Genomic DNA, 113,163 nt, shown 5'->3' on the forward strand with positions numbered 1-113,163 from the left:
TTCATCAACCAGATCAGCTCAAGATTGCGGCCGGCCTCGCGTTCAAGAGCGCGCGAGGATCGTATCCGGTTGGTGTAGCCATAAAGATAGAGCTTCAGCAGATCGGCAGGATCGTAAGGCGGTTGTCCCGCCCCGCCACCCGACCCGGCATGACCGAAGCCAAGCCGCTCAAGGTCCAGCGCTGCGACAAACGCCTCGATCGCCCGAACCGGGTTCTCTCGACCCACATAATCTTCCACCCGCGCGGGCAGAAGGCTGACCTGATCCCGGCTCACCCCGGTCTTGAACATGCGATTCGTCATACCGAATCGTACACTCGTTCACCCAAACGGCTAGGATTCTTGCCCAACCTCGAAGCGCAATCCGGGACTGTCCCCGCATTCCGCTTCGCTCCATGCGGGCTACGATGGCTCCTCCTCGTCATTGCGAGCGAAGCGAAGCAATCCAGACTGCTTCCGCGGAGACGGTCTGGATTGCTTCGTCGCAAGGGCTCCTCGCAATGACGGAGGAGAGACTTCACTCCGTCTCGAAATCGCCCTTCTGCGGCGCCGCCAAGGGCGTGAACTCGCAACGGTCCGGCTTGATGTCGATCAGCGGCGTGTTGTCGAGGCAGTCGAGTCCGCGCACCAGGATCGCATTGCCCTCGATGCCGACCAGCTTCACGATCGAGGTGCCGATCGGATTGGGCCGGACCGGTGAGCGTAGCGAGAAGGTGCCGCGGGTCTTCTCGTTGTTCTTTGGGCTCTGCAGGATGATGTCGCGGCGCGACTTGTCGAGCCAGTAGAGCACTTCGAGATTGCTGTAGAAATCGACGCCCTTGATGGCCGGCACGAACGGCTCGAATATTTCGAGCCGGCACACCGGGCCGTCGTGACGCCCCTGCCGGGGCGTCTCCAGCCGCGATGTCCAGGGGGTGCGGATGCGGCCGATGAAGACGAGGCCGGCATCCTCTGCGGGCGGCAGTTCGATGGCGACCTCGCCCTCGCGGAGCTCCTGTTCGCGAACCATATTTCCTGTTCCTTGCTGTTCGCCGGCGGTTTTAGCCCAACCACCACTTGCCGGCCAGCATGAAGACTTCGCCCGTGACGACGCCCGCGAAGATCGAGCGGCGGGTCAGGAGGAAGACGACGAGCCCCGCTCCCACCGCGCCATAGCGCAAGATGTCCGGCACGCTGGCAAGCGCCCCTGGCGGCTCGACCACGATCTGAGCGATGACACCGGCCAGGATCGCGGTCGCGACCGCCCGCACCCAGACCAGCAGCTCGGAGCCCTCGTCGATGCCGCCGCCGAACCACAGGCCGAGCATGCGCCATATCTGATTGGGAACGACGCCGGCGACGAAGAGCACGGCGAGCGCATGCCAGTCGCCGATGAGCTGCGAAAAGCTCATGCGCGCACCTCCCGCCACCAATGCACGCCATAGGCGATCGTGCCAGCCACGACGCCGCTGACGAGGATGTCGAGGCCGGAGTTCATTTTCGCCGCTAGCGGATAGAGCAGGATTCCGAGCGTCAATGCGACGACATCGGCGACCTCGCGGCTGTTGCGTGCGGTCGAGAACAGGAACGACAGCGGCGTCAACAGCAGGATCGCAGCTCCCAGCGTCTGCGTCAGGTTGGCGGCGAGGAAATAGCCAACCGTGTTGGCGGTGAGGCACACCGAGACCAGGCCGCAGCCGAGCCCGTGGACGAAGGCGATGCGCCGCTCGCGCGGCACAAGCGGCAGGAAGCGGTGGCATTCGACCCAGAGCGTGACGGCGGTGAGATGCGCGGTGAAGATCAGCTCGCGCCGTTTCGTCGTCGGCGTGCGCATCAACGGCAACACCGAGACCACCATCGGAAACAGGCGGATGGCGCTGACGGTGACCGCGATCGCCGACTGGATGATGGTGGCACCCGAGCCGAGTGTCGTGATCAGGATAATCTGCGCGGGGCCGGCCCAGACGAACAACGTCGAGGCGAGCGCCCAGAGCAGGCTGAAATGGGTGTCGTGGGCGAGCGCGCCGATGCCGAGATAGGTGACGAACAGCACGACGGTGAGGATCGTCTGCGTGATCGAGCGCAGCCCCCACGCAAAGGCGCGCCAGTGGCTTTGCCATTGAGGTGAATCGAGCGGAGGAAGCGCCACGGAACGGCCGGCTGAGGTTGCAGAATCGTGTCTGCATAAACGGGCAATGGGGGCATCCCCGTCAAGGAAGCACGCGGCGGGGCTGGCATGCGCACGTGGCGCGGGGCACCCGCCGACCTCATTCCGGGGCGCGACAAAGTCGCGAGCCCGGAATCCATTTCACCACGATCTCTGCGGCCCGATGGATTCCGGGCTCGCGCCAAGAGGCGCGCCCCGGAATGACAAGCCCTACCCACTCACACCGCGGTTCTTCAGCACGAAGCACGCACCGCCCGCTTTGCGGATACGATTGCACAGATCGTCCGCCTCGGCGCGCGTGTCGGCACCGATGCGTACCTGATAGAAGGCGCGCGTGCCGCGGCTGCGCATCACTGAGCTCAGCAAGCTCGGATCGCGGTCGCCGATCACCGCGCTCAGCCGCGTGACCGCGCGGGAATACATCGCCAGCGCCCTGTTGCGGTCGAAGCCGGCGGCGAGCTGCACGCCCCAGACCTTTGCCGCCGCAAGCTCGACATGCTGCTCTAGCTCGGCGACGAACGGATTTGGCGCGCGCTTGAGCAGCGCCATCAGATCACGGCAGCTCGTCGGCGGTGAACTCGGCGGTCCCTTGCCGGTGCTGCCTGCCTTGGCCCAGGCATCGACGCTCGTGCCAGTGATGGCGAAGACGTAGTTGCGGGTCTGCTCCGGCATCGGTCCCGTGCCGGCGAGCCATTCCTGCACCCTGCGCGGACCTGCGTTGTAAGCGGCCGCCGCGAGGCCGAGATTACCGAACTGGTTGCGCAGCTCGTTCAAGAACTCCGCCGACTTCGGCAATGCCTGCACCGGATTGAACGGATTGAGCAGCCCGCGCTCGCTTGCAGTGCCCGGCATGAACTGCGCGATCCCTTGTGCGTGGTCGCCGCTGCGGGTCACCGGTCCGACCGCATCGGACTGGAAGCGGCTCTCCTGCCAGATCACGCGGGCGAAAAACTCCAACGGCAGATTGGCCTCGCGCGCGGCCGCCTCGATGATCAGGCAGAGCGATTCCCGCGTGTCGCTCTCGCGGGCGTCCTTCGGTTTCTCCGCCGGCTTCGCGGGTTCCTCGGCATTCGGAGGCGCGACGGGCGGAGGCGCCTCCTCCGCCAGCGCCGGCGACAGCACGAGGGCCTGGCACAGGACAGCGATAACCCGAGCTATTCGCATGGCATTGACGTTATCGGACAAATCGGACCTTGACTTGGAACCCCAGCCAACTAGCAACGAGCGGCAGTATCAACGCAGGTCCCGCTCCGATGGTGACAATCTTTTTTGATCTCGACGGCACGCTGACTAACCCAAAGCCCGGGATCACCCGCTCGATCCAGTACGCGCTGGAACGGCTCGACGTTTCGGTGCCGAGCGAGGACGAACTGACCTGGTGCATCGGCCCTCCGCTGCATGCCAGCCTCAAGAAGCTCACCGGGACCGATGAACTCGCTAACCGCGCGCTCCTGCTCTATCGCGAGCGCTTCAGCGACATCGGCCTGTTCGAGAACGAGGCTTACAGCGGAATTACGGACACATTGTCGACGCTCGCAGCGACACGTCAGCGCATGTTCGTGGCGACCAGCAAGCCCGCTGTCTACGCCACGCGCATCGTCGATCATTTCGGCCTGAAACCGTATTTCGAGCGCGTGTTCGGCTCCGAGCTCGACGGCACCCGCGTCGACAAGCGCGACCTGCTCCGCTACGCGCTCGATGAGGCCAGGGTCGATCCGCAGCACGCCATCATGATCGGCGATCGCAGCCATGACGTGGTCGGCGCCCGAACCAACGGCATGACCGCCATCGGCGTGCTCTACGGCTATGGCAGCGAGGCCGAGCTCAAGGAGGCCGGCGCACATCACATCTGCGCCGCGCATCCCGAGCTGCTCGGCCATTGCCTGACCTAGCCTATCAGGCGCCGACAGTCTCCACCGCTGCCAGCATGCCCGTCTTCGGATGGCAGTTCAGATATTCGAAGAACTGTTCGTCGGCGGCCGCCACCGTCACCTCGTGATAGAGCCGCAGCTTGGCTGACGGCCCGAGCGTCGACAGATATTTCATCGCCGCACCGAAGATCTTGACGTGGGTCGGATGCGACTCCGCCCAGCGTTCGAGCGCAGCGAGACTCTTCCACCAGCTCTGGCCATAGGACTTTTCGCTGACGCTGCCGTCAGCCGCGAGAACGCGCATGTAGCGGTTGGCGTAGCAGCCGATGCCGAGGCCGTCGTCGCGCAGGAAATCCATGCCCTCGCGCAGCACCGGCTCGACGTCGTCGAGATAGAGCTTACGCTCGGACGTCTCGGTATCGCTCCAGTCCTGCCCGGAGCGGATCAGGCAGAGATTGTCGTGCGCCGCGACGCGCAGCCGCGCGCCGTCGCGGATCAGCTCCGGTGCGCCGCCGGGCGCCATGGCGTCGGTCTGAGACAGCGGGATACGGTCGCGCATGCCGCCCCAATAGGCGTGCTCCTGCACCTCGCCGCTCATGCCGCCGGCGATTGCGGCTACACCCTCGGGCCGGTCAGGCGAGGAGAACAGCGTCTCGTGCCGCGCCACAATGGGCCGCAGCACCTCGATGAAAGTGCCGATGCCATCTCGCTGTCGTCCGGTCCAGGCCTCGCGCGCCGGTGCGAACCAGGCATCGAAGCGCGCGATGTCGTCCCAATAGGCAACGGAGACGACGTTCTCATGGCCAGCCTGATCGACATAATGCGCGCGGTCCCAATGTGATGGACCGTTCTCAGCAGCGAAGAGCCCTGCGATTTCTTTCAACGCACCCGTCGCTGCCGGCGCCTCACCGCGATATTGCACGCCGAAATAGGCCATCACGACGCGGCTGACGGCAGGCTTGTAGCGCGCCACGAACGACGGATATGGCGGCTGGTAATCGTCCGGCACGCGCTTGTGGCGCGTGCGCGGGGCCTCGAGATGCAGAGGTATTGCGGATTCCATGATCGTGCCCTCCCCTCGACGCCGACGATCAGCTCGCCGCCGCGGCGATATCCTTGGGCTCGACGGTGTCGACCGGCAGCGCAAACTGCTCGACCCGCTTGTACGGCTTGTTGTTGAGCAGAAGCCGCGTCACGTCGGGCCGCGAATAGTGCCCGGCGGGATCGGCGGCGTTCTTGGCGATGCCGATGGCGCCGAGGTCGATCTCGGCAATCAGGAGGCCTTCCTGGTCCGGCGCCAGCTTCTCGCCAATCTGGCTGCCGTCGGGCCCGTAGATCGCGGCAAACCCGCCGCCGGCATGCAGCAGCGCATGCTTGTCGGGCCGGTCGCACAGTTCGTCGATCATTCCTTGCGACACCGTCGCACAAGGTGCGAGCACGAAGCAGGAGCCTTCCACCGCGTAGACGCGCGAAGCCGCATTGTTCACCTCCGCCCCGAGCGCTGGCGCAAAGGGATCGTAGAGCGAGAAGCTCGGCCAGGCCGCGACGTGCACCTGTTCGTTCTGGGCGTACATCGCGTATTTCGACAGCGGCTGGAGATGCTCCCAGCAGCACAGCGCGCCGAGACGGCCGATGTCGGATCTGGCATGCACGGCGAGGTCGCTGCCATCACCCTCGCCATAGACGGTGCGCTCGGCATGGGTCGGCCGCAGCTTGCGGCGCTTTGCGATGGTCTCGCCGTCGGGTCCGATCAGCCATTGCGCCAGATAGAGGCTGCCACCGTCGCGTTCGGACAGGCCGATCACGGCGGTGAGCTTTGCCTTGCGCACGGCCTCGCGCAGCTTTTCGGCCTGCGGGCTGTCATAGGACAATGAATTGTCGAAATAGCGCTGCACGAAGCCGCGGCCGATCGCCCAGGCCGGCGAGTCCATCCAGATATGCCAGGGGTAACCGGGGATGAACGCCTCGGGAAAGGCGATCAGCTTGGCGCCCTTCTCCGCCGCCTCCCTGATCAGCGCGATCGTCTTGTCGATCGAGGCGTCGAGGTCGAGCCAGACCGGCGCCGCCTGCACCACCGCCACCTTGTATTTCGGATGTTCGATGCCCATTCCCGCCTCCATTGCCGGTTGATCGGAAGCTACGTCCGATGCAGTCTATTGAGCCAAGCCGCGCGGCCGGGCGCTCGACCACGGCGGAACAAAAACTCGACTGGACGCGGCCGAGGACCGGTATGGGATTTGCCTCCGGGCAGGCTGGATCCGCCAACAGGCGATTTTGCAGGATGTGAAAGGGAGGCTCCTCAGATGCCAGTCCAGTTCACGACGGACGGCAGCCCCGGCTACCGGCGGCTTGCTCTCTGGCAGGACATCGTCTGCGACGTCTTCGTCGGGCTCGACTGCAAATCGGACCTCGGCAGCGCCTTTCACGGCTCGGTCACCCAGGCTTCGCTCGGCAGGGCCGTGTGCTCCGAGGTCTGCTCCGACCGTCAGCACGTGTTCCGCACACCCTCGCGCATCGCGCGCTCCGATCAGGATTTCGTCCTGGTCGCGCTCGGCAATCGCGGCGACGGCGGCGTGGTGCAGGATGGCCGCGAGACCGTGATCCATCCCGGCGAGTTCGCTCTGTATGACACCACGCGGCCCTATGAGCTGAAGTTCAACCACACCTTCACGCAGACCATCTTCAAGGTGCCGCGTGAGATGCTGCAGCGCCGGCTCGGCGGCACCGAGGCGCTGACCGCGATCTCGTTCGGCGCCGACGCACCGCTCGAACGGCTCGCCTACGACTTCATCTTCAGGCTCTGCCAGAGCGCGGACCGGCTGGCTCCGAACAACGCGGTCGCGCTGTCGGAGCAGGCGGTCGATCTCCTTGCGATGGCGCTGGGCGAACGGCTCGGCAAGACGTCGCTGCCATCCTCGACCCATCGCTCCGCCCTGCTCTACCGGCTGAAAGCGCACATCCGCGCGCATCTCGCCGATCCCGATCTCTCGCTCGCGGAGACCGCGGCCGCGCTCGGCATCTCGCCGCGCTATGTCAACGATCTCCTCGCCGACGAGGACATCTCGTTCCAGCGCCACGTCCTGGCCGAACGTCTCGCCCAATGCCGACGCGACCTCGCCTCGCCCGTGCTCGCCCATCGCCACATCAGCGAGATCGCCTTCGCCTGGGGCTTCAACGACCTCTCCCATTTCGGCCGCGTCTTCCGCGAGCATTTCGGGATGTCACCGCGCGACTTCCGGCAGAGCCAGTTGCGGCACTGAATCCATTCCAGCCAGCTATCACCTCGAGCCTTCGCTTCCAGCGAAGGCCATGCTCGCCAATTCCAAATTGTCTTGCCTGGTGACCTGCATCAAGCTGGCACGCATGAGGACTCACGCCACCATAAGCGGAACGGAGCTGTTGCTGGGTGTGATCGCGATCCGGCTCGCAGTGCTGGTCCTGGTGGGCTGGAGCCTGACGCTACTGCCGCGGCAAACGCGTGACAGCGAACCTGCGTGCTTCCCATCGCCCGCAACAAGGCTCGAAGCTCAATCTTTGGTGAAGACACCCGGCTCGCGCGTTGCCAATGCGGCGTTCGACGACATGCGCCTGCACGATTAGGCCATTCCCAAGCAAGGCCGGTATGTGAGCGCGTGATAGGACGCGGCGCCTGCTTGCACTATCCTCGCTACCAAGCCGCAGTGATCAATCAGCGACCAGCCGAGGAGCATATCGATGGAATACCGACGCTTGGGCCGGTCAGGCCTCATGGTGCCTGCCTTGAGTCTTGGGACCGGTACCTTTGGCGGCGTCGGCCGCCTCGCCGCGTGGGGCACGACGGATGCGACCGAAGCGCGGCGGCTTCTCGATATTTGCCTCGATGCCGGCGTGTCGATGTTCGATACCGCGAATGTCTATTCGCTCGGCGAATCCGAGCGCGTTCTCGGCGAAGCCATCAAGGGACGCCGCGACAAGGTCCTGATCTCGACCAAGGCAAGCTTCCGCTTCGGCGATGGGGCCAACGACATCGGATCATCACGCCAGCATCTGCTCGCCGCGATCGACGGTTCGCTGAGCCGGCTCGGCACAGACTACATCGACCTGTTCCAGCTCCACGGCTTCGACGCCTTCACCCCACCTGAAGAGGTGCTCGCGACCCTCGACGTGCTCGTGCGTGCCGGCAAGATCCGCTACGTCGGCGTCTCGAATTTTTCGGGCTGGCACCTGATGAAGTCGCTCGCGGTCGCCGACAAGCATGGCTTCCCGCGCTACGTCGCCAACCAGACCTATTATTCGTTGATCGGTCGCGACTACGAGTGGGAGCTGATGCCGCTCGGTCTCGACCAGGGCTTAGGTGCCGTAGTGTGGTCGCCACTCGGATGGGGCCGCCTCACCGGCAAGATCCGCCGGGGTCAGCCCAAGCCGGAAGTCAGCCGCCTGCCCCAGACCGCCGATTTCGGCCCGCCCGTGCCGGACGAGCACGTCTATCGGGTCGTCGATGCCATCGACGAGGTCGCGAAGGAGACGGGCAAGAGCGTCTCGCAGATCGCGCTCAACTGGCTGCTGCAGCGTCCGACCGTCTCGACCCTGATCATCGGCGCGCGCAATGAGACGCAGCTGCGCGAAAATCTCGGCGCGGTCGGCTGGTCGCTGACCAAGGACCAGATCGCAAAGCTCGATGCCGCAAGCAAGGTGACGCTGCCCTATCCCTATTGGCACCAGCGCACGACGTTCACCGACCGCAATCCGCCGGCAGTGTAGAAGCCGGTCAATTGCCATGACTGCGCGTTGTTGAGCGCTTGTGAAAGCGCGTTCCGACCCCTGCCTTTTCAAGGCGGAAGCCCTGCTCCGGCAGGGGAACTGTCGGTGTCCTGACGGGTTGCTGTCGATCGGGCAATTTCCTATTCGGAGATGAATTACGGCTCGAATCAACCGCACCTCCATCATGTCGTCCGCCCCGATCGAGCATGCCGACGGCTTGCCGCAGCCACAACGCAACCAGGCGGTGCTGACCATTGCGCTCGGCATCATCATGGCGGTGGTCGACAGCGCCATCGCCAACGTGGCGCTGCCGACGATTGCGGCCGACCTCGATGCAAGCCCGGCCTTCTCGATCTGGATCGTCAACGGTTACCAGCTCGCGATCACGATCTCGCTGCTGCCGTTGGCTTCGCTCGGCGAGATCGTCGGCTATCGTCGCGTCTATCTGGTCGGGCTCGCGCTGTTCACGCTCGCGTCCGCGTTGTGCGCGCTGGCACATACGCTGCCGCTGCTGACGATCGCGCGCATCATCCAGGGCTTTGGCGCGGCCGGCATCATGAGCGTCAACGCGGCGCTGGTGCGCTTCACCTATCCGCGCAGCCAGCTCGGCCGCGGCATCGGGCTCAACGCGCTCGTGGTCGCCTTCTCGGCCGCGGTCGGACCGACGCTCGCCGCCGGCATCCTCGCGGTCGGAAGCTGGCCCTGGCTGTTCGCCATCAACGTGCCGCTCGGTGCGGTGACATTGCTGATCGGCTTGCGCAGCCTGCCGCACACCAAGCAAGCGAGCCGTTCCTTCGATTGGCAGAGCGCGGGGCTGTCGGCGATCACGTTCGGCGTCGGCATCGCCGCCGTCGACAGCGTCGGTCACGGGGAGGCCGCGATCACCTGCCTCGTGCAGTTCGCCATCGCCATCGTCGCCGGCGCGCTGCTGATCTATCGCGAAACCCACATGACCTCGCCGCTCTTGCCGGTCGACCTGTTACGCATCCCCGTGTTCGCGCTGTCGATTGCGACCTCGATCGCATCGTTCTGCGGGCAGATGCTGGCCTTCGTCGCCATCCCCTTCTATCTCCAGAGCCGCTTCGGCTATTCCGCCGTGCATATGGGCCTCTTGATCACGCCCTGGCCGATTGCGGTGGCTTTCGCGGCGCCCCTCGCCGGACGCCTGGTCGAGCACTATCCGGCCGGCCTGCTCGGCGGCATCGGGCTCACGCTGTTCGCCTGCGGCCTCGGTGCACTCGCCTTTCTGCCCGCTAGCCCGGCGCCGTTCGACGTGATCTGGCGCATGGCACTGGCCGGCGCCGGCTTTGGCCTGTTCCAGACCCCGAACAACCGCACCATGATCGCGGCCGCCCCGCGCGAGCGCGCCGGCGGCGCCAGCGGCATGCTGGGCACCGCGCGCCTGCTCGGTCAGACCACCGGCGCGGCGCTGGTGGCGCTATTGCTCGGCCGCTATCCGATCGACGGAACCAGATTGGCTCTGCTCGCCGGTGTCGGCTTTGCACTCTGCGGCGCGGTGCTGAGCATGCTGCGGCTGTCGCCCGTGGGCGCGCGCGGCGCCGAGCACGTTCGCGTACAGAACGACCAGCGCCTGCGAGGGGATTAGCAGCCCCACGTCCGGGCTATCCCCCCTCTCGTCCACAATCCTGGCGTGGCTTAACTATCCGGACCAATGACCTATTGCCCTCGCGCTCCGGTTGCGCTTCACTGACGCGGGGATAAGGGGCATTTCATGCGTTCATTTGGAATTGTGGCGCTCAGCGTCATGCTGGGCGGCTGCGCGTCTGTCACGCGCGGCACAACCGAGAATATCAGCATCTCATCGACGCCGTCAGGCGTGGAAGCCGCGGTCTCCGGGCTCGAAGTGCCCACCACGTGCACCACGCCTTGCGCCATCGTCGCCAAGCGCAGCGCGGACATCACGATTACCTTCGAGAAGGAAGGCTACCAGTCCCAGACGGTGCAGCTCACCAAGGAAGTTTCAGGCACGGGGGCTGCCGGTTTCGCCGGCAATCTCCTGGCCGGGGGCCTCATCGGCATGGGCGTCGATGCCGCGACAGGGGCGGCCACCGATCACAAGCCGAATCCGGTCATCGTCACGATGCAACCGGCGGTCCCACACGCCGTACCGCGCACCCCGAAAAAGCCCCGGCCGCCGCGCGCGCCGGAGGCTGGAACGTAGAGCCGCCGTGTGTCCGGCATCCGCATTAAGAAGGCCGGCTTTTCAGCCGGCCTTTTCTTTTTTCATGACACCCGATCAGACCTTGACCAGAGGCCCTTTCGAGGTCGGCCCCTTGGAGCCGCCGGGACCGCCCGGCTTGGACTTGCCTGGCGGACGCTTGCGGGCGCCGGGCAGCTTCTCCTGCTTCGGCGTGACCGGGCCCTCGACGAACTCGAAGCCAATCTTCTCCTTGGTCTCGTCGGCCTCGTCCTTGACCAGAACGACGCGAACGTGGCCGCCGCCCTTGAGCTTGCCGAACAGCACCTCGTCGGCCAGCGGCTTCTTGATGTGCTCCTGGATCACGCGGGCCATGGGACGTGCGCCCATCTGCTCGTCATAGCCGTGCTGGATCAGCCAGGCCTTGGCCTCCTCGGACAGCTCGATTGTGACGTCGCGGTCGCCGAGCTGCGCCTCGAGCTGAAGCACGAACTTCTCCACGACCGTGCCAATCACCTCGACGCTGAGATGGCCGAACGAGACGATGGCATCGAGGCGGTTGCGGAATTCCGGCGCGAACTGCCGGTTGATCGCCTCGTGGTCGTCGCCTTCCCGCTTCGAGCGGGTGAAGCCGAATGCCTGCTTGGCGAGATCCGCCGCGCCCGCGTTCGTCGTCATGATCAGGATCACGTTGCGGAAGTTAACCTGCTTGCCGTTGTGGTCGGTGAGCCGGCCGTGATCCATGATCTGGAGCAACACATTGTAGAGGTCTGGATGCGCCTTCTCGATTTCGTCGAGCAGTACCACGCAATGCGGATGCTGGTCGACGCCATCGGTGAGCAGGCCGCCCTGGTCGAAGCCGACATAGCCGGGAGGCGCGCCGATCAGGCGCGACACGGTGTGCCGCTCCATATATTCGGACATGTCGAAGCGCAGGAGCTCGACGCCCAGCGCGGCCGCGAGTTGCTTGGCGACCTCGGTCTTGCCGACGCCGGTGGGTCCGGAGAACAGGTAGCAGCCGATCGGCTTCTCCGGCTCGCGCAGGCCCGCGCGTGCCAGCTTGATCGAGGCGGCGAGCGACTCGATCGCCTTGTCCTGGCCGAACACGGTGCGCTTCAGGGTCTGCTCGAGATGCTTGAGCACCTCGGCATCGTCCTTCGACACGCTCTTCGGCGGAATCCGCGCCATCGAGGCGATCGTGGTCTCGATCTCCTTGATGCCGATGGTCTTCTTCCGCTTGTTCTCCGAGACCAGCATCTGCGCCGCACCTGACTCGTCGATCACGTCGATCGCCTTGTCGGGCAGCTTGCGGTCGTGGATGTAACGCGAGGAGAGCTGGACGGCGGCCTCGATCGCCTCGTTGGTGTATTTCAGCCGGTGGTAGTCCTCGAAATACGGCTTGAGACCCTTGAGGATCGCGATGGCGTCCTCGACCGTCGGCTCGTTGATGTCGATCTTCTGGAAGCGCCGCACCAGCGCGCGGTCCTTCTCGAAGTGCTGACGATATTCCTTGTACGTCGTCGAGCCCATGCAGCGGATCGTGCCCGAGGCGAGCGCCGGCTTGAGCAGGTTTGAGGCGTCCATCGCCCCGCCCGACGTCGCGCCCGCACCGATCACGGTGTGGATCTCATCGATGAACAGGATGGCGTTGGGATGCGCCTCGAGCTCCTTCAGCACCTGCTTCAGACGCTCTTCGAAGTCGCCACGATAGCGCGTGCCGGCAAGCAGCGTGCCCATGTCGAGCGAGAACACCGTCGCAGCCGCCAGTACCTCCGGCACCTCGCTGTCGACGATGCGCTTGGCGAGACCCTCCGCGATCGCGGTCTTGCCGACGCCGGCTTCGCCCACGAACAGCGGGTTGTTCTTCTGCCGGCGGCACAGCACCTGGATCGCGCGGTTGATCTCGGAGTTGCGTCCGATCACCGGATCGATCTTGCCGTCGCGCGCCTTCTTGTTGAGGTTGACGCAATAGGTCTCGAGCGCCTCGCCCTTCTTCTTGGCGTCCTCGTTGCCCTTGGCCTCGGTCTCCTCGTCGACGCCGCGCACGGGCCGCGCCTCGGAGACGCCCGGCCGCTTGGCGATGCCATGGCTGATATAGTTGACCGCGTCATAGCGCGTCATGTCCTGCTCCTGCAGGAAATACGCGGCATGGCTCTCGCGCTCGGCGAAGATTGCGATCAGCACGTTGGCGCCGGTCACCTCTTCGCGACCGGACGACTGCACGTGGATCACTGCGCGCTGGATCACGCGCTGGAAGCCGGCGGTCGGCTTGGCGTCGTCGGCGCCATCCGTCACCAGATTCTCGAATTCGGTCTCAAGATAGTTGACGAGGCTCGTGCGGAGCTTGTCGAGATCGACACTACAGGCACGCATGACGGCAGCTGCATCAGAGTCGTCGATCAAAGAGAGCAAAAGATGCTCGAGCGTCGCGTATTGGTGATGACGCTCGTTTGCGATCGCCAGCGCACGATGCAGGGATTGTTCAAGGCTTTGGGAAAAAGTCGGCATTCGCGTCCTCTATGGCCCCCACCATCATGATCGTCATCGCCCGGTCAGGCAACAACAACCTTTGTCACATATAGTTATACAAGATCGCGGCAAAAGACCGGTTCCGCGACTCTGGCGGCTGCACACCTGCGGTATTCCCGATTACCGTATTCTCGATGCAAAACCCGTTCCGATTTGGGCGGGATCGGCGCCGGCACAAAATTCCGTTGCTGCCGGGTGCAACGGATGTCGCGCGCAGACCTCAGGCGACGATCACACCGCCACTACAAGGGAGCTGGCTTCAACGCGCCGTGAGGCGTCTTACTTCTTTTCCATCACGCATTGCAGCGGATGCTGGTGCTTGCGGGCGAAATCCATCACCTGCGTCACCTTGGTCTCCGCGATCTCGTAGGTGAACACGCCGCACTCCCCGATGCCGTGATGATGGACGTGCAGCATGATCTTGGTCGCCGCCTCGACGTCCTTCTGGAAGAACTTCTCCAGCACATGGACGACGAATTCCATCGGCGTGTAGTCGTCGTTCAGGATCAGCACACGATACAGGTTCGGCCGTTTGGTCTTCGGCTTGACCTTGGTGATGACCGATGTGTTCGGCCCGGAAGGGCCGCCCGAACGGTTCTCATCGTTGCTCATCCGGGGAGCGTAGGCGGCGGTGACCGCGGACAGGTCGAGTCTGGAAGTCAGTTGCGGCATGGCACAGGCGTTCAAATTCCCCACGGAAGCGAATGACGGTCTTCGGCGCAGCTCAGCACTTCGGAGCCTCGCACAGGCGCGCCGCCTTTCTGAATCGCCGCCTCCGACCGATCCGGTCCAAACCGGATCGGTCGATAGCAATATGGCCCTGCCCCCGGCTCGCCGCAAGCATGCAACGGTCCGGCCGATGCTGCCGCGGCGGTCCCGATTCCCGGCCCGGTGATCCTCACCAAGGTTAGTCAATCCGGACCGATTTGACAAAATTTTCCGTCGCGCCCATTTGGAACGTGTTGACCAGGAACCCGACCGTCCCATGCGGCCGCGTACGTTTCTCGCACGGCACATCTCCGGTTTTCTACGGTCCAATTTACCACGGGCTCGAGCGCATGGCGCGAGATCGGACCGTGTCGCGGTCGACGTCTCCAGCTGTGCGCCAACGGCAAGTCGGCAAGCGTCATAATCGATGCGGTGCAAGTGCGGCACTCTGACGGATTGATCGCGCGCAAACAAAAAGCCCGGCTGATCAGCCGGGCTTTTTTCATTCCAGGACTTCCAGAAAGCGTTAGTTCGCAGCCGGGGTGAACTTCGACACGATGGTCTCGACCGGCTTGAACGCCTGCTTGGCGAGGTCGCTGTAGAGGCCGGCGATCTTCTGCGATTCAGCAACGAAGGTCTCGTAGGCGGAACGGGCGAAATCGGTCTGCGCTTCCATGGCCTTGTCCAGCGACTTCACGCCGGAGAGCTTCTCGACGAAGGACTTGGTGTCTTCGAACGACTTCTTGGTGTAGTCGCCATAGGCGCTCGCGATCGCCTGGAGGCCGTGCTGCACCGAGGTCGCGGAGGCGACGCACTGCTCGAACTGCTCTTTCCCGTAGTTCTGAAAGTCTTCAACCTTGAACATGTCGGAATCCTTTTTCCCTGGCTCTCGTCGGGAAGCCCCGGCTCCCTGACTCTGCCCACAATTAGTGCAACGCACAAAAAAGTCAAGAATCTTGTGCGACGCACAAAAATAGATCCAAATCGCTGAGATTCCCGGGGTTTCCCGCAAGGGTTCCTTAAGCTTTTGGAAACCGCGGCCCCCTACCCTGATTCCCTGGACGTGTTCACTTCCGCAAGCGGTCAAAAGCCGTTTGAGAACATCACCTTAGCCAGAACAGCGGCTCAGGCCCAACGTCTCCCGCGGCGAACACCAGCGGAGGGACAGCCTGAGCAGGTAATGATCCCGGGTTCATTGGGCACAATTTCGCCTCACGAGCCGGTGATCAAGTCAGAAACGGGGACGGGGTTCCATGCTTCGTAACAACTTGTCTTCCTCGCGCTTGGCGCGGGTTGGCGTTTTCGGGCTGCTTACGGTCACCACCGTAGTCATCTTCACCACCGATGCTGCCGAAGCGCGGCGCCACCGGCGCCATTACGCGCACCACCGGGTGCAGCGCGATGTGTCCGAGAGCTCCAGCCCGAAATTCGCGTCCATCATCGTCGACGGCAATTCCGGCGCGGTGCTGCAGTCGACTAGCCCCGACGGACTGCGCCACCCCGCCTCGCTCACCAAGATCATGACGCTCTATTTGCTGTTCGAGCGCCTCGAGTCCGGCAAGCTGAAGCTCGACACCGAGATGCCGGTGTCCCAGCATGCCGCCGACCAGGATCCGACCAAGCTCAACCTCCGCCCCGGCCAGACTATCCGCGTCGAGGACGCGATCAAGGGCCTCGTGACGCGCTCCGCCAATGACGCCGCCGTGGTGATCGCGGAAGCGATCGGCGGCGACGAAGACGATTTCGCGCAGATGATGACGCGCAAGGCACGCTCGCTCGGCATGTCCAAGACCGTTTACCGCAACGCTTCGGGCCTGCCGAACGACGAGCAGGTGACGACTGCACGCGACCAGGCCACGCTCGGCCGCGCCATCCAGGAGCGCTTCCCGCGCTACTACCGCTACTTCGCGACCGCCTCGTTCAACTGGCGTGGACAGTCGATCCGGAACCACAATCACCTCCTCGGCAATGTCGAGGGCGTGGACGGCATCAAGACCGGCTACACCCGCGCCTCCGGCTTCAACCTCGTCAGCTCGATGCGCCGCGGTAATCGCCACCTGATCGGCGTTGTGCTCGGCGGCCGCAGCGGCGGCTCGCGCGATGCCATCATGCGCAACCTGCTCGCGGAGAATCTCGAGAAGGGCGCGACCACGCACACCGTCGTTGCCGTCACCGAGCGTAACGGCGCTGACGCCAATGCCGACGTCGCCGACGCATCCGATACCCCGGCACGCCCCGTGGCGCAGGTTCAGGCCGCGGCCGCCCCTGCTCCCGAGGCCGCCCCGTCCCGCCTCGCCGCGCGTCTGTCGACGCTGGCCGCTGCAACTGCCGCGATGCCGCCGTCTCAGCCGAAGCCCGAAGCCAGGCCGACTGAATCCAAGATCGAGCCGGCGCCGCTCACCAATGGCGTGATCTCGAGCCAGCCGCTGTCCATCATCCCCGGCTCGTCCGAGCCGATGAAGCCGGTCCGGGTCAAGACGGTGCAGGTCAAGGCCGGCGCCGTGAAGGTCGCCTCCGCCGCCCCGGCCCAGGTATCGCCGCCGGTCACGAACACCATTCCGTCCCGGTCCGACGTCGCGGAGACCTCCGGCGCCGTCGTCGCCCGGGCCGATCTCATCAACAAGCCCGAGGTCGCGACCCAACCGGAGGCGCCGAAGGCCGAGATCGCCCGCACCGAGCTGCCGCGGCAGCCGGCAGGCTTCGGCACCGGCAACGGCATCCTCGGGGTGCTACCGGCCGCAACCGCCGCCGCGCCCGCCGCGGCCGCTCCGAAGCTTGCTTCCGCCGACCCGGCGCCGCAGCCGATCCAGATGAGCGCCACGACCAAGCCGGTCGTCACCCACAGCGGCTGGATTGTCCAGGTCGGCGCGCTCGAGAGCGAGACCGAAGCCCAGCACCGCATCGACGCCGCCCGCAGTTCGGCCCGCGGCCTGCTCAGCAAGGCCGATCCGTTCACCGAGCCGGTCGTCGCCAAGGACAATCGCAAGCTCTACCGTGCCCGCTTCGCCGGGCTCGAGCGCGACCAGGCCGAAGCCGTCTGCCGTACCCTGAAGCGCGCCGAGATCTCCTGCATCACCGTGCGCAACTGATCTCGTCTACCGCTTCCAAACAAATGCCCGCGCTCTTGCGCGGGCATTTTTGTTTTCGAACGTGCGGTGAGCAGAAGCCAGTTCCGCGACAACCTCTCGTCAAGGATTTACGGTTAAGATTTTCCTCAAGGGATCGACCACGCCGACAATGGCGGGCATCGGGCGACGGCAAACGGAGCAAGCGGAACTCACGCGGTACGGGCGTTTGTGGCGTGGTGCCGGAGTTAGCCGTTATGCGTACGAAGCAGAGTATCCTTGGCCTCGTTTACACGGGCAGCGAGATACGTCGAGCCCCCCTGGTCGGGATGGAGTTTCTTCATCAGGGACTTGTGAGCCCTGCTGATGTCGTCGCGCCCCGCGCCCGGCTGCAAGCCAAGGATCTGATAAGCTTCCTCCGTCGTCATTTTGCCGCTCGTCGCCGTGCGGCGCTGCCGCCCTGCCGCATCGCGCTGCGCGTCCTGACGCCAAGCGGGAAACCGGCGGTCCAGATAGCTTTCAAGTAAGGCCACACTCTCGGCGTCGAACGCCGGCACCATCGCCAGCAGGCCGGCGAGATCAAACTCGTCGAGGTCGCGCCCCGCATGAGGTCCGGCAACGATCTGGCCTGTCAACTGGCCGGTGTCGTGGTCAAGCCGCATGTCCAGGAATTGCGAGCGCACCCGCGAGGCCTGTCCGGACGGGCGCGTCGCGCCGCCGCCGAACAGCCCTCCGACATTGCCGAAGCCGGCGTTGGCCAGGGGTGTCCAGCCGAGCAGCCCGGCGCCGAAGATTCCGAGCGGAATCGCGACGACCAATTCGCCCCGCAGACCCGTGAACGCTGCGGCCGCCAGCGCCACCACGCCGCCGCCGAACTTGATGGCGCGCGCCAACGCCGCCGGATTGGCAGAGCGGAACGTCTGGAGCAGCAGATAGAGCGTGATAACAGCGACAGCGCCGGCAATCAGGGTCATGGCCGGAATAATATAGTCGCCCTCCCGGCAAAATGCATCGCGTCCACGGCCGCAGCGGGTCGCAGCCTGCTTGAAGCGTTACTTCATCTGTCCGATCAGCTTCGCTGCGCCGCTCGCGCTCTTCGCCAGTTGTAGCAGCGCTTCGCGGCCGCCGGCAGCGTAAGCCGCCGCTGCCCGCAACAACTCGCGCAACTGCGCCGCCGCGCCGGGATCGAACCGGCACCAGGCACCGCCGGTCAGGCGCGCGATCTCGCGAAAGGTCCGCTCGGCCACCGCGTCATGGCCTTCCTGAAACACGAACACGGGCACCTTGAGCATGCCGAGCTCGCCGGCCTTGGCGCAGAGTTCGTCGGCCTTCTCCTCCATGGCATCGCCGACGAAGACGACGGCCCGCACGCCGGAGGCGACCGCCTGGCGCCGGGCCTCGCTCAGCACCTTGCCGATCTGGGTGTCGCCGCCGCGGCAATCGATCTTGCTCATCAGCGTCGCAAGCCTGGCACTGTCGGAGATCCACGCCGTCGCGCGGCATTCGTTGAAGCCGCGATAGTAGACGAGCCGGATGTCGAGACTGCCGAGCGCCGCGGTCTCGCGAAACATGTCGGCCTGGAGCGCGCAGGCCATGTCCCAGGTCGGCTGCCGGCTCATCGTCGCATCCAGCGCGAAGATCAGCCGCCCCTGCGCGCCGGGCGCATGCGGCGACAGCGCGCGCGCCTTGGTGACGAAGGCGGCAATGTCCGCCGAGGTCGACGTCCCGGCCTGCGGCACCGCGCCGCCGGCCTTCGTCGAGACGGCATCACCGCGCGGCTTGATGGGTTCGCCCGACATCGCTGCTCAACCATGCGTGGGCGATTAATGTGGTGCGCGCGCAGAGCCCGGTCAATGTGCAAAGCCTCCGTGGGCTTGCGCCGGCGGAGGCTTTGCAATCGGTGCCGATGATGAGGGAGGCGTCAGCTCTTGGCTGGCGCCATCAATGCGACCGGACCGGGCTCGAGAATCTTGGGCGGGGACGACTGCGTGTCGACTGGCGCAATCTCGCTGTCGGTCGCGCTCAGGAACTTGTCGAGCATGCCCTGGATCGAGTTCTTGGCGACGTCCGGGCCGGTGTCCCGCATGTCATTATGCTGGAATTCGGTCTTCACGACCTGAATGCCCGCCTTCTCGCACTCCTCGTCCGTGGGGATCACGCCCGCATCGGTCTTGAACTGCGGATCGGTGGAGCGGAACGACAGGATCTTGAACTTACCGGCAGTGACGAAGGGAACCCGCAGATTGTCGAGGGTGACAACCTTCTTGACCTCGTCCGGATACTGCTTGGCGAAATACATCGAGATGTCGCCGCCCATGGAATGACCGACCATGGTCACCTTATCGTAGTCGGCGTTCGGCTGGACCTTCTTCATCTCCTGCATGGCGAGATGAATGTTGGCGACACCGCGCAGGATCTGCGGCAGCCGGCCCACATAGAGCTCGCCCGGCTTGGTCACCATCGGAGGATCGGTCGGCAAATCATGCTGCGGGCTGACGACCATGTAGCCGCGCGCAGCGAAGATGTTGGCGAGGAAGCCGTACTCGGTGTTCTTGACCGTATTGCCGTGATTGATCACGGCGACCGGCAACGTGATCATGCCGGCATTGGCCTGCATTTCCTTGTCGCGGCGCACCGCGATGTCGACCGGCACCGGGCGATTGTCGCGCGAAGTGTCGTAGAAGGTGATGGTCTCGTGCTTGATGGCCCACCTGCTCGCCGTGAAATAGGCGATGCCGCAGAGGGCACTGACTGAAACCAGAACGGCAATTCCACGCTTCATTTTTGTCCTCAGCCCCAGGCTCTTGCGGCCTGATCCCTGTTGAAAATCGTGTTCTTCCGGGGCTCTTCGTCCCCTTGTCGCCTATTCCCTAATATATGTCACAGCAGCGTGACAGGAAGGCTAAATATTGTGAACCGGCAGCCCTTTCATTGTGCGTCGCACACGTTTGTTGGGCACCCCGTCCTCATACGGCCACTTTAGGTGCACGACGCAACCAGTGGCGATCGGGTTCGATTTCGCATCAGTGCAGGATGCAAACGGCGGAACGCGGGTTGAGTTCCCGCGACAAGCGGCCGCTGGGATCGACTGGAAGTAGCTATATACCGCTGCCTTAGGCGCCGAGAATGTCGTGGACCTCGAGCGGCTTGTCGACCTGGCTGAACCACTCGGCGCGGTTGGCGGCGCGGCGGCGGCCGCGCTCGTCGAGCGGCAGCTTGAGCTGGCGGAGCAGGCTCGTCACTTCCTCCCGCGCGGTGAGATGGCCGAGATTGGGGCGCATGCCGAGCGTGGCCTCGTCGATCTCGTCGAGGGCGGTCAGTCCGCGCGGGAAAAATTCGCGATAAACGACACGCTCGGCGAAGCCGTCGACATAGCGGAAGCCGAGCCGGAGCGACAGATCCTTCAACCCCTCGGCGACGAGCTGCTTGTTGCGGGAGCCGAGCATCGACAGGCGGTTGCGCACGACGATCCAGTCGGTGGTCGCGCCGTCGAGCTGGCGACGCTTGCGCCTGACATCGCGCACCATCTCGGCGTAATGGCTCTCCCCGGTGACCGCGTAGTTGGCGGGATCGACGGTGCCCAGCACGTCGAAGTCGAGGAAGCTGTCGTTGATCGGCGTCACCAGCGTGTCGGCCATCGAATGCGCCAGCCGCATCAGGTAGCTGTCGGTGCCGGGCGTATCGATGACGATGAAGTCGAAATTGCTTTCGACCGCCGAGACCGCCTCCATGAATTGCTGGAACTCGGAATTCTCGTTCTCGGCGATCTGCATGGTCTCGCCGAGCTTGATGCAGCGATGCACCGGCAGCTCGAGGTCGAGCTTGGTGCGGCGCGCCCAGGCGGAGCGGTTGCTGATGTAACGGGTAAAGCTCTGCTGTCGGCAGTCGAGGTCGATGGTGGCGACGCGTTGGCCGGCCTTCAGAAGCGCAACCGCGATGTGCAGGGCGGTGGTCGATTTGCCGGAGCCGCCCTTCTCGTTGCCGAGCACGACGACATGCGCCGAGCCGGATTGGCCTTGGCTAGCCTGCACAAGCATAGCGATCCTCAACACCCCTAACGAATATCTTCGAGTTGACCGCGTTTGCGGTCAAGTGAAATGCGTGACAGGTCATGCAAATCGCAGTGCGCCGTTCTTCATCATGAAGCGCAGCGTCATCTTTCGTCTGTGATCCAGCTCGCAATATCGCGACATCCTGCGCGGCCTTGCGCGGGATGCTGTGCCGCGTCCGGATGCATGGCGTCCACGATCGTCGCTTGTTAAGGTTAGCCAGCCGGACGCCAGCCCTCACCCGCACTGATTCCCAACCCCGTCGAGTCCTGATGTCACCAAGCCCCTTGATCGCCCGCACGGTCCCCGCCCTGCGGCGCGCCATCGACAATCTCCGCAAGCGAAAGGCCACGATCGCGCTGGTCCCGACCATGGGGGCGCTCCATGACGGGCATGTGTCGCTGGTTCGCCTCGCCAGGCGGCGCGCGAGCCGCGTCGTGGTGTCGATCTTCGTCAATCCGACTCAGTTCGCTCCGACGGAGGACTTTGGCGCTTATCCGCGAACCTGGAAGGCCGACATCGCCAAGCTCGCAGCCGAGGATGTCGATGTCGTCTGGCACCCCGGCGTCGAGGCCATGTATCCGGAAGGCTTCGCCACCCGCATCGTGCCGGAGGGGCCGGCGCTGGCCGGGCTCGAGGACCGCTTCCGGCCGCATTTCTTCGGCGGCGTCGCCACCGTCGTCGGCAAGTTGTTCACGCAATGCCGGCCGGATGTCGCGATCTTCGGCGAGAAGGATTTTCAGCAGCTGCGGGTGGTGATGCAGATGGCGCGGGATCTCGACCTCGGCGTCAAGGTCATCGGTTCCCGCACGGTGCGCGAGCGCGATGGGCTCGCGATGTCCTCGCGCAACGTCTATCTCTCGGCCGAGGAGCGGCAGACCGCAATCACGCTTTACCGCGCCATGAAGGAGAGCGCCGCGCGCATCCGTGCCGGCCAAGCGATCGCGCCCGCGATGGCCCGCGGTGCCGAGATGATCAAGGCGGCCGGTTTCGCGCTCGACTATTTCGAAGCCCGCCATGCCGCGACGCTGGCACCGGTCACCTCGCGCAAGGACGGCCCCTTGCGGATCCTGGTCGCGGCCAAGCTCGGCACGACCCGGCTGATCGACAATATCGCGGTTTAGAGCAGCCCGAGATCGCGCAGCTCGCGCCGCATCGGCTCCGGCATCGCCGCGATCGAGCCAGCGGCGGACTTGCCGAGATCGGCGGGCACGGAATCATCGGTGAGATAGCGCCAGCCCTGGAACGGGCGCATCGGCCGCGGCGACACCGAGATCACCTTCGGCTGCATCACGATCCGGCAGCGTCCGATGCCGTCCTTGTCGCGGAACGGCTCGATGCCGATGATCTTCTCCCGCGCAGCGATCTCGCCCTTGATCACCCAATAGAGCGACCCGCCCGCCAGGATCTCGGCGTCGCGCTTGGGCACCATGCGGGTGATGTGGATGTGACGTTGCGGCAGACCCTTCTTCTTGGCGGTCTGCATCCGTTCGGCGACCCACTCCTTCAATTCCTTGACGGAGTCGCAGCCGACGGCGAGCTTGATCAGATGTAACGGCATGCCCCAGCATTAGCCGGGCAGCAGCGCATTTGGAATGCCGATCTACTCGTTATCCGCAGCCGCAGGCGCAGCCGCCGCGGCGGGCGGCGGCGCAAGCGGAACCGGCGCGGCAGCTGGGGCACGCGCAGCCTTCGGCGCCGGCGGCTTCTTGGCAGCCGGTGCCGCGGGAACTGCGGCCTGCGCCGAGGTCGCGGCCGGCGCGCGCGCTGCTGCCGCGTTTGCAGGCGGTGCCGCCGGGCGCGTCGTCGCTGTGGGCTCCGGATTCATGATGCTGACCGGCGGCGTCGACGAGGCGCTCGGGAACTCGGCATTGGTCGGCTTGCCCGTCGGCACCGACGGCGGCAATCCGGCAAGCGCGGCGCTGGCCGGCATCGCCGGCGCCGTTGCGGGCGCGTTCCAGGTCGGCGCATAGCGCGCGACCAGCGTATCGTAGAGATGGGAATTCATGTTGGCGACGACCTGTTGCTGGTCGGTCAGCGAGCGGAACGCAGCGCAATCGAACTGCGTGCAGCCGTCGCGCGCGACCAGCACATGCGCGACGAGGCCGTAGCGATCACGCTCCAGCGATTTGCGCAGCACCTTCATGTCCAGCGTCAGGCTCTTCTCGGCCGTGGCGACCTCGCCGAGCGCGGTCAGCCGGTCGATCCTGGCGGCGGTGTAGGAGACGGCCGCAGCGGCTGCGTCAGGCGCGCCGAACAGCGCCTTCTCGCAGCCAACGGCCACGGCATCGCCGGCGAGATCGTCGAGACAGGACAGCGCCGGCAAGCTCGCCGTCACCGCTCCTTGCGCGCGCGCCTCGCCCGGGGTGGCCTGCCCCTCCGGACCATAGACGCGCACGGTGGCCGCTCCGGCGATCGCGATGGATAGCAGCGTAATCACGGTCAGCGCGCCATTGGCGACCGACCGGTCGGCGCGCTGCAGGGTGATGAGGAGGATCAGCCCGAAGAATCCAGCAGCCACCAGCGTCATCCACATCGGGAAGGCCGGCGAGTGCCAGATTTGGTCGAGCGAAGTGGCCCATGCCCAGTTCATGCGCGACGTCCCCTCACGCGAGCAAAGAGCGGATGGTCAAAGCGAGCACCGCGAGTCGGCAACTGCCCCCACCCACCTTGGGAAGGTGAAGCGGGCCTTTTGACGGCGACAGGATACAACTTCCCGGGAGGCGCCTATGCGCGGGTAGCGTCGGGCCTTCAGGAGAGCGCGAGCTGGCTTTCCTTGGCAACGCGCTCGAAGGCTTCGGTCGAGCTCTTGATCCGGTACTGGCAGTCGTCGCCTTCGGTCGGCAGCAGACGGATGACCTCATACGCGCCGCTGGCAGCCGGTCGCGCGACATTGCTGGCCGTGAACAAGACGCGCGTTCCCACGGGGAATTTGTGCTTCAACACCCTCTCCATTACTCAAACAGCGCCTGCCTCGCCCAGTGTCCCACTGCGATGGCCGGCCGGAAACCCGGGCCGTCGTATAGCACGAGCCCCGCCGGTTTGGCCAGCGCAAACCGGCATGGCAATCGCGCGAATTCTGCCGCTATTTCATAACGATAGCGGGACAAACTGCAGGCCTGATGACACCGCGGGAGCCGCCGTTCACGCGGCGTGTCGCAGTTGGTGTCGCAGCTCCCCCCTTGCGCCATGGCCGCGGGTCCATTGCGGCCTGACCGCCGCCGGCCCGCAGGCCGATGAGCGAAGCCGCCAGACCAGCGATCAGGCGTCCTCGAACTTCTCGATGCGAAGCGTTTCGGCGAGCCCGTCCCGGGTCCATTCCTGGAACGCCGGCAGCGCCAGCATCGTGTCCATGTAGGCCTTGGTCTCGGGCGTGACCTCGATCGCGTAGGTGCGGAAGCGGTGCACGACCGGTGCGTACATCGCATCCGCCGCACTGAAGCGGCCGAACAGGAACGGTCCCTTGGCGCCGTAACGCGTGCGGCACTCGCGCCAGATCTCCTGCACGCGCGCGATATTGGCTTTGGCGTCCGCCGACAGCGTCGCGGGGCGCACGGGGCGGTGCAGGTTCATGCCGCATTCGTTGCGCAAGGCCATGAAGCCGGAATGCATCTCGGCGCATACCGAACGGGCATGAGCGCGCGCGGCGACATCATCGGGCCACAGCTTTTTCTCCGGGTAGCGCTCGGCGATATATTCGATGATGCTGAGCGAATCCCACACCGTGATGTCGCCATCGACCAGCACCGGCACCTTGCCGGCGCGGCTGAAGGACAGGATCTGCTCCTTGTCCGCGGGATTGTCGGTGTAGAGCGGGATGAGCGTCTCCACGAACGGGATGTCGTTGGCGCGGAGCGCGAGCCAGGGTCGCATCGACCATGACGAGTAGTTCTTGTTGCCGATCGCAAGTTTCAGCGCAGCCATGTCATCAGTCCTTCCCGAGACGTCCAGAAGCGAGCTGCTTTTAACGCCATCGCCTGCCGCCAATCAATCGTTGCCGCGCCTCGCCATGCGTGGCAATCGTTGCCGCCCGCGAGGAGAAGGACATGAGCAGGCACTGGGTCGACATCACCGCCGTCGGCTTCTTCATCATCGAATGGCTGGCCTACGCGCTGACGCTGGAGCATTCGGCCTATGGCCGCGACAGCCTGTCGGCGCGCATGAACCGCTATCGCGAGGTCTGGGTGCGCCAGCTGCTCGACCGCGACACGCGCATGGTCGACATGCAGATCATGGCCTCGCTCCAGAACGGCACCGCCTTCTTCGCCTCCACCAGCCTGTTCGCGCTCGGCGGCGCACTGGCGCTGCTGCACGCCACCAACGACGCCATCACCATTCTGAGCAAGCTGCCGATCGACCTCAGCCCCTCGCCCGCACTGTGGGAGCTGAAATGCGTCGGGCTGGTGCTGATCTGCGTCTACGCCTTCTTCAAGTTCGCCTGGGCCTATCGCCTGTTCAACTACGTCGCGATCCTGTTCGGCGGCATGCCGCCGGCCTCCCAGCGCGACACGGCGGAGGCCGAAGCCCATGTCATCCGCACCTCGCGCCTGTTCGAATCCGCCGGCCGTCATTTCAACCGCGGCCAGCGCGCCTTCTTCTTCGCGCTCGGCTATCTCGGCTGGTTCGTCAGCCCCTGGCTGCTGTTCGTGACCACGGCGGCTGTGGTGGTCGTGACCTGGCGACGGCAGTTCGCGTCCAGCGCCTGGGCGGCGATGGCGCCGGAGGTGGTGGCTGATGACGAGGAGAAGAAGCGCGGTCATTGAGGCGTCCGCGCAGCAACGGCAAAGTATCGCGCACGCTTTCTCCACGTCGTCATTGCGAGGGGAGCGAAGCAATCTAGAGTCTTTCCGCGGCAAGACTCTGGATTGCTTCGTCGCAAGGGCTCCTCGCAATGACGGAGCAAGGGGCGCTGCCGTCGTCCTCCAAATGCCACTGTCATTCCCCGCCACCGGGTCTCGCCTTCGGCGAGCCCGATGACAGGCTCCGGCGGGGAATCCAGTACGTCGCGGCCTCTCGGTTCAATCACAAGTATCTCGGAGTACTGGATCGCCCGGTCGAGCCGGGCGATGACAGCGAGTTTGTGGCGTGCGCGTGCCACAGGCTCGTCATTGCGAGCGCAAGCGAAGCAATCCAGAATCCCTCCGCGGCAAGATTCTGGATTGCTTCGTCGCAAGGGCTCCTCGCAATGACGGAGCAAAGGGGCAATGGCGTCGTTCTCCAATTCGCATCTGCGTTGCAGACACGCCTTCGCATTCTCGCGACGGATTTCGCCCGAGCTTTGCTTGATCTCTCCCCCCCTTGAAACCAAGAGGGCGCAGGGAAGGCCGGGTGCCGGCTGGCACCCGCGGTCCGCTGCGCGAAAAGCACACGCAGAGAAGACCGCACAGCAGCATACAGGTGAAGCCCAACACACGGCCTTCCCTGCACAGTGGTTGGACGGCTTATGCCGCGCTCTCCCGGGAGCCGAATTCCTTCTGGCCTCCCTCACCCCGGCGAAAGTCGCCGGCACCGCGCCGGTTGACGCCAATGCCGCATCCGCCAGGGCTTGACCGTAGCAACGACGGCCAGGACCACACGGTTTTGCCGTACGCGCGGTTCGCCTGCGCCACAGGGTTCGACGGCGTTGTGCACGTTGCCATCGAAATGCTGGCGCGACGAACCTGACAGCGCCGTCCGTCTGCGCGAAACTTTAGGGCTCACGGAGAGCAATCCGCCCTGCCCGCAGCTTTCGCGCCCGACGCTGCCGCGTCCACCGCAGCCCGGCTCTGCGATCATCACGACACATGATCGCCCCTCAAGGGTGAGCCGGGATGGGCGACACATACGCCAATTCCGAATTTCGGTAAAGCGGAATATTTTTGCGAGCTGGGATTGACTGAGGGGCGACACAGCAAAATCCCGCATCCCGGATGGAGCGCCAGCGTAATCCGGGACGATGCGAGATGCCGGGCGCTCCGTCCGGGCTACACGACCACACGCTACGATCCGAAGTCCTTTGGGCTGAACGGCAAATCCAACACCTTCCATTCCCCGTACAAGGCGGCCGGCAGCATCTTGTAGGGCTGGCAGCTCTGGAGCGCGCTCATTGCGGACTTCACCAGGGCGACGCCCTTCGCGGATGGCGGGGCCGCCATCAGGATCGGCTCGCGCGCCAGTGTGCCGTCGGTGGCGAGCACCGTACGCAGCTTGATGTGGATGTTGTCGGTCGGCGCGACCCCGGCCGGCAGCTTGGCGCAGCTTTTCAGGTGACGGCGTAGCTCGGCGATGACCTCGGGTGGCAGCTTGGCGGCGATCGAATCCTTGGCGTCGCCGCCGTCGTCCTTGGGAGTGTCCTTGGGCAGCTCCGTCGGCAATGCAGGCGGCAGGCCCAGCATGACGCCGTATTTGACGGTGACGTCAGGCTCCGGCGCCTGGTAGGCCGGCGGCGGCGCGCCCTGGGGCTGCTGCATCGCCTGTGACGGCGGCGGCTGCATCGGCGGCTGCGGCATCGCCTGTGGCAGCGATTGCGGTATCGGTTGAGGCTGGGCTTGCGGCGGAGGCTGTTGCGGCTGTGCGTTGGCCTCGCGCGGCTTTGGTGAAGGCGAAGGCTGCTGTTGCGGGGAGCGTTGCGGCTCGGGCGAAGCCTGCGGTGATGGCGATGGCGCGGCCTGCTGCTTGGCCGCCGCATCCGACTTGTCGGTGAAATCCAGCTTCGGCAGTTTCAGGTCGGGCGTCGGCTCCGGCGGCTTCTCCTTTGCCGCCTCCTTCGTCTCCTGCTCCTTGATCTCTTCCTTCACCTGCTCCGGCGTGACGATGTCGACCGAAACAGTCTCGGGCGCCGCGGCGTGGAACGGATGGACCTCGCTGATCAGGATGATCAGCGCCACCAGCGTCAGATGCGCGATCGCCGACGCCGCGATGTCCGTCCGTATGATATTCCGCAGTTCCATCGACTGACTTCGGGTTGCCGCGCTGGTCCTAGCATACCCCGGGCCCCCCTCAATCCCATTTCGGCGCGAAGCCGAAATCGGTCAGGCGGCCCTTGGGGTGGGCCAGCGCGGCGATCCGGCTCATCTCGTCCTCCGACAGCTCGAAATCGAAGATCTCGATGTTTTCCGACAGGCGCTCGACGCGCGAGGTGCGCGGGATCGCAGCGACATTCTGCTGCACCAGCCAGCGCAGGCACACCTGTGCCGGCGTCTTGCGATGGGCGCGGCCGATCTCCGCGAGCGTCTGGTCGGTCTTGATGCGACCCTTGGCGATGGGACTGTAGGCGACGAGGGCAAGACCATGCTGGTCGCAAGCCGCCCTCACCTTCCCCTGGTCGAGATAAGGGTGATATTCGACCTGGTTGCAGGCGAGCGGCTCGGGCGATAACGCCACCGCCTGCTCGATCAGCGCCACCGTGAAATTGGAAACGCCGATATGGCGGGTCAGGCCCATCGTCTTCGCATGCGATAGCGCTCCAAGCGTCTCCGCCAGCGGCACGTGCGAATTCGGCCAGTGCAGCAGCAACAGATCGACGGAGGGAAGCCGCAGGCGGGCGAGGCTCTCCTTGACCGAGCGCTCGAGATCGTGGGGCGCGAAATGATTGGTCCAGACCTTTGTGGTGAGGAAGATGTCGTCGCGGCGCACGCCCGAGGACCGCAAGCCGTCGCCGACCTCGCGCTCGTTGTCATAGACCTGCGCGGTGTCGATGTGGCGATAGCCGAGCCGCAGCGCCTGCTCGACCACGCGCGCGGCCGGCCGGCCGTCCAATTCCCAGGTCCCGAGCCCGATCGCCGGAATCCTTGCACCATTGGCCTCGACGAACAGCATGAGGAATCCTCTCTGTTGCGGGCAGCCCCAAATCAACCAGGCGTCATTATGGACCCGGCCCATGTCACTGCCAACGGAAGCCCGCGGCCGTTCGGCCAGATATTCAGCGCAATGCTAACGTGAGGTTCGCGTCGAGCTCTTGGCGTCAGGCCTTGGTCATCAGACCTTGGCGAGCGCCTGGAACACCGTATCCGGTGCATGCGCGATCACGGCGAGCAGCGCGCGGGCCGGTCCCCGCGGGGCGCGCTTGCCCTGCTCCCAATTGCGGATGGTCTCGACGGGGACGCCGAGTTTTGCGGCGAACTCCATCTGGGTGAGACGGGCGCGGCGGCGCAAATCGCGCACCGCGAGCGGGCCGGTGTCGCCCGACGCGGCATTGGCCGCCGGCCGGACCGGAAATTCCTGCCCGTCCCGCAATTCGACGATCCGCCCGTCCGCCTTCAGCCGCAACCGCATGCTCATTCCCCCAAGCGCGGACGATGATGCGGCAGGTCGCTTAAGTTCGGATTAAAGATACCGAGGTCTCGTGCCCCGGACGCGGCGCGCCCGGGACAGGGAGTGAGGAGCCCCCCGTGCCCACCCCGTCATTGCGAGGAGCTCTTGCGACGAAGCAATCCAGACTGCCACCGCGGAGGGTTTCTGGATTGCTTCGCTGCGCTCGCAATGACGGGGACAGAGCGCGGCGCCTCAAACTACCTCCTACTTCAACCCGAACCAGAGCGTCGCAATACCGAGGAAGGAGAAGAAGCCGACGACGTCGGTCACGGTGGTGACGAAGGTGCCGGACGCCACCGCCGGGTCTGCCCTGACACGGTCGAGCGCCATCGGGATCAGGATGCCGCCGAGCGCGCCGGCGACGAGATTGCAGATGATGGCAAGCCCGATGACGATGCCGAGGCCGGGGATCTTGAACCAGGCCACCGCCGCGATCCCCGTGATCACGGCAAAGGCGAGACCGTTGACGAGGCCGACCAGGCTCTCGCGGATCACCACGCGCCAGGCGTTGAAGGAGCCGAGCTCACGGGTCGCGAGCGCCCGCACGGCGACCGTCATGGTCTGGGTCGCGGCATTGCCGCCCTGGCTCGCCACAATCGGTGCCAGCACGGCGAGCGCCACCATCTTCTCGAGCTGGCCTTCGAACAGGCCGAGCACGGAGGACGCCAGGAACGCGGTGGCGAGGTTGACCAGCAGCCAGTTGAAGCGGCCGCGGGCGATGGTGAGAAACGTGTCCGACAGCTCTTCGTCGCTGGTGACGCCGCCGAGCGCCTTGAGGTCCTCGTCCGCCTCCTCCTCGATGACGTCGACGACGTCGTCGACGGTGATGACGCCGACCAGGCGGTCCTGGGTGTCGAGCACGGGCGCTGCGACGAGATTGTACTTGCCGAACATGCGCGCCACCTCCTCCTGGTCCTCCAGGACGGAGACGCGGCGGCGGTCCTCGTCGGTCAGCTCGGTGAGCGGCACCGGACGGCGCGCGCGCAGCAGCACGTCGAGCGGCACCGCGCCCTGCCAGTGCTGGTCCTTGTCGACGACGTAGATCTCGTAGAAGCGGTCGGGCAGATCCGGCGTCTCGCGCATGTAGTCGATGGCCTGGCCCACGGTGAAGTCCTGGGGCACCGCGATGAACTCGGTCTGCATCCGGCGGCCGGCGGAATTTTCCGGATACAGCAGGCTGCGCTCGAGCGCGACGCGCTCGCGCAGCGGCAGCTTCTCGAGAATTTCCTCCTGATCCTCGGCGTCGAGGGTCTCCAGCAGCTCGACCGCGTCGTCGGATTCGAGCTCGCGGACACCTTCTGCGACCGTCTCCGGCGGCAGTTCCTCGAGGATCTCCTCGCGCACGGCCTCGTCGACCTCGTTCAGCGCGGAGAAGTCGAAGTCGCGCCCGGTCAGCTCGACCAGGCGGACCCGGTCGTCGGGCTGCAATGCGCCGATCAGGTCGCCGAGGTCGGCCTCGTGCAGCTCGGCGACGATCGCGCGCAGCTGTGCGGAGTCTGCGGCCTCGATCGCATGCGCGATCTCCTCGACGAATTCGTGCCGAATTTCGCCGTCTTCATTGCGCATCGGCACGTGCTCGAGTACCGAATCCGCAGCGGGAGGGGCAACGTCCATTTGTTCATCCATGGCGCGCCTCGCCGTTTGACAGGTTGGATCAGATGGTCTGGGCTGACGGCTCAGGCAATACCCACAAGCGAACTGCGAGCGCAATGACAAAGATGCATCGGCCGGAATGGACCTCGATGGCGCTGGGCGCGGTGCTGGCCGGCCTTATCGGCGCGACCTCGCTTGAAGCCGCCGAGTGCCCGCGCAAGGACGCGCTCGGCACCGCGCGCGTTCTGAGCGTCGACGCCAAGACCACCCCGCGCGTGGGCCTGAAGAGCTTTCCGCAGACGCTGCCGCTCGCCGACCGCGAGGTCGTGCTGACCTTCGATGACGGCCCGCATCCGCCGACCACCTCGAAGGTGCTAGCGGCGCTGGCGCAGGAATGCGTGCGTGCGACCTTCTTCCTGATCGGCCTGCACGCCTCCCAGCATCCAGACATGGTCAAGCGCATCGCCAGCGAGGGCCACACCATCGGCCATCACACCTTCTCGCACCCGTTCATGGCGCGGCTTCCGCTCGACAAGGCGAAGAGCGAGATCGACCGCGGCATCGCGGCCGACGAGATGGCGCTGCACGGGGTGTCGACCACGACGCCCTCGACGCCGTTCTTCCGCTTCCCCTATTTCGAGGCAACGCCAGGACAGCTCGACCTGCTCCAGGCGCGCGGCATCGTCGTGTTCGGGGCTGACCTCTGGGCCAGCGACTGGAACGAGATGACGCCGGAGCAGGAATTGAAGCTCATCACCGAGCGCCTCGCCGCCAGCGGCAAGGGCATCATCCTCTTCCACGACCCCAAGGCGCGTACGGCCGCGATCATGCCGGCCTTCCTGCGGTATCTGAGGGAGAATGGCTATCGGGTGGTTCACATCGCGCCGGCCGGCGCCGTTCAGAAGCATGCCGACGCGCATTGATGCCGGAATGTCACGCCGGCGCAAAATGGGGTGATTTAGGCTCTATTAACACTCTGTTCATGCTAGCCCATGCAAATGGTCGGGGGACCTGTCGTGGGAAAGGGTTCTTGCGCCTGAACCGGTTTCCAGACGTCTCCGACCTATTAAGGCGGCCATCGCATATGGGGGCAGACGAAGGTTCATGATCGGAAGTAGCGTTGTTTCGCGGACGCGATCGTGGAGCGCCCTTGGCCTGTTGTTGGGATTGCTGACCACCGCTTCGCCGGCGGCGCTCGCGGCCGACTGTCCCGGCCATCCGGACGCGCTCGGGACTTCCCGCACCCTCGTGGTCGATCCGCGCGAGCATCCGCTGATCGGCACCATGCAATATCGCGAAACGCTGCCACTGAAGGACCATGAGGTGGTCCTGACCTTCGACGACGGTCCGCTGCCGAAATATTCCAACCAGGTGCTCCAGATCCTCGCCGACGAGTGCATCAAGGCGACCTTCTTCATCATCGGCAACCAGGCCAAGGCCAATCCGGAAGGGGTGCGCAAGCTGGTGGCGGCGGGCCACACCGTCGGCACGCATAGCATGGACCATCCGCTGACGTTCGACCGGATGCCGATCGAGAAGGCCGAGGCCGAGATCAACGGCGGCATCGAATGGACCTCGGCCGCGATGACCGATCCGTCCAAGCTCGCGCCGTTCTTCCGCATTCCCGGCCTGATGCGCGCCGAAGGCGTCGAGAACCACCTGATCTCGCGCGGCATCCAGGTCTGGAGCGCCGATTTCCCCGCCGACGACTGGCGCCATGTCTCGTCCGACCGGGTCTATCAGCTCGCGATCCAGCGGCTGGAGGCCAAGGGCAAGGGCATCCTGCTGCTGCACGACATCCAGGCCCGCACGGTGGCGGCGCTGCCGAAGATCATCCGCGACCTCAAGGCACGCGGCTATCGCATCGTCCATGTGGTGCCTGCGACCGCCGATCGGCCGGCCACACCGACGACGCCAGTGGAATGGCTGCTGCATCCGCCGACCGAGACGACGCCGATCGCGCGCTGGCCGCGCGTGCCGAATTTCGTGTTCGCGCAGACCGGGACGCTGCCGGCGCCCGCTGTTGCCGATCTCAATGCGCAGACCGAGCATCAGCCACTGCTGCCGCGCCGGACCATGGCGCTGGCGAATGTCGCGGCCACCCTGCCCGTGCCGGACCGCGACCTGTTTGCGATTCCCGAGGGCTCGGTCGAGGTGCTGCTGTCGACGACCGCCTCACGGCGCGCCGCGACGCGGCTGGCCATGGCAGCCGAGAGGCCTCATCCGGCCAAGGGCAAGGCCGCCAAATCGCCGGGACGGCGGACGGCACATGCCGCGCATGGCACACCGAAGCACGCTGCGCAGGCCAACACCACGGCGCCCAAGCCCGCCGCGCCGCGTCCGACCGGGGTCGCCAGCCTGAAGAAGCGCGCTTAAAGCCCTACTGCCGCATGATCGCGGCGACGCAGAGCAGCACGATCAACGCCAGGAAGAACAGGTCCATATAGGACTTGAGCTCGCCGTCGCGCCGCAGCCGCGCAACGTCGGCGACCACCTGCTTGCGCGCCGAGGTTCCGCCCGAACCATCATTGATCGGGGCCTGAAGCCGCCGCGTCTCGGCCTCCAGCTTTTCGATCTTCTGGAAGAAATAGAACGCGCGCAGCGTCGAGGCTGCGCGCATGGCGGCATAGACCAGCACCAGGATCGCCAGGATCGCCCGGTTCGGATACTTCTCCATGAAGTTCAGGCTGAAATAGACCACCGCCATGAACGCGAAATTGGTGATGAAGCGGTAGACGAAGCTAAGAAAAACCATGCTGGCTCGAGCCTTGAAGGGGTAGCGCAACCGGATCGTCGCGCCTACGGGATCAGGGGCCAGACCGGAGCAGCCGGCCTGGATGCCGTGCAGGCCCGTCTACGCCAAGTTTGTTTCAACAAAGATACTTTCGCCCCGCAACTCGCCGCCTTTTAGCCACACGCTGCCATATTGCAAGCCGGAGAACGCCGTCGCCCCATTCCCGCGCCGCTCGCCCGCAACGGCTCAATGGCGATTTGGCGAAAGTCGCGATAGACTATCGACCACCGCTACATGTGGGGTCTGCCGATGCCGAAGAAGGGAATCACGGGCCACGACGACTGGGTTCTGACCGAGGCGCTTGCGACCGCGCTGGTCGCGCTGGAGCAGCTCGAGCCAAAGCACCGGCCGAACGCGCATATGGACGACATCCGCAAGATGCTCTCGAACGGCAAGGAGCCGGCGGCGGTGAGCCTGCACCTGGCTCAGGCCAAATGCCGTCTGTTTCCCGACCTCGATCCGCTGGAGATCTACCGGGAATACGGTATCGGCGAGGAATACGGCTAAACGGCCGGTCGACGACCGAGCTAAGGGCCGCCGGCCACTGATCCCGCGATCACCATGACCAGGGCGCCAAGGTCGACCTTGCCGTTGACGGTCAGCTCCTCCGAGCGTTTCACATCGTCCGAGCCTTGAACCTTGAGCGCTTGGGGCCGGTCGGCGGCTTGTCTTTGCAGCTCGCCGATGATGGCTTCCTTGAGTTTCTCTTCCAGCATGGGCTTTGTCCTTTCAGGCCGCCATCGCGCGGCAGGATTGGGCGCACGAGCGGCACATCGCGACGCATTCCTCCATGCCGCCGATCCGCTCGCAATCCTCGGCGCATTCGGTGCAGATTTCCGCGCATTCGCCGCAGGTGTGCTTGTGATGCGGCGTGTTGATCAGCATGAAATGCGCGGCCGTCCGGCACATCTCCGCGCAGGCCATCATCAGGCGGAAGTGCTTCGGCTCCACGTGCTTGCCGCCGGTCTCGAGGCAGTGGTTCATCGCGGTGCCGAGGCAGATCTGGTAGCAGCTCATGCAGAGCCCGATGCAGCGGGTCATGTCTTCGGATTGAGCCATCCGTCCTCTCCAATCGCGCGCCCCACTCGCTCGACCAAAGCGGGGCCACGCGCTTCGTTCCAGGTTCCGGTCGTCGCGCTGGTCATTTGGGGTTTGGGTCCGCAAGACCGGCACCGGGCTCCTCGAGCCGCCCGCCCCGCGCCAGCCGGACCGCGTTGCCGAGCGCGCGCGCTGCATTCTGCACCTGCTGCTGGAATTCGTCGTCTTCGTCGAGCTCGCGGTGCGAGGTGGCGTATGGCTCCATGTAGCCGACATAGCCGTCGAGCTCGGCAAAGCGGCCCGCCGAGGTCAGCTGCATGTCTGTCAGCCAGTCGGACAAGGCGCGCCGCACGTCCTCGGCGCCGACCGCATCGCCGTGAACGACGATGCCGAAATGACGGCCGGCGAGATGACGCGGATAAGACCAGCCCTTCAGCTCCATCGCCTTGGCTTCGGCTGCCTTCTTGCCGTGGGTCGAGGTCGGATCGGGATTGCCGCCGTCGGCGCAGACCATGCGGTCCATCATCGCCTTGAGCCCGGCCGGCACGTGATACCAGTTCACCGGCGCCACGATCAGGATGCCGTGTGCAGCGACCCAGAGCGGGTAGATCTCGTTCATCCAATCGCCGGTCTGCCCCAGCGAATAATTCGGATAGCAGCTGCACGGCCAGTGACAGAGCGGCATCGCGGTCGCAACGCAGGATTTGCAGGGATGGATATTCTTGCCGAATTCCGAGGCGAGCCGTGACAGATCGAGAATGTCGACGGCAAATCCCATCTCGATGAAGACCGGCTCGGCCAGCTTGACCAGGCGCCAGGTCTTGGACATCTCGCCGGGACAGGTGTGCTCGCTGCGGGCCGAGCCGTTGATGATCAGGATCCGCGGCGTCTCGGCGGCATCGTCATGCCGACGCTGCGCCGCAAGCACGGCGGCGCGCGCCTCCAGCCAATCGACGGCGATGTCGTAATCGGGATCGGCGAAGCCCGCGCCCGCCTTGCGCGTCAGCGGCGCCTTGCGCGAATGGCTGTAAGCGTCCCAGGCAGCGCCGACGACGGCATCGAGTTCGCGTTGCAGCGGAGCAAAGGCGGGATCGACGAACTGGCTCCGGTAACGCCGCTCGAACTCCTCGCGCGACAACCTGACGGGCGGCATCCCCTTGCGAATGTCGGCGTCCGTCATGCTGGCTCCTGGCGAAGTCGGTACCGTCCGACCAACCCGGGGCACTGCGTGCGGTTCCCATAACTCTACTGGCGCACCACCTCCTGAGGCAGATCGAAGCGCGCGATGCGCTGGTCGAGCCGCCACAGCTCGATGCGATGCAGCAGCACGAGCGCGGCGGCTTCGCGCTTGGCCTGCTCGTCATTGTCGCAGACGAGATTGATGCATCCGAACACACGCCCGTCCGGCTCGATCTGGAACGCACGATAGTGCTTCATGCTTCCCATCTTCATTGTCCTCGTCGTGGGTAGACGGGTGCCGTGTTTGTAGCTTCCGCCGCACCAACCGGTTCCGGCATTTCAATAAGTTAACAGTGCTGATTTTGCTCGCCGCGGCGAAGCGCAGCAGCGCTCGCGTCGTCACCGCAGTTTCGGATTGCGCCGGAACCGAAATGCTGATTCGCCTGTTCAAGAACGACTTGAAGGAGGATCTTCATGGCAAAAGCAGCAGGGAAACGGCCGGGCTCACCGATTGGCCGCAAAGGACCGCGCAAGGCAAATCCCGCCTACAAGCGCCGCTCGCGCGAGCGCTGGACGCCTGCGGACGTGAGCAAGCTGAAGCAGCTCGCGAAAGGCAACACGCCGACGGGCGTCATGAGCGTCAAGCTTCAGCGACCGGTCGCAGCCATTCGCAGCGGGCCGCAGCGCGAAGGGATTTCGCTGCGGCCCGCCAACCGCTCGCTCTACAACCGGCGAACCAAAGCCGCGAAGCGGAAGCGGCGTTGACGATAGGCACCGCCGGGTGACAACCGGACGCAACGGGGACGATGGACGTGGTGCTCATTTTTCGGGTTTCTGCCCAAGACATCAGCCATCAGCGCATCGGTACGCGCCGACATCCAACCCGTTCCCGGCGCGTGCAACCGGACGTGCTGCACGCTCCAACCGCGGCTGCATTAGTCCGGCGGCTGCAAGCCCGGCGACCTCAGCCACTCACTCATCTGAGACCCTGTTTCCGCCTGACGCGCCTTGCGCAACATCTCGTCGCGCCCGCGCCGGGCGGAAGCGATTTGGCTTCTTCGCGCAGCCGCTCCGCTTCGGCAGCCAACCGGATTTCCAGCGGGTCCGTTTGCTTGAATCGACGCCGCATCGACATCAGGCGTCTCCCTGTTTCTGGGCGGAGCGCGTCGTTGCGTTCTCGTCACTCCTCAGTTTCGCAGTCCCTCACTGCGGCGGGAGATTAACGTTCCGGAGGTGGAACGGTTGCCTGTTCCGTGCAAAAGTTCGCGATCAGCGCTCCTCGTTGTCCCGGCGAGCCTTGATTTTCCGGGCGCAGCATGGCTGCTGTCCATGATGGGCGAGACGCAAAGCCACATCCCCCCTTTCAACTGCAATTGAACGCGAGCGGACGGCCCGAGACGCTTCCTACTAACCTATGTTAATCTTGTAGCCGAGATGTCCTATGCCGGATTTGTTGCTCCCGCCTGGCATCATCGGTCGTTTCAGCCCCTCGATACAGTTGCAGATAGCTCGGCGAGTACAGCGCTGCGTCCTTGAGCGCGTCGAGGTCGGGAATCGTCAGGGTCCGCTCGCGCAAGGTGATCAGGCCCGACGCGCGCAACTCCTGAAGAGTCCGATTGAGGTGAACCACGGATAGTCCCGTGGCATCGGCCAGATCCATTTGCGTCACGGGCATGACGCAGGAATCGCCTTCGACCATCCCCACGGGGCGAAGCCGCTCGAAAATTTCGCAGAACAGATGGGCCACGCGCTCCGCTGCCGCGCGGCGGCCGAGATTGATGGCCCATTCGCGCTGGATGGCGATATTGACGAGGGTCTCGCACCAGAATGCTTCGGCGAGCGCGCGGTCCCCGGCCAGCAGGCTCTCGAAGCGCGCGCGCTTGATTTCACTGTAAATGACCGGCGTCATCGTCGCGATGGAATGGTCCATCACCGAGAGCAGGAATGCGTGTGCGTCGCAGCTTTCACCGGGAAAGATGAAATTGACGATCTGGCGGCGGCCATCCTCCAGCGTCTTGTAGCGGCAGAGCCAGCCCGACAGCACCACGCGGACGCTGTCGACGGCATCACCTTCCGTGATCAGATCCTCGCTCGATCTGGCGCGCTGGAGGCCTTCCAGCACGGCGTATTCGAGTGATGCACGTGCCTCTTCCGACAAGGGCCTCAGCACGTTCAGCCGGCGGACGACCGGCTCCACCAGGCTGCGGTCGGACATCGACAATGACATCAGTCAGCCACCATCGGCGTATGGAAAGTGCGCTTGCTCAAGGGGATGGTGATCGTGCATTGTAGCCCGGCCGGGCTGAATGTCAGCGTGGTCTGTCCCTTGAACTCGAACGCCAGCGTACGCTCCAGAATTTCGATACCAAAGGCCTTTCGTGCCGGCGGCTTGACCGGCGGACCGCCGCGCTCGCGCCATTCGAACACCAGCTCGGCCGGCTCGGTGCTCTCGTCAAGGCGCCAGGTGATCTCAATGCGTCCGGTCGATTGGCTCAAGGCGCCGTATTTCAGCGCGTTGGTCGCGAGCTCGTGGAGGGCGAGCGCGAAAGTCTCGGCAGCCTTGGGCTGGAAACGCACCTTGGGCCCAGAGACCCGCATCTGCTCGCCTTCGCGAGCATTGTAGGCGAGAAGTTCCTCGACCACGAGATATTCGAGGTCGACGCCGCCCTCGGGATCGCGTGTCACCAGCGCCTGGGTGCGGGCGTAGGCGTTCAGCCGGCCGTCGAGATGGGAGGCATATTCTTCGACGGTCGTGCTGGTTTCCGCCGAGCGGCGGGCGATCGAGCGCACCACGCCAAGCGTGTTGCGGACGCGATGCTGGAGCTCGGCCAACAACAGGCGCTGCCGCTCCTCGGCGCGGGTGATCGCGGTGACGTCGATGAAGGTGATGACCACGCCGGCGATGAAATTGTCGATGCTGCGATAGGGCAGGATGCGGACGATGTAGCGTGTGCCGCTGTCGGGCGCGCTCAGCTCGCGCTCGACGCTCGCCAGCGTTCGCAGCACGCGGCGAATGTCGTCATAGAGCTCCTCGATCGGGATGCGCGCCTTGATGTGGGTGATGGGGCGCCCCGTATCGGTCTCGACCAGATGCAGAACCTGGGTGATCGCAGGCGTGAAATTCATCACGCGCAAATCGTTGTCGAGGAATATGGTCGCGATCTGCGTGCTCTCGAGGAAATTCTTGAGGTCGCTGGTGGCGCGCGTCAACTCCTGGACGCGATGCGCCAGCTCTCCGTTGACGGTGGTCAGCTTCTCGTTGACCGACTGCAGTTCCTCCTTGAGCGACCGGTACTCCTGGTTGGAGGATTTGAGCCCCTCATTGGTCAAATCGTCGACTCCCTGCTTCTCGTCCAACCGTCGCAGGTGGCGGGCATAAACCTGGATGTGCTCCGGAATGTCCTGCGGCGGCAGCACGTAATCCGCGATCGCCGCCGGCGTGTTGGCCTCCTGGAGATGATCCGACTCCTCGCTCGTGACCTCTTCTACGATGGCGAGACCGCCATGATCCTTCAGCGTCGCAGTGCCGAGCGTGCCATCGCCGCCGGTGCCGGACAGGATCACGCCGATCGCCTGCTCGCGCTCTTCCGCCAGCGACACCAGAAAGCTGTCGATGGTGAGCCGCTCGCCGGGGGCGTGTTCGGCCTTGCGGATTGCGAAACGACCGCCCTGGATCGTGGTGATCATCGCCGGCGGACAAAGATAGATCGTACCGCCCTCGATCGTTTCGCCGTCGCTGACGCCGAAGACCTTGTGAGCATTCGAGTTTTGCAGGATCTCGCGCAACCGCGGCTCGTCCAACCCCTCATGATGCCGAAGCGCCAGCACGACGGCCTGGTCGGCCCCAACGGTGAGCTTGGCGAAAAAGCGCTCGATACTGTCCAGAGCGGTCGGCGAGGCGCCCACGCCGATGATCAGCGGGGACCTGATCTGACGCGCTCTTCCGACCGGCTGGTCGCCCACTTCTTGCATGGTTTCGCTAGCTTTCATTGACCGGCCGGGCGAACCGCGTCCCGCCGAGCATATAGCAGAAATAGATGCTATCCCAACGGATGACAGCCAGAAATGGTCCGAGCCATGGCGCCCGTCCCGGGCTTCAGGGGGGATGCCGACCTTACCGCCGGTCTGGTCGCGGGAAAGCAGAGGCTGCGCCGCCGTGGATAGGCCGCGCCGCAACCGCCGGCGGCCTGATAAATCCGGCCGGGCTCAATCTTCATACCGTTCTCCGTACGGCGGATGTGCAGGACGATGATGACGGCAGCCGGCAGATGGGGGCAAATGGTCCAGAATCTGCTTCAGAGCCAGGGGCGTTCCCGCCGAGCCCCCGATGACGATGTACCCATGGAACTCGGGCTTGATTGCGCCGTTTTCAAACAAGGCGGGTCCCGATTTCACGTTCTTACGGGGCTGGAAGCGGAGGCGGGATCACCATGGCGATATCGGCGTCGGGTCAGCGTACACCTCTCACCGGGCGTCGCATTTTCATTGTCGAGGACGAGTATTTTCTCGCCGATGACATCGGCAACGCGTTCCTCGCGCTCGGGGCGGAGATTGCGGGTCCTGCCGGGCATTTCGAGGACGCACTCAAAATCCTGCACGACGGCAGCATGTTGGATGCCGCGGTGCTGGACGTGAACATCCGCAGCGAGATGATCTTTCCGATCGCACGCGAATTGAGGGCGCGCAACGTGCCTTTCGTGTTCACCACTGGCTACGACAAGATCACAGTCGGACCGGAATTCGAAGACGTGCCGCTTCTGGAAAAGCCGATCGACCTCGCCGCGATGGCGCGGAGGCTGGCCGCGCTCATCGCCGATCCGCACGGTTGACGACGGTCAGGCGATCAGAACAGATGCGCGAAAGCGAGCCAGGCGGTAACCGCCAGGCACAAGAAAACCGCGGCGTAAGGTAGCGCGACGCGCAAGACAGGACCCTTCCCGGCCGTTAGCCCATCATCATCCAGATGATCGCTCCCATCATCACCAGGAAACCCGTAATCGCGGTCGCGACAAAGGCTTGTTCAATGCGATCCATCGTCATCGCAGCCCCCTTTCCAGCCGGCATAGTCTGGCCGCTCCGGATGACCCGTGCATTAGGCTATGTGAATCGGCCGACGCGCTGCGTCTGAATGTCCAGCGAATCTAGTCCCGCCAGAACTCCGCCAGCTCCTCCGCGGTGACGAGGTCGACCTGGCCGTGAAAGCGGGTGCGGTACATCGTCATGAGCGCGTCGTGCCCGACGTCGGACGAGCTGCACAGCGCGTCCTCGACGATGACGACCCTGAAGCCGAGATCGACGGCGCTCAGGACCGTCGACAGCACGCAGACATCCGTCTCTGCGCCTGTGATCACGACGGTGCCGACGTTCTTTTCGATCAGTAGGCTCGCAAGACCCGGATTACTGAACGCGGAATAGGCCGGCTTGTCGATGACGGCGGCCGGCGGAACGAACCCGGCCAAGGCCGGCACGAGTTCGAGCCCGGATGGCGGAAGATGTTTTCGCGTCGCCTCGCGCCAGCGCTGGAAATAGCTCTGCCACTGGCCCGGACGGTCTTCCGGATCCTGCGGCGTGATGAAGCGCGTGAAGATCGTTCTGGCCGGATAGCGCGCCGCAATCGAGGCGATCGTCGGCAGGACGCGCTCCATCCAGGGTGTCGCCCAGAGCCCGCCGGGGGCGAAAATGTTCTGCATGTCGATGCAGAGGTGAACGCCATCCCTGATCTCGGCAATCTCCGACGCACTGTCCCTCATCGTCCTCCACCATCAGGCGCTCGGCCACACGCCGCCAGTCGGGCATTTCCGCGGCGAGTTCAGCGACGGCAATGCGAACGCAAAGGCTTTGGTTCCGCGACTATGCCGCCGTCGACTTTTGTAGGTGATATCGCCCGAACAAATGGGCGACGCCCGGCGTCGTCACGAAGGACGTCACAGCATATGGCGAGTTAGCGCGGCGTGAATCGGTTCAGAGGTGGCGTGACCTCCTCATCCTTCTTTCCTGTGATCGCTTTCCTTCAGCTTCTCGCCAACGCCCTTCTCATTGGCGAAGGCTCGCTTGGCGAGACCGGCGGGCGCTGCAACGGCCGCCAACGTCCCTCCGAGCAGAAGCAAACGGCGCTTGCTTGGCATGACTGGTCCCATGATGCACACTGCCGATCAGCGCCATGCCTTCTCGTTCTTACAGTATGCAGCCGGAATCGGATCAAACGTCCGTGACCAATCTGAATTCATCAACCGATACCTCTACCGGAATCCGGTCCAGCGCCGGCTCGCCGCTGGAGGTCCTGCGGATATTCCTGAAGCTTGGACTGACCTGCTTCGGCGGTCCGATCGCGCACATCGGCTACTTCCGCGACGAGTTCGTCGTGCGACGGAAGTGGATCGACGAGCACGCCTACGCCGATCTGGTCGGGCTGTGCCAATTCCTGCCGGGCCCGGCCAGCAGCCAAGTCGGCTTCTCGATCGGCCTGATGCGGGCCGGATATCTCGGGGCGCTCGCCGCCTGGACCGGCTTCACGCTACCTTCCGCCGCGGCGCTCATCCTGTTCGCCTACGGCGCCGGCGTGTTGAGCGGACCGCTTGGCGGCGGCCTGCTGCACGGATTGAAGTTGACGGCCGTCGCCATCGTGGCGCAGGCGGTCTGGGGCATGGCGCGCAACCTCTGTCCCGACCGCGAGCGCGCGTCGATCGCGGTGGTGGCGGCGCTCATCATTCTCTTCAGCACGTCGTCGATCGCGCAGATCGGAGCGATCGTCCTCGGCGGGCTGATCGGGCTGTGGCTGTGCCGCAGCGAGACGCCAGCCCCGTCCGGACATGTCGAGATTCCAGTGTCGCGGACCGTGGGCCTGATCACGCTCGGGATGTTCATCGTTCTGCTGGTGGGGCTTCCCGCGCTGCGCGGCCTGACGGGATCCTCGGGCATCGCCCTGTTCGATGCCTTCTATCGTTCGGGCGCGCTCGTCTTCGGCGGCGGCCATGTCGTGCTCCCGCTGCTGCGCGAAGCATTCGTCGCGCCGGGCTGGTTGAGCGACGACGCATTCCTCGCCGGCTATGGCGCCGCCCAGGCCGTCCCCGGCCCGCTCTTCACCTTCGCGGGCTATCTGGGCACGGTGGTTTCTGCTGAGCCGCATGGGCTAGCGGGCGCGGCCCTCGGCCTCGTCGGCATCTTCCTGCCGGGGATGCTGGTGCTGCTCGGAGCCTTGCCATTCTGGGATTCGTTCCGCAAGCGCGCCGGCGCCCAGGCCATGATGCGGGGTGTCAACGCCGCGGTCGTCGGCGTCTTGGGGGCGGCACTCTACGATCCGGTATGGACCGCGACCGTGCATTCGCCACGGGACTTCGGCATCGCGCTCGTTGGCTTCGTCCTGCTGGTCGCCTGGCGTGCTCCTCCGCTCATCGTCGTCGCGTTCAGCGCCGCTGCGGGTGCAGCGATGGCGCTGGTCTGATGGCTGCCCCCTTCAAGCCCGTATCGAGCCAGGCCACGCGATGATTTGCCCTGACATCACGAGGCCGTTGCGTCCGCTCTCCTTGGCGGCATAGAGCGCCTTGTCCGCAGCCGCTATCAGTGACGCGCAATCCGCCTTGTCGGTCAGCGCCACATGCGTTGCGCCGCCAATGCTCACAGTGACCTGCTTGGACGGTGGGTTGAACGCGTGCAGGATGCCGAGTTCCTGGATCGCTTGCCGAATTTGCTCGCCGACCTGCTTGCACCCTCCTCCATCAGTATTCGGTAACAGCAAGGCGAATTCCTCACCACCGTACCGAGCCGCCACGTCTGCGGGGCGTCTGGCCTGCTCCGCCAGAACCCTGGCGATTGAGCGAAGACACGCGTCGCCGGCCTGATGTCCGTACTGATCGTTGAAGCTCTTGAAATGATCGACGTCGATCAGCAACAGCGATAAAGGCGCTCCTTCGCGCCTGGCCCGATCCCATTCCGCCGCCAGCCGCTCGTCGAAGTGCCTGCGATTTGCCAATGACGTCAGGCCATCCGAAATCGCGAGAGCCGACAGCTTATCCTCGAGATCCTTATGTTCGGTCATGTCGCGCGAGATCGCCACCACGCCGTTGATGTCCCCACTCTGCGCACTCCTGGTGACGCGCAGCGCAGTTTCGATCCAGACCTCGGTTTTTTCGCGATGACGGGTGCGATATGCAATTCTCGCCTCTTCGGCTTCGCCGTCCATCAACGCGGAGATCGTTTGCTCAACCCGTGCCAGGTCCGCGGGATTTATCCCGGCGAGGGCTGACGTATTCACCAACTCGTTCGGAGCCCAGCCAAGAACCTGGGCGCTGGACGGCGACGCATAGAGGATCTGCCTATCGATCGCGATGCGCATCACCATATCGCCCGACTGCTCTGCAAGGAGGCGAAAATCCGCCTCCTTGGCGACCAGAGCTGCGGCCATCTTTTGCCGCTGGTGCAGCTGATGCACCAGCAAGAGCCCCGCAACCGCCAGCCCTCCTGCCAGTCCCATCACTGCAGCCATGCGCCCCAGAGCGGCTCTGCGCCAGGGGGCCAAGACGTCGTCTTCGGATTCGGTAGCGACCACGAGAACAGGGTAGCGACTGCTCCGTTGATAAAAGCTCAGACGCCGAACCCCGTCGAGAGGCGACGTGAAGTAGTAGGTGCCCGCAACCGGCCGCTCGCGGAGATTCCTAATAAGCGGGGTGCTGGACAGATCGCGGCCCGTGTATCCGTTGTCCGGGCTACGTGCGAGGATAACGCCGTCTGCGGTCGCCAGCGCAACTGAACCATTCTGGCCAACGTCGAACCCGCCATAAAACTGCAGAAAGTAGTCAACGTTGATCGTGGTGAGGGCGACGCCGGCAAAACTGCCGTCAGGATGATTGAAGCGTCTTGACGCGGTGATGATCCATTGCCCGCCGGATCGACTCCTCACTGGATGTCCAATGAAGGTTCCCCGGTCAGCCACGGCCCGATGATGCTGAAAGTAGTCGCGGTCGCTGTTGTTGAGGCCTGCGAAGTCCAAGGGCTCGCTGGTTGCGAGCCAGCGTCCGGTCTCGTCATAGATGAACACCGCCCGGATTCGATTCGCGGCCTTGCGCCGGGAAAGAAAGGTCTGAATCTTGGCAATTGCCGCTGGGCCAGTTCCCTCCAGTTCGAGCTGGCCAACCAGCACATTCAGAACAGTGTCCGTGAGCTCGAAGGTGTCGTCCGCGTGTTGCGTCAGCGATCGGGCCAGGTTGGCCATGTCCGTTTCGGAACTCTTCAGTGTCGCCTGTCGCGCGGACCACTCCCGCCAGCCGCTGACTGCGACAATCGCCACGCAGGCGACCGCCACAAATATGGATGCCCAGAACGTCAGACGCCCTTGGCGAAAATCGCTGCGATGATCGGACAAGAGATGTTTCCTCTACCCCTGAGACCCAGGACGATTCGGGCTATGACAGGCTTGCCCATTTCCGGTTGAGGTTTGTGGCAGAACATGGAAGTTGGCTGACCGCATCGAGAGCCGGCTCGTGTCGATCGACAGCTCGCGGAGGTCGATGAGCACAGGGATCAACATCATCAGCTCAGCCGATGGTCTGGAGTACCGAGCCGCCGACCCGGCTAAGGAAAGGTTCTGGTGAAACTCGTCGGATGCAGGCTTCGAGCTCCGGCGAGATGTGCCAAATCGCCGATCCGCGGTTGAGGCCGGATGACCAGGCTCTCGGCCGGCAGACGCTCAGCCGACGAAGGCGCTGCGGGTTTCGCGCCACTCGTCTCAAGCTGGGGCAACGGCGCGGCCATTGACCAGATGCTCTTGAGCATCGTTCTGTTCACCGACCATGCGATAACACTGTTCTCCTTCAAGCGGGCGACGGTAAAGAGCTTGCGGATCAACAGGTCTCGTTCGAGCGACTGCGGCAATTTGAACTGCACCCCCACGAGCTGACCTCTTTGCTGCGCGATCATCGCGTCGACCCAGCCCACCTGCATGATGTGTACGCGCAGCGGTTCTCCGCTACGAGGACAGTCGATGCCGGAATCGAGCAGGACGCCGGCGCCGGAAAGTGAGATGTTGCTCATGCGCCCGGAAAGCAGCTCACCGGTCTCAGTATGGATCAAGACTGATTCGTCGACATCGAAGCGTTCCTCGGAACGCCCCATCCGCGCCTGTAGCGAGGTCATGCAGACGAAGAACAGCACGACGATGTTCACGACCGACCAGAAGGCGACCATCGGCAAAGCGGCCGGATGATCGATGATCCGCCATTCCGGGATGGTGTTCAGAACGAGGCCGACAACCGTCAACGCCATCAGGGCCGCCGACGGCCAGAATATCTCCGCGGCATAGCTTGCGCACCGCGCGGCGGCTCCCTTGGGCGTCACCCTGAACGCATGCCCCTTCGGCCTGACGAGAGTCCCGAGCACCGTCGGTAGAATCTTGAAGCTCTGGATGGTCGCCGACACCTGAGCAGCGAGTGGAAAATGCGCGTGCGGCGCGAACCAGGAGATACCGCCGTTGAGCGCCAGGATCGCCGGGAACAAGTAATAGAAGACCGACTCGGGGGTGACGTCGACCACAGGCGCGAGGCCGGTCCACATGAACGCGATCGGAACCAGCACGACCATGAGCGCGCGCAAACCCAGTGAGAGCCAATGCGTCGGAAAGAACAGGAGCCGATGCATCAAGCTCAGCCCGGGGCCGAGCGGGCCGGCGGCGAGATACAGGGTCTGGATCGCGCCACGCGCCCAGCGTTGCCGTTGCACAAAAAAGGCGCCAAGGCTTTCCGGTGCCAATCCAATTGCCAGCGGTTCGCAAAGATAACGGGTGACGTATCCTTTGCGCAGCAGGACCAGCGTGAGCAGGATGTCTTCCGTAATGGACTGGGTCGGCAAGGAATCGCCTACCGCGCGGAGTGCTGCACGACGCGTGACGGAGTTGGATCCACAACAAAACGCACCATCCCAGCCGTCGCGCGCGGGCATGATGCTATCGAAGAAGAACCGTTGTTCGTCCGGCAGTCCCCTGTGCAGGCCGAGATTCGCCTGCATCGGGTCCTCATTGTAGAAGGCGTGCGGGATCTGAACGATTCCGATCTTTGGATCGGCGAAGAAGCCCATTGTGCGCATCAGGAAATTGCGCTGCGGCACGAAGTCCGCGTCGAAGATCGCGAAGAACTCGCCATGCGTCATCGTCAGCGCATGATTGATATTGCCGGCTTTCGCATTCACATTGTCGGAACGAGTGAGATACCCGGCACCCTTGCGCTCGCAGAGTTCCTTGAGCCAGGGCCTGCGACCATCATCCAGGACCCAGACCTGGAAGTTTGGATAGTCCAGACATAGTGCGCCCGTGATCGTCTTTTCCAGCACCTCGAACGGCTCGTCATAGGTAGGAATGAAGACGTCGACCGAGGCCAGTTCATCATCCGGCAGGCCGCGAAGCCGACGTTCGTGCTGATCTGCCTCGCTGCGGCGATCGGTCCTGCGAAGGAAGGTCAGATAGAGAATGAACTGATCCGTGAAGGTCAGGAGCTCCACGAAGAGACAGAGCCAGATCCAGCCGACCTGATACCAGGTCCCGCTTGCCGGCAGCACTGTGGTGAAGATCCGCCATTCGAGATAGCGGGCAACGACAAGCCAAACCGCGACGAAAATCGCGACACGCGCCCAGAGGCGCGCGACTGCAAAGGTCGGCGCCAACAGGTACATCGCCGCAAAGACGCCCAGCATTGGCGCGAACAGCTGAGCGAAGGACAGAGTCATGACCTGCACGGAATTTCTCGCTTACAGGGATGACTGGTCGAGGTCCAGCCGAGCGGTCAGCCATTTCAGCTTCGAGCTGACCAATCGAAGCAGGCCGTCGGAGCTGCGCTCGAAGCGCACTTCGGCCAGCCGTCCGATGTCGCAGGAGCCGTTGTGGTCGGCCGCCGTCTCGTTAGGCGGCAACGAGATCTCAACAGTAATATTGCCCGGATCAGGTCGCGGCACCCGAGCCGCGAGCAGTCGATCATCGGCGTACGCTGCCGAGCCGCGAACTTGCCGGATCTGGCCGGTCTTCCACTCTCGACTCCCGATCAGGCGGACGGTCGCCGCATCTCCAGGCTTGATCTTCTCGAAATCGCGCTCGGGCAGTTCAACGACGATGAATCGGCGTTCGCAATCTGCAAAATCGAAGACCGATTGCCCTTCCGTGACCATCGAGCCCGGGCTGGCCGCGACCGACCAGACCACATGGGCCGCAGGCAACGACAGATCGTAGTGTTGAAGGCGATCAAGTCGAGCGCGCTCCTCTGTGATTTCCGCGGCCAGCTGCGCGGAACGTGAGCTGTTTTGCAACAGGTCCGTCTCGAGCTCCTGGCGACGGAGAACAAGCCGCTCGCGCTGTTGCTGAGAATAGGGCACGTCATTGGCATCGCCACGAAGATAGATACCCTTCTCGGCCGCCGCCAACTCGGTCTTGAAGCGCTGCAGGCGTTCATCGGCCATCTGGCACCGCGTTGCGGTTGCCTCCTGGGAAGCCTGGGCTTCGGAAGAACGGATCTGTGAACTGATGCCGAGCTTGACGAGCTTCTCCATCCGGCCCGCGACATCGTTCCGCTGCCGCGCCTCGGCGAGACAGCCGCCTCTTTCAGCCTCCGTTTCTCCGATCTCGTGGCTCAGGCGCGCGACCGCTCCCAAACGATAGTCCTCGCTGCGCTCGCGGAGCTTGCGATCGAGCTCGGCGATCTCCTCAAGTTGCCGACGTGCGAGCTCTGCGCGCTTGCTGGACACGGCAAGCTGCTGATCGAGGTCCATGAGGTGCCGGCGATCCGGCGAACGCGCCTCGACCAGCGACACCACCCGGTTGCGCTGGAAATATTCACCTTTGCGTGGAAGATCAGGCGCGAGCTGACCCGCGATCGGTGCAGTCACGCGCATGAGCTCGGCGTTGACAAAGGCGGACGGAGCGATTCTGTAGGTCACATACGGCAACAGGGCCCATCCGCTCAGAGCGATGATGCCGAGGGCCAGGGATCGCCGGACAGTTCGGCTACGAATGAAGCGTTCGACATGCAAGCGGACCACGACTGGACCTCCAATGGGCTCTGGTCGCTGCGCCTGCCTCAGCAAAGGCAGGCCAATCGACGCGGCCCGCCCAGCATTGTCATGAAGTCTGCGTGTGAGGCACTGAGCATTCCGGCAGCATTGCTGCTAGCCGAAATCAGCTTCATCGCAATCGCAGACTCGTCTTCGCAACCAAGAGAAGTGTATCTAGCTTTCACCACACCAGGTTAATTTGTGTCAAAACCGGAAGACTACGGCCCGAACCGAAATCAAGATGCGGCTTGAAGTCGGCGCCATTGGGGGCGAGCTCGTTCGCTTGAACGCGCGAAGCTGTCTTGCCGAGACAGGCAAAAGATTAAGTGCAGTTCGGGCCTACAGGTGCTTTTCAAGCCGGGTGCCAGCGCGCCGAAATTCCCGGCTCACGCCAGCCGGCCCTGACAAGGCCGTCGCCAACCGTTCACCTACAGCGGGCAGCTCGTTGCTTCGCGTTCAATGGAAACCTGCGGGTGTAGGGCAGCAGCAGCAGCGCGATCCGCCCGAATCTCTCACGATTTTCAAGCGCTCAGAACCAGTGGGATGACGGTGCGGTATTTTCCGGCGGAAGATGGCATTGGCGGTTCGGCGGCCAACTCAACAGACACCTGACCAAGCCCATAATCGTTCAATAGCTTGGTCAATTCGGAATGCACCGCCCGCCAAACCCGGTTTGGGTCAGCGTCGGCTGCGGGATGGAGGCGAACGCGCAATTGTGTTGGCGCAGTCTGCACGATCTGAAGCAACTCCACGCCGGGTACATGATCTATCTCAAGCGCGAGCGATGGCACTGCGACTTTCTCGCCGCGTTCGGTTGGAAACGTGAGGATGTCGGCAGCGCGGCCCCGCACGCGAATCGCCGGAAGCGGGTTGCCGCAAGGACAGGGATCGGGGCGTTGCAGGATGCGGTCGCCGAGATCGTAGCGGAGGATCGGCTGCACCCGATTGGCGAGGTTGCTCACGAGGACCGTATGCGACTCCTCGCCGGGCGGAACCGGCCGATAGCTCGCATCGACGGGTTCGAGGATCGCCCAATCGCTGTTGACGTGATGCCAACCGTGTTCGCAGCCGATGGCCATGAACAGGCATTCCGTCGCGACGTAGATGGTCCGGACCTTGGCATGGAATGCCCATGCGATCCGGTCGTATCCGTCCGGCGAAAGTCCTTCTGAAGTCGGAAGAACCAGCACCGGCCGAATATGCAGGCGACCGGCATCCTGCTCGGCGGCCAATAGTGCCATGACGCTGGCGTATCCGATGAGCAGAACCGGGCGGAGCCGATTGAGTTCTGCGACCAGATCGTGCAACGGGGCCTGTGCCGGGAGTGCCCGGAATCGTCGGGCCGGCCATTTTGTGCGGATCGCAGCGAAGCTGGTTGCGCCGATGTAATGGCCCCCCATCGCCAGCACCGACGCCGCGCCACCGCCGCGAACGAGGAGACGAAACATGTCGCTGGCGCCAAGCGCGCCGATCATCATGCGCAGCGAAAAAGCGAGTGTGACCGTCCAATTGTGCTTGTCCAACAGGAATATTCCAGGTGTCCCGGTAGTGCCCGAGGTGGTTGCCACCGAATATTTGCCAAGGAGACGTTGCCCGATCAGCTCAGGGTTATCGACGAACGCTCGCACTGCCGCGAAACTAACCTCGCGGTCGGTGACCCAGTCGTCGAAATAACGCATCAGCTCTTGCTTATTGGTCGCCGGCAGCACGGACGAACTCTCAATCCGCTCCGGTAGACCCTGATAGAGCTCGCGATAATAAGGCGAGTTGGCGCGAGCGAAGGCGACGGCCTCGCCGAGCCGCGCGCGTTGTCGCTGCGCGACGGCATTGAGACCTTGCCTTCTTGCGCGGTGCGCATCGAGCAATACCGATGAGATGCTTTCGCTCATAACGAGTGAACCCACAGCAGGCGAGCGCGTGGCGATAGTATTTCACTTCAAACAAACCGCGCCCGCCGTCGAGACATTGGCCTTTAGTGACCTCGCGCTGCTGGGTGCTCATGGCTGGCTATTGCAGCGGCCTCTGCGATGTCAGGCAAATGCACCTACCAATGCGGACCCGAACGCGCGCTAGTCTAGCCCAACAGGTCGCCCCTGCGTAACTTGTATTCGATCACCCAACCAGCGGCCATCATCGCGCCCTCCGCGTGATCAGCGGCCATGTCGGCTAACCCACCGGCGGTGCCGGGCGTGCTTCCCTTCCCGGATTATCCGGCCCCAGGTTCATCCGAGACACAGACGCCGGGCGCGAGATTTCGCTGATGCGCTAGTGCATGCGGCCATCGCCACGCACAGGCGGCCCGTCTGGTGCGTGATGCGGACTTCACCTCTGGGCCTCACATGCCGCCAAACTTGGACGGATCATTGTAGCTAGGCATGTCGTCATCATGGATCGGAGGCCGAGGCGCTGCGTAGGCCCGACCCGGAACCGCGGGACGTAAGGTCAAGCCTTGGCTGGGGCGAACGATAACATGTCGCGGCTTAGAGCGATGCACCGTTGCAGCGTCAGCAGAAACACACAGGGCGATCAATAGTCCCAAGGCCAAAACAGAACGCATCACTTTTGCTCCAATCGACCTGCCCCCGCTCCCATGTGATGTGCGGGCCGACACCGCTGCAATCTGTAGCGGCTTCCCTTCCTTCCCGGCCTGATCGGCGGGATCATGGGGCATGCATGCCTGCCCCCTGCGGCAAGACTCCTTGGCCGTCACGCTTACCGCCTCTCTCTAGTCGTTTGATCCGTTGCTGATTGAAAGGCGCTGGCAGGCAGCACAGGTACGTTGCGAAAGTCATCAGGCAATTCCCCCGTTAGACTTCCCAGGAAGGCTACGACGTCCGCAATCTCTTGATCGGCGAGATCCTTGCCCAACTGCAACTTGGCCATAATGCGCACGGCCTCGGGCAGCGTATTAACCGATCCGTCGTGGAAGTAAGGCGGCGTCATCTTCACATTGCGCAGAATTGGCACTTTGAAGATGTACATGTCCGCCTCATCATGGGTCACATCGAAGCGGCCTTTGTCGATCTCGGCGCTTTTCGTCTCATTCCCATAGTCTTCGACAACTCCGAACTTCTGGAACGTGCCTCCTCCGACGCCAGGACCATTGTGGCAGGCCGCGCAGCCGATCTCGAGGAAGGTTCTCAACCCGCGCTGTTCCGCTGTTGAAAGCACCTGACTGTCGCCGGAAAGAAATTGATCGAAGCGGGAGGGTGTAACCAGGGTACGCTCATAGCTACCGATTGCCTTACCCCAGTTCTCCGGTGTCACAGGATCCTGTTCTCCGGGGAATGCTTTCTCGAACATCTCCGAATAGCCGGAGACCGTCTTCATTCTCTCCATTGCGGACGCATAGTCGGGATTGCCAAAGCTTGTTGGACTGATCAATGCCTGGGTCGCCTGATCCTCCACGTTCTTCCGATCACCACGCCAATGTGCATTGAACTGCAGGGCTGCGTTGAGAATGGTCGGCGCGTTGCGTGGATTGATCTTGTCGTGGGCGCCGTGAGGCTTCCTCAGGCCATCCGTTCCGTAAAGGGAAGGCAAATGACAGCGAGCGCAGCTCGTGGTGCCGTCCACTGAGACGCGGGGATCAAAGAACAACGTGCGACCGAGTTCAACACGCTCGGGCGTGATCGGGAACTCCGGTGTCGCCATATCCTTGGGCAGTGGCTGGAACACTTGCTGCGCTTGGGCCAACAAGTCGTCCGTGGCACCCCTTACGTCAAAGGTCGCAGCGACGAGGCCGCCCACCGCAACGGCTGCAATTAGCGCAGCCAGGCGGAAACGAGAGCACCACATTGAACTTGCTCCCATCGTACCTCTCCTACTCTGCCAGAACTCCAATGCGCCGTTCCGAAGGGCGGTTCCTCCGTAACCCAGGCCATGTAATTCCAAAGGCCTAATCGAATGACCCGGGGTAGTGCCGAAAATTCCCTCATGCAGGTGCGTGCATTCCGAGAGGGCCCTCACCCTTCACAACGAGTTGATCGCAGCATGCGGAAGGCCGGCCTGTAACGACCGTTATCGAACAGCAGTTTCCGCAGGAGTGGCTCCGGCATCGATGGTGCGTGATGGCTTCAGAGCCAAGAGCAAATGACCCGCCACCGTTCAGGTTTTCATTTTGGCTTGGAAACGGAGTTTCTTCTGGTCGATGCAGCATCATGCCGTCCCCTATGGCATCCCGCACTTCGGTTTGAAGAACTCAATGCAATTCTGGAGGCAATTGAGGTCCGAGACTTTGATCAAAAGGGACTTGATCTCATCCCCCTTCACCGCAAGAGAATGCCATTCGTTGTCGAGGGCTATCAGCTTCCTGGCCCGGATTTGAAGCCGACGGCATTGTTGCCGAAGGGGCTCGAGATTCGTACTCCGGTGTGCAACTCAATCGAAGAGTGCATCGACACATTCGTCACGCTTCACGGCCGGATGCAGCGGTCATTATCTGAGCATGGATACCGTGCGGCAATCCTCTCCTTCCATCCGATCGAGGACCATTTCGAAGGTCCGCAGAACAAGCGCCGTTACGACCATTGGCAATGGGCCATGGAGGCGATGACAACTTACGGCCCGGACATCAATGTCAGCGTTCCCCCTGACGTGGCGGCACAACTGGACCTGCACGAACTCCATGGCAAGGTGAATTATTACGCCCCTGCCCTCACCGCCCTCACGGTTGCCTCGCCGTTATATCGCGGGGATCTTTGGCGCATTCGCGGCTCCATTGGAAAATCCGTACGCACCTACCACCGCAGCACCATCGCGCCGGCGATTTCCATTCACCCGAAGGAACACCTGCGCCTTGAATTCAAACCGCTCGAAATGACGCCATATCTTCTCGACTATCAGGCCTACTTTCTGCTGTGGCTCGCACTGATCCTCGACGAGAGATTGTTGGGACGCGCGACCGAGCAAAGCCGCATCTACGACATGGGACAGGTTGCCCGATTTGGCCTCCATGCAGAAGGCGCCCGCGATCGCGCTCATGAAGTCCTATCAAAGGCGCCGAGTGCGCTGAGCCATTGGGGTTTCGATTGCCAGTCGCTCGATCATTTTCGCGCAAGGCTGGAGACCGGTCGAGTCCCCGCCGATGACATCATCGATTTCTTCGAGCGCGAACAATCCATACCGAACGTGTTGCGTGATCTCCTCGATCTACGATGACTGGATCACTTTTCAGAGGCGATCCGATCCAGGCGCAATCGGTGTCGATGATCAGTTAGCAAACGTCCGCCGCCGATGACTGCCGCAAGCGTGCCCAAACCCGTTCCGCCTGCAATCAGAAACATGATCAGTAGCTGGTATTTGACGGCATCGACGGGCTCGACGCCCGCGAGGATCTGGCCGGTCATCATCCCTGGTAGAGAGACCAGGCCAATTGCAGCCATGCCGTTGATGGTCGGCATGAAGCCGCTTCGCAGTGCATCGCGGATCACCGGGAGGAGCGCCTGATAGCGGGTACCTCCCAGCGCGAGGCAGGATTCCACCGCAGCACGTTCGCGCACCACGCCATTGACGAGCACATCCAGACCCAGGCTCACTCCAGTCATGGTGTTGCCCAGGATCATTCCCAACAGCGGCAGAGCGTAGCGCGGATGATACCAGGGCTCGGGGCGGAGCTGCGAGAGCAGCGAAAACGTCGTGACGGTACCTGCGGCGAGCAAGGTGCAGCCTGCCCCCAAGCCGTAGGTCCAAAGACCTTCCAGCCGTCGCTTCTGACGGGCGACGATCTCTCGCGATGCGAACAAGACCATGATGAAGGCGGCGAGTGCCGTCCAGAACGGAGAGACCGAGGCAAACAGAAACGTCAGCACATATCCAACGAGTACGAGCTGGATCACCATTCGCATGCTCGCAAGGGCAAGCTGTCGTTCAAGCTTCAGGTGCAGCGCGAGCGAGAGCGCGCCATTCATGACAACAAGGAGCGCAGGCAATATGAGGTCGCTGTAAGCCAGCTGGATGTAACTCAAAGCGAGTGCTCCTCGAGGTGGCCGCCGCTCGCCATCACGAACAGACGAGATCCGACGCGACGAGCCTGGCCACTGTTGTGAGTGCTCCATAGGACGCTTGTTCCGGCCGAGACACGCGCGGCAACCAGGGCTTCCACGGATGCGGTCGATGTCGCGTCAAGCGCCGACGTGGGCTCGTCCAGCAGGAGCACCCGCGAATGCAGCAACAGCGCCCGTACGAGGCCAAGGCGCTGCTTTTCGCCGGTAGAAAGTCTCTGGATCGGCCAGGTTCCGCAACTCGATGGCAGCCCCAACTGATCCACCAACGGAGTGGCCAGATCCCAGTCGGTAAAATGCTCCTGCACCGTGTCAGCCCACCAGCCAGGTTCGGCAGCTACATAGGTCACCTGCCTGCGCCAAACAGGGGCCGACATCGTTTCCCGCGGCACCCCGTCCAGCTCGACGGAGCCCTCATTCGGATCGAGATCGGCAATGGCGCGGAGCAGCAAACTCTTGCCGACGCCCGACGGGCCCTGCAGCGCAATACATTCTCCATCCGCGAGTTCGAACGAGACCACGAGATGCAAGCGCTTTAGCGCGCTGACAGTGAGCATATTAGCTTTTACCCTTGGCACATCTTGCAGTGATCTACGTTATCTGAATGGGGATGTGCAGTCTCCCCGTCAGACGGTTCCGTCCAAGCACTGGCCAACGCTCGGTTGTCGAGGTGGTTGCGCATGGACCGACCCACATTCCCTCATCTGCTTCAGCATCGATCGCGCCAAACGCGGCCATCCGCGGTTCGTGAGATTGCGCGCGAACAGCACGGAATCCGCGCGGTCGCCTGCCTCTTCCCTCGTCTGGGCGCGCCGATGTACACCCACGAGAAGGTCACGCTTTCCGTGGTGGCTGAGAGTATCGCGCGCCTTAAAGGCTGTCGATTTGTAGGCGAATACGGCCCGAAGACGCATGTGGCCGCTGGTCTTTTCTTCGTTCCCAGCGACACGCTCATGCTTGAGGAGGCGCGGGATCTCGGAATTCAGTCTCCGCATCAGCTCTACGGCGCCGTGGTGCCATATTCCTTCGTCAAGACGAAAGCCATCACGCATCCCCTTGTCGCCAAGCATGTGGCCCGGCCGCGCGGCTGGTCATTTGCCTTCGGAGATGGTGTCCGTGATGCGGTTCTGCCGGGCTACACCGCATTTGACGTCAGCGGTGTAAGGCTGGCGGTCAAGCGGCTATTGGCGCTAGGGCCGGTTCGCGTGAAGGAGCCGCTGGGCGACGGAGGTCATGGACAGACGGTCATCACGAACATTGATGAACTGGAAGCTTACCTGGAGAAATTCCCGACAGATAAACTGGCCTCTCACGGCCTGTCGCTCGAGGTCAACCTGCGTCAAGTCGTAACCCGAAGCGTCGGTTGCACGATGATCGGCGACCGGTCGATCGCCTATCACGGCACGCAACGGTCGGTTACCAATAATCATGGACTTCGGGTCTATGGCGGCTCGCACATCATTTGCGTTCGCGGCGACTGGTCGGCGCTCGACAGTCTTCCCATGGAGATGGAGGCGAGGCTGGCTGTAGATCAAGCCCGAATATACGATCGGAACGCCGCCAGATATCGGGGCTTCCTGGCCTCACGCCGAAATTATGATGTTGGACAAGGCATTGATGGAACCGGAAAATGGCGATCTGGAGTGTTCGAGGCGTCCTGGCGCTCCGGCGGCGCGAGCACTGCCGAACTCGCCGCTCTGACCGCGTTCGCAGAGGACTCCCGTTTACAAGTGGTCGAAACCGCTTCCGTGAAGCACTACGGAAAGCCACGCAAAATCCCGGCTGGCGCAGCGATTCATTTCCAAGGTGATGATCCGGAGGAAGGTCCGCTTCTCAGGTACACGACGGCCGCGCGAGCCCTGCGCCAACTGGCGTAAGCTGTGGAAGGCTCGCTTGCGGCCCGCCTGCCATCGTGACTGGTTGCCCTATCCGCACATGATGCCAGAAGCACCTTGCGTCCCGGCCGACGACGCGTCACGCAGACCGCCATTGCGGGTGCATACGATGAAGGACCAGACGGGCCAGCGTCAATATGGTCAGGGTCCCTACCGCAGCGAGGACTGCGGCGTGAGGCATCGCTATCGTCAATCCGATGCAACCCACGATGCCGTACCAGGAAAAGATCGCCGGATAGTGGCGCTTCCGAACCGGCAAATTCAGCGCAGCATAATGCGTGATGAAATACCAGACGAGCATAAAGGAGCCACCAACTTCGATGAGCGGCCGAAGATCAAAGATGAGAGCGGCGCTTGCACTGAGTAGGCCAAGGCCGACGACTGCACGACGAGGCGTCCGTGAACGCTGGTGAATTTTTCCCAACCAGCTGGGAAGCTCATGGGCCTCGGCCATCGGCAGAACGACGCGCGAAGCGCTCAGCATGTCGCCCAGGATCTCCGCAAGCGCAGCGACGATCGCGCCGGCCAGGATGACCCATTTGCCCCACGGGCCGATGGCCTTCAAGGCGGCACCAAGCAGAGGGGTATCCTGCGCCCCGACCTCGTCTGCCCCAAGCACACCGAGAGTGATCGCGGCCGCGCCAACAAACATGACTGCCGCGATTGTTACACCTCCAATGATGGCGACAGGAATGGTGCGACGCGGTTCCTTGACCTCCCCGGCCATGATGGCCATCCGCATAAAGCCATCCCAAGTCCAAAAAAAGATAGCTGCGCCACTGGCGACGCCCATAAGCCCATTAGCACCTAAGACTGGTACAAAATGGCCCTGCTCGATCGCGTGGAGCGAGAACGCTCCGTAGATCGAGAGCACAGCGATGACCAAGAGCAGAAGGCTGATCAGCACCCGCGACGTCAGCTGGATTCCAAACAGGTTCAGAATGGTGATGGCCACCACCCCAGCAGCCGCGACGAAGTGAACAGGAATCCCCGGAATGACCTGTCCCAGGTAGGTGGCGAAGGCAAGCGCGATCACACTCATCGAGATGAGGTTCTTCCCGAGATACCCGCAGCCTGCGATGAAGCCAAGCGTAGGCTGGTGGACATCGCGCGCCCATGTGAAAGCGCCCCCTTCAGTCGGATTGTTCACACCCAATTGTGTGGCGCTGATACCGGTCGCAAGGGCAACGCTGCCACCGAGGAGTATGGCAATCAGGATGCCGCTCCCGGCAGCCGCGGTGGCGGCGCCGATCGTGGCAAAGATACCGATGCCAACCATCATGCCGGCGGTGAAGAGGGTCGCCGTTATCGGCCCGAGCTCCCGTCTTAAGCTCTGTTGTCGCCCATTCTTATCCATGAGCTTCGTCCAGACCCGCTCGCGGCTAACTTCAATGCGGGACTTGTACCGCGGCGCGAACCTCGTCTGCCTAAGTCTAGGTGCGCCGCCTTCTGCTACAATCCTCGCCGCCGGCCGTTCATGGCCGCGCCAACGATTATCAGCAGCCTTTTGAGAACGTGCGCGAACCTTTTCACGCCGATGTAAAAACCCAAAGGACACCAGTTGGTTCCTGTGGTTCGACCCTTCCTGCAGTGGTTAGAGACCGAATGCGGACGTCGTTAAGAATTTTCGTCTTGTCATGGGATACCTCCTTACATTGATCGAGGTGCCCCCTCGCCCTCTACAGAAAATGCTGCTTGATCATCCTGCTGCCTGCAGCAGAGCACGGGGCCATCAGGCCCACGACTGCGCCAGACCGACGCGCCTCACTACCGGCGCCACTCGATGCGCCACGGCTAGCGCTGCAAGTTCATCCGTCTCCAAGGCAATCTTCTGAGCAAGCATGACGTCGCCTGGGACGAGATAACCCTCGGGAGCAAAGCACAAGATGGCTCCGGATTGCCCTTCGAAATCCATTTCCTGCACGTTGGCAATAGACCCGTATTGCACTCGGTATCGCCTTCGAGTCGCGCACCCGACGACATCGAAGTAACCCTGCTCCTCAAACTGCCTTCTCTGAACTGGCGTTAGCCACTGGCGCAGAAGCGTCCGTCCCTTCGCTTCAGGTGAATTTTCGCTGACATAGTTATGATACATCTGCCGCAGCGCACGAAGTCGCGAAATCTGGGCTACACATCTGCTAATCAGAGACACGGCAACCGCCCTTCTATCCACCCCTGAGCCGCCGGAAGAACAGCGTTTCACTTGCGGTCGGATCAAACGCAAAAACGCGGCACGACTCGCCTTCCGCGGTCCGCACCGCGGCTGTAAACCCTTCACCGATCAATGCCCGGAAACGCCTCTCCGCCTTGGCCAGCGCTTCAGCATCGCCGGCGTCGAATTCGTGGCGGGAGTGGCCGGTGTGATCCATTACAATTTGCGTTGCCATAACATGCTCCTGGACTAAGCAACGGATCCCCTGCCTTTTTGGCTAAGCTGCTATTTCACCATCACCCATGCGGGCTGCAGCAGCGGATGGGCGATAAGCCCAACGACCGCAGTTGCCGCAATCAGCGCGGGATTGCTTACCTTCCAGCGGAAGAGCACCGCGAGAGATACGATGCCGATCGCTACAGTCAGCCAGTCACCGATCGCGATCTTGCCGAGCAGGACGCACGCGCCAAGAATCGTGCCGATCGCCGCGGCATAGGCGCCTTTCACAAAGCCCTGCACGTTGGCATTTCCACGATGCCGTGCCAGGATCGGTGCCACGATGAGAACCAACAGGAAGGACGGCAGGAAAATGCCCACCGTGGACACCAGCGAGCCCCAGAATCCCGCCACAAGATAACCGACGAAGGTCGCCGTGATCACGACCGGTCCCGGACTGATCATGCCGATCGCGACCGCGATCAGGAATTGGCGTTCGTCGAGCCAGCCATATTGCTGCACAAGCCCTTGTTCTAGGAATGGCACGATAACGAGCCCACTGCCGAAGGTCAGGGAGCCGGCCTTCAGGAAGAACAGCATGAGCTTGCCTAGTGTAGAACCGGTCGCGACCGGCGCCATCGGCGCGGCCGCGGGCACCACGACCACCGGCAAGACGGCGGGTGTACCCTTGAACAGGCTGCCATAATAGAGGATCCCCACGACGCCGGCGCCGATAAACAATAACGCAACCTCGGCCTGCAGAACGATTGTCACCACAAAGCAGACCGCCGCGATCACCCATTGCAGCCAGTCTTCCATGCCGAGTTTCGCCAGCCGGTAGCAGGAGTGCAGGATCAGCGCGATGACCGCCGGGCTGACGCCATAGAAGACGGCAGTGACCGGCTGGAGATCGCCGAGATAGACGTAGAGCGCACCAAGACCGGCAACAATCACGAAATTGGGCAGGATGAAGCACCATCCGCCGAGCCACGCGCCCCAGAAGCCGCAACGCAGCCAAGCGATGTAGACGCCGACCTGGATCGCCAGTGGACCGGGAAGCGATTGACAGATGGCGATAGACTCTCGCATCTGCTCCTTGTTGAGCCACTTCTTGTCGTTGACCAGTTCGCGTTCCATCTGGCCCACGAGCGCAACCGGACCGCCGAAGCCGAGAAAGCCGAGACGCAAGAAGTAGAGTGCAAGCTCGGCCATACGGCTACGCTCGGGGATAGTGGTTGCTGTCATTTCAAAGTCCTTCGAAAGATTGGTTATCGGTGACAACGAAGAGTCTGTTAGGGCCTGTCTGAACCAGGCGCTGCTAACACTCCTTGGCTGATGCTGTTCGGGAGCGGATGTGGGCTTTCGATCCGCGCTACGAGAGGGAGAACGAGGAAGAAATGGGCGAAATAGTACGCGGCTCCGATCCGGCTCATGATCAGCCATGTGCCCTCAGGCGGCTCCCCGCCGGCATAGGTTAGCAACACGCAATCCGCGACTAGCACCCAATAGAACACCTTGAACATGGGCCTGAATCGCCCTGAGCGAACCGGACTGGTGTCCAGCCATGGCAACGCGAACAGGACAAGGATCGATGTCAGCATGGCGATAACGCCGACGAGCTTGTTCGGGATCGATCGCAGAATTGCGTAGAACGGCAGCAGGTACCACTCGGGCACGATGTGCGGCGGTGTAACCCCAGGATTCGCAGGAATGTAGTTATCGGAGTTGAGAAGAGCATTCGGTTCGTAGAACACGAACCACGCAAACACCAGGAAAAGGACCATGAGCCCGAGCAAATCCTTCACCGTATAATAGGGATGGAACGGGATTGTATCGCCCGGATACTTCGTATCGATCCCCGTCGGATTGTTCGAGCCGAACCGGTGCAGTGCGACAAGATGAAGTCCGGCAACTGCGACAATCACAAAGGGCAAGAGATAGTGCAGCGCATAGAACCGGTTGAGCGTCGGATCTCCTACCGTGAATCCGCCCCACAACCAGGTAACGATACTGTCGCCAACCACAGGAATGGCTGAGAACAGATTCGTGATGACGGTCGCACCCCAAAAGCTCATCTGCCCCCATGGCAAGGTGTATCCAAAGAACGCAGTTGCCATCATCAACAGCAGGATGAGGACCCCCAGGCACCAAAGCAGCTCTCGTGGCTCCTTGTAGGATCCGTAGTAAAGCCCGCGAAAGATGTGGATATAGACCACGGCAAAGAACATCGAAGCGCCGGTGGTGTGGATATACCGGAGGAGCCAGCCGGAGTTCACGTCGCGCATAATGTGCTCGACGGACCGGAATGCGCCGCCTCCCGTCGGGACATAGTGCATCGCAAGCACAATGCCGGTCGCAATCATGATCAGGAGCGTGATGCCTGCCAGCGACCCAAAATTCCAGAGATAATTCAGGTTTCGTGGCGTTGGATACGAGTTCAGCTCGTGATCCAGGAACGTGAAAATCGGAAGCCGATAGTCGATCCAGCGAATGACAGGATTCGAGAACTCCGTCTTCGGTTGAGACACTCCTTCGATGATCTGCGATGACATCTTTGGCCTCCTACCTTGGATCGGAGATCGCCTGGACTATCCCGTCCGACGGCGAGCCAAGTCCTTTCGGCGTCAGGACGACGTTCTTTCCCGCCGCGGTCACCTCGAAACAGCCGCCGTCGGGCTCCGGAAGATCGATGCAAAGGTCATCCCCTTGAATGGTCCACTTGCCGCGCTTCTTGCTGCCCATCGAATAGCTTCGGAGGGTCCCGTCGTGTTCATAGACATCACGATAATGGACCTCGTCGGTCACTTCCTTGCCCGACAACTTTGCTCGTATTTGCGCGCCAGATAATTTCTTGAGATTTTCCGCGGCAACAAATCCGGCATCGAGAGCAACGAGGCCCCCGATGCCGGCAAGTACCGCGATGAAGCGCTTTATTCCTAGCTTGACCAACCTAACCTCTTTCACTTCTTGCAGGATTTGAGACACATCTGGTACTCGGTTTTGCAGGCCGGTCCGGCGTAGTTCTTCATGCACGCCTTTTGCTGCTCCGCGCATATCTTGCAGGATGTTTGGGCCTGCGCCGTAGCAGTCAGTGCAAAGAGACCAGTGAGTAAAGACAACATAAGAGCCGCATTTCGCATTCGATCTTCCTTTCCTGAGGGCACGATCACGTGGGCCAACCGTCTGGCCGATGGGATCGATCAGTTCTGCGACTTCTTGGTGCTGGCCGTCATGTCTAAGGCAGCTCGAAGACCCTTTGCCAGCTTCAGAGCATCGCGAGTCCGCACTGTTCATTGCTTGGCTTGGTGCGCCATAACCCTTGCGTCGAATGTCTCCTCATCCTTGTTGCCGCGCATCCTGATGTGCGTCCCTGACATCCAGACTTCATTGCACACCGGCGACGGGCTGCTTGGCATCGTCGTGCACAGCTTGCCATCTCGAATTTTCCAGGTCCCGGTCCAAGAACTTCCCGATTCTGAACCGACGAGAGCGCCATCCGGCCGGAGATACATGGACCAGTGGGATCCATCCGTGATGTCCTGACCGACAACGCGAGCGCGGATTTGCTTCCCGCCGAGCATCCTGAACTGATCTTCGGCGCGAGCGTCAGCTATGAAAGCCAGCGCGGCCGAACAGAGAATCCACCGAACGTATCGTAGGCCGTGCCTCATTTCTGTATCCCGTCAAAGGCACGTTGCACGGCCGGCCAATTAATCGCCGACATGAACACGTCCACGTAGTTCGCAGCCTTGGCACCGTAGTCGATGTGGTACGAGTGTTCGTACATATCGAGCGCGAGTATCGGCGTGCCACCAGCCAGCGTATGGCAGTGATCTGCGGCCCACTGATTCACGAGCTTGCGATCGCGCGGCGACCAGGTCAGCAGCACCCAGCCGGAGCCGCCGCCGAGCGCCTTGCCCATGGCGATGAATTCGGCGCGCCACCGCTCGTACGAGCCGAAGTCGCGCGCCAGCGCTTCCTTCAGGCTCGCGTCGGGTTCGCTCTCGTCGCCAAGCCCGGCAAAGAACACTTCATGGAGGATCATCGAGTTGGTCGCAATAAGCTGCTCGCGCTTCAACCCATTGATCAGGAAGCCTGGCGCGTTCGCATAGTCGAGCTCGGCAAGCTTTTCGTCGATTAGATTCAGACGTTTGACCGCGCCGCCATAGTTGTTCTCGTAATGGCTGATAATCATCCGCTCCGACATCCCACGGATGCGGCTCGGGTCGCAGGACAACGGCTTCACGACATAGGTCATGGCAACCTCCCGACGCATGGCCTGGGTGGCATCCGGGCGCACAGAGTGCCAACCGGCGGCAGCGCGCTAGTAAGATCTGGGAATTTGTTGGATGTGATTGGGATAACGGCAGACATGGTGCGCCCTTGGAGAAATCGGACGCGATTCTTGGGCATGTCGCCTCATGGGGAGATCGCTTCCCCATACCCAAGAAATAGAGCCGGCTGCGACAACTTGTCAATGCCGATAAACATTCATTTCGAAGCAGCGGAATCGCTCGCAGGGGAGCTGCGGACGCAACGCCTCTACGTCGCGCGGAGGGGTCGCACGCGAAACCAGCCCGCCCCGATTCCATTCACTCCCGACGGGAGCTATCTACTCAATCCTCGTCGTCGTCATCGCCGGTACGTAGTCGGCCGTTCTGCGAATTGATGGCAACATTCGCGGTTTGGCCGTCTTTCGAGCCAATCGCCTCGAAGTACCATCGTTGCGCACGATCTGGACATTCGACCAGCCGTCCGACTGCAGCTTTTGACGGATCTGATCCTCGCTGACCGGCTTGTCTCCCGCGATGAAGATCGCACCCCTGCCCTCCGGTTCGGCGGTAACAATGGCGACACCCACGAGGCCCAGCAACAGCGCGCCGCTGCCTGCCAGAATCCATTTCCTGTTCATCGTCCATCTCCTTTTCTGACGAATCTCCCCGCTGTCATCCTTTCAATTGCCGCCGGCGACGATGGTGTAATCTGCGAAGTACATGTGGCTGTCGGCCTTCGACCAGAGCCCGATCCGGCCCGACACAGGTTGGGTCAGCGTGTGCTCCAGATAGAGCTTGCCATCGAGATAGCCTTCCACCTTCGTGCCTTTGACGCGGACCTTGAGGTCATGCCACTGCCGTGTCGCGGTCGGCGTATTGCGCACCCATTTGACGGAAGAGCGCTTGCCGTTCTCGAACTTCCACAGCACGATGTTGTTCTCCAGACAGTTCGCGCGGACCGTCAGGTAGTCCCCGTTTGGCCTGAGATTGAATAGGATGCCGGCGCCCTGGTCGATACGACCCGACAACCCTTCAAAGCGCACCGAAATCTCGCCATCGCTGAAATTTTCGATTTTTGGCGCGACCGCGTAGGGATAGTAGGCGTAGGCCTGCACGCGATCGAGAAACTCAGCGTAGCGTTCACCGTAGAGAGCCCGTGCCTTGTCGGCGATACCTGCCGACGATTGCCCCTCCTTCCACTGCCGGCCATCGACAGTGAGCACCTTCTTGCCGCCGTCCTCCTCGATCCTCCAGAAGCCCACCACTGGCACCAGCGACTTTGGTTCCCCACCGACGGTTTCATTCGAGAGGTCAATCTTGATTGGCTCCGCGGCTAAACAGGGCAATGCCGGCACCGCAAAGCCGATTGCCGCGAGGATGATCATTCCGAGTTTCTTGCAGGATCTCATGGCTTAACTCCTGGATGAACGAGAGGACTTTTGTCTGGAGGGGGCCGGCGAATCCATCGCCACGCGAGCACGATCAGGAGCGGCAATCCGCCGAAGAACCACAGCAGCACCGCGTCTGCGCTAACGACCAGGGGATAACCGGGGTACTCTTCGCCGACGCTAGGCGCCGGCGGCTGCGTGCCCGCGAGCGCATATAGTAGCGGCAGTATCTCCCGCGGACTGGTGGAGCGGCTTACGTCGGTTCGATCACCATAGGCATATTCGATCTGACCATAGGCGTCTGATGGATTGGCAACGCTCGACCGCTCGCTTGCGAGAACAACGGTGACGTCAGGCATGGCGCGCTCGAGCTTCGCGAGGACGTTGCGTCGAAGATCGATATAGCGGGGGTCCTCGGCAGCGAGATTGACCTTGATGACCAAGGGCCGCCGAAGCGATGCGAGCAAACGTTCATCTGCCGAAGTAAACGAGTTGCGACGATCTTCGCTGAGATCCCCGGATGCCCTGATCTGCGCCGCGACGGTGAGCGCAACGGCAATCACAAACACACAAGACACAGAACGGATGACTTTCGTCCGCACCGGTGTACCGGGAGGGAGCCAGACAACTGTCAGCGCAGCGAGCCCGCCAATGACGGCCGCTATGCCTAGCACGAGGCCGGCCGAAAGAAGCCCCTGCTCAAAGGGACGCAGCGTTTGGGTTAGCGACAATTGCGCAAGCCAGGCCGACAGACCAGAGCGGCCCGCGAGCGTGAAATCCAGCACCCATGATCCTATCGTGACGGCGAGCGCGATGATGGCTGCAGTAGCCGAATTGTCGGCGATAACCGCGGCGAGCAGCCCAATGGCGCCGGCCAGCAGACCGTAGAGCAAATGACCCAATATAAGATTCAGCGTCTCGGGCGCAGCCAGATGGCCACCCAACATAGCCCACACGGCCAGCGCGGAAAGCGCAGGAATGCTCACCATGAACCAGGCTGCCAGCACGGCGCAGAATTTTGCAGCGATCAGCGTCGAGGGTCGGTACGGCAATTGGACCAGCAGTCGCAAAGCGCCACTTTCCTTCTCCTGGCCCAGCACGCGGATCGCCACGAAAGGGAATAGCAACGTCACAGCCACATAGAATGAGCCGAATGTCGGAACGAGGATTCCATCGAGGGGAGACAGGCTCCTGGCCAGGACTGGCGACTGGAGGGCCGCGGCGCTTGACTCGCTGTAGAGCGAGACTGCCTGGACGAAAGAGTATCCGACAAGCGGACAGACCAGCAGCAACATAGTCCAAAGTGCCCGCCCGGCCGTGACCTCGCGGAGCTCCTTTGCGAGCAGCGGAACGATCGGTGCGGTCGGCCGCACGTATGCCTCACGTGAGTGCAAGGAAGATATCCTCTAGCGAGCCGTTCGGCAGTCCAGTCTGCGCACGCAATTGAGCAAGTCCTCCAGATCCGCGCACCTGCCCTGCCGAGAGCAGGATGAAGCGGTCGCAGACCCGTTCGGCATCCCGCAACTGATGAATGGAGAGGATCAGCGTGCGTCCGCGCGCCGTCTGGCGACGCAACAAGCCCATGACGTCCCGCGTCTGCCGCAGATCAAATCCGTCAAATGGTTCGTCCATCAGCAACAGCTCATGCGGCGCAAGCAGCCCGATGGTCAGCATCAGGCGTCGGGCATAACCTTTTGACAGGGCGTGCACGCGCTTTCGAAGCACCGGCTGTAACCCGAGCGCTTCGATGGTCGACTTGATGTCTGCTTCTGACCGTCGAAAGACGCTGCCGACAAACCACACGACCTGCAGGGCCGATTGGTCCTGGTACGGACGGACGCCATCAGGCAGGTAGAACAGGACGTCGCGTCGACGGCCTACGTGCAGCGGCTCTCCGCGCCAAAAGACGTCGCCTGAATTCACCGGTAGAAGTCCGGCAACGGCTTCCAGCAATGTCGTCTTGCCGGCGCCATTTGGACCGATGATGCCGAGGATTTCGCCCGCGACAGCAGAGAACGTCACACCGTCGATCGCGGTGCCATCGCTTCCATAGCGCTTGGTCAGGTTTCTCACGCCCAGCAAAGGCGCTGAACGGTCTGGCGAAAACCCGTCGTTGACGGTTGACATGCAGCGTCCTTCTCAGGAATCCGGACGCGATGCTTGGGCATGTCGCCTCATGGGGAGATCGCCGTCCCCATAGCGGCGACCTTGCCAAAGCGGAATTGCTTGTCAATTAGGAACCGGCGGAAGCGAGGCTCGCCAACTTGGCGGTTTGTTCACTTCAGCTTGATCGGGTTCCCGCTCACAGCTCTCTGTAGCGGCAACATGCGGCCGATCACGTTTCGCTCTCATAGCCAGCCTGATTTCAGCGCTTCTCGTCACGCTCAGGATGCGCTCGCCAATCACGACCTACTGTTTGACGATCCTCGTCGGTCTTGCCAGCAGATCCATCGCCAGTACTTCGGTTGGCATTTTCCTGAGCCTTCCAGTCACGCTCGATCTGAACACTCTCACCGCGCGCTCGCTCTTGGTCGCGAGATTGGTCCGATTGCTGGGGCGTGCGATCTGGCTGCACCGGAACCGATTGCTCCTGCTTATATGTCTTGGATAGCCCGGACTCCTCCGCATATCCGGGAGCGAGACTGCAGGACAGTAGTATTGCCGTTTGTCATCGCGATGGGTTCGGTTGGCAAGGACTGAAAGCACGATAGGCCCTCTGGTCTATTCGGCTGCGCGTCGCGAGAGGAACTGATCGGATCTCTTCAATCGCAATGACCGTCGCGCGAAATAGGCATAGAGCGCCGGCAAAACGATGAGCGTCAACAGCGTCGCCGTGAGCAATCCACCAATCACCACAGTGGCCAGCGGCCGCTGCACCTCGGCGCCCGTTCCCGTGGCGAGCGCCATGGGGACGAAGCCGAGCGATGCGACCAAAGCAGTCATGATCACCGGTCGGAAGCGTATTAACGCCCCCTCTTCGATCGCTGACCGAAGTTCGGCGCCGTCCTCGACCAGCTTGCGGATCTGGCTCAACATCACGAGCCCGTTCAGGACGGCGACACCCGACAACGCGATGAAGCCAACCGCAGCCGAGATCGAGAACGGCATGCCACGCAGCCATAGCGTGACAATACCGCCGGTCAGAGCGAGCGGCACGGCGCTGAAGACCAGAAGCGCATCGCGCGCGGAACCCAAGGCGCCGAACAGCAACAGGAAGATGAGAAGGAAGCAGCCGGGCACCACGACCATCAGCCGCTGCCGCGCGACGGAGAAGTTCTCGAACTGTCCTCCCCAGGCCAGATAAGTCCCAGGGGGAAGCTTGACCTGTTCTGCGACCTTGGCCTGTGCTTCGGCGACGAGCGAACCGATGTCCCGGCCGCGAACCTCGGCCGTCGTCACCACCCGACGCTTGCCGTTTTCGCGGCTGATCTGGTTGGGCCCCTCGGTCTGCTCGAAGGATGCCAGTGTGCGCAGCGGAACGGAGGGGGCCGGCGTATTCGGATCGGCGTGCGGCAACGGCACCGGAAGGATCTCCAGAGCGGCAATGTCGGAACGCAGCTTGTCGTCGAGCCGAACCACGATCTGGAAGCGGCGGTCACCTTCGAAGACAAGCCCGGCCACCCGGCCTCCAACAGCCGTCTCGATCAAGTCCTGGATGGTCGCGAGGTTAAGGCCGCGGCGGGCGATCTCGGCCTTGTCGATGCGGATTTCAAGGAATGGAAGGCCGGTCGTTTCCTCGACCTTGACACTTTCGGCGCCCTCGATGCGACGCAGCACATTGGCGATCTCCTGCGCGGTCCTCTGCATTTCGCTGAAATCGTCGCCGAACACCTTGACGGCAAGATCTTCCCGGACACCCGCGATCAGCTCGTTGAACCGCATTTCGATGGGTTGGGAGAAGCCGACCTTGTTGCCCGGCAACTTGGTAGCTTCTGCCTCGATCTGCCTTATCAGGTCGTCTTTCGACAGTGACGGATCCGGCCATTCGCTCTGCGGCTTGACGATGATGTAGGTGTCGGAGGCGCTCGGGGGCATCGGATCGGCTGCGAGATCGGGCGTTCCTGTGCGCGAGAACACGAAGGAGACCTGCGGAAATTTGCTGATCGTCCGCTCGATCAGGAGCTGCATCGCTTGAGCCTGCGACAGCGCCGTGCTGGGCACGCGTTTGACCTCCATGACGATGTTCTTTTCGTCAAGCGTCGGCGTGAACTCTTGACCAAGTCGACCAAAGAGGATCACCGCACCGACGAAGAGAACCACCGCCGTGGCCATGATCGGCCGCGGCGACACTACTGCCCTCGCCAGGACTGGCGCATAGAGTTGCTTAAGCCAATGGACAATTGCGTTTTCCTGTTCGCGCACCGGCTTGGTCATCGCGATCGCAATCGCCGCAGGCACGAAGGTCAGTGACAGAACGAAGGCCGCAACAAGCGCGATCATCACAGTCAACGCCATCGGCTCGAACGTCTTGCCTTCGACGCCGGTGAAGGTCAGTAGCGGCACATAGACCAGGATGATGATGAGCTGGCCGTAGACCGTGGGTCTGATCATCTCGATCGCTGATACCGTCACGGTGTTGAGCCGCTCGGCAGGCCTAAGGGTCCGGCCGAGCTCGCGCTGGCGTTCTGCCAGATGGCGCAGGCTGTTCTCCGTGATGATGACGGCACCATCGACGATCAGGCCGAAGTCGAGCGCGCCAAGGCTCATCAGGTTCGCGCTGAGCTTGGTCCCCAGCATGCCAGTTACCGTCAACAGCATCGCGACTGGGATGACGCCAGCGGTAATCAGCGCCGCACGGAAATTGCCGAGCATCAGGAAGAGCACTGCGATCACCAGCAGCGCACCTTCGGCGAGGTTGGTTGCAACAGTCCGAATGGTGGCGTCAACCAACTGCGTGCGATTAAGCACGGTCCGCGCCTTGATGCCCGGCGGCAGCGTGCGGCTAATCCGCTTGATCTTGGCGTCGGCAGCGGCTGCCACCGTGCGGCTATTGCCGCCGATCAGCATAAGAGCGGTTCCGAGCACGACTTCTTGCCCATCGACGCTGGCACTGCCGGTCCGCAGCTCGCGCCCGATCTCGACATCGGCGACGTCCTGGATGCGCACGGGAATTCCTCCCCGCGTCGTCACGACAATCTGCCTGATGTCCTCGAGGTTCTCGACCCGGCCGCTGGCGCGGACTACGACGCCTTCGCCGTTCTGCTCGATGAAGTTGGCGCCGCGGCTGACGTTGTTGGCCTCGATCGCGGCGATCATCTGGCTGAACGATAGCCCATAGGCGTTCAGCCTGAGCGGATCCGGGTGCACCTGAAACTGTTTAACGAACCCGCCGATCGCATCCGCTCCGGCCACGCCGGGCACTGTCTTCATTTGCGGGCGGATGGTCCAGTCCTGCACGGTACGGAGATAGACAGTACGCTGAAAGTCATCGGTCAACCGCTCGCCTTCGGGCGTGAGATAGCTCCCATCGCTCTGCCAACCCGGCTTGCCGTCCTCGACCGGCGCCATCTCGCCTGGTTTGGCATATTCGACCGCCCACCAATAGATCTCGCCAAGGCCGGTGGAGATCGGCCCCATGCGAACGTCGACAGCGGGAGGAAGATTGCTTTTCGCTTCGTTCAGCCGTTCGGAAACCTGCTGACGCGCGAAGTAGATGTCGGTGCGATCAGCGAATACAGCCGTGATCTGCGCAAAGCCGTTACGCGAGAACGATCGCGTCGATTCCAGGCCGGGCGTGCCCGCCAGCGCCGTCTCGAGCGCGACTGTTACCTGCTTTTCGATTTCAGTTGGCGTCAACGCCGGGGCGGTCGCGTTGACCTGCACCTGTACGTTCGTGACGTCGGGAACGGCATCGATCGGTAGTTTCGTCATCGACCAAAAGCCGGCTCCAGCGGTAACCAGCGTCACCAGCACCACGAGCCAGCGCCGACGAACTGAGAAGTCGACGATCCAGGCAATCATTGCTCAGTCCTCGTCGCGGGGCTTCGAGAGCTCTGCCTTCAGCGAGAACGTATTTGACGCGGCGATGGTCTCACCGGCAGCGAGACCAGAGGCGATCTCAATGACCTCACCGTCGCGCTCGCCGGGCATTACGCCCCGCACTTCGAATCCATCCTTGCTGCGAATGAAGACCACCCTCCGTCCATCCACGGTCTGAAGCGCGCCGATCGGCACCACGACATCTGCCCGGTGCTCATTCAGTGCAATCGCCGCAGTAACGAAGGACCCTGGCCGCCAGCGGCCGTCCGGATTGTCGAGCGCAGCGACAACGCGAGCACTGCGCGTCTCCTTTTCAAGCAGCGGCGACACGAACACGATTTTGCCAAAAGCGGTTTCCGGCATTCCCCGCCCCGTGATCCGGACAGTTTGGCCCTCTTTCACCAATGGCAGGTCGCTGGATGAGACAGCCAGTTCCACCCATACGCGGCTCAGATCGACGATGACAAAGAGCTCGGTTTCAAGATTGTCGCGGCCGACTGCCGTTCCGAGTTCGACTCTGCGTGCGGCAACCCGGCCCGAGATCGGCGCGCGAACGTTTTGGCTCCGCAGCGAGATCTCTGGCGCCTGCGGTAGACCGGCGATTTCATTTTCCTGCACGCCCAACGCCAGCAGCTTTTGGCGGGCGATGTCCAGGCGCATGGCGGTCTGCGCTGCCGCATTGCGGGAACGAATATATTGCAGCTCCGGCGCTGCGCGGCCTTCCCACAATAGCTTGTCTCGTCCTGCGAGATCTTGTTGCAGTTCGTTCGCAAGTCGAGCGGCCAGATATTCGCTCTTGGCGTCCGCAACTTCGCGGCTCTCAAGCGAAGCCAGAATTTCGCCCTGTGCGACGACATCGCCGATGTTCTTGCGAAGCTCGGCAACGGTGCCGGACAGCTTCACTGAGACGTGCGCAACCCGGTCCGCGTCTGGAGCAACGGTTCCGGGCACCAAAAGTCGCCTAGCGATGCTGCCCGGTCCAACCTGCACTTGCTCGATTTTGGCGAGACCAATTCGCTCGTCATCCATCCGAACGACCGGCCGACGTTGGGCCTCGGGTGTTTTGGCCTCCGGCTGCTCGGCGGCAACTCCCACGGCTTTCCGCAGGGCCGGCATGCCTGGTGCCCAAAGGGCAGATGCGACGCCCGCTGCGAACACCGCGACCAGGATAATCGGTCGGAAGGACATACGTTTCTCTTCAATATCGGCGCAGTGCGCCGCCGCTCAGAGGTAACGCGAGATCGCCTTGAATTCGGCGAGCACGGTCTTCGTGGATTTCGACGAGCCCCCGTTCGCTGCCGCGTCGAGGCAATTGTCCACGTGATCGTGGATGAGCGCCCTCTTCGCCTCGCCGATGGCCTTCTCGACCGCATGAAGCTGCTGAGCGAGATCGAGACAGCCGCGCCCCTCGCCGAACATCTCGATGACCCTGTGGAGGTGCCCCTCGGCGCGCTTCAGCCGCTTGACGATCTCCGGATGACTTTCGTGAACGTGTTCTTTCGCCATGCCATATCCTATCCCCCCTGAGGGGATATGTCGAGCGTTGCTCTGATGCCATCTTGTAGGCAGATCAACTAATCGACCCTTCAGGGACAAAAGGTCGCTCACCGCGCACATTGAAAACGTCAATTGAGCTTTCTCGGCGTTCGGACTAGTGTGCCTCTGGGGATGTAGCAGCCTCCCCGTCAAGTGGGTCATCCCATGCAAGAGCTGTTCGCTTTGTTTTGGAGCGAACACATGGATGGGATGTCTTTTGAACTTCCGCTTTTCATCGTTGCGACGTTCGCCGGTGCGCTCGTTGCCGGCATGTCCGGATTTGCATTCGGTCTGATAGCCGCCTCGATCTGGCTCTACATCCTTACTCCCCTGCAAACCGCCAGCTTGATCATCGCCTTTGGGCTGATCGTGCAGGGTTACTCCGTATGGAAATTACGTGGTGCTCTGGACTGGAGACGGCTCTGGCCGTTCATCTTTGGCGCGGCACTCGGTGTACCGGTTGGGGTAACAATATTGACATGGGCCGATCCTGGCCACGTCCGCGCGGGTGTCGGCGTGTTTCTCGTCCTCTACAGCCTCTATGCACTGTTTCGTCCTACGATCGAGCCCTTGAAATCACAGGGCGCCGCAGTCGATGCCGTTGTCGGATTCCTCAACGGCGCCCTGGGCGGCATCACTGGGCTCGCCGGAATCCTCGTCACGATCTGGTGCGGACTGCGCGAGTGGCCCAAGGATGTGCAGCGTGCGGTGTTTCAACCCGTTGCGGTGGCGACGTTCCTGGTGAGTGTGCTTTGGATCGGCGCCAAAGGCGCGTTGAGCGCGGAGACGATCAAGCTCTTTCTGATCGGATTGCCAGCCCTGTTCGCCGGAACTTGGCTTGGTCTCAAGTTGTTCGGCCGTGTCAGCGAGGCCGCATTCCGCAAGATTGTATTGGTGCTGCTGTTGGCTTCGGGCGCGGTCCTGATCGTCTAGCGTTGCGCTGGCCTGGCCCTTGTTCTGTGCAGAACCAAAACACCATCATATGGATCAATGAATCAGGAGCCGATTTCCATGCTTGAACACACAGCTCGCCTCGGCCGCATCGCTATCCTGTGGCGCGGGGATGAAGCGGCGCGCCGCACTGCCTCGCCAGAGACCAGCCGGTTCAGCGCCGTATTCGCGGCGCTCGCCGATGTCGGCGTTGATGCGGAACCGGTGGTCTATGAGGACGATGTCCTCGACGCCGTCCGAACACAGCTCGCCACGTTCGATGGCGTGCTCGTCTGGGTCAATCCGATTCACGAGGGGCACAACCGCGCCAATCTTGACGCGCTGCTGCGCGAGGTCGCGGCGCGCGGCATCTGGGTGAGCGCCCATCCCGATGTGATCCTCAAAATGGGCACCAAAGAGGTGCTCTATCGCACCCGCATGATGAGCTGGGGTTGTGACACGGCCCTCTATCGAACGCTCGAGCAAATGAGTGCGGAATTGCCCTTGCGACTCGCCGCCGGTCCGCGCGTGATCAAGCGCAACCGCGGTAATGGCGGCCAGGGTGTCTGGAAAGTCGAGGCGCTGGCAAGTCCACCCGACGGGCTGATGGTACGCGTGCTTGATGCCACCAAGGAAAGATCGGAGGACATCGCATTGGACGAGTTTCTTAAGCGGTGCATCGAGTATTTCGAAGACAGTTCTGTGATCGATCAGCCGTTCCAGCCACGCCTGAGCGAAGGGGTGGTCCGCTGTTATATGGCAGGCGATCGCTGCGCCGGCTTCGGCTATCATAAGGTCAAGGCGCTGATTGACGAACCGAGCGCGCGCGCGAAAGCCGGACCGCGGCTCTATGCCAACAAGGCCGACCCGCGCTTCCAGGGCCTGCGCCGGTTGATGGAAGACGAGTGGACGCCGCAGCTGACTTCCTTGCTGGACATCCCGAGGAGCGATCTCCCGATGATCTGGGATGCAGACTTCATGCTCGGCCCGCCTTGTTCCGACGGGAGCGACAGTTACGTGCTCGGCGAGATCAACGTCAGTTCAGTCTTCCCGATCCCGGATGACGCGCCGGCAGGGATCGCCCGCCGCGTCGCGGATAGACTGCAGGCGAAGCTCTGAATGTCGGCTGTGTCATAGCTTCGGAAGCTGACCACATCACGCTACTCGGCTCCGGCGTGCAGCCAGCGCAGGCGCTGAGTGTCTCTTTGTTCGCTCGCGCTGACGATGCGATCGAGCGGCAACGCATTTCGCGTCTGGCTCTTGGTTGACCGGCGGCTCACTCACAAGGCCGCTATGCGCCCAAGCGGCCCTCCCGGCCAAGTCGCAGTTTCACCCGCAGACGACTGGCAGCATTTCTGTCGTTCTGGCGCTTAGGTCTGCTTCTGCGGAGCAGCTCACTGCAACCGCCGCGAAGTCTATCAGCCCTGCGAGATCACCCGCGGGGTCACGGAGCTGAAATCGCACTCATGTGTGAACCGGCTCACCAATCGTGCCGGCAATTTGTCGTATCATTTCTCCCCGATCGCGCTCCAAGCGTGTGGCAGGTCTTCGTCGCGTGTCTCGCTTGACCCCCTGACGCGCCTCCTCTGCCTTGCTGCGGAGGCGCGGCCTAACGATCGAAAGCGACACGGCCGGACCAAACCGTCTCGCGCACCGCGGCGATCTCAACGCTTCGAAAGGAACTCTCCATGCTCACCTTTCTGCGGCAAGACCCTTCCATTCCGGTCGATATCCAAGACACCGAGTTCACGCGGGATCTGCTCGGCCGATACGTGTGCAGCACCTATGACGAAGCCGTGAGCAACGGCGGCAAGCCGTTTGATGTAGTGGTCATCGGCGCAGGCATGTTCGGCGCCTATGTCGCCGACAAGATCTATCGCGGCAGCGCCGACCAGAACCTCCGGGTGCTCCTGCTCGACGCGGGAGGCTATTTTGCTTCAACGCACGTGCAGAACATGCCGCATCTCGGGCTGAATGCGCCGGATACCGCGCTGGTCACGCGTAACGATCAAGATCCGGGTGGGCGCAATGGCGTCTGGGGCATTCCTTGGCACAGCAACGAGCCGTTCACCGGGCTGGCCTACTGCCCGGGAGGCCGATCGCTGTTCTGGGGAGGCTGGTCGCCGCGGCTCACGCCAGCTGATCTGGCTGCGTGGCCCAAAGGCGCGCGCGATTTTCTGACAGCGAACTACCCGGACGTCGAGTCCGAAATTGGCGTTCAGGACAAGGCGGACTACCTCTCGGGTCCGCTCAATGCGGCGGTCAATGCGGCGCTCCAAAGCGTGGCGAGCGGCGCGAACATTCCCAATGTGACCGTCGATGTCGTCGAAGAGGCCCCGATCGCGGTGCAGGCAGGCTCACCGGGGCCCGGCCTCTTTTCGTTCGACAAATTCAGCAGCGGACCCATGCTGCTGGAGAGCATCCGCGACGATATCGCGAAACGTTGGACATTGAACGATAATTCGCGGCGGCGATTCTTCCTCGTTCCGCGGTGCCACGTGATCCGGCTACAGAACAGCGGGGGCAAGGTCACGGGCATCGATCTCACCTACAATGGTCAGTTTCGATCGCTCTCCGTTCCGACAAACCTCAGTCCCGATTGCCAGGTCATTCTGGCGGCGGGGACGATCGAGTCGACACGGCTGGCGATCGAGTCGTTCCCGATCAATCGTGGTGCGTACAGCATGGGCGCCAACTTCATGGCGCATCTGCGCACGAATCTGACCGTGCGCGTCAAGCGCAGCGCGCTCGGGCTCGGAGCGGTCACCACACTTGAGCAGGGCGGAGCCATCGTGCGCGGCGAGATCACGAATCCGGACGGCAGCAAACGCCGCTATCATTTCCAGGTGCTCGCATCGGCAGAGAAAGGACAGAACCCGGAAGCAACGATGTGGACTATGGTGCCCGACATCGACCTGTTGCGGAACCTGCTTTCGAACGAGGACCCGGATTGGGTGGCGATCGTTTTTCGCGGTCTCGGTGAAATGGACGGCGACAAGAGCGCAGGCCCGGGCGGCGTCACGAGCTTCGTGAACCTCACCAATGCGGCCGATCCGCTTCAAAACGACGGCATGAGCGCGCGCGCGTGGGTCAATTTCACGCCGACGTCAAACGACTACGCGGCCTGGAGCAAACTCGCCAGCGCGGCGGTCAGCCTGGCCGGACGCCTCGGCAAGAACGCCGGCGACGTTCAGTACCTGTACAATGGCGGCTGGCAAAGCACCCCGCCCGCCGATCCGTTTGGTGCCACCAAGGACCAGCTGGGCAATACGCATCACGAAGCGGGCACGTTGTGGATGGGCGAGGATCCGGCCACATCGATTACCGACTCCAACGGACGATTCCATCACATCTCCAACGCCTATGTTGCTGGCCCTGCTGTGTTCCCCACCGTCGGCTCGGCGAATCCATCTTTGACCGGCCTTACGCTCGCGCGTCGGACGAGCGCGGCCGTCGTTGCGGCATCGACGCCGACACCTTTGGCGCGTTTCAAGCCGCTCTACGCAGGAAGCTTGGCAGACTGGCAGATGTCGGGGTCCGGAAGCTTCCTGCAGGTGTTCGACATTCTCGAGTCCGTCGGCGGGCCCGGATTGCTCTGGTACACGCGCGAGAGCTTCTCCGACTTCGTGCTCGAGCTGGAATGGCAATACGCCAACCGCACGGACAACTCCGGCGTTTTCATCCGCGTGCCCAACCTGAACAGTTCGAATCCGAACGACTGGACGGCCGCAATCGACCAAAGCTACGAGATCCAAATCGATCCCCGTGGATACAACTCCGAAAAGAATATGGAGAACGATCCGCTGCGAAGCACGGGCGCCATTTACAACATCAATGCCGCGACCCGCAGCGATGTTGCGAAAGGCCCGTGGCAATGGAACAGGTTCCTGATTGAGGCGGTCGGAAACCGCATCAAAGTGACGCTTAACGATGTGCTCGTGAACGACTTCACGGATCCCACGTCCCGGTCTCTTCGCGGCCACATCGCGCTACAAAACCATCACGATGGATCGAAGGTGCAATTCCGCAACATCCGCATCAAGACGGTGTTGCCGGGAGTCACCGAGCTGCCTGTCCCAAGGGTCGCCTAGTCTTCGCCGTTCTGCACAAGATGGGGCGCTCCGCCGGAGCGCCCTTGGCAGTTGCGCGATCTGCGTCGGAGTGCGGTCGCATTTGCTGTGATTTCAATGGCTTATCGAATGGGCAAACGCGTAAGTGCATTTCAGGCCTATAGGCGCTTTTCGGGCACAGCTCCAAAGCTCTGAACTAGGTCGGGGTTTCGGGATGCCACACCTCGCCATCGACCCGCCGACCCATCGCTGGACTCTGCCCGTTATTTGGACAGATGCCACAGCGAAGCCACGTGTTCACGCCACCCGCCACTGAGATTTCGGCCAATAACCGCCGTCAAACTGGCGGGGCTGGCACGGCGTTCTGTGGGCGTCTGCGGAGAAGCCGTATGATCGGAGCCTGCGGCTGCGCGGTCAGAGCTCCGTTCCCCGTCCCCGTGGCCGAGCAACTCTTTGCGTTCGCCGGTCAGTTGCTCCAGCGCTGACCGACTTCGTCATCCTGGTCACTGCCACCGCCAGGCCTCATCCTATGCGACCTTTCGACGATTGAGGCCGAAGCCTATCGCCAGAGCCGCAATCATGAGTAGCTGGGCCGCGACCGTTTGCGTGGTCGGGAACAGACCAACCAACGAGATGCGTGGCACTAAGCGTAACGGCGCGATGCTAACGATACCGGCCTCTTGCAGGGCTGCGATGCCCTTGCCAGCCAGCACGACCGTCAGAACCGCCATGAGCCACGAACTGTAGGTGAAGAACTTGCCGATTGGCAGCCGGCGACTATAGCGCAGCATCGCCCACGCGATAAGCGCCAGCGCCGCGCACGCGCTCAGCGCGCCCGCGAGTATCGTGCCGCCGTTTCCCTGGGTCCATAGCGCCGCGTAGAAGAGGATCGTCTCGAATACCTCGCGGTAAACCACGATGAAAGCGAGCCCGAACAGAAACCAGGCCGAACCACCGGACAACGCCTTTGCCATCCTTTCGCGAATATAGCGCTGCCATTGATCGGCTTGTGCCTTGCCGTGCATCCAGATGCCAACCGATAGCAGGACGACGGCGGCGATCACCGACCCGAATCCCTCCGTCAGCTCCCGGCTCGCGCCGCTGATTCCGATCACCCAGGTCGCAACGACCCAGGTCAAGAAGCCGGCGACGAGCGCGCCTACCCAACCCGCATGGACGTAGGGCATGACCTCCATCCGCTCAGCCTTGCGGAGGAAGGCGATCATCGCAACGACGATCAGCAGCGCTTCCAGTCCTTCGCGCAGCAGGATCGTTGCCGCTCCGAGAAACGTTGAGAGGCCGCTTGCCGCATTGGGGGAAAGCGACGCCTCTGCATCATCAAAAAGATCGTCGAGGACCTGTACGCGATCGGCGAGCGCATCGGCATTTTCTCCGCTCTGGATGGCGGCACGGTAGTCGCCCATCGCGCCCTCGATCCGCTCCAGAAGCGCACGATTCCGCGCCCCCAGCGCCGGTTCGACCGGCTCAAACCCATCGAGATAGGCAGACAAAGCCAGCTCGCCCGCATGCTGGCGGTCCCCCGCACGATAGGCGGCAAGGCTCTCGGTCAAGCGGCCGCGCACCAGCGACAGGGATCCGGTCTGCTGCTGCGTGACCGTTTCTGGATGGCGACGCAAATAAGCCATGAGAGCGTCGGCCTTGTCCTGTCCGATCTTGCTCGCGAGCGCTGCGGGCGTCGTCCCGACGAGCGTCTTCAGATCGGGAACGAGCCTATGAAGCGAGGCGTCCTGCTTCCACAGCCGCTCGCCTTCGGCCGCAGCGGCATCGACGAAGGCGAAATGACTGGCGTAGAGGGCCAGCGCCCAACGGTCATCGGTCGGAAGGCTGTCGAAGCTCGGCATCGCCGTACCATCAAGTCCCTGGGTGATCACCTGATAGAGGGCGAACACGCTGCGCTGGCGAGCACGCTCGGCGTCCGTGAACGCTATGGGCGGCGTATCAAGCTTGACGGCATCTGGTCCATGGCCGTCGCCCGCGTCTCCATGGCAGGCGGCGCAGTTCTGACCGAACAACGCTGCGCCGCGTGCGAAGTCCGGAACCTTGTTCGGCGCCAGCGGCACGGGGTAGGTCGCCAGCAACGCAGCCGCCAGGCCATGCGCTATAGCTGCTACTTGCTCGGCGTCAGACTTGTCTGCGATGGCGCGCTGCAGGCGGGCAGCTTCCGTCGCAAGCGCTTGCCGTTCCGGCTTAGGTGGGAGTGCAGCGATCTTTGCGGCAACGGTCGCCGCGAACTCATTCTGCTCGGCATATTCGGAAGGGCTTAAGACCGAGCCATGTGATACGGCGCCGGCGTAATCCACCGCAATGTAATCCAACAGTCGCCACGTGGTTTCGACATCGCTCGTCTCGGCCCTCGCTGCGCCGCAGAATACCAGAGCGACCAGCGTGGCAAGCACTGCGAGACGCGGCGGTAAGGGTAGCAGGTTCACGGCATGCCAAATTGAAGGTTGGGTCCGAGGACGGTCGTACCGCCGGTTTCGGATCGGTGCAATTTGAGACGTTCTAATTCAGCTCCAGGTCAACTTCTTTTGAGGCATGTGCGCCGGCCTTCTCGCCGCGGTAAGCGCTCCCGCTAACCGCGCCGGGCGAGTAGCGGCGATGACAGCAAGCGTCGCCTTTGCGCCATCGGCTCGGCCCTTCTCCGGCGCGCCAGCAAGTAACGCGATACGGCGTCCGAAAGACTGCTAGACTTAAGTTTCCGAGTTCGTGAGATCGTGCTTCGGCGCAAGGCCCACCCTACGTGGAGAAGGCCATGAGATTTGCGGTCGCTTCATTGTTGCTGGCAATTGCGCTCGGATTGGGTGCGGCCGTGGGAATTATGCCTGCTGCTGCCCAGACCTTCACTGAATTCATGCTGCCTCCCGCCAGCCGTCCGTCCGCAATCACCACTGGGCCAGACGGTGCGCTCTGGTTCACCGAGGCAGCGGGCAAGATCGGGCGAATGACCATCGATGGCAATATCACCGAATTCCCGATCAAAGGCGGCGGCGTTTTGCATTCCATCACGACAGGGCCTGACGGCGCGCTGTGGTTCACATATTTTCGCGGCAAAGTCGGGCGGATGACTACAACGGGCGCGGTCACCGAGTTCACGATCTCCCCAGAGAATAGTAGCCCCGGGGCTATTACGAGCGGGCCAGATGGCGCACTGTGGTTCACCGAGCCGGTTAGTGGCAAAATCGTGCGAATGACCACCGATGGCGAGATGACCGAATTCGCCCTTCCTAATCCTGATGCCCAGCCATGGGGCATCGCGACGGGGCCAGATGGTGCCTTGTGGTTTACCGAAGCCAGTTGCGTTCGCCAGCAAGCTTCGCGCTGCATCGTTGGCAACAGAATCGGTCGGATCACGACCAGCGGTTCAGTCACCGAGTTCGCGATTCCTTCGGACGGTAGCGAAACCCACAGCATCACGACCGGGCCGGATGGCGCGCTGTGGTTCACTGAGTATTATGGGAGCAGAATCGGACGCTTGGTGCTTCCTTGATCGTCAACGGTTCGTTGCGATTGCACGATCGGCGTCCCCACGATGCATTAACTTCACGAACCATGCATGGCGGGGTCTAATGTCCCCAACACGCTGACGACGCCCACGACGACTAGGCCCACCACCTGCTCCCCAAGAACGTGACCGCGAAGCTTTGCCAGCATGCTTTCGGACCCGTTCGCAGTCGGCGATTGGGCCATAGCCGGAACAAGCCAGAACCGGTTGGCGGCAGCCAACAGCACCATTAGAGCGAACAGCCCCGATTTCACCAACAGCAGCTGACCGTAAGTCGTAGAGATCAAATGCGGCAGAGAGCCGACGAGGAACCAACTATTGATCGAACCGGAGACAAGGAGGACCGCTACCGCTGCGTAGCCCATTCCGGAAAAACGCGACAAGACGCGCACGATTCCTCTATTCGGTACCCTGACCTTCTGATTGGAAGCGAGAAAGAGACTTAGAGGCAAAAGACCGCCCAGCCAAGCGCCAGCCGCAAGCAGGTGCGCTACGTCGCTAGTGACGTGAATGCGTGCCGAGGTCCCTTCGCTGACCTGGGTGTGCCCAATTCCGGCCAATGACACGAGGAGGATCGCTGCGAGAAACGTCACAATTGCGATCGCACGACGGTTCAAGTGAGATACGCCAGGCAACTGGATCGCCGCAACGAGGAGAATCATAAGCGGTGCGCGCAACGCCCATACGTGACCGAAATCGGTGTCCCATAGCACTGATACCAACGTGTCACGATCCACGGCGTCTGCAAGCTCCCCGGACATGTTCGCCACGGTCAAGCCGAACCAGGCAAGGCCGCTTAAGAGCGCGCCAATCGCGGCCGTGATCAGGATAGGATTGAGTTGGCGCCCAAGTCGCTCTGAGCTGTCGGCGCTCAGGCACGAATAGAGCGGGAAGAGTGCAGCACCGAAGGAAATAATGACGCAGGCCAGATGAACGAAGCGGGCGCCAACGAGGCCCGCCTCCAGCATCATTGCGAAACCTTGAACGAGAAGTGGCCCTTCACCTTGTGGGTATCGGCTGAAACAGCATGCCACTCGACGTCGTAAATTCCGGCAGACAGCGACCTGACGATCGGAACGACAAGCTGTCGCTTATCATTCGGATCGATGGATGGACTTTCCGTCTGGATGAGAGCGCCCCTGCTGTCCTTAATTGTCAGCCCTGAGAATTTAGGGATGACATTCTCGCTGAAGGTCAATCGAACCTCTTTCGGAGGCGGTACCGTGGCATCCTGTCCGGGATTGCTGGCTTGGAGGGCCGGGTGAGCGTAGGCCGATCCGGCCATGAGACCACTCACAAGAATAGCCAAGCTCGCGACAACACGTAGCATCGTCTCTCCTACCTAATTCGCACTCGTTCGGCCTAATTCGCGCACGTTTGGATATCGCCTTATGTCCAAATCCGGTCGCCGTATCAGCCTTTTTCGCTGGGCACAATCCATTTGCGGCGCAAGGCGCCTGCGGATCATGTCCTAGTCATCGTGATCGCCACCATTCCAGTCATGGTGCGGGCCACGGTGCCAATCGTCATGGCGCCCCTCGTGCGGGCCGTTGTGCCTGCCATAGTGCCAGCCATAGTACGGATCCCAATGGAACCCGCGGTGCTGACCATAATGCGGTCCGGAGTGCCAATCGTGGTGCCAGCCGGAGTGCCAATCGTGTTCGCGGGGTCGGTACCAGCCTTCCTCATCATGGGCACTCGCGGCGTGCGTCAACGTCACAAGTAGCGCGGCTGCGCCGAGGAGGCACAACACCGGTCTTAGGCTCTCCTTTTGAAGCTCGTTCGCGTCCATCATCGTCCTCCGCAAGCCTGAACTGACTCGGAACCGAGATTCCCATCCGATGGACATTTTCGAAGAGGGGGACTGAACAAGATCGGAACGGCAAGTTTAATCTTGGTTCATCGGCCCCTGCCCGTCCGGCACGATTGGACTGACGGACTTCACCTCCGGATTGCCGCCTCCATTTGGTGCAAGCGCGTTGCAGCAATTGCGGTCGCGTCCCTGAAACTATGGAGCGGCATCTGCATAAGCATTCCGCTCGCGCTTCGCGCGGGTGTAAAATGTCAGCAAAATGTGCGTCCCGTAGTCGGACGGCTGACGTAGGTTACTGGTCGAGATCAGGCAGGCCCTCGACAACCAGGAGTAACGACCATGAAAACCACCACTAATTTGCGCTTGGGGGCGGCGTTGGTTCTCTGCATCGCAACCTCGAGCTCGACTCTCGCCATGGCTCAAGGAATGCAAGGCATGGGTGCCGACATGATGCAAGAAGGCAGCGCGTCCAGGGCTACAACTTCCAACATGCCCGAGCATGGGATGAGACAAGGCATGATGGATTCCGGGATGATGCGACGCGGCATGGAGCAAGGCATGATGTGTCCGATGATGGGCGGCATGATGCAGGGCGGCATGGGCCAAGGGATGATGGGGTCCAACATGATGGGGCAAGGAATGATGGGCTCCGACACGACGCGCGGCGGCACAGGCGGAATGTTTGGATCGCACGTGACCCCGATGATGAACCTGTCCGTCGAGGACGTGCGAAGCTATCTCGGCGTGCAGCTCGAGCGGCTCAACAATAAGCGGCTGAAGATTGGTAACGTCAGTGCCGACGGCGGGAGTATTAGTGCCGCGATCGTTACTGTCGACAATTCACTTGTGCAAAACCTGAAAGTCGACCGCCACACCGGGACCATTGAGTACGAAAACTGAAGCAATTTCTCGCCGGATGAGAGTTGGATGCAATCTGCCCCGCTGTGCCGATTGCGATAGTATATGCCCCCGCTGGGTGGCCTGTCTGAGAAATGCGAGGAGATCAGCGCGTTGCTGATCATTCTTGATCCCTGCGAACGTCATCTCATTGCCGGGTACGAAATGTTGCGGGTCCTTAAGCCACTGGTCGAGGGTGCCGATCGTTCCAGAGCACTCCCGAACTCTTCAGAGCGGAAGAGTAGCGTGGGAAGCTTGCCAAGGCTCCTGCCTTGCGATTCCAAAGCTCCGCCAGACTTGGGCCCGTCATATTTCGGTTTGGCTCGAGCGAATGGCAGGCGGCGCACGCGGTAAATACGTGCTGGCCGCGCGTCGCATCTGCTTCGCCCGGCCGCGCTCGCGAACATCGTGATGAGCACCATCGGAAGAAGCCGCTTCATCATTGCCTCCACCGGAGCCCAGGCGCTTATCGTGGTCGCGCGCTGCCCTCGTACATAAACGTCATCGGCTTCGGGCCGCGCATGTATCCGGTCTCGAGTCGATCGAACTGGAAACCGGCGCCCTCGATCAGCACTCCGATGGCGCGGTTGAGATGGCAACCGCCACCGATCCGTTTCCAAATCGGAGTCAGACGATCCTGCCACCGCACCACATTTAGGTCGGGGGCGCGTCCGTGCTCCACAAACAAGAGACGCCCGGCGGGTCTAAGTACGCGGCGCATTTCGCCCAGCGCGCGCGAGGCATCTGGAACGCTGCACAACGTCCAGGTCGTTACGACGGTATCGATGCTTGCGTCCTCCAGTGGGGTCTCTTCGGCCGAACGACGGTACAGCAGGTGATCGGCCTTGATCCTTCGCCGAAGCTTCTTGCCATGGCGCGCCGCACCGAGCGTCCGGGGTCGGGCAAAGTTGCCGCCTACCGCCGACGCGTTGTCCCGGCGGCTCAGGGCCGCGTGCTCGAAATCGGGATCGGTTCCGGGCTGAACCTGCCGTTCTATTCGCCGGTCTCGATCACCTTGCTCTCGTCGACCTGGCCCCGCACCCGATAGAGCGCGCGGTGGAACGCCACGTACTTGCCCTGCTTATTGGCTGCAAGCGCCGCCTTTGCGGCGAAGACCGAATTCGGTCCGAGGACCGGGAACTCCTTGTAGACGATGCGAAGCTGCGGGTCGGCCGACTCGGCTTGCTCCATCAACGGGGCCATCATGCGGCAATACGGGCAATTGTAGTCGAAGAACTCGGCGACCGTGGCATTGCCGTCCGGATTTCCGCCAACGGGGCTGCTTGGATCATGGAACACCTCGTCGGCATGCGCCTTCAGAGCCGCCTGGGCTTCGTTGGCGGCCTGCTCGCCGCGTCGCGCCTCGAGGCGATTGATCGCTTCTGCGATGATCTCGGGATGCTCCAGAATGTAGCTGCGCACGCGCTGTTCGAATTCGTGTTGCGGAATACCGATACGATCGTTGAGCCCGCCTCGCAGCTGGAGAGCATCGCGCTCGGATGCGAACCAGGTGCCGCCCGCGATCAGCAGGACTAGCGGCAGAAGCACCCAGCCCACCAGTTTCCACCGCCGTGGTGGCACGCTGTCGTTACTCATCTTCTCCTCCCTGTCGCATCGCGGTCGTCCTGAAGACGCCATTTCACTGATCCTTGGGCGACAGATTGCGCGTTAGGTGGGGCTGGATCGGGCTCAAGCTCAACCAACCTCATTCTTTCATCGTATCGTCGTGATGATGCATCATGGGAGCCATGTCACTGGGCCGCATGGCGCCGACCTTCGCAACCGGAACCGTGACGTCGACTTTGCCCGCCTTGGCAAACGTCAAACTTAGAGAGAAAGTCTGACCTTCTTTGAGCGGCTGCTTCAAGTCGACGAGCATGATGTGCATGCCGCCCGGATCGAACGTGGTCTTTGCATGAGGTACCAGATCGACGACGGGCATTTCGCGCATACGGGACATGCCATTCTCTTCTGTGGTGCTGTGAAACTGAACCTTGTCCGCAATCGGCGTCGTCGCGCCCAACAACTGGTCTGGGGATTCGCCGTTATTGATCAATGTCAAGTAGGCTGCGCCGGTCTTCGCTCCTCCGGGCGTTGCTCGCGCCCATGGGCGCTCGACGACGACTGAACTCGCGCTTGAGGTCTGCGCGTTAACCTGAACGCTGGCTGCCAAAACGAATGCGATGCTCAAGATCAGCTTGAATGGTCGTTTCATCAATCGTCCTATCCGTTCTTGTGGGTCATTTGCTTGCGCAGCCAAGCAGCAATCTCTTCGCCGCCTTCGCTGCTCTGGATCACATTCGCGAATCGCCCCTGTGGATCCATCAGGTAGAGGTACGCGCTGTGCGAGACCGGATAATCGGCGTTATCCACTTCGGATTTCTGCGCTTCGGCGTACACGCGATATGCCCTCAGCACGCCGTCGATCTGCGCCTGGTTTCCAGTCAGGCCGACAATGCGAGAATCAAAGGACTTCAGGTAATCAGTCATGACGACAGGGGTGTCGCGCTGGGGGTCGACCGTGACAAAGAGCGGTTGGAGCTCGCTGGCATTTGGGCCAAGCTTTTCCAAGGCCGCGCTCATGTTGGTGAGCGCGGTCGGACACGCATCCGGGCAGAAGGTGTAGCCGAAGTAGATCAGAAGCCACTTGCCGCGGTAGGTCTCATCGCTCACTGTCTTGCCGTCGGTCGTTACCAGCGTGAACGGCCCGCCAATGGCTGCCGTGCCAGACGTGACGACCTTCGGATGCGGAGCGACCACAAACCATGCCTCAGCCAGCGCGATCGCGCCGGCGGCCGCAACAAGAGCTATGATGGTCAGGCGTCTGGTTCGTGTCTTCATCGACGGCTACTGTTTGGCCTTGGCATCTGGCGATCGAGGAGCGCAGCCGAGCGCGGTGCCGGCGATCATGGCGATGACCGCAAGGATGACGAGTGCGCGTCGGCTCCCCAGATAATGCCAAGCTCGCCACTCGCGCGCAGCAGAGCTACCGTCTGCCCTTATTTCCTTCTGAGAGTTCATCACGTGTTTGTCTATCGAGGATCACTTCGTTAATGGGCGACATCAGCCAGTCGAACACACGCCAGAGCAGGCCGGGCGATGTTTGCAACTTGGATCGACGAGGGTCTTGCCCTTGAGCGCGACGTTCGCCGGTATCGGTCATGATGTCTCGGAGCGTGTCGGCGATTTCTGGTGCATCCCATTCGGCTGGGCCAAGCGCGCGCCCGACTTCCTGGCCAGCGCGATCGATAATGAGCGTCGTCGGCAAGCCGATCGCGCCTACAGCACGCAACGCCTGCCCGGAAGGGTCGGTGTAAACGGCAAGGTTGCGAATGGTGACCTCGGAGTAGAACTTGCGGACGGCTTCGTGCCCGCCGCGATCCACCGAGAGAGGTACAACTTCGAGCTCGGCCCCGCCCAAGGCCGCTTGCAGCCGATCGAGCGCGGGCATTTCCTTTCGGCAGGGCACGCACCAGGTGGCCCAGAGATTGAGGACCACGACCTTTCCTTTGAAGTCAGCCAGACTTCGCGGTCGCCCTTCCTCATCACTGAACTGAGCAGCGGCGACAGGTCTTGGGCTGTTATGCAGAACCACCTTTTTCGCTGGCTCCTGAGCAACGGCCAATTGAGTGGCCGCTGCGAGTGCGATTGCGACAGCGATCGCGAACTGAATCCGGCCGATACAGGGGACAAGCATCATTGCTGCTCAACCTTTCCGATCGATGGCAGGATCGCATCCACAAGCCGCTTGGGGACGATCGTTGGCCAACGTGCTTGTGGGGCGATGCGGGCCGACCTCGCCCGCTACCGACTGGCTACACGGTGGCGTAGACGGTCGGTGCCTTGCCATCCTTGGTCACGGCGTAGATGACGAATTTCTGCGTCTTGGGGCCGGTCATGCCGGGGGAGCCGGTCGGCATGCCAGGAAGCGTGACCCCCGCGATCGGCGGGCGCTCGGACAGGAGCTTACGGACCACATCGACCGGGACATGCCCATCGACCACGTAGCCGCCAACGAACATCGTGTGACAGCCCTGATATTTCGTCGGCACGCCAGCGTCTTGGCTGATCTCGGCGAGATCATTGGTGGGCTTCACGTCAACGGCAAAGCCGCTCTGCCGAAGATACGCGGCATAGTCCTCGCAGCAGCTGCATTGCGGATTCTTGTACAAGGTCGCCTGGGTCGGAGCGGCAAACACTGGCAGCGGCAGCACGAGCGTCGTTAGCGCAGTGCCAAGGCAGAATGTCCGTCTATTCATGTCGTTTCTCCTTTGCAAAGATCGGGTTGGTTATGCAACGCGCAGCACCGTCATCATTCCTGACACCTGGTGGTCGGTGACATGGCAATGGAGCATCCAGTCGCCGGGATTGTCGGCGACAAAAGCGATCTCGACCGTCTCTTTCGGCCGTACGAGAACGGTATCGGCCCACTGCCGGTGCGGCACCGGTGCGCCGTTGCGGCTCAGGACGCGGAAACTGTGCCCGTGGAGGTGCATCGGATGCCACCAAGCGGTCTCGTTGCGCATCGACAGCACGCAGCTTTGTCCGCGCCGGAGCGTAAACAGCGGCGGCATCCCGGCGTGACCGTCGCCTGTCATGGAATGACCGTTGATGGCCCAGCTGGCTTGGTTGCCCATGCCCATCATTCCGCCCATCCCCATCATGCCGCCGCCACCCATCATGCCGCCCTGCAGCCGGAGTTCGCGCCGTTCGGCGGCGGTCAAGTCCGGCTCTGGCAAAGGATTGCGTGGCAAACACAGCGGTGAATCGAGAGGATGCGCGCGGAGCGGCGGCTCGTCTTTGTAAGCGAGTTGAGTGAGCCAATAGGACAGGTCGTCGTAGAAATCGTCGACCACGCGGTATCGCCGTCCCGGTTCACCCTGCATATCGAGGATGAGGTCGACGCGCATTGCGGGAGCAAGAAGCAGGCGCCCATTGTCCGGCTCATGCGGTTCGCAGGGCTGGCCGTCGATCGCGACGATTGTCGGACGATGGCCCTCGAACCGCAGGGACATGATGCGCGCGAGCGAGGTGTTGACGAGGCGGAGGCGAACGCGTTCCCCTGCCCGTACCGGCTCCTCTTCCGAGACGACGCCGTTTACCGTGACCGTGTTGCCGACGCGCCCGGACATGGCGGCTTCCATGCCGTTGCCGAATCCGGGCGCGATCTGCGCGTTGGATCTAAGCCGCCAGTCGCTCAACACCCAAACAAGGTCGCGGTCGACCGGAACGGGTTCCGGCTCTTCAATAATCAGAGCACCGGCCAGGCCACGGCCGAGTTGCTGCAGGCTGTCGGCATGCGGGTGATACCAGAACGTGCCGGCGTCGGGCGGCGTGAATTCGTAGGTGAAGGCTTCGCCAGGCTTGATCGGCGGCTGCGTGAGGCCGGGAACGCCGTCCATGGCATTCGGCAGACGTATGCCGTGCCAGTGAACGGTCGTATCTTCCGGTAACTGGTTTCGCACCACCAACCGAACGGGCTCGCCTTGGCGGAGCCGGATGTCGGGACCAGGGATGCGATTCCCGTAACACCAGACATTTGTTTCCGTGTCAGGCGAGCCAACGAGGGACACGCGACCAGGCGCCGCGGAGAGCTCGATGAACTTGGGTTCTGCCGGTGCGGCTCGTGCTATTCGCGGCAACAGGGCGGAGGCCGCAATTGCGGTGCCACTTAGCAGCACTGCGCGACGATCGATCGCCGGACGCAAATTGGAGTGCATGAATGCCGATCCTGGACGTTGATCCGCTGCCCGTGGCCAAAAGCCCACGTGCGTCATCACGATGCGCTATCGATGCGGTGGGCATCGCGCGCACGAAAAGACGCGACGCGACCAGCGATGCGCCTTTAGTTCAGGACGGCAGATCTGGGAGGATACGGGTCGGGCGGGATCGTATGCCCCGCGAGAGTGGGGCCGGAGAAATCTCGCGTTATCTGGACCGAGGTTAGCTCAAACAGCGGTCCAAGAACGGGTAAGGCCACGAAACTTGCGCAATAGGCAGAGCATGCTGCAGCTGTCATGGCCTTCTGATCGTCACCACAGCCATGACATTTGCCTTTCATCGGCATATCGGTCGCGGCAGCCATGACCATGCTCACGTCAGCATGCGCAGCACGTATGCCATGCGGAACCAGCCCCACGATGAACGTGAGCGCCAGCAGCAATCTCATGACGCGGCCGAGCTTCTCCGACATGCGACTAAGATAACGACCAGCGCCGAGAATAGCTAGGCCATTGGCGGGAGCCGCAAGATCAACCGACGCTGCGGTTCACGGGTTTGTGAGCCCGATATCCTGCCAGTAACAGGCTGGCTTTCGATCTCCATCTGCGCCCGGTGGCACTGCTTACGATCCCGAGAGGTATTTAACGAGCGCCGCAATGCCGAGAATGAGAAGGATGAGGATGAGTACTCCGATCAGACCCATCCCCCAACCCATGCCACCCATCATGTTCATCATGCCATCCATCATGCCTCACACTCCCTAAGTAGCCCGATGGCTTGGCTCGTTCATCATGCGCAGCATTGCCGGACCGCCGGTCCTTAGAAATCTCCAGACAAGCGCAGTTGCTAGCGCGAGAACGGCGATATTCAACACGGTGGTGTAGATGAGTGCGATCGATGCTTCAGTCACCTTGGCGTGGCGGGCCACACCGCGGCCCAGTCCATCACAAAATAGTGGCTGATCGCGAAAGATCCGGTCGGAAACCCATTTTCAAGTAAATAATGCTGATGCCGGCATGCCGCGCTGCAGCCAAGACGCGAGCTGTGGACGCAATGGCGTTCCGGATGCCGGAAATGTCGATGCCCGCAAGCGCGAACATCCCGCCCTCAGAGCCGAAGTCATTCTGCATATCGACAACGATGACGGCGCTCTGAGTTGGGTTGATGGAAAGAGCCTCAGGCTTCGCTTCGATAGCGATCTGCCCGGATGATCGCATGTCATCGTCCCCTTGAACGAGCACTGAGGGTACGCCTAGAGCATCGCGCCGACAATCCAGATGGCGTCGCGAAACGCCACTGATGCGACGTCCGCACCTGGACCTGGCCCCAACTCGGACCGCCGGCGCGGTCCGCTATCGTGCCCCACTATCAGGAGTACGCCGGACCTCATATGCGCCTTGATCTCCGGCTTGAAGCTGACCACGCGGATCGCCACCCTTGGTCTCGGCTTCGCGGATAAGGCGTTTCAGGCGCTGGCTACAGCCAGTTGCCCCGACTGACAGAGCGCAGCGAAGTGAACCCGCGCACGCCGAGATGGAGTTGCGGACGCGGATACTGTGGAGTTACTGTGCACTGCTCCGGAGCATGCGCCTATGCCCACAAATCCCTTCATCGATATCGGTCATTTCCTGAGTGCGATGACGGGCGACTATCTCAGTCTCGGAAACTGGCGCTATCTGATCCTGGCGCTGTTCTGGGCGCTGCTGTTCGCCAGCATTGCAGTGGCCTTGCGGAATTGGCAGGAGGATTCGGAGCAACGTACCGGCCGACATCTCGGAATCTGGCTGGTTCGGGTGCTGGTCGGCTGTATGTGGTTTCAGGGCATGTTATGGAAGCTACCGCTACCTCTGTCGGGCGGTCTGCAATACTGGACCGAACAGGAATCGACCAACGCGGCGTTCGAGTTTCACCGCAGCTTCATGAAGGATGTCGTGCTCCCGAACATGACCATCTTTGGGCCAATCGTCTTTGTTGCCGAGCTGGCATTCGCTGGGTCGATGATGCTCGGGCTTGCGGTGCGATTGCTGGGCGTGCTGGCCATCGCCTATGTGCTGCAGCTCTGGCTCGGCCTGTATGGCAATTCGTCCGAGTGGCCGTGGACGTACATGTTTTTGGCCATGCTGATGTTCCTGTTCACACTCGATGGCGCCGGCCGCAGTCTTGGCCTTGATGCCTGGTTGCGCCGCCAAATCCCTGCGGTGCGCGACGGGAAGGGATTAATCGGCAGGTTTTTCCACATGGCGGGGTAGTTGCGATCGTGTGAGTGAGAGAGTGACGACGTTGAGCCAACCTCGTGAACTCACAAGAGCCGACCAGCCGCACGAGATGCTTGGCGGGCATTTGATCGCCCTATTTCGCGCAGCCTCGCTTCTTGCGGTGCTAGGCCCAACTTCCGCGTACGCGGCCGATATCGGTTATCTGGCCCCATCAGGGGTCTCGGCATCGGAGTTCCCCTCGCCCCAGCGCCCGGTTGCGCCGATTGTCAGCCCAGGCCGCTCCGACGAGAGGCACCGTGACTCCCTGGATGAGACCGGCGAGATTGCTCGGCGTCTTGTGTTGAAGCCCGGCATGACGGTCGGCGATATCGGCGCCGGCCGTGGCTACCACACGGTTCGGCTCTCGCCCCTCCTCGCCTCCAAAGGCTCCGTCATTGCTGAGGACGTCACCCGAGATTACCTCATCGAGCTCGCCAAGCGCATCGAACGTCTTCGACTGACAAACGTCACATTAGCGCTGGGCGAACCGCACGACCCACGCCTGCCCGCCTCCTCGCTGGATGCCGCCATCCTCGTGCACATGTATCACGAGATCGCCCAACCCTATGCCTTTCTCTATAATCTCGCGCCTGCCTTGAAACCGGGCGCGCGGATCGGAATTGTCGACCTTGAGCGTCCGACCTCCAAACATGGCACGCCAATTGAGCAGTTGCGTTGCGAAGCGAGCGCCGTCGGTTATCGCGAGATCGCCACATATCAGCTCGCAGGCGATGGCGGGTACCTCGCTGTCTTTTCCCCGACGAATAAGGAAAATCGAAAGTCTCCCCGGGATATCGTTGCCTGTGAAGATCGTGCCGGCACGCACTGACTAGCTCCTCTTGCCGTGGTCTCGCAGCTCGAACGCGAGACGAACAAACGTCGCCGAAATCGACCAGGCCGCCTTGATGCCGGCGATGAGATTGCCGGAGACCTTCGACACTCCGCCGATTCGGCGCCGCTGTCCGACAGCGATCTCAAGCATCGGTACACGCGCCGCGGCGACCCGCATCAACATCTCCAGATTCCAGCCAAATGTCTCCTCCTTCATATCGAGACGTATGAGCGCATCGCGCCGGATAGCGCGAAACGGCGACAGATCCGTGAAGTTTGCGCCATAGACGAAGCGCAGCAGAAGCCTGCCGACGTGGGCAGCGATGACCTGCTGTGGTGCCAGGCTGCCGGGCTCACGTGGGCCGCGAACACGCGAGCCGAGTACGAAGTCGGCTTGCCCAGCAATGATCGGCGATACCAGATCAGGAATGAATTCCGCAGGATCGCTGCCGTCGCCGTCGAGGAAAACCAGAATGTCGGCATTATCACGCACAGCGGCGATGCCAGCCTGGATGGCGCGCCCGTAGCCGCGTCGCGGCTCGACAATTACGCGCGCTCCGGCGGCCTCAGCGCGCTCGACCGTACGATCTCGCGAGACCCCATCGACCACGATGACCTCGCTTACATTCTGGCCGAGCACCGCCGTCACGACCCAGCCGATGGCCGCTTCCTCATCAATGCAGGGAATGATCGCCGAAACCACCGGCCGGCGCTCGCTCTGTTCGCTCTCCTTGATCACCTGGCTCACAGGCTCCAGCGCAGGCCGCAATTGGCGCAGCACTTGGGTGGCTCGTCTGACAAGAGCGCTGCCCGAAAGTGCTGGTAGGCGGGCCCATTCCAGATGTCCCGCAGGGCCTGCTGCCGGGCATGACCGAGGGTGTAGTTGTCATAGCCATGCTGCGAGAACGGCGCGATACAACATGGCAGCGCACGGCCATTGGCCGTAAAGTACATCAGCGACCATGGCCGCCGGCAGAGCGACCATGGCGAAAGGTCTCCGCCACCCTTGAGGCTTAAGCTGGGCTCGCTTGTTGCGCCCGATGCGCTGAAGGTCATGCCAAGGGAGCGCGCGAGCTCCTCAGCCTGTTTCAGGTACGCCGCTTCCTCCTCCGTCAGGCGCTCGAACAGCGCCTGATCCGGCCGCGCCTTGCCAATGGCGGATTCATCGAAGAATACGAGCCGTTGCAGATAGACTTCCTTGACGCTGATCTCCGCCGCAATTTGCACAAAGGCCGGAAGCTGCTCGACAGTCTCTCTCAGACCGGTCAGCCAGAAGGATACCAGCGGCTTAGAGTGGCCCTCCCGCTCCTGTAGTTCGCGAAATGCTCGTACGTTGCGGATGATGCGGCCGAAATAATCTCTGCCGCGGATCGCCTTGAAGCTCTCGCGATTTGACGCGTCGAGAGAGACGCGCAGTTCATCAAGGCAGGCGTCGATCAGCGCACGGCCGTTGCGCTCACTGAGAACCGTTCCATTTGTGTTGAAGACGACATAAACGCCACGATCCTTCAGGTATCCGACCATGCGGGGCAGATCAGCGACCAGCATCGGCTCGCCGACGCCGTGCAGAACCGCCCGCGCAAGACCGGGGACCTGATCGACAATCGATACGAACAAGTCCCAGCTCATGTCCGCCGGCGGCTCGAGCTGCTCGTAGGTGCGCGGGCAAGTGGTGCACAAAAGATTGCAGCGGTTGGTTACCTCCAGATAAAGGCAGACTGGCGGGCGCTGGGCGACCTCGGTGCGCTCGCCCGCGACCGACTCGTGGTAGCGGCGCGGGTCGAACGGCGCGTGAGGGTTTTGCGCTTCGCGGGAAAGGCTCATTGCAACAGCCTTGCCTCTATGGTCCGCGGCATGCGGGTCCTCCAGACGACGAAGGCCCAAGCCAGCAAAAGACCTCCAAACAGGATTGATTTGCTTACCACCCTTGGAATGTAGAAGTCCCAGTCGAGTTGTTCGGATAGCAAAAGCGCTCCGATCGAAACGACCCAGGTCGGCGCGGAGCCGCACAAGGCGGCAAACGGCGCAACAATCAGAAAATACCAGGGGTAGTTGGGCGACCACAACAGGAAAGCAAAAAGCAACAGCATGTTAATGTCGGCAACACGCGACGCGATGCTGTGATCAGAGCTGCGAGCAACCGTGAGCCCCTTGAGCATGAGGACCAGCCCGGCCAGTGCCACGTAGACGGCAACGTCGTGCTCATGCTCGCCGAACACAAGCCGCCAGAGCGACAACAGCCAGATATCGTTGCCGGCAACGATCCCCTCTTGGTTGAAATAGCCCTTGGTCAGGAACCCGAGAACGCCCCAGCCGACCGACAGATAAGGAAGGTAACAAAGCGCGATGACGGCGATCACAACGAACGGCATTTTAGGGTCCCACGGCCGCCAGATCCCGGCGAGCACCGGCGCCGCATACGGTTTCACCAGCGTCGATAACGCGATCACGGCGGCCCCGCGCAGAGCGGAGCCGGTCAGGGCAATCCATAGGCCCAGCAGCACCAGCGCGACCATGAGCGCGTCGACGTGGCCGCTGTTGGCGATCTCCCACAGCGGCAGCGGATGCCAGAGATAGGCGATCACGCGCGTCACCGGGCGGTGCATGCGCCGCAGCAGCAGCATGATCATCGTGACGGTGACGGCCTCGCACCCCAACAGTGCGAGGCGCATCGTCGTCACGCTTTCACCAATCCGCGTGACAACGAGGAAGAAAAACTGCGCCACGGGAGGATAGATGGTGACGGCAGAGTCGGCCCGGTTGATGTGCGGCAAGATCGCCCCGTCGCGCAGAGATGCCAATGCCTCATGAGCCGGGAAATAGCGGTACGGATTGATACCTGCGGCCTGAACCCTGCCATCCCAGACATAGCGATAGATGTCATTGGACAGAAGGGGATCGAACGCCAGCACATAGGCTCTCAGAACGATCGCCAAGCCAAAAATGAGCCATAGCGCGCGATCGGGTGGAGCCTGTTCGGCCATACTTGTCGCTAAGATCGTCAGCAGACCTGCAAGAATGGTCAGAGCAATGAAGGCATTATCACCGGCTGCCTCGAAGGCAAAGGGGGTCACCAGAGTGAGACCAAGCAGGACAACGCCAATACCGGCCAGCCGATGAAGCGGAGGCATTGTGGTGACCGAGCGCGCCAGTCCGCCGAATTGACTCACAATGGTGCCCGCAATTGGCTTCATGGGTCTATCCGCTGCGCAGCCTTGAGAAAAACTCGGCTCGCCCGCGCCAGACCACCGCCGCGAAAGCGCGCCGAATTGCCGGCCAATTCGTCCTTAAGCCAAGTTAGCCCTTCAATGTCGTCGATATCGTACCATTCCGGCAGCAGTATCGTGGCAAGTCCGATCTCGGCGGCGCGATCGCATGTGCTGCGAGCTACGGTCTCCGTCCCCCATGCGATGCGCGTGAATAGCTGCCGATGTGGGCGCTTTAACCCAATGAGGTAATAACCGCCATCGCTTGCTGGCCCGAGCACCATTCTGTCGCCGGGCTCGCGAAGAGCTTCGATAGCCCGGACCAGGAAACAGGCAGGAAGGGTTGGGCTGTCGCCATTGACGAGCAAAACGCAGTCGTGTCCGTCGAGGAGGTCGCGCGCGGCACCGAACAGCACATCTCCGAGATCGTCACCGACTTGCAGCAGAAGCCCGAACGTTGCGGGAAGCAGCTCCCGCATGATGTGCTCGACCCCCGCGGGCGCATAGACACCATAGCCGCGCCTGCCGAGGCTCTCCGGGACCGTCTCGATGGCGTCGGCGACGTCACGCAGAAAGCAGGCCGAGAGCTCCGAGGCGGCAACCGCGCCAATAGCCGTCGCAAGCCTGGTCTTTGCGCGGCCAGGCTGCGGCGCCTTACAGATGATCCCGATCGCCGCAACGCTCATAGCAGGAGCCGGAGCCGCGGGCGATCGGCCGCGATCGCGATCAATGGCCGCCACGCCAGACACACCTCCTTACGCAATCGCCGGTCGCTCGCAGCGCTTTTCGCGACAGCGGACCAGCGCCGCCCCCCCTGCTGCGATGATTGTCTCCGCCGGCCGCAGCCGGAACAAGCAAAAGGTGCGACCGACGTCTAAAAAAATATCCTCCGGGTGACGTAACCAGATCGCTTTGAGCGGCGTATTAATTTGGGGGTAGTTTGGCGTGGAGAAACCAACAGCGAGTATACGGAAGCGGTTGTGCCGCACGCTGGGCGTTCAGACCCGACAACATCCGCTGCAGTGCAATACAGCCGCCTGCACCTAGTTCAATTCGACCGAGCACGACGGAGGGCTGTTATGGACCACGAGACTGCAGTTTCGCAGGCCAGGGAGATCGCCGACCGCATACTGGCGCCGGCGGCACGGCAAAACGACAAGGATTCTCGATTTTCATCCGAGGCAGTCGCGGCGCTCGGCTCGGCCGGACTGCTGGGGATGATGCTGCCCACCGAAGTCGGCGGCTCGGCTCTCGGACCAAGGACCCTCGCTGCCATCATTGCGACGCTTGCGGAAGCGGACGCGTCGGCCGCGATGGTCTATTTGATGCACATGTGCGCCACCGCGACGATCGCCGCGGCCCGTCCCGGTGCAGCCGTCGTGCAGACGTTGAATGATATTGCAGCCGGTCAGCACCTCACCACGCTGGCATTCAGCGAAGCCGGATCCCGCAGCCACTTCTGGGCGCCTGTGTCGCGAGCGATCCGTAGTGGCACCAATGTGCGCATCACGGCCAAGAAATCGTGGGTGACGAGCGCCGGTCACGCGCAAAGCTATGTTGTCTCGGCGCTGGCTCCTGAAGGGAAGAGTCCGACCGATTCAACCCTTTACCTTTTCGCCGCTGGTGCGCCTGGACTGTCGGTCGCCGGCCCTTGGGATGGTCTCGGGATGCGCGCCAACGCTTCCGCGCCGATGATCCTCGAGGACGCCGAGGTCGGATCGAGTCTTCAGCTGACCGACGACGGAGCGGGCTTCAAGGCCATGCTGGAAATCGTGCTTCCGCTGTTCAACCTCGGGACATCGGCGGTCGCGCTAGGCCTTTGCCGGGCCGCCGTGGTGGGGACCGCAGCTCACCTCAAGAGCGCTCGCTTCGAGCATCTGGGCCAGACCCTCGGCGAGAGCCTGCCGACGCTTCGCGCGCAACTTGCGACAATGCAAATCGACACTGATGGGCTCGCCGCGCGCGTCGACGATCTCGTCGGTCACCTCGAGCGCCCCCGAGATACCACCATGCTGCGCGTGCTCGAGTGCAAAGCGTCGGCGGGTGATGTTGCTATCGGCGTCACTTCGGCGGCGATGCGGGTGTGCGGAGGTGCTGCGTTTTCCAAGCATCTGGCCATCGAGCGATTGTTCCGCGATGCCCATGCAGGCGCGGTCATGGCGCCGACGGGCGATGTTCTGCGTGAATTCATCGGCAAGGCCGTGTTGGGAATACCGCTGTTCTGAGCGCGGCAGGGTTGCCCTGCTGGCCGCGCTCGGATCGCGATTGATCGCATTTGAAATCAGGCGTGACAGGCGAGGAGTAATCATGAGCCAGACGATCTGGGTAGGTGCCGTCGCATACGATCCGAAGGTGGTCAGTATCTGGGAGGGCATGCGACGCTACTTTCACGAGGAGGCGCATCTCGCCGTCGAGGTCGTATTGTTTCAGAGCTACGAGGCCCAGGTCGCAGCGCTGCTGGCCTTGCCGGGCGAGCGGCTGCCGCGGATCGACATCGCATGGAACACGAACCTCGCCTATATCCAGGCCGATGCCTGGAGCGACAAGCGCTGCCGCCCGATCGCGATGCGCGACACCGACGTCGGCTGGATGACCAAGATCGTTGCGGTCACCGGTGGGCCGGTCGCTACGCTTGGCGATCTCAAGAACCGGACCCTGGCGCTCGGCAGCCGCGACAGCGGCCATGCGGCAATTCTCCCGGTTTATTTTCTAGAGCGCGAGGGACTGATTGAGGGGAAAGACTACCGAACGCTGCGCTTCAACACGGACCTCGGTAAGCACGGTGACACGGGGACGAGCGAGTCCAACGTCGTTCGCGCGGTGCTCGACGGCCGCGCCGATGCCGGCGCAATCGGCAGCCCATTCTGGAACGCGGTGCGTACGGAGCGTCTGGTGCCGGAAGGTGCGCTGACCGAAATCTGGACCTCGCCGCCATATAATCACTGCATGTTCACTGCCCGATCCGATCTGGACCCCGCGTTGGAGCAGCACTTTGCCAAAGCACTATTCGCCATGAGCTACGACAACCCGACGCATCGTGCTGTGCTCGAGGCCGAAGGGCTGCGCCAGTGGATAGCGCCGCAGCTTGCAGCCTACGCCGAATTGCGGGAAGCATCGGCGCAACAAGGCTTCTTAACGCGCCCCTCGGCTTAGCGATAGAGAGCTCCGCCCCTATCAGGCGCAATTGAAGATCATTGCCAACCGGCGCTGATGCTCATTTTCGCGATCAAAGGCACGGCGCACGGCTGCAAAGGATTCGGCGAGCGGAAAGATGTCGTGGCTGACCAGCAGGTCATTATCCTCTGCGCCGACCGGATGCCAAAACACGCCTTCGGCGGTAATCGTTACTTCAGGAACCAGATCCGCCCTAGCCAACGCAATGCCCTGTGTGGCGGAGCCTCGCAGGACAATTCGCCGGATCACCCGGTTCTCCTCGCTGACGTGACGAGCATCCAGGAAGCTGCGGAATTCCTCGGCTTCCGCGTCACTTGATACCGTCGCCGCCAATCGCACCCGGAATCCTTCGGCGCACGCCAGCTCAACTCCTCTCCAGGCGCGTGCCCAGGTTCCCTTTCCACGGTGGCCGTCGTGGCGCTCCGGCGTCGGACTATCCAGGCTGATCTGAAATGTTACGCGCTCGCGCGGCAATGAGCGCAGCGTTGCGAGCCGACGTCCGGCAAACAGCATGCCGTTGGTGAGGACCGTGGTCGGCGCCGCCGCTGCGCATGCGGCAAGGATCTCGCCGATATCTGGCAACATGAATGGCTCGCCGCCGGTCACAAAGATTTCCCCCACACTGAGCTCGGCCGCCTCGACAGCGATACGTCGCACGCGCTCGATACCAAGAGCCCGCCGCGGAGCTTTGGGTGAGGAGCGCACGCAGCAGTAATCGCAGCTTAGGTTGCAGTCGAAGTTCGTATAAAGCCATAGACGAGAGCCGACTGGCCGATCTTCGACGCTTTCAGGAGCCTCTCCGTACCGAACTACCCAGCGGGTGCGACCTTGTTCAACGGCCACGTCAACCAAACTGTTATGGGTGAAGCGACACCATGCCTCAAGGTCGGGGCCGATGCTTGGATCGCCGCTGATCAAGGCCACCAGATCGCCCTTACGGCTGCGGCGCAGCGCGTCTATCAAATCAGCCAGGAGGCCCGAGGCAAATGTCTTGGTGCCGGCATCGAGTTCAACGTGAGCGGCCGTTCTCATACCGCGATACTATAGGTTCTACCCCTTGAAAATCCAAGACGGTCTTGGGTGGCCCCCCAGACGTTCGCGTCTGCAGCAAGGATGTCCGCACCAGAACCGATCTCATCAGAAGGCAAATGAACAGCCTCAATCTCCAACGAAAATCCAAGAGGATCAACGGAAGCCCCCGCTCATAACGGTCTGGTTGCAGGTCGAGCGCTTCTGGATCCACTAAATCAATCGTGTTTCGGCTCCGAACATTGACCCCACGGATGCGAGGTCCATCAAGCATTTAGGATGCCGATCGGCCCCCGGACCCACGCCGATTCACAGTTGCTCGTCAACCTCTAGGCAAAGGAGTGCGATTCGTCCGATTTGTACGCCACAGCTACCCAGCAGCCATATCTGCGCTCTCGATTTCTCCGAAGGCAAAGATCACACGTTCGAATCGTGTCGAGCGCGCCATTTCAACTAATACGAAATCGTTGCCGGATGCGCGCCCAAAAGCTCACCCGTCTAAGAAGACTGAAATCGCCGAGAGCGACCGCGTCTAGCAGCGTTAACGCCCACCAAAGCATCACTATTCTTGGCTCATCTTGCGAATTTGGAAGGAGACCGCGCCATATGTGCAAACAGCATACGGCACGAAGTAAGTCAGAATTATCTTGATCCAATTGATTGGCGCTGCGCCAAAGAGGGCGTCCCCCTGATTGATGACGTTCAATACCGTTCCAACAACAAGGGCGACAAGAAATGAACGGCGAGGCACGCCATCAGAGAACGCACAACGACAGGCGAGCCTCAGCATCAACTTTCTATCTCCAAGGCTCTGGCCATGGTCCATCCTGGAGACGTACCAACGACTCACGGGACTTGCTGCCGAGGTTGAGGCCGGCAGCAAGAGATCTTACCCCACCATCTTCACCGATGCCCATGAGGCGGCGCTAGCGGTGCCTGAAGTGCCGCTTCGCGTAGCTCTTGCCGGGCGGCAGATATGCCAGTGCGCCCAGACTGTACGTCGGGCTGTGCACGCCTGCATTTGGATGCGTCGACGCGAATGCCGCCGGCTCCTGTTGGGCATATTGTGCAGATTGTGCGAACACCGGAATCGCCGCCATCGTCGAAAGAATGGCCGTCGCACCGAGAATTGTAAGTTTGGTCATGGCTTTCCTCCAGTGTATCGATCAATGACGAAGTTGACAAATCCTGAGAGCAGCGCGCGCAAATTCGTCCGAGCGTCAATGATGCGCGGCCTTTTTTGGCTGCGTGCCTCAACGCTCCCTGGCGAGAATGATTCGAGAATCGCCTGAAGCGCGTGATGCACTTCTAATGATAAGTTCGGGGAGACCTCTACGAAAGTTACGCTCTCACAGCGACGTGAAGCCGCCTGTACCATGTCTTGCCTCCACGATAGCCGCGGCCCAACCGCGCCCATGCAAAGCGTGGCTCCCTGTGGTGCGCCGCCGCCGGCCCTCGCTTTCGTCAGTCTGGTGTGGAATCTCTCAGGTGATCTGGTAACCTTTTCTATCTTGCGAGCGAACTGCCGCGGCGGGAGTGCCCAAGACGGTCTCGGCGGAACGCGTGCATCGCGCCGTCGCTTCGCGCCTCACGGAATGTGACGGCGAACATACGTTGCCCAGCGCGGGCGAGAGTCACGACGTCCATCGAGCCGGCTCGAGCCCGTTGCTGACATGACTTGCCGAGCGCCTACGCAATTGTCCCGTCAGGATGGGCCGCGGATTATATGCTGAGGACTGCCAATTGGAGTTCTGAAACGGCTGATTGAGGTCTTTGGTTACACATCGTTTTAGGCAATAGGGCGCACCACAATCATGACCACTCATTGGCATGCAATTGGTGACTATGGCCTCATCGGCGACTGCCGAATTGCTGCGCTTGTCAACCGGAATGGCTCGATCGACTGGCTGTGTCTTCCGCACTACGCGGGCCCTGCCTTCTTCGCGGCGATTCTCGACCGGTCCAAAGGTGGACGTTTCAGTGTCAAGCCGGCTGTCCCATACCAGGTTGAGCGTCATTACGTCGGCAACAGCAACGTCCTCCAGACCACATTCAAGGTTGATGGCGGTGAGCTGCGGCTGACGGACGCTATTTGCATCCCCGGCTCGCTGGAGGGACAACAACTTCAGCCACAGCGGGAGCTTCTCCGCGAGATCGAGGCGGTGGGTACTGGAATTCCTGTCGAGGTTGTCTATGAGCCCCGTCCCAATTACGGGCGCGCCAACGCCAATCTCATCACACTTGGCAAGCTCGGCTGGCGCTGTGCCTGGCGCGATCACTTGCTCCTCTTGCAAAGCGATCTTCCGCTCGGGCTTGCGACCGATGGTACGAGCATTGGCGCGGAGGTGCGCCTCGGTCCCGGCGAACGTCACTTCCTGTCGGCGACCTATGTGCGCAACGATATCGGCGTCATCCTGCCGCTGGGCAGCGCTGCGACGGCCCGTATCGATGCAACTGCATGCTGGTGGCAACGCTGGCTCGGTCTCTGCACCTACGAGGGGCCCTATTCTGGCCCGGTACGGCGCAGCGCTCTTGTCTTGAAGTTGATGACGTTCAGTCTTTCGGGCGCGGTGATCGCGGCGCCGACTACGTCTTTGCCCGAGGTGATTGGGGGCGTTCGCAATTGGGATTATCGCTATTGCTGGCTGCGCGATGCGTCGCTAACACTGGAAGCCTTCAACGGGCTCGGCTTCGAATCGGAAGGCGCGGCCTTCCTAAACTGGCTGCTTCACGCCACCCGGCTTACGTGGCCGAGGCTGCAGGTCCTGTATGACGTCTATGGGGAAGCGCGAATAAACGAGGAGACGCTCGATCATTTGGAGGGCTACCACGGTTCCCGCCCCGTGCGCATTGGCAACGGCGCCTGGGATCAATTACAACTTGACGTATACGGCTCCGTGATCATGGCCGCGGCAATGCACGTCACTCGTGGCGGTCAGCTCGGCCGGGGTGAGCGTCGACTGCTGGTAGGACTCGGACGCCGCGTTTGTCAGGTTTGGCGCTACACCGACCACGGGATCTGGGAGATCAGAGGTGAGCGGCGCCAGCATACCTACTCCAAAGTGACCTGCTGGGCTGCGCTTGACTGCCTCATCGAGCTTGCGAAACAGGGTGTTCTGTCCGCGCCAGCAGACGATTTCCGGCGAGAGCGCGATGCGATTCGCGCAGCTATCGAAGAGCAGGGCTACAGTCGAGTTTGCAGCAGCTACACTGCCGCTTTCGATTCCGTCGAACCCGACGCCAGCCTGCTGCTTTTGCCCCGATATCGCTATTGCAAGGCAAACGATCCGCGGATGGTCAGCACCTTCGCGTTTGTCGATTCTGAGCTCGGTGTAGGCCCGCTCCTCTACCGCTACCGTGCAAACTGCGATGGCCTGGAAGGGAAGGAATCCACGTTTGCCGCGTGCAGCTTCTGGGCCGTCGACTATCTCGCTCGGGTCGGAAGAGTGGCCGAGGCGCGGGACCGATTCGAGCGGCTGCTCGATTATGCCAATGATTTGGGGCTTTACGGTGAGGAAATTGATGCCGAAACGGGCGCGGCCGTCGGAAATTTCCCACAGGCCTTTACACATATCGGCCTCATCAACGCAGCCTTGTCGCTGGCCGAAGCTGAAAGGCGCGACGACGGAAATCGAAGGTCATCGGCGTGAGGTGGATCGCCGACTTGCCGAACGTGCTCTCGCTGCTTCTGTGGGGCTTCGCGGCAACGGTCGTCATGACCACGATCATGTATGGCAGCCAGGTCGCGGGTCTATCACGGCTGAGCCTGCCCTTCCTTGTCGGGACTTGCCTGACAGCGAACCGCGACAGGGCGAATGTCCTCGGATTCGTAGTATATCTTATAGGCGGCTGGGTTTTTGCCGTCGTCTATGCGGCCCTCTTCGCAGCTCTTGGCGACGCTAACGGATGGGAAGGGGCGCTTATCGGCCTGATCCACGGCCTATTCCTACTGGTTGTGGTGCTTCCGGTCATGCCGCACTTTCATCCGCGCATGGCCTCCGAATACGAGGGGGCCGACGATGTGAGGCGGTTGGAACCACCGGGCTTCCTAGGCCTGAACTACGGCTACCGCACTCCGTTCACGACCTTGTTGGCGCAGACCGCATACGGATTCATTCTTGGTGCTTTTTTGCCGAGGTGAGCGGCTCGTCCGCCGTATGCGAAGACTGAAGGCCGCAACAGTACGTTGATCTGGCGACTGGAGTGCCTGCACCGGGAGGAGTTAGCCATGTATCGCGTTCTTACTGTTATCGCTTTGTCAATCGCAATGCTCACGGCGAACGCAGGCACGATCAACACTGTCCGTCGCGTGGTAAAGGATGTGCACGATGCTCATCGTGGTGACGCATCGTAGTCGGGCGAGTTCCCGGAGATGGGGCAGGGATTGGCCGCCAGCGCACCGGACTGATCGAGTCACTACTGCCCGAGAATGGCGAGAAGCCGTTTGCGGTGCTAATCGAGTTCGCCGAGAGCCTCAGGGCGGCTCGCGCGGCAAACATCGTCGGCGTTGAGGTACTCACCGGCAAACTGGTGCGCGGCCGGGTCCTACCGATGAACAAGAAGGCGTGGGCCGCTAAATTCAAGAAATATGCCGTCTTGGCCGGCATCAACGAGCCGAAGAAAAGCTGCCACGGCGTGCGCAAGGCCCCTGCAGAAGCGGCCGCTTACGCCGACTGCACCGAGAGCCAGATGATGGCCATGTTCGGCTGGACCGACCCAAAAATGCCCGCGCACTACATCGCGCAGGTGAATCGAGAAAGGCTCGGGATCAGCGGGATGGAGAAGATCGTCACGTTCGATCAGAGCCAATCACTCGAAGACTTTGTGCCGGCGGCAGGGGCGAACAACGCGCGAACACAGCGCAGGAACGGAGTGGTAACTATTCCCGGGCAACACCCGAAAAAAAGTCTAGCGATTTCAATGCTAAACGTGGGTTTATGGTGCGCTCGGAGGGACTCGAACCCCCACGGTGTTACCCACTGCCACCTCAAGGCAGCGCGTCTACCAGTTCCGCCACGAGCGCTAGGAGATGCCGGCCTGAGGTCGTTAGGCTGGCCGGATCAGCGGCCGCCGATCTAACAAATCCATCAGGGGGATACAAGCCTGCAAGGGCCCCGAATTCCACAAGCTTGGCAGGAAAGTTTCCGGCCCCTTCCCCAGGGATCGGCCTTTAACCGCACGTCCGGCCCGCGACCGCGTCCCCGGGTCGCTACCGCGTACCCCGGGGCGCTACCGCGTCCCCGGCGTGCGCGGCAGCATCTGCTTGACCTCGACCGCGATCCGGTTGCGGTCGACCAGCACGACGCCGGAGGCGACCGGCAAATTGTTGGCCAAGACCTTGACCTCGTCGGCCTCGGTTGCGTCCAGCTCGATGATGGCGCCGCGCGAAAGACGTAATACCTGATGGATCGGCATGGTGGTCGTCCCGAGGACGACCATGAGATCCACGGTGACTTTATCGAGTGTGGGCACTGTCAGGACCGCCGCAACTTGGGACTTCGAACCAAAGGACTTGGTATTTGCTCCCGTGATGATCACCACGTTATGGTTAGCCAATGGTTAATTCGCCTAAAACCCCCCGCCAAAACCAGCGTCAAGAGCTGGATTTGACGTCGTTTTCCGCCGCCGGTGGCGAGCCGATCGCGTGGCTTATCTCGGACGCTCCGGTGCCCTATCCGGACGCGGTGGCCGCCATGGAGGCCCGCGTCGCGGCGATCGCCGCGGGCGAGGCTCCCGAGCTGGTCTGGCTGCTCGAACATCCCCCGCTCTACACCTCCGGCACCTCGGGCAAGGAATCCGACCTGCTCGATCCCCGATTCCCGACCTTTGCGACCGGACGCGGCGGCCAGCTCACCTACCACGGCCCCGGCCAGCGGGTGGCCTATGTCATGCTCGATCTCAAGCGCCGCCGACCGGACGTCCGGGCCTATGTCGCGAGCCTGGAGGAGCTGATTCTGCGCACGCTCGCCGCCTTCAACGTCCGCGGCGAGCGGCGCGAGGACCGGGTCGGCGTCTGGGTGAAGCGGCCCGACAAGGGGCCGGAGCACGAGGACAAGATTGCGGCGATCGGCGTCCGGCTGAAGCGCTGGGTGTCATTCCATGGCATTGCGATCAACGTCGAGCCGGAGCTGTCGCACTTCGACGGCATCGTGCCCTGCGGCGTCGCCGATCCCCGCTACGGCGTCACCTCGCTGGTCGATCTCGGCCAGCTCGTGACCATGGCCGATGTCGATATCGCGCTCCGGCAGGCGTTCGAGGAGCTGTTCGGGCCGACCCGCGCGCTGCTGCCGGAAGCGGCGGTCTAACATTTTTGTTCGAGGCCGATCGCGCGTGTTCTCCGCTCGCCGCGGAATCGGCTATGTTTGATTCCGGTGCCGCCCACGCCTCCCCCCTCCGCCGGGAAAGCAGACGTCATGCCGGGCGATTTGATCATCGGACCGACTGTTCGAGCGCCAGGCATAAGGAGGGATTGCGCTTTCTGCTCGCAATGGGAGGTTCTCTCGATGAAGTTGTCTGCACCCATCTATCGTCTGAAGCGAAACGCAAGACGCCTGTCGCACGAGGAAGGCATTCCGCTCCACGCCGCGCTTGATCGCGTTGCTGCAGCGGAAGGCTTTTCCGCCTGGAGCATGCTGGCGGCGAAAGCTGCCGCGGTGACGCCGGCCAACAGGCTGTTTCCGCAATTCCGGCCGGGCGACGTCGTGCTGGTCGGCGCGCGCCCCGGGCAAGGTAAGACACTGATGAGCCTCGAGCTTGCCGTCGTAGCCATGCGGTCGGGCCATCGCGCTGCGTTCTTCTCGCTCGAATATACCGAGAAAGACGTTCTGGACCGCCTCCGCGCGATCGGCGTGGACCCCGTGCAGTTCGACAAACTGTTCGAGATCGATTGCTCGGACGCCATCAGCGCCGACTACGTCGTGAAGCAAATGGCCGCAGCTCCCCGCGGCACAGTCGTGGTGATCGACTATCTGCAACTGCTCGACCAGAGGCGGGACAACCCCGACCTCTCCGTTCAGGTGCGCGCGCTGAAATCGTTCGCACGCGACGGGGGATTGATCGTCGTCTTCATCGCACAGATCGATCGATCCTATGATCCCTCAGTCAAGCGCTGCCCCGATCTCAGCGATGTCAGGCTGCCGAATCCGCTGGACCTGAAACTGTTCGACAAGACGTGCTTCCTGAACAATTCAGAGGTTCAGTTCCGCGCCGCGAGCTGAAATTCAGGCCGCGGGTGAGATCATCACCCGCGGCTTCCTGTCTCACGCCGCCTTGAGCGAAACCGCGAGCTTGCCGGCGATGTAGCGCCGCTCCTGAGTCAGGCCGCCAAAGCCATAAGCATCGCCCTTGACCTCGTCGACGTGCAGATAGGTCTCGGGATGCAGCGGGCCCAAAATCTCGGCCATGCGCTTGAACATGGCAGCGAGATAGGCCGCCTTCTCGTCCTTGGTGTTGGTGCCTTCGCTGACGCGGATGTCGATCCAGTAGCTCGCAAGCTTCTGCTCGGCGAGCGACTTGCCGCCGGCGAACCAGTCGCCCGCATCGACCGATTTCACGATGATGGCGGTCACCTCGGGATCCTTGTGCAGGATCTTTGCGGTGAGCTCGGACACGGCGTTCGCGATGTCGGCCTTCAGCGACGGCGACTGGCGGGACGTGGTGTAGGACACGGTGATCAGGGGCATGATAGTTCTCCCAAAAATGTCGCGCGATTTGCGCGGCGTCGGTGAGAAGCTAGACCTCCCCTTGTCATTTTGGTATCTTATCTCTGTTGATACCAATGATAAAGTTTTATAATGACAGCTACGCTCGACATCGCCACCGTTCAGGCCTTCCTGCTGGTTGCCGACCTCCAGAGCTTTACGCGCGCCGCCGAAGCACTCGGCACGACGCAGGCGGCGGTCAGCCTCAAGCTGCAACGGCTGGAGACATTGCTGGCAAAACGTCTCGTCGAGCGCTCGCCGCGCGCGGTCCGGCTCAGCGCCGACGGCGCCGCGTTCCTCGATCGCGCCCGCGCGCTGATCGCGGCGCATGACCGCGCGCTCTCGGGCGAGGCAGCGTCCGCGCAGTCGCTCTCTCTCGGCATCTCCGACCACGCCGCGGGCCCTGAGTTGGTGCCGCTGCTCGAACGGCTGCATGCGATGTCTGCGAATCTCACCCTCGCCGTCACCATCGGCTTCTCGCGCGAAATGCAGGATGCCTATGACGCGGGAGAACTCGACGCCGTGATCGTCCGCCAGGAAGGCAGCCGCCGCGGCGGCGAAAAGCTGACCGAGGACGAGTTCGGCTGGTTCGCCGCGCGCCGCCTCACGCTGCCAAAGGGCGAGCCGCTGCCGCTCGCAACGCTCGCCCCGCCCTGCGGTGTCCGCGCCATCGCCGTGCGCGCGCTCGACAAGGCCGGCATCGCCTGGCGCGAACGCTTTGTCGGCGGCGGCGTCACGGCGGTGGTCGCAGCTGCGCTTGCCGGACTTGCCATCGCGCCGCTGGCGCGGCGGATCGCACCTCCCGGATTGGTCGACATCGGGCCGGCGCACAAGCTGCCGAAACTCGGCAGCTCGAAGGTGATGCTGCATTCGAAGGTCAGCGATCCCGCCAAGCTGGCGGCGCTGCGCGCGGTGGCGGCGACCTTCCGGAGCGTGCCGGCTTGAGGCCGCAAATGCTCACAGGATCGCCCCGAACGCGCTGCGCAGCGTCTCGTGGGGATGGCCGATCTGTATACGGCCCCTGATGTCTGCCTAAAAATGTCCCAGATCCCAGGAACCAATCCGGCGCCCCCAGCGTTTGTCCCCGTCGAGGCGGGGTCCGGAATGGTAAAAAAGTCTAATCAACAGAGAGACTTGTTCGAGAGCGAACGCAGTTTCCGGCTGTTGGTCGAAGGCGTTGCGGACTACGCCCTCTATATGCTCGATCCCGCAGGGATCATCACGAGCTGGAACATCGGCGGCGAGCGCATCAAGGGCTACGCGCCCGAAGAGATCCTCGGCCAGCATTTTTCCCGCTTCTACACCGAGAACGACCGCGCCAACGGCAAGCCCGCGCGCGCCCTGGGCCTCGCGCGGGAAAAGGGTCGCTTCGAGGAGGAAGGCTGGCGCGTCCGCAAGGACGGCACGTTCTTCTGGGCCAGCGTCGTGATCGATCCGATCTACGAGGACGGCGAGCTGGTCGGCTTCGCCAAGATCACGCGCGACATCACCGAACGCCGCAATACGCAGATCAAGCTCGAGGCGATGCAGAAGCAGCTCGCCGAATCCCAGAAGTTCGATGCGCTCGGCCAGCTCACCGGCGGGGTCGCCCACGACTTCAACAATCTCCTGATGATCATCAGCGGCAGCCTCCACATGCTGAAGAGAGGGGCCAAGGACGAGGCCAAGCTGCAGCGCGCGATCTCGGCCATCGAGACCGCCGCCAAGCGCGGCGCGGCGCTGACCAACCAGCTGCTCACCTTCGCGCGGCGGCAGAGCGTCAATCCGCAGGCGATCGACTTCGCCGAGCGTATCGCCGCGATCCGCGAGGTGCTCGATGCCGGCGTCGGCAGCTCGGTGCGCCTCGCCTTCGACATCAGCCCCGACCTCTGGCCGATCAAGACCGACGTCTCCGAACTCGAGACCGCGCTGCTCAACCTCGTCATCAATGCGCGCGATGCGCTGCCCGACGGGGGCACGGTGACGATCGGTGCGCACAACGTCGTGCTGCATGAGGACCCCTTCGCCGGCAGGTTCGTCGCGATCAACGTCACCGATACCGGGCTTGGCATTCCCGATGACGTCCTCGACAAGATCTTCGAGCCGTTCTTCACGACCAAGCCGATCGGAAAAGGCACTGGCCTTGGCCTCTCCCAGGTGCACGGCTTTGCTCATCAGGCGGGGGGAACGATCAAAGTCGCAAGCGAGCTCGGCAAAGGGACCACCTTCACCATCCTCCTGCCGCGCGCAGACGACGCGCCATCGCGTCAGACGGCGGGAGCATCACCGTTCCGCGGCAGCGGCACGGTGCTGCTGGTCGAGGACAATCCCGAGGTCGCATCCGTCAGCGTTGGCCTGCTGGAACAGCTCGGCTACAGCGTGCGCAGGGTCGCGGATGCCGAAGCCGCGTTGCGCGAGATCGAGACGAACGGCGTCGACTTCGTCTTCTCGGACATCGTCATGCCCGGCAAGATGGACGGGCTCAGCCTCGCCCAGCATCTGCGCCAGATCCGCCCCGGCCTGCCGATCCTGCTCGCCACCGGCTATAGCGAGGTCGCCGCCGGCGTGCGCGGCGATTTCCCGATCCTGCGCAAGCCCTATGAGATCCACGAGCTGAGCGAGGCGATTGCCAAGCTGCCGCGGTGATTGTTCTCCTCGAGAGCTTGAGGCACCGAAGCCTCCTCGCCGTCATGGCCGGGCTTGTCCCGGCCATCCACGTCTAGCCCCGTCGCACGACGACCTGTTGCGAGCGTTCACACCGTCGGCAACACCGAAAACGCCTCCCCTGCCCGGCGCAGGTTCAGCTCATCCGCACCGGCGGTCTCGCTGGTGACGCTGTCGACGCGTGAGGACGGCGGGCCGTGGCGGCACAGTGCCACCATGTCGGCGACGTGCTTGGGCGCGCCCGCGAACAGTGCCTCGACGCTGCCGTCGCGGCGGTTGCGGACCCAGCCTTCGAGACCGCTGGTGGTCGCTTGGTACTCGACCCAGGCGCGGTAGCCGACGCCCTGGACGCGACCGCGGATCATGACCTGGAGGATCGCCCTGCTCATTTTTTCAGCCCAAGAAAGTTGGCGCTGCGCGTCTTCACGTCGGCCTCGCGCATGACGCGGTTGGTCAGTTCCGCTGCGGGCAATCCCTTCAGCGCTTTCGGCGCCGTACCGTCACGCAACGCTTTCTGAACCTCGTATACGGCCTGCGTTGCAGCCGCGATCGGGGCATGCCCCTGGAGGGCGATGCGCACGCGTTGGCTCTCGAGATAGTCGGTCGCGTTCAATTCCTCCGGCGCGCCGCCGAGCACGAGCGGCAGGTGCGTGGCGGATGCGATGGCCGCAAGCTCCGCCCGCGACTTGATGCCGGTGAAGAACAGCGCGTCCACACCGGCGGCCTCATAGGCCACGGCGCGCCGGATCGCATCTTCGATCAAAGTGATCGAGGCAGCTCCAGTGCGGCCCATGATCACGAGCGAGGGATCGCTGCGGCCATCGAGCGCCGCCTTCATCTTGCCGACGCCTTCCTCAAGCGGGATCAGCTGCGTCTTCGCCTCGCCGAACGCCGCCGGCAGCAGCGTGTCCTCGATGGTGAGCCCGGCAGCCCCCGCTGTCTCCAGCTCCTGCACCGTTCGGCGCACGTTCAGAGCATTGCCATAGCCGTGATCGGCATCGACGAGGACGGGGAGCGCGGAGGCGCGCGACATCCGCCGCATCTGCTCGGCAAGCTCGGTGAGCGTGATCAGCGTGACATCGGGATCGCCGAGCACAGCGAGCGAGGCCACCGAACCGCCAAACATGCCGAGCGGAAAACCGAGGTCCTCGGCAATGCGGATCGAGATGGCGTCGTAGACCGAGCCGGGACGGACGCAAGTCCCGCCCGACAGGATCGATCGCAGTTTCTCGCGGCGGGAACGAAAGGCCATGGTGCTGTCTCGGTTGATGCGAACACACTCTATCGTCGTCCTGGCGAAAGCCAGGACCCATTACCCCAACTGTACATTGTCGCAGAAGGTGATGGCTACGATCTCCGTCAACAACTGCTCCCTGGGGTAATGGGTCCTGGATCGGCGTTCGCTCCGCTCACTTGTCCAGGACGACATTGGGCAATAGCCGAGACCAGTCTTACGCAAACTCCAAAATCAGCGCGTCCACCGCGAGCGTCGCGCCGGCGCTGGCGTGGATCTTCTTCACGGTGCCGTCCTGCTCGGCGCGCAGCACGTTCTGCATCTTCATGGCTTCGACCACCGCGAGCGTCTCGCCGGCCTTGACCTCCTGCCCTTCGTTCACGGCGATCGAGACCACGAGGCCCGGCATCGGACAGAGCAGCTTCTTGCCGGTATCGGAGGCCGTCGTCACCGGCATCAAGCGTGCCGAGGCCGCTTCCGCCTCGGTCCAGACATAGACCGGTACCTCGACGCCCTGATGCGCGAGGCGGATGCCGTTGGCAATCGGCCGCGCCTGCACCGCGATGAACTGGCCGTCGATGGTGCCCTGCCAGACCGGATCGCCGGGCTTCCACGGTGACTGCAACAGATGCGCATTGCCGGCCTTGCCCTCGGCATCGATGAAGCGCACGGCGATCGCCTCGCTCTCGCGTCCGACCTCGAGCAGGATCTCCTGGTGATCGAGCCAGACCGCGCGACGACGCTCGCGCTGTACGATGCGGCCGCCTAACTGGCCCGAGATCTGCCGCTTGCGCTCGCCGAGCACATGATCGATGGCGGCGCCGACCGCAGCGATCCGCCGCGCGACCTCGCCTTCGGGCACGCGCACCGCAAAGCCCTTCGGGAATTCCTCAGCGATGAAGCCGGTCGAGAGCCGGCCTTCGCGCCAGCGCGGATGATGCATCAGCGCGGACAGGAACGGGATGTTGTGACGGATGCCGTCGACATAGAACGAGTCCAGCGCGGTCGCCTGCGCTTCGATCGCGGCGGCGCGCGAAGGTGCATGCGTGACCAGCTTGGCGATCATCGGATCATAATGGATCGAGATCTCGCCGCCCTCCTGCACGCCGGTGTCGTTCCGCACGGTGATGCCATCCTTGCTGGCTTCCGCCGGCGGACGGTATTTCACCAGACGTCCGATCGAGGGGAGGAAGTTGCGGAACGGATCTTCGGCATAGAGGCGCGATTCCACCGCCCAGCCAGTGAGCGCGACCTCCTTCTGCGCGATCGCGAGCTTCTCGCCGGCGGCAACGCGGATCATCTGCTCGACGAGATCGATGCCGGTGACGAGCTCAGTGACGGGATGCTCGACCTGGAGACGCGTGTTCATCTCCAGGAAGTAGAAGCTCTTGTCCTGCCCCGCGACGAACTCGACGGTGCCGGCGGAATCGTAATTCACGGCCTTGGCCAGCGCGACCGCCTGCTCGCCCATCTTGCGGCGAGTCTCTTCGTCGAGCAGCGGCGACGGCGCC

Annotated in this window: 108 protein-coding genes, 1 tRNA gene and 2 pseudogenes (1 of these 111 only partly in view); 33 read left to right on the plus strand and 78 right to left on the minus strand. The window is 62.6% G+C overall.

The window, feature by feature from the left end; all coding sequences use genetic code 11:
* The 5 genes from BLV07_RS22170 to BLV07_RS22195 form a co-directional block, all read right to left on the minus strand.
* Positions 1–290, minus strand: a 290-nt coding sequence (locus BLV07_RS22170; RefSeq protein WP_176945690.1) for a transposase, incomplete at its 3' end; no start/stop codon positions are given.
* Between the two features lie 226 nt (positions 291–516).
* Entirely contained in the window at positions 517–1,008 is a 492-nt protein-coding gene (tsaA, locus tag BLV07_RS22180) for a tRNA (N6-threonylcarbamoyladenosine(37)-N6)-methyltransferase TrmO (protein WP_091889533.1), read from the minus strand.
* Between the two features lie 31 nt (positions 1,009–1,039).
* Positions 1,040–1,390, minus strand: coding sequence for an AzlD domain-containing protein (locus BLV07_RS22185; RefSeq protein ID WP_091889535.1), 351 nt, complete (start codon positions 1,388–1,390; stop codon positions 1,040–1,042).
* Positions 1,387–2,127, minus strand: a complete 741-nt coding sequence (locus BLV07_RS22190) for an AzlC family ABC transporter permease (RefSeq protein WP_091889537.1) — start codon at positions 2,125–2,127, stop codon at positions 1,387–1,389. The genes BLV07_RS22185 and BLV07_RS22190 overlap by 4 nt, the downstream gene beginning before the upstream one ends.
* Positions 2,128–2,355: 228 nt before the next feature.
* Complete coding sequence (locus tag BLV07_RS22195) at positions 2,356–3,309, minus strand: lytic transglycosylase domain-containing protein (RefSeq protein WP_091889539.1); 954 nt, start codon at positions 3,307–3,309, stop codon at positions 2,356–2,358.
* 89 nt (positions 3,310–3,398) lie between these two features.
* On the opposite strand from BLV07_RS22195, the gene BLV07_RS22200 reads away from it, so the two are divergent.
* Positions 3,399–4,037 (plus strand): HAD family hydrolase, encoded by a 639-nt coding sequence (locus tag BLV07_RS22200; RefSeq protein WP_091889541.1) that lies wholly within the window; start codon positions 3,399–3,401, stop codon positions 4,035–4,037.
* Between the two features lie 4 nt (positions 4,038–4,041).
* Here BLV07_RS22200 and BLV07_RS22205 read toward each other — a convergent pair whose 3' ends face one another.
* Together BLV07_RS22205 and BLV07_RS22210 are read right to left on the minus strand one after the other, a co-directional pair.
* The gene (locus BLV07_RS22205; RefSeq protein WP_091889543.1) at positions 4,042–5,079 is read right to left on the minus strand and encodes a phenylacetaldoxime dehydratase family protein; all 1,038 of its coding nucleotides are present in this window, start codon (positions 5,077–5,079) and stop codon (positions 4,042–4,044) included.
* Between the two features lie 28 nt (positions 5,080–5,107).
* Positions 5,108–6,124, minus strand: coding sequence for a carbon-nitrogen hydrolase family protein (locus tag BLV07_RS22210; RefSeq protein ID WP_091889545.1), 1,017 nt, complete (start codon positions 6,122–6,124; stop codon positions 5,108–5,110).
* Between the two features lie 195 nt (positions 6,125–6,319).
* Here BLV07_RS22210 and BLV07_RS22215 point away from each other — a divergent pair, with 195 nt between their 5' ends.
* From BLV07_RS22215 to BLV07_RS22235, 5 genes are all read left to right on the plus strand, one after another.
* Entirely contained in the window at positions 6,320–7,276 is a 957-nt protein-coding gene (locus BLV07_RS22215) for an AraC-like ligand-binding domain-containing protein (protein ID WP_091889547.1), read from the plus strand.
* Between the two features lie 49 nt (positions 7,277–7,325).
* Positions 7,326–7,616, plus strand: a complete 291-nt coding sequence (locus tag BLV07_RS22220; RefSeq protein WP_244551173.1) for a hypothetical protein — start codon at positions 7,326–7,328, stop codon at positions 7,614–7,616.
* A gap of 114 nt (positions 7,617–7,730) precedes the next feature.
* Positions 7,731–8,756 carry an aldo/keto reductase gene (locus BLV07_RS22225; RefSeq protein WP_091889549.1) on the plus strand — a complete coding sequence of 342 codons (1,026 nt, stop codon included), beginning with the start codon at positions 7,731–7,733 and terminating at the stop codon, positions 8,754–8,756.
* A gap of 184 nt (positions 8,757–8,940) precedes the next feature.
* Positions 8,941–10,362 carry an MFS transporter gene (locus tag BLV07_RS22230; RefSeq protein ID WP_091889551.1) on the plus strand — a complete coding sequence of 474 codons (1,422 nt, stop codon included), beginning with the start codon at positions 8,941–8,943 and terminating at the stop codon, positions 10,360–10,362.
* Between the two features lie 126 nt (positions 10,363–10,488).
* Entirely contained in the window at positions 10,489–10,938 is a 450-nt protein-coding gene (locus BLV07_RS22235) for a peptidase associated/transthyretin-like domain-containing protein (protein ID WP_091889553.1), read from the plus strand.
* A 75-nt stretch (positions 10,939–11,013) separates the two neighbouring features.
* On the opposite strand, the gene clpA is transcribed toward BLV07_RS22235, so the two are convergent.
* The 3 genes from clpA to BLV07_RS22250 all read right to left on the minus strand — a co-directional run bounded on the left by clpA (position 11,014) and on the right by BLV07_RS22250 (position 15,016).
* Positions 11,014–13,422: an ATP-dependent Clp protease ATP-binding subunit ClpA gene (gene clpA / locus BLV07_RS22240; protein WP_091889554.1), complete on the minus strand. Its 2,409-nt coding sequence runs from the start codon at positions 13,420–13,422 to the stop codon at positions 11,014–11,016.
* A gap of 300 nt (positions 13,423–13,722) precedes the next feature.
* The gene (clpS, locus tag BLV07_RS22245) at positions 13,723–14,055 is read right to left on the minus strand and encodes an ATP-dependent Clp protease adapter ClpS (RefSeq protein WP_164934959.1); all 333 of its coding nucleotides are present in this window, start codon (positions 14,053–14,055) and stop codon (positions 13,723–13,725) included.
* Positions 14,056–14,677: 622 nt separating this feature from the next.
* Positions 14,678–15,016: a phasin family protein gene (locus BLV07_RS22250; protein WP_024341049.1), complete on the minus strand. Its 339-nt coding sequence runs from the start codon at positions 15,014–15,016 to the stop codon at positions 14,678–14,680.
* Positions 15,017–15,404: 388 nt separating this feature from the next.
* On the opposite strand from BLV07_RS22250, the gene BLV07_RS22255 reads away from it, so the two are divergent.
* Complete coding sequence (locus tag BLV07_RS22255; RefSeq protein WP_091889558.1) at positions 15,405–17,240, plus strand: D-alanyl-D-alanine carboxypeptidase; 1,836 nt, start codon at positions 15,405–15,407, stop codon at positions 17,238–17,240.
* A gap of 224 nt (positions 17,241–17,464) precedes the next feature.
* On the opposite strand, the gene BLV07_RS22260 is transcribed toward BLV07_RS22255, so the two are convergent.
* From BLV07_RS22260 to BLV07_RS22275, 4 genes are all read right to left on the minus strand, one after another.
* Positions 17,465–18,190, minus strand: a complete 726-nt coding sequence (locus BLV07_RS22260) for a DnaJ domain-containing protein (protein ID WP_091889560.1) — start codon at positions 18,188–18,190, stop codon at positions 17,465–17,467.
* Positions 18,191–18,268: 78 nt separating this feature from the next.
* On the minus strand, positions 18,269–19,015 hold the full coding sequence (locus BLV07_RS22265) for a vWA domain-containing protein (protein ID WP_091889562.1): 747 nt from the start codon (positions 19,013–19,015) through the stop codon (positions 18,269–18,271).
* Positions 19,016–19,137: 122 nt separating this feature from the next.
* A complete protein-coding gene (locus BLV07_RS22270; protein ID WP_091889564.1) occupies positions 19,138–19,998 on the minus strand; it encodes an alpha/beta fold hydrolase in 861 nt (286 codons plus the stop codon).
* A gap of 331 nt (positions 19,999–20,329) precedes the next feature.
* Positions 20,330–21,253, minus strand: a complete 924-nt coding sequence (locus BLV07_RS22275) for a division plane positioning ATPase MipZ (RefSeq protein ID WP_091889566.1) — start codon at positions 21,251–21,253, stop codon at positions 20,330–20,332.
* A gap of 284 nt (positions 21,254–21,537) precedes the next feature.
* On the opposite strand from BLV07_RS22275, the gene panC reads away from it, so the two are divergent.
* Positions 21,538–22,389, plus strand: a complete 852-nt coding sequence (gene panC / locus BLV07_RS22280; protein WP_091889568.1) for a pantoate--beta-alanine ligase — start codon at positions 21,538–21,540, stop codon at positions 22,387–22,389.
* Here panC and BLV07_RS22285 read toward each other — a convergent pair.
* The 4 genes from BLV07_RS22285 to BLV07_RS22300 all read right to left on the minus strand — a co-directional run bounded on the left by BLV07_RS22285 (position 22,386) and on the right by BLV07_RS22300 (position 25,189).
* Positions 22,386–22,826, minus strand: a complete 441-nt coding sequence (locus BLV07_RS22285; RefSeq protein WP_091889570.1) for a DUF1489 family protein — start codon at positions 22,824–22,826, stop codon at positions 22,386–22,388. The genes panC and BLV07_RS22285 overlap by 4 nt on opposite strands.
* A 42-nt stretch (positions 22,827–22,868) precedes the next feature.
* On the minus strand, positions 22,869–23,858 hold the full coding sequence (locus tag BLV07_RS22290) for a hypothetical protein (protein ID WP_091889572.1): 990 nt from the start codon (positions 23,856–23,858) through the stop codon (positions 22,869–22,871).
* A 158-nt stretch (positions 23,859–24,016) separates the two neighbouring features.
* Positions 24,017–24,220 carry a hypothetical protein gene (locus BLV07_RS22295; protein WP_085969273.1) on the minus strand — a complete coding sequence of 68 codons (204 nt, stop codon included), beginning with the start codon at positions 24,218–24,220 and terminating at the stop codon, positions 24,017–24,019.
* Between the two features lie 306 nt (positions 24,221–24,526).
* Positions 24,527–25,189 carry a glutathione S-transferase family protein gene (locus BLV07_RS22300; RefSeq protein ID WP_091889574.1) on the minus strand — a complete coding sequence of 221 codons (663 nt, stop codon included), beginning with the start codon at positions 25,187–25,189 and terminating at the stop codon, positions 24,527–24,529.
* 122 nt (positions 25,190–25,311) lie between these two features.
* Between BLV07_RS22300 and BLV07_RS22305 the strand changes: the two genes are divergently transcribed.
* Entirely contained in the window at positions 25,312–26,028 is a 717-nt protein-coding gene (locus BLV07_RS22305; RefSeq protein WP_091889813.1) for a DUF599 domain-containing protein, read from the plus strand.
* 1,215 nt (positions 26,029–27,243) lie between these two features.
* Here the strand turns inward: BLV07_RS22305 and tolA are convergent.
* The 4 genes from tolA to mgtE all read right to left on the minus strand — a co-directional run bounded on the left by tolA (position 27,244) and on the right by mgtE (position 31,183).
* Complete coding sequence (gene tolA / locus BLV07_RS22320) at positions 27,244–28,194, minus strand: cell envelope integrity protein TolA (protein WP_091889578.1); 951 nt, start codon at positions 28,192–28,194, stop codon at positions 27,244–27,246.
* 49 nt (positions 28,195–28,243) lie between these two features.
* On the minus strand, positions 28,244–29,062 hold the full coding sequence (locus tag BLV07_RS22325) for an aldo/keto reductase (protein ID WP_091889580.1): 819 nt from the start codon (positions 29,060–29,062) through the stop codon (positions 28,244–28,246).
* Positions 29,063–29,221: 159 nt separating this feature from the next.
* Positions 29,222–29,524: a helix-turn-helix domain-containing protein gene (locus BLV07_RS22330; protein WP_091889582.1), complete on the minus strand. Its 303-nt coding sequence runs from the start codon at positions 29,522–29,524 to the stop codon at positions 29,222–29,224.
* A gap of 237 nt (positions 29,525–29,761) precedes the next feature.
* Complete coding sequence (gene mgtE / locus BLV07_RS22335) at positions 29,762–31,183, minus strand: magnesium transporter (protein ID WP_091889584.1); 1,422 nt, start codon at positions 31,181–31,183, stop codon at positions 29,762–29,764.
* Between the two features lie 116 nt (positions 31,184–31,299).
* Between mgtE and BLV07_RS22340 the strand changes: the two genes are divergently transcribed.
* Positions 31,300–32,073: a polysaccharide deacetylase family protein gene (locus tag BLV07_RS22340; RefSeq protein WP_091889816.1), complete on the plus strand. Its 774-nt coding sequence runs from the start codon at positions 31,300–31,302 to the stop codon at positions 32,071–32,073.
* A gap of 181 nt (positions 32,074–32,254) precedes the next feature.
* Entirely contained in the window at positions 32,255–33,526 is a 1,272-nt protein-coding gene (locus tag BLV07_RS22345) for a polysaccharide deacetylase family protein (protein ID WP_091889586.1), read from the plus strand.
* 4 nt (positions 33,527–33,530) lie between these two features.
* On the opposite strand, the gene BLV07_RS22350 is transcribed toward BLV07_RS22345, so the two are convergent.
* Complete coding sequence (locus tag BLV07_RS22350; RefSeq protein ID WP_091889588.1) at positions 33,531–33,905, minus strand: hypothetical protein; 375 nt, start codon at positions 33,903–33,905, stop codon at positions 33,531–33,533.
* Between the two features lie 288 nt (positions 33,906–34,193).
* Here BLV07_RS22350 and BLV07_RS47700 point away from each other — a divergent pair, with 288 nt between their 5' ends.
* Complete coding sequence (locus BLV07_RS47700) at positions 34,194–34,451, plus strand: hypothetical protein (protein WP_212092892.1); 258 nt, start codon at positions 34,194–34,196, stop codon at positions 34,449–34,451.
* Positions 34,452–34,471: 20 nt separating this feature from the next.
* Here BLV07_RS47700 and BLV07_RS22360 read toward each other — a convergent pair whose 3' ends face one another.
* The 4 genes from BLV07_RS22360 to BLV07_RS22375 all read right to left on the minus strand — a co-directional run bounded on the left by BLV07_RS22360 (position 34,472) and on the right by BLV07_RS22375 (position 36,419).
* Positions 34,472–34,660 (minus strand): hypothetical protein, encoded by a 189-nt coding sequence (locus BLV07_RS22360; protein ID WP_091889590.1) that lies wholly within the window; start codon positions 34,658–34,660, stop codon positions 34,472–34,474.
* A 13-nt stretch (positions 34,661–34,673) separates the two neighbouring features.
* Positions 34,674–35,003, minus strand: a complete 330-nt coding sequence (locus BLV07_RS22365; RefSeq protein WP_091889592.1) for a four-helix bundle copper-binding protein — start codon at positions 35,001–35,003, stop codon at positions 34,674–34,676.
* Between the two features lie 82 nt (positions 35,004–35,085).
* A complete protein-coding gene (locus BLV07_RS22370) occupies positions 35,086–36,162 on the minus strand; it encodes a flavodoxin family protein (protein WP_091889594.1) in 1,077 nt (358 codons plus the stop codon).
* 65 nt (positions 36,163–36,227) lie between these two features.
* Positions 36,228–36,419, minus strand: coding sequence for a hypothetical protein (locus tag BLV07_RS22375; protein WP_244551174.1), 192 nt, complete (start codon positions 36,417–36,419; stop codon positions 36,228–36,230).
* A 216-nt stretch (positions 36,420–36,635) separates the two neighbouring features.
* Between BLV07_RS22375 and BLV07_RS22380 the strand changes: the two genes are divergently transcribed.
* Positions 36,636–36,926, plus strand: a complete 291-nt coding sequence (locus tag BLV07_RS22380) for a hypothetical protein (protein ID WP_091889596.1) — start codon at positions 36,636–36,638, stop codon at positions 36,924–36,926.
* A gap of 170 nt (positions 36,927–37,096) precedes the next feature.
* Here BLV07_RS22380 and BLV07_RS48930 read toward each other — a convergent pair.
* From BLV07_RS48930 to BLV07_RS22395, 3 genes and pseudogenes are all read right to left on the minus strand, one after another.
* Positions 37,097–37,296, minus strand: a pseudogene (locus BLV07_RS48930) (hypothetical protein).
* 282 nt (positions 37,297–37,578) lie between these two features.
* A complete protein-coding gene (locus BLV07_RS22390; protein WP_091889598.1) occupies positions 37,579–38,388 on the minus strand; it encodes a Crp/Fnr family transcriptional regulator in 810 nt (269 codons plus the stop codon).
* On the minus strand, positions 38,388–40,151 hold the full coding sequence (locus BLV07_RS22395; RefSeq protein ID WP_502690202.1) for a chemotaxis protein CheB: 1,764 nt from the start codon (positions 40,149–40,151) through the stop codon (positions 38,388–38,390). Before BLV07_RS22395 ends, BLV07_RS22390 begins: the two co-directional genes overlap by 1 nt.
* Before the next feature lie 440 nt (positions 40,152–40,591).
* Here BLV07_RS22395 and BLV07_RS22400 point away from each other — a divergent pair, with 440 nt between their 5' ends.
* A complete protein-coding gene (locus tag BLV07_RS22400; RefSeq protein ID WP_091889601.1) occupies positions 40,592–40,990 on the plus strand; it encodes a response regulator in 399 nt (132 codons plus the stop codon).
* A 312-nt stretch (positions 40,991–41,302) separates the two neighbouring features.
* Here the strand turns inward: BLV07_RS22400 and BLV07_RS22405 are convergent, their stop codons facing one another.
* The gene (locus tag BLV07_RS22405) at positions 41,303–41,911 is read right to left on the minus strand and encodes a cysteine hydrolase family protein (protein WP_091889603.1); all 609 of its coding nucleotides are present in this window, start codon (positions 41,909–41,911) and stop codon (positions 41,303–41,305) included.
* A 467-nt stretch (positions 41,912–42,378) separates the two neighbouring features.
* Between BLV07_RS22405 and chrA (BLV07_RS22410) the strand changes: the two genes are divergently transcribed.
* A complete protein-coding gene (gene chrA, locus BLV07_RS22410; protein ID WP_244551185.1) occupies positions 42,379–43,602 on the plus strand; it encodes a chromate efflux transporter in 1,224 nt (407 codons plus the stop codon).
* 12 nt (positions 43,603–43,614) lie between these two features.
* On the opposite strand, the gene BLV07_RS22415 is transcribed toward chrA (BLV07_RS22410), so the two are convergent.
* The 5 genes from BLV07_RS22415 to BLV07_RS22440 all read right to left on the minus strand — a co-directional run bounded on the left by BLV07_RS22415 (position 43,615) and on the right by BLV07_RS22440 (position 52,997).
* Positions 43,615–45,519 carry a diguanylate cyclase domain-containing protein gene (locus BLV07_RS22415; RefSeq protein WP_176945692.1) on the minus strand — a complete coding sequence of 635 codons (1,905 nt, stop codon included), beginning with the start codon at positions 45,517–45,519 and terminating at the stop codon, positions 43,615–43,617.
* Positions 45,520–45,728: 209 nt separating this feature from the next.
* On the minus strand, positions 45,729–47,870 hold the full coding sequence (locus tag BLV07_RS22420) for a glycosyltransferase (RefSeq protein ID WP_244551186.1): 2,142 nt from the start codon (positions 47,868–47,870) through the stop codon (positions 45,729–45,731).
* 21 nt (positions 47,871–47,891) lie between these two features.
* The gene (locus tag BLV07_RS22425) at positions 47,892–49,172 is read right to left on the minus strand and encodes an HlyD family secretion protein (protein ID WP_244551175.1); all 1,281 of its coding nucleotides are present in this window, start codon (positions 49,170–49,172) and stop codon (positions 47,892–47,894) included.
* Positions 49,173–49,705: 533 nt separating this feature from the next.
* Complete coding sequence (locus BLV07_RS22430) at positions 49,706–51,073, minus strand: CoF synthetase (protein WP_091889607.1); 1,368 nt, start codon at positions 51,071–51,073, stop codon at positions 49,706–49,708.
* Between the two features lie 823 nt (positions 51,074–51,896).
* On the minus strand, positions 51,897–52,997 hold the full coding sequence (locus BLV07_RS22440; protein WP_244551176.1) for a cytochrome-c peroxidase: 1,101 nt from the start codon (positions 52,995–52,997) through the stop codon (positions 51,897–51,899).
* A 279-nt stretch (positions 52,998–53,276) separates the two neighbouring features.
* On the opposite strand from BLV07_RS22440, the gene BLV07_RS22445 reads away from it, so the two are divergent.
* Positions 53,277–54,344 (plus strand): glutamate-cysteine ligase family protein, encoded by a 1,068-nt coding sequence (locus tag BLV07_RS22445; RefSeq protein ID WP_091889611.1) that lies wholly within the window; start codon positions 53,277–53,279, stop codon positions 54,342–54,344.
* Between the two features lie 5 nt (positions 54,345–54,349).
* Here BLV07_RS22445 and BLV07_RS22450 read toward each other — a convergent pair whose 3' ends face one another.
* Positions 54,350–55,150 carry an ABC transporter permease gene (locus tag BLV07_RS22450; RefSeq protein ID WP_091889613.1) on the minus strand — a complete coding sequence of 267 codons (801 nt, stop codon included), beginning with the start codon at positions 55,148–55,150 and terminating at the stop codon, positions 54,350–54,352.
* Entirely contained in the window at positions 55,147–55,743 is a 597-nt protein-coding gene (locus BLV07_RS22455) for an ABC transporter ATP-binding protein (protein ID WP_091889615.1), read from the minus strand. Before BLV07_RS22455 ends, BLV07_RS22450 begins: the two co-directional genes overlap by 4 nt.
* 123 nt (positions 55,744–55,866) lie before the next feature.
* Here BLV07_RS22455 and BLV07_RS22460 point away from each other — a divergent pair, with 123 nt between their 5' ends.
* The gene (locus BLV07_RS22460; protein ID WP_091889617.1) at positions 55,867–57,063 is read left to right on the plus strand and encodes a DUF3182 family protein; all 1,197 of its coding nucleotides are present in this window, start codon (positions 55,867–55,869) and stop codon (positions 57,061–57,063) included.
* Between the two features lie 97 nt (positions 57,064–57,160).
* Here the strand turns inward: BLV07_RS22460 and BLV07_RS22465 are convergent, their stop codons facing one another.
* From BLV07_RS22465 to BLV07_RS47705, 6 genes are all read right to left on the minus strand, one after another.
* Positions 57,161–58,438 carry an APC family permease gene (locus BLV07_RS22465; protein WP_091889619.1) on the minus strand — a complete coding sequence of 426 codons (1,278 nt, stop codon included), beginning with the start codon at positions 58,436–58,438 and terminating at the stop codon, positions 57,161–57,163.
* 375 nt (positions 58,439–58,813) lie between these two features.
* Positions 58,814–59,176 carry a hypothetical protein gene (locus BLV07_RS48935; RefSeq protein WP_244551177.1) on the minus strand — a complete coding sequence of 121 codons (363 nt, stop codon included), beginning with the start codon at positions 59,174–59,176 and terminating at the stop codon, positions 58,814–58,816.
* A 70-nt stretch (positions 59,177–59,246) separates the two neighbouring features.
* Positions 59,247–59,468 (minus strand): hypothetical protein, encoded by a 222-nt coding sequence (locus BLV07_RS22475; protein ID WP_091889621.1) that lies wholly within the window; start codon positions 59,466–59,468, stop codon positions 59,247–59,249.
* 50 nt (positions 59,469–59,518) lie between these two features.
* Positions 59,519–60,694 (minus strand): chromate efflux transporter, encoded by a 1,176-nt coding sequence (gene chrA, locus BLV07_RS22480; RefSeq protein ID WP_091889623.1) that lies wholly within the window; start codon positions 60,692–60,694, stop codon positions 59,519–59,521.
* A gap of 47 nt (positions 60,695–60,741) precedes the next feature.
* The gene (locus BLV07_RS22485) at positions 60,742–62,001 is read right to left on the minus strand and encodes a cytochrome b (protein WP_091889626.1); all 1,260 of its coding nucleotides are present in this window, start codon (positions 61,999–62,001) and stop codon (positions 60,742–60,744) included.
* A gap of 10 nt (positions 62,002–62,011) precedes the next feature.
* Entirely contained in the window at positions 62,012–62,743 is a 732-nt protein-coding gene (locus BLV07_RS47705; protein ID WP_176945694.1) for a hypothetical protein, read from the minus strand.
* Positions 62,744–62,967: 224 nt separating this feature from the next.
* On the opposite strand from BLV07_RS47705, the gene BLV07_RS47710 reads away from it, so the two are divergent.
* On the plus strand, positions 62,968–63,108 hold the full coding sequence (locus BLV07_RS47710) for a hypothetical protein (protein ID WP_164939117.1): 141 nt from the start codon (positions 62,968–62,970) through the stop codon (positions 63,106–63,108).
* An 8-nt stretch (positions 63,109–63,116) separates the two neighbouring features.
* Here the strand turns inward: BLV07_RS47710 and BLV07_RS22505 are convergent, their stop codons facing one another.
* From BLV07_RS22505 to BLV07_RS22545, 8 genes are all read right to left on the minus strand, one after another.
* Complete coding sequence (locus BLV07_RS22505; protein WP_091889834.1) at positions 63,117–63,707, minus strand: superoxide dismutase; 591 nt, start codon at positions 63,705–63,707, stop codon at positions 63,117–63,119.
* 354 nt (positions 63,708–64,061) lie between these two features.
* Positions 64,062–64,361 carry a hypothetical protein gene (locus BLV07_RS22510; RefSeq protein ID WP_091889632.1) on the minus strand — a complete coding sequence of 100 codons (300 nt, stop codon included), beginning with the start codon at positions 64,359–64,361 and terminating at the stop codon, positions 64,062–64,064.
* Between the two features lie 42 nt (positions 64,362–64,403).
* A complete protein-coding gene (locus tag BLV07_RS22515) occupies positions 64,404–65,132 on the minus strand; it encodes a LamG domain-containing protein (protein WP_091889634.1) in 729 nt (242 codons plus the stop codon).
* Positions 65,129–66,484, minus strand: coding sequence for an ABC transporter permease subunit (locus BLV07_RS22520; RefSeq protein ID WP_283806530.1), 1,356 nt, complete (start codon positions 66,482–66,484; stop codon positions 65,129–65,131). Before BLV07_RS22520 ends, BLV07_RS22515 begins: the two co-directional genes overlap by 4 nt.
* A gap of 7 nt (positions 66,485–66,491) precedes the next feature.
* Entirely contained in the window at positions 66,492–67,238 is a 747-nt protein-coding gene (locus BLV07_RS22525) for an ABC transporter ATP-binding protein (RefSeq protein WP_176945695.1), read from the minus strand.
* Between the two features lie 594 nt (positions 67,239–67,832).
* Positions 67,833–71,072, minus strand: a complete 3,240-nt coding sequence (locus BLV07_RS22535; RefSeq protein ID WP_091889640.1) for an efflux RND transporter permease subunit — start codon at positions 71,070–71,072, stop codon at positions 67,833–67,835.
* Between the two features lie 3 nt (positions 71,073–71,075).
* Positions 71,076–72,278, minus strand: coding sequence for an efflux RND transporter periplasmic adaptor subunit (locus tag BLV07_RS22540; protein ID WP_091889642.1), 1,203 nt, complete (start codon positions 72,276–72,278; stop codon positions 71,076–71,078).
* Between the two features lie 36 nt (positions 72,279–72,314).
* Positions 72,315–72,596, minus strand: coding sequence for a metal-sensing transcriptional repressor (locus BLV07_RS22545; RefSeq protein WP_091889643.1), 282 nt, complete (start codon positions 72,594–72,596; stop codon positions 72,315–72,317).
* Positions 72,597–72,791: 195 nt separating this feature from the next.
* Between BLV07_RS22545 and BLV07_RS22550 the strand changes: the two genes are divergently transcribed.
* From BLV07_RS22550 to BLV07_RS22560, 3 genes are all read left to right on the plus strand, one after another.
* Positions 72,792–73,559, plus strand: coding sequence for a sulfite exporter TauE/SafE family protein (locus BLV07_RS22550; RefSeq protein ID WP_244551179.1), 768 nt, complete (start codon positions 72,792–72,794; stop codon positions 73,557–73,559).
* Between the two features lie 78 nt (positions 73,560–73,637).
* Complete coding sequence (locus tag BLV07_RS22555) at positions 73,638–74,675, plus strand: Cj0069 family protein (protein WP_091889842.1); 1,038 nt, start codon at positions 73,638–73,640, stop codon at positions 74,673–74,675.
* Positions 74,676–75,244: 569 nt separating this feature from the next.
* Positions 75,245–77,647, plus strand: coding sequence for a 3-keto-alpha-glucoside-1,2-lyase-like domain-containing protein (locus BLV07_RS22560; RefSeq protein ID WP_091889645.1), 2,403 nt, complete (start codon positions 75,245–75,247; stop codon positions 77,645–77,647).
* A gap of 506 nt (positions 77,648–78,153) precedes the next feature.
* Here the strand turns inward: BLV07_RS22560 and BLV07_RS22565 are convergent.
* Positions 78,154–80,043 carry a cytochrome c/FTR1 family iron permease gene (locus BLV07_RS22565; protein ID WP_091889647.1) on the minus strand — a complete coding sequence of 630 codons (1,890 nt, stop codon included), beginning with the start codon at positions 80,041–80,043 and terminating at the stop codon, positions 78,154–78,156.
* Positions 80,044–80,399: 356 nt separating this feature from the next.
* On the opposite strand from BLV07_RS22565, the gene BLV07_RS22570 reads away from it, so the two are divergent.
* Positions 80,400–81,134: a Vgb family protein gene (locus tag BLV07_RS22570; protein WP_143035471.1), complete on the plus strand. Its 735-nt coding sequence runs from the start codon at positions 80,400–80,402 to the stop codon at positions 81,132–81,134.
* Between the two features lie 53 nt (positions 81,135–81,187).
* On the opposite strand, the gene copD is transcribed toward BLV07_RS22570, so the two are convergent.
* Both copD and copC read right to left on the minus strand, forming a co-directional pair.
* Positions 81,188–82,120, minus strand: a complete 933-nt coding sequence (copD, locus tag BLV07_RS22575) for a copper homeostasis membrane protein CopD (RefSeq protein WP_244551180.1) — start codon at positions 82,118–82,120, stop codon at positions 81,188–81,190.
* On the minus strand, positions 82,117–82,479 hold the full coding sequence (gene copC, locus BLV07_RS22580) for a copper homeostasis periplasmic binding protein CopC (RefSeq protein WP_091889651.1): 363 nt from the start codon (positions 82,477–82,479) through the stop codon (positions 82,117–82,119). The genes copD and copC overlap by 4 nt, the downstream gene beginning before the upstream one ends.
* An 822-nt stretch (positions 82,480–83,301) precedes the next feature.
* Between copC and BLV07_RS22590 the strand changes: the two genes are divergently transcribed.
* Positions 83,302–83,862, plus strand: a complete 561-nt coding sequence (locus tag BLV07_RS22590; RefSeq protein WP_091889655.1) for a hypothetical protein — start codon at positions 83,302–83,304, stop codon at positions 83,860–83,862.
* Positions 83,863–84,325: 463 nt separating this feature from the next.
* Here the strand turns inward: BLV07_RS22590 and BLV07_RS22600 are convergent.
* The 10 genes and pseudogenes from BLV07_RS22600 to BLV07_RS22640 form a co-directional block, all read right to left on the minus strand.
* Positions 84,326–84,679, minus strand: a pseudogene (locus BLV07_RS22600) (class I SAM-dependent methyltransferase); the annotation flags it as partial.
* Between the two features lie 173 nt (positions 84,680–84,852).
* Complete coding sequence (locus BLV07_RS22605) at positions 84,853–85,497, minus strand: DsbA family protein (protein WP_349525317.1); 645 nt, start codon at positions 85,495–85,497, stop codon at positions 84,853–84,855.
* A gap of 67 nt (positions 85,498–85,564) precedes the next feature.
* Positions 85,565–86,074 carry a copper chaperone PCu(A)C gene (locus tag BLV07_RS22610; RefSeq protein ID WP_091889661.1) on the minus strand — a complete coding sequence of 170 codons (510 nt, stop codon included), beginning with the start codon at positions 86,072–86,074 and terminating at the stop codon, positions 85,565–85,567.
* 8 nt (positions 86,075–86,082) lie between these two features.
* On the minus strand, positions 86,083–86,700 hold the full coding sequence (locus BLV07_RS22615; RefSeq protein ID WP_091889663.1) for an SCO family protein: 618 nt from the start codon (positions 86,698–86,700) through the stop codon (positions 86,083–86,085).
* 145 nt (positions 86,701–86,845) lie between these two features.
* Positions 86,846–87,559 (minus strand): TlpA family protein disulfide reductase, encoded by a 714-nt coding sequence (locus BLV07_RS22620; protein ID WP_244551181.1) that lies wholly within the window; start codon positions 87,557–87,559, stop codon positions 86,846–86,848.
* 115 nt (positions 87,560–87,674) lie between these two features.
* Positions 87,675–88,118: a DUF411 domain-containing protein gene (locus BLV07_RS22625; RefSeq protein WP_091889665.1), complete on the minus strand. Its 444-nt coding sequence runs from the start codon at positions 88,116–88,118 to the stop codon at positions 87,675–87,677.
* Positions 88,119–88,148: 30 nt separating this feature from the next.
* Positions 88,149–89,579 carry a multicopper oxidase family protein gene (locus tag BLV07_RS22630; RefSeq protein ID WP_091889667.1) on the minus strand — a complete coding sequence of 477 codons (1,431 nt, stop codon included), beginning with the start codon at positions 89,577–89,579 and terminating at the stop codon, positions 88,149–88,151.
* A 125-nt stretch (positions 89,580–89,704) separates the two neighbouring features.
* Positions 89,705–90,028: a hypothetical protein gene (locus tag BLV07_RS22635; protein WP_143035472.1), complete on the minus strand. Its 324-nt coding sequence runs from the start codon at positions 90,026–90,028 to the stop codon at positions 89,705–89,707.
* Positions 90,029–90,202: 174 nt separating this feature from the next.
* Entirely contained in the window at positions 90,203–90,328 is a 126-nt protein-coding gene (locus BLV07_RS49765; protein ID WP_283806531.1) for a hypothetical protein, read from the minus strand.
* A 196-nt stretch (positions 90,329–90,524) separates the two neighbouring features.
* Positions 90,525–90,797: an isochorismatase family protein gene (locus tag BLV07_RS22640; protein ID WP_091889851.1), complete on the minus strand. Its 273-nt coding sequence runs from the start codon at positions 90,795–90,797 to the stop codon at positions 90,525–90,527.
* Between the two features lie 420 nt (positions 90,798–91,217).
* Between BLV07_RS22640 and BLV07_RS22645 the strand changes: the two genes are divergently transcribed.
* Positions 91,218–91,829, plus strand: coding sequence for a DoxX family protein (locus BLV07_RS22645; RefSeq protein ID WP_244551182.1), 612 nt, complete (start codon positions 91,218–91,220; stop codon positions 91,827–91,829).
* Positions 91,830–91,905: 76 nt separating this feature from the next.
* Positions 91,906–92,664 (plus strand): class I SAM-dependent methyltransferase, encoded by a 759-nt coding sequence (locus tag BLV07_RS22650; RefSeq protein ID WP_091889854.1) that lies wholly within the window; start codon positions 91,906–91,908, stop codon positions 92,662–92,664.
* Here the strand turns inward: BLV07_RS22650 and BLV07_RS22655 are convergent, their stop codons facing one another.
* The 4 genes from BLV07_RS22655 to BLV07_RS22670 are packed head-to-tail and all read right to left on the minus strand — an operon-like array spanning position 92,665 to position 96,558.
* Positions 92,665–93,405: a glycosyltransferase family 2 protein gene (locus tag BLV07_RS22655; RefSeq protein ID WP_210187814.1), complete on the minus strand. Its 741-nt coding sequence runs from the start codon at positions 93,403–93,405 to the stop codon at positions 92,665–92,667.
* 5 nt (positions 93,406–93,410) lie between these two features.
* Entirely contained in the window at positions 93,411–94,490 is a 1,080-nt protein-coding gene (locus tag BLV07_RS22660) for a radical SAM/SPASM domain-containing protein (protein ID WP_091889672.1), read from the minus strand.
* Positions 94,487–95,860 carry an MptA/MptB family glycosyltransferase gene (locus BLV07_RS22665; RefSeq protein ID WP_091889674.1) on the minus strand — a complete coding sequence of 458 codons (1,374 nt, stop codon included), beginning with the start codon at positions 95,858–95,860 and terminating at the stop codon, positions 94,487–94,489. Before BLV07_RS22665 ends, BLV07_RS22660 begins: the two co-directional genes overlap by 4 nt.
* The gene (locus tag BLV07_RS22670) at positions 95,857–96,558 is read right to left on the minus strand and encodes a TIGR04282 family arsenosugar biosynthesis glycosyltransferase (RefSeq protein ID WP_091889676.1); all 702 of its coding nucleotides are present in this window, start codon (positions 96,556–96,558) and stop codon (positions 95,857–95,859) included. The genes BLV07_RS22665 and BLV07_RS22670 overlap by 4 nt, the downstream gene beginning before the upstream one ends.
* Before the next feature lie 294 nt (positions 96,559–96,852).
* Between BLV07_RS22670 and BLV07_RS22675 the strand changes: the two genes are divergently transcribed.
* Both BLV07_RS22675 and BLV07_RS22680 read left to right on the plus strand, forming a co-directional pair.
* A complete protein-coding gene (locus tag BLV07_RS22675) occupies positions 96,853–98,097 on the plus strand; it encodes an acyl-CoA dehydrogenase family protein (RefSeq protein WP_210187815.1) in 1,245 nt (414 codons plus the stop codon).
* An 82-nt stretch (positions 98,098–98,179) separates the two neighbouring features.
* Complete coding sequence (locus tag BLV07_RS22680; RefSeq protein WP_091889679.1) at positions 98,180–99,025, plus strand: phosphate/phosphite/phosphonate ABC transporter substrate-binding protein; 846 nt, start codon at positions 98,180–98,182, stop codon at positions 99,023–99,025.
* A 21-nt stretch (positions 99,026–99,046) separates the two neighbouring features.
* Here BLV07_RS22680 and BLV07_RS22685 read toward each other — a convergent pair whose 3' ends face one another.
* The 3 genes from BLV07_RS22685 to BLV07_RS22695 form a co-directional block, all read right to left on the minus strand.
* A complete protein-coding gene (locus tag BLV07_RS22685; protein ID WP_091889681.1) occupies positions 99,047–100,078 on the minus strand; it encodes an Rv1681 family radical SAM protein in 1,032 nt (343 codons plus the stop codon).
* A gap of 559 nt (positions 100,079–100,637) precedes the next feature.
* Positions 100,638–100,865 (minus strand): nitrate/nitrite transporter NrtS, encoded by a 228-nt coding sequence (gene nrtS, locus BLV07_RS22690; protein WP_091889860.1) that lies wholly within the window; start codon positions 100,863–100,865, stop codon positions 100,638–100,640.
* 136 nt (positions 100,866–101,001) lie between these two features.
* On the minus strand, positions 101,002–101,220 hold the full coding sequence (locus BLV07_RS22695) for a hypothetical protein (RefSeq protein ID WP_091889683.1): 219 nt from the start codon (positions 101,218–101,220) through the stop codon (positions 101,002–101,004).
* Positions 101,221–101,889: 669 nt separating this feature from the next.
* Here BLV07_RS22695 and BLV07_RS22700 point away from each other — a divergent pair.
* Both BLV07_RS22700 and BLV07_RS22705 read left to right on the plus strand, forming a co-directional pair.
* A complete protein-coding gene (locus tag BLV07_RS22700; RefSeq protein WP_091889685.1) occupies positions 101,890–103,725 on the plus strand; it encodes a glycoside hydrolase family 15 protein in 1,836 nt (611 codons plus the stop codon).
* 14 nt (positions 103,726–103,739) lie between these two features.
* Positions 103,740–104,216, plus strand: a complete 477-nt coding sequence (locus BLV07_RS22705; protein ID WP_210187816.1) for a hypothetical protein — start codon at positions 103,740–103,742, stop codon at positions 104,214–104,216.
* A gap of 797 nt (positions 104,217–105,013) precedes the next feature.
* Here the strand turns inward: BLV07_RS22705 and BLV07_RS22715 are convergent.
* Positions 105,014–105,098, minus strand: a tRNA-Leu gene (locus BLV07_RS22715).
* Positions 105,099–105,304: 206 nt separating this feature from the next.
* Positions 105,305–105,547 (minus strand): FliM/FliN family flagellar motor switch protein, encoded by a 243-nt coding sequence (locus BLV07_RS22720; protein WP_011088012.1) that lies wholly within the window; start codon positions 105,545–105,547, stop codon positions 105,305–105,307.
* An 83-nt stretch (positions 105,548–105,630) separates the two neighbouring features.
* On the opposite strand from BLV07_RS22720, the gene lipB reads away from it, so the two are divergent.
* Entirely contained in the window at positions 105,631–106,380 is a 750-nt protein-coding gene (lipB, locus tag BLV07_RS22725) for a lipoyl(octanoyl) transferase LipB (protein ID WP_091889687.1), read from the plus strand.
* A gap of 198 nt (positions 106,381–106,578) precedes the next feature.
* A complete protein-coding gene (locus tag BLV07_RS22730) occupies positions 106,579–107,292 on the plus strand; it encodes a DNA helicase (protein ID WP_143035473.1) in 714 nt (237 codons plus the stop codon).
* Positions 107,293–107,334: 42 nt separating this feature from the next.
* On the opposite strand, the gene BLV07_RS22735 is transcribed toward BLV07_RS22730, so the two are convergent.
* Positions 107,335–107,757, minus strand: coding sequence for a tautomerase family protein (locus BLV07_RS22735; RefSeq protein WP_091889689.1), 423 nt, complete (start codon positions 107,755–107,757; stop codon positions 107,335–107,337).
* Positions 107,758–107,868: 111 nt separating this feature from the next.
* Here BLV07_RS22735 and BLV07_RS22740 point away from each other — a divergent pair, with 111 nt between their 5' ends.
* Complete coding sequence (locus BLV07_RS22740; RefSeq protein ID WP_091889691.1) at positions 107,869–108,720, plus strand: LysR family transcriptional regulator; 852 nt, start codon at positions 107,869–107,871, stop codon at positions 108,718–108,720.
* 159 nt (positions 108,721–108,879) lie between these two features.
* Positions 108,880–110,400 carry a PAS domain-containing hybrid sensor histidine kinase/response regulator family protein gene (locus BLV07_RS22745; RefSeq protein ID WP_091889693.1) on the plus strand — a complete coding sequence of 507 codons (1,521 nt, stop codon included), beginning with the start codon at positions 108,880–108,882 and terminating at the stop codon, positions 110,398–110,400.
* A 107-nt stretch (positions 110,401–110,507) separates the two neighbouring features.
* On the opposite strand, the gene BLV07_RS22750 is transcribed toward BLV07_RS22745, so the two are convergent.
* From BLV07_RS22750 to BLV07_RS22760, 3 genes are all read right to left on the minus strand, one after another.
* Positions 110,508–110,807 carry an acylphosphatase gene (locus tag BLV07_RS22750; RefSeq protein WP_091889695.1) on the minus strand — a complete coding sequence of 100 codons (300 nt, stop codon included), beginning with the start codon at positions 110,805–110,807 and terminating at the stop codon, positions 110,508–110,510.
* Positions 110,804–111,670, minus strand: coding sequence for an isocitrate lyase/PEP mutase family protein (locus tag BLV07_RS22755; RefSeq protein WP_091889697.1), 867 nt, complete (start codon positions 111,668–111,670; stop codon positions 110,804–110,806). The genes BLV07_RS22750 and BLV07_RS22755 overlap by 4 nt, the downstream gene beginning before the upstream one ends.
* 199 nt (positions 111,671–111,869) lie before the next feature.
* Positions 111,870–113,163, minus strand: the 3' portion of a protein-coding gene (locus tag BLV07_RS22760) for an acetyl-CoA carboxylase biotin carboxylase subunit (RefSeq protein ID WP_091889699.1). The gene runs 722 nt beyond the window's last position; the window shows 1,294 of its 2,016 coding nt (coding positions 723–2,016); its start codon lies beyond the right edge, outside the window; the stop codon is at positions 111,870–111,872.

The sequence above is a fragment of the Bradyrhizobium sp. Rc2d genome, assembly GCF_900099855.1.
Taxonomy (GTDB): domain Bacteria; phylum Pseudomonadota; class Alphaproteobacteria; order Rhizobiales; family Xanthobacteraceae; genus Bradyrhizobium.

What these genes read in the sequence shown, in the direction of transcription:
- tsaA (WP_091889533.1), bottom strand. Translation starts at nt 1,008, where the DNA reads ATGGTTCGCGAACAGGAGCTCCGCGAGGGCGAGGTCGCCATCGAACTG.
- BLV07_RS22185 (WP_091889535.1), bottom strand. Translation starts at nt 1,390, where the DNA reads ATGAGCTTTTCGCAGCTCATCGGCGACTGGCATGCGCTCGCCGTGCTC.
- BLV07_RS22195 (WP_091889539.1), bottom strand. Translation starts at nt 3,309, where the DNA reads ATGCGAATAGCTCGGGTTATCGCTGTCCTGTGCCAGGCCCTCGTGCTG.
- BLV07_RS22200 (WP_091889541.1), top strand. Translation starts at nt 3,399, where the DNA reads ATGGTGACAATCTTTTTTGATCTCGACGGCACGCTGACTAACCCAAAG.
- BLV07_RS22205 (WP_091889543.1), bottom strand. Translation starts at nt 5,079, where the DNA reads ATGGAATCCGCAATACCTCTGCATCTCGAGGCCCCGCGCACGCGCCAC.
- BLV07_RS22210 (WP_091889545.1), bottom strand. Translation starts at nt 6,124, where the DNA reads ATGGGCATCGAACATCCGAAATACAAGGTGGCGGTGGTGCAGGCGGCG.
- BLV07_RS22215 (WP_091889547.1), top strand. Translation starts at nt 6,320, where the DNA reads ATGCCAGTCCAGTTCACGACGGACGGCAGCCCCGGCTACCGGCGGCTT.
- BLV07_RS22220 (WP_244551173.1), top strand. Translation starts at nt 7,326, where the DNA reads ATGCTCGCCAATTCCAAATTGTCTTGCCTGGTGACCTGCATCAAGCTG.
- BLV07_RS22225 (WP_091889549.1), top strand. Translation starts at nt 7,731, where the DNA reads ATGGAATACCGACGCTTGGGCCGGTCAGGCCTCATGGTGCCTGCCTTG.
- BLV07_RS22230 (WP_091889551.1), top strand. Translation starts at nt 8,941, where the DNA reads ATGTCGTCCGCCCCGATCGAGCATGCCGACGGCTTGCCGCAGCCACAA.
- BLV07_RS22235 (WP_091889553.1), top strand. Translation starts at nt 10,489, where the DNA reads ATGCGTTCATTTGGAATTGTGGCGCTCAGCGTCATGCTGGGCGGCTGC.
- clpA (WP_091889554.1), bottom strand. Translation starts at nt 13,422, where the DNA reads ATGCCGACTTTTTCCCAAAGCCTTGAACAATCCCTGCATCGTGCGCTG.
- clpS (WP_164934959.1), bottom strand. Translation starts at nt 14,055, where the DNA reads ATGAGCAACGATGAGAACCGTTCGGGCGGCCCTTCCGGGCCGAACACA.
- BLV07_RS22250 (WP_024341049.1), bottom strand. Translation starts at nt 15,016, where the DNA reads ATGTTCAAGGTTGAAGACTTTCAGAACTACGGGAAAGAGCAGTTCGAG.
- BLV07_RS22255 (WP_091889558.1), top strand. Translation starts at nt 15,405, where the DNA reads ATGCTTCGTAACAACTTGTCTTCCTCGCGCTTGGCGCGGGTTGGCGTT.
- BLV07_RS22260 (WP_091889560.1), bottom strand. Translation starts at nt 18,190, where the DNA reads ATGACCCTGATTGCCGGCGCTGTCGCTGTTATCACGCTCTATCTGCTG.
- BLV07_RS22265 (WP_091889562.1), bottom strand. Translation starts at nt 19,015, where the DNA reads ATGTCGGGCGAACCCATCAAGCCGCGCGGTGATGCCGTCTCGACGAAG.
- BLV07_RS22270 (WP_091889564.1), bottom strand. Translation starts at nt 19,998, where the DNA reads ATGAAGCGTGGAATTGCCGTTCTGGTTTCAGTCAGTGCCCTCTGCGGC.
- BLV07_RS22275 (WP_091889566.1), bottom strand. Translation starts at nt 21,253, where the DNA reads ATGCTTGTGCAGGCTAGCCAAGGCCAATCCGGCTCGGCGCATGTCGTC.
- panC (WP_091889568.1), top strand. Translation starts at nt 21,538, where the DNA reads ATGTCACCAAGCCCCTTGATCGCCCGCACGGTCCCCGCCCTGCGGCGC.
- BLV07_RS22285 (WP_091889570.1), bottom strand. Translation starts at nt 22,826, where the DNA reads ATGCCGTTACATCTGATCAAGCTCGCCGTCGGCTGCGACTCCGTCAAG.
- BLV07_RS22290 (WP_091889572.1), bottom strand. Translation starts at nt 23,858, where the DNA reads ATGAACTGGGCATGGGCCACTTCGCTCGACCAAATCTGGCACTCGCCG.
- BLV07_RS22295 (WP_085969273.1), bottom strand. Translation starts at nt 24,220, where the DNA reads ATGGAGAGGGTGTTGAAGCACAAATTCCCCGTGGGAACGCGCGTCTTG.
- BLV07_RS22300 (WP_091889574.1), bottom strand. Translation starts at nt 25,189, where the DNA reads ATGGCTGCGCTGAAACTTGCGATCGGCAACAAGAACTACTCGTCATGG.
- BLV07_RS22305 (WP_091889813.1), top strand. Translation starts at nt 25,312, where the DNA reads ATGAGCAGGCACTGGGTCGACATCACCGCCGTCGGCTTCTTCATCATC.
- tolA (WP_091889578.1), bottom strand. Translation starts at nt 28,194, where the DNA reads ATGGAACTGCGGAATATCATACGGACGGACATCGCGGCGTCGGCGATC.
- BLV07_RS22325 (WP_091889580.1), bottom strand. Translation starts at nt 29,062, where the DNA reads ATGCTGTTCGTCGAGGCCAATGGTGCAAGGATTCCGGCGATCGGGCTC.
- BLV07_RS22330 (WP_091889582.1), bottom strand. Translation starts at nt 29,524, where the DNA reads ATGAGCATGCGGTTGCGGCTGAAGGCGGACGGGCGGATCGTCGAATTG.
- mgtE (WP_091889584.1), bottom strand. Translation starts at nt 31,183, where the DNA reads ATGGATGAACAAATGGACGTTGCCCCTCCCGCTGCGGATTCGGTACTC.
- BLV07_RS22340 (WP_091889816.1), top strand. Translation starts at nt 31,300, where the DNA reads ATGGCGCTGGGCGCGGTGCTGGCCGGCCTTATCGGCGCGACCTCGCTT.
- BLV07_RS22345 (WP_091889586.1), top strand. Translation starts at nt 32,255, where the DNA reads ATGATCGGAAGTAGCGTTGTTTCGCGGACGCGATCGTGGAGCGCCCTT.
- BLV07_RS22350 (WP_091889588.1), bottom strand. Translation starts at nt 33,905, where the DNA reads ATGGTTTTTCTTAGCTTCGTCTACCGCTTCATCACCAATTTCGCGTTC.
- BLV07_RS47700 (WP_212092892.1), top strand. Translation starts at nt 34,194, where the DNA reads ATGCCGAAGAAGGGAATCACGGGCCACGACGACTGGGTTCTGACCGAG.
- BLV07_RS22360 (WP_091889590.1), bottom strand. Translation starts at nt 34,660, where the DNA reads ATGCTGGAAGAGAAACTCAAGGAAGCCATCATCGGCGAGCTGCAAAGA.
- BLV07_RS22365 (WP_091889592.1), bottom strand. Translation starts at nt 35,003, where the DNA reads ATGGCTCAATCCGAAGACATGACCCGCTGCATCGGGCTCTGCATGAGC.
- BLV07_RS22370 (WP_091889594.1), bottom strand. Translation starts at nt 36,162, where the DNA reads ATGACGGACGCCGACATTCGCAAGGGGATGCCGCCCGTCAGGTTGTCG.
- BLV07_RS22375 (WP_244551174.1), bottom strand. Translation starts at nt 36,419, where the DNA reads ATGAAGCACTATCGTGCGTTCCAGATCGAGCCGGACGGGCGTGTGTTC.
- BLV07_RS22380 (WP_091889596.1), top strand. Translation starts at nt 36,636, where the DNA reads ATGGCAAAAGCAGCAGGGAAACGGCCGGGCTCACCGATTGGCCGCAAA.
- BLV07_RS22390 (WP_091889598.1), bottom strand. Translation starts at nt 38,388, where the DNA reads ATGTCATTGTCGATGTCCGACCGCAGCCTGGTGGAGCCGGTCGTCCGC.
- BLV07_RS22395 (WP_502690202.1), bottom strand. Translation starts at nt 40,151, where the DNA reads ATGAAAGCTAGCGAAACCATGCAAGAAGTGGGCGACCAGCCGGTCGGA.
- BLV07_RS22400 (WP_091889601.1), top strand. Translation starts at nt 40,592, where the DNA reads ATGGCGATATCGGCGTCGGGTCAGCGTACACCTCTCACCGGGCGTCGC.
- BLV07_RS22405 (WP_091889603.1), bottom strand. Translation starts at nt 41,911, where the DNA reads ATGAGGGACAGTGCGTCGGAGATTGCCGAGATCAGGGATGGCGTTCAC.
- BLV07_RS22420 (WP_244551186.1), bottom strand. Translation starts at nt 47,870, where the DNA reads ATGACTCTGTCCTTCGCTCAGCTGTTCGCGCCAATGCTGGGCGTCTTT.
- BLV07_RS22430 (WP_091889607.1), bottom strand. Translation starts at nt 51,073, where the DNA reads ATGAGCGAAAGCATCTCATCGGTATTGCTCGATGCGCACCGCGCAAGA.
- BLV07_RS22440 (WP_244551176.1), bottom strand. Translation starts at nt 52,997, where the DNA reads ATGGGAGCAAGTTCAATGTGGTGCTCTCGTTTCCGCCTGGCTGCGCTA.
- BLV07_RS22445 (WP_091889611.1), top strand. Translation starts at nt 53,277, where the DNA reads ATGACCCGCCACCGTTCAGGTTTTCATTTTGGCTTGGAAACGGAGTTT.
- BLV07_RS22455 (WP_091889615.1), bottom strand. Translation starts at nt 55,743, where the DNA reads ATGCTCACTGTCAGCGCGCTAAAGCGCTTGCATCTCGTGGTCTCGTTC.
- BLV07_RS22460 (WP_091889617.1), top strand. Translation starts at nt 55,867, where the DNA reads ATGGACCGACCCACATTCCCTCATCTGCTTCAGCATCGATCGCGCCAA.
- BLV07_RS22465 (WP_091889619.1), bottom strand. Translation starts at nt 58,438, where the DNA reads ATGGATAAGAATGGGCGACAACAGAGCTTAAGACGGGAGCTCGGGCCG.
- BLV07_RS48935 (WP_244551177.1), bottom strand. Translation starts at nt 59,176, where the DNA reads ATGTATCATAACTATGTCAGCGAAAATTCACCTGAAGCGAAGGGACGG.
- BLV07_RS22475 (WP_091889621.1), bottom strand. Translation starts at nt 59,468, where the DNA reads ATGGCAACGCAAATTGTAATGGATCACACCGGCCACTCCCGCCACGAA.
- chrA (WP_091889623.1), bottom strand. Translation starts at nt 60,694, where the DNA reads ATGACAGCAACCACTATCCCCGAGCGTAGCCGTATGGCCGAGCTTGCA.
- BLV07_RS22485 (WP_091889626.1), bottom strand. Translation starts at nt 62,001, where the DNA reads ATGTCATCGCAGATCATCGAAGGAGTGTCTCAACCGAAGACGGAGTTC.
- BLV07_RS47705 (WP_176945694.1), bottom strand. Translation starts at nt 62,743, where the DNA reads ATGAACAGTGCGGACTCGCGATGCTCTGAAGCTGGCAAAGGGTCTTCG.
- BLV07_RS22505 (WP_091889834.1), bottom strand. Translation starts at nt 63,707, where the DNA reads ATGACCTATGTCGTGAAGCCGTTGTCCTGCGACCCGAGCCGCATCCGT.
- BLV07_RS22510 (WP_091889632.1), bottom strand. Translation starts at nt 64,361, where the DNA reads ATGAACAGGAAATGGATTCTGGCAGGCAGCGGCGCGCTGTTGCTGGGC.
- BLV07_RS22515 (WP_091889634.1), bottom strand. Translation starts at nt 65,132, where the DNA reads ATGAGATCCTGCAAGAAACTCGGAATGATCATCCTCGCGGCAATCGGC.
- BLV07_RS22525 (WP_176945695.1), bottom strand. Translation starts at nt 67,238, where the DNA reads ATGTCAACCGTCAACGACGGGTTTTCGCCAGACCGTTCAGCGCCTTTG.
- BLV07_RS22535 (WP_091889640.1), bottom strand. Translation starts at nt 71,072, where the DNA reads ATGATTGCCTGGATCGTCGACTTCTCAGTTCGTCGGCGCTGGCTCGTG.
- BLV07_RS22540 (WP_091889642.1), bottom strand. Translation starts at nt 72,278, where the DNA reads ATGTCCTTCCGACCGATTATCCTGGTCGCGGTGTTCGCAGCGGGCGTC.
- BLV07_RS22545 (WP_091889643.1), bottom strand. Translation starts at nt 72,596, where the DNA reads ATGGCGAAAGAACACGTTCACGAAAGTCATCCGGAGATCGTCAAGCGG.
- BLV07_RS22550 (WP_244551179.1), top strand. Translation starts at nt 72,792, where the DNA reads ATGCAAGAGCTGTTCGCTTTGTTTTGGAGCGAACACATGGATGGGATG.
- BLV07_RS22555 (WP_091889842.1), top strand. Translation starts at nt 73,638, where the DNA reads ATGCTTGAACACACAGCTCGCCTCGGCCGCATCGCTATCCTGTGGCGC.
- BLV07_RS22560 (WP_091889645.1), top strand. Translation starts at nt 75,245, where the DNA reads ATGCTCACCTTTCTGCGGCAAGACCCTTCCATTCCGGTCGATATCCAA.
- BLV07_RS22570 (WP_143035471.1), top strand. Translation starts at nt 80,400, where the DNA reads ATGAGATTTGCGGTCGCTTCATTGTTGCTGGCAATTGCGCTCGGATTG.
- copD (WP_244551180.1), bottom strand. Translation starts at nt 82,120, where the DNA reads ATGATGCTGGAGGCGGGCCTCGTTGGCGCCCGCTTCGTTCATCTGGCC.
- copC (WP_091889651.1), bottom strand. Translation starts at nt 82,479, where the DNA reads ATGCTACGTGTTGTCGCGAGCTTGGCTATTCTTGTGAGTGGTCTCATG.
- BLV07_RS22590 (WP_091889655.1), top strand. Translation starts at nt 83,302, where the DNA reads ATGAAAACCACCACTAATTTGCGCTTGGGGGCGGCGTTGGTTCTCTGC.
- BLV07_RS22605 (WP_349525317.1), bottom strand. Translation starts at nt 85,497, where the DNA reads ATGGCGTCTTCAGGACGACCGCGATGCGACAGGGAGGAGAAGATGAGT.
- BLV07_RS22610 (WP_091889661.1), bottom strand. Translation starts at nt 86,074, where the DNA reads ATGAAACGACCATTCAAGCTGATCTTGAGCATCGCATTCGTTTTGGCA.
- BLV07_RS22615 (WP_091889663.1), bottom strand. Translation starts at nt 86,700, where the DNA reads ATGAAGACACGAACCAGACGCCTGACCATCATAGCTCTTGTTGCGGCC.
- BLV07_RS22620 (WP_244551181.1), bottom strand. Translation starts at nt 87,559, where the DNA reads ATGATGCTTGTCCCCTGTATCGGCCGGATTCAGTTCGCGATCGCTGTC.
- BLV07_RS22625 (WP_091889665.1), bottom strand. Translation starts at nt 88,118, where the DNA reads ATGAATAGACGGACATTCTGCCTTGGCACTGCGCTAACGACGCTCGTG.
- BLV07_RS22630 (WP_091889667.1), bottom strand. Translation starts at nt 89,579, where the DNA reads ATGCACTCCAATTTGCGTCCGGCGATCGATCGTCGCGCAGTGCTGCTA.
- BLV07_RS22635 (WP_143035472.1), bottom strand. Translation starts at nt 90,028, where the DNA reads ATGAGATTGCTGCTGGCGCTCACGTTCATCGTGGGGCTGGTTCCGCAT.
- BLV07_RS49765 (WP_283806531.1), bottom strand. Translation starts at nt 90,328, where the DNA reads ATGATGGATGGCATGATGAACATGATGGGTGGCATGGGTTGGGGGATG.
- BLV07_RS22640 (WP_091889851.1), bottom strand. Translation starts at nt 90,797, where the DNA reads ATGCGATCATCCGGGCAGATCGCTATCGAAGCGAAGCCTGAGGCTCTT.
- BLV07_RS22645 (WP_244551182.1), top strand. Translation starts at nt 91,218, where the DNA reads ATGACGGGCGACTATCTCAGTCTCGGAAACTGGCGCTATCTGATCCTG.
- BLV07_RS22650 (WP_091889854.1), top strand. Translation starts at nt 91,906, where the DNA reads ATGCTTGGCGGGCATTTGATCGCCCTATTTCGCGCAGCCTCGCTTCTT.
- BLV07_RS22660 (WP_091889672.1), bottom strand. Translation starts at nt 94,490, where the DNA reads ATGAGCCTTTCCCGCGAAGCGCAAAACCCTCACGCGCCGTTCGACCCG.
- BLV07_RS22665 (WP_091889674.1), bottom strand. Translation starts at nt 95,860, where the DNA reads ATGAAGCCAATTGCGGGCACCATTGTGAGTCAATTCGGCGGACTGGCG.
- BLV07_RS22670 (WP_091889676.1), bottom strand. Translation starts at nt 96,558, where the DNA reads ATGAGCGTTGCGGCGATCGGGATCATCTGTAAGGCGCCGCAGCCTGGC.
- BLV07_RS22680 (WP_091889679.1), top strand. Translation starts at nt 98,180, where the DNA reads ATGAGCCAGACGATCTGGGTAGGTGCCGTCGCATACGATCCGAAGGTG.
- BLV07_RS22685 (WP_091889681.1), bottom strand. Translation starts at nt 100,078, where the DNA reads ATGAGAACGGCCGCTCACGTTGAACTCGATGCCGGCACCAAGACATTT.
- nrtS (WP_091889860.1), bottom strand. Translation starts at nt 100,865, where the DNA reads ATGCTGAGGCTCGCCTGTCGTTGTGCGTTCTCTGATGGCGTGCCTCGC.
- BLV07_RS22695 (WP_091889683.1), bottom strand. Translation starts at nt 101,220, where the DNA reads ATGACCAAACTTACAATTCTCGGTGCGACGGCCATTCTTTCGACGATG.
- BLV07_RS22700 (WP_091889685.1), top strand. Translation starts at nt 101,890, where the DNA reads ATGACCACTCATTGGCATGCAATTGGTGACTATGGCCTCATCGGCGAC.
- lipB (WP_091889687.1), top strand. Translation starts at nt 105,631, where the DNA reads ATGGTTAATTCGCCTAAAACCCCCCGCCAAAACCAGCGTCAAGAGCTG.
- BLV07_RS22730 (WP_143035473.1), top strand. Translation starts at nt 106,579, where the DNA reads ATGAAGTTGTCTGCACCCATCTATCGTCTGAAGCGAAACGCAAGACGC.
- BLV07_RS22735 (WP_091889689.1), bottom strand. Translation starts at nt 107,757, where the DNA reads ATGCCCCTGATCACCGTGTCCTACACCACGTCCCGCCAGTCGCCGTCG.
- BLV07_RS22740 (WP_091889691.1), top strand. Translation starts at nt 107,869, where the DNA reads ATGACAGCTACGCTCGACATCGCCACCGTTCAGGCCTTCCTGCTGGTT.
- BLV07_RS22745 (WP_091889693.1), top strand. Translation starts at nt 108,880, where the DNA reads ATGGTAAAAAAGTCTAATCAACAGAGAGACTTGTTCGAGAGCGAACGC.
- BLV07_RS22750 (WP_091889695.1), bottom strand. Translation starts at nt 110,807, where the DNA reads ATGAGCAGGGCGATCCTCCAGGTCATGATCCGCGGTCGCGTCCAGGGC.
- BLV07_RS22755 (WP_091889697.1), bottom strand. Translation starts at nt 111,670, where the DNA reads ATGGCCTTTCGTTCCCGCCGCGAGAAACTGCGATCGATCCTGTCGGGC.